Source organism: Paenibacillus ihumii (assembly GCF_001403875.1).
Taxonomy (GTDB): Bacteria; Bacillota; Bacilli; order Paenibacillales; family Paenibacillaceae; genus Fontibacillus; species Fontibacillus ihumii.
In genome coordinates, this window is record NZ_LN884299.1 from 1,559,480 (window position 1) to 1,674,822 (window position 115,343).

Annotated in this window: 107 protein-coding genes, 1 pseudogene and 1 riboswitch (2 of these 109 running past the window's edge); of the genes and pseudogenes, 99 read left to right on the plus strand and 9 right to left on the minus strand. The window is 52.6% G+C overall.

What is annotated here, in order from left to right:
• From BN2762_RS14445 to BN2762_RS14495, 11 genes are all read left to right on the plus strand, one after another.
• A protein-coding gene (locus tag BN2762_RS14445) for a sugar phosphate isomerase/epimerase family protein (RefSeq protein WP_055107641.1) crosses the window boundary here: on the plus strand, positions 1–80 show its end. Its footprint begins 889 nt before the window's first position; 80 of the gene's 969 nt are visible here — the last part of the coding sequence; its start codon lies beyond the left edge, outside the window; the stop codon is at positions 78–80.
• A 254-nt stretch (positions 81–334) separates the two neighbouring features.
• On the plus strand, positions 335–652 hold the full coding sequence (locus BN2762_RS14450) for a winged helix-turn-helix transcriptional regulator (protein WP_055107642.1): 318 nt from the start codon (positions 335–337) through the stop codon (positions 650–652).
• A 57-nt stretch (positions 653–709) separates the two neighbouring features.
• The gene (locus tag BN2762_RS14455) at positions 710–1,282 is read left to right on the plus strand and encodes an FAD-dependent oxidoreductase (protein WP_055107643.1); all 573 of its coding nucleotides are present in this window, start codon (positions 710–712) and stop codon (positions 1,280–1,282) included.
• Between the two features lie 299 nt (positions 1,283–1,581).
• Complete coding sequence (locus tag BN2762_RS14460; RefSeq protein WP_055107644.1) at positions 1,582–2,295, plus strand: hypothetical protein; 714 nt, start codon at positions 1,582–1,584, stop codon at positions 2,293–2,295.
• 229 nt (positions 2,296–2,524) lie between these two features.
• Positions 2,525–4,954 carry a nitrite reductase large subunit NirB gene (gene nirB / locus BN2762_RS14465; protein ID WP_055107645.1) on the plus strand — a complete coding sequence of 810 codons (2,430 nt, stop codon included), beginning with the start codon at positions 2,525–2,527 and terminating at the stop codon, positions 4,952–4,954.
• Positions 4,955–4,978: 24 nt separating this feature from the next.
• Positions 4,979–5,302 carry a nitrite reductase small subunit NirD gene (gene nirD, locus BN2762_RS14470; protein WP_187386529.1) on the plus strand — a complete coding sequence of 108 codons (324 nt, stop codon included), beginning with the start codon at positions 4,979–4,981 and terminating at the stop codon, positions 5,300–5,302.
• A 68-nt stretch (positions 5,303–5,370) separates the two neighbouring features.
• Entirely contained in the window at positions 5,371–6,165 is a 795-nt protein-coding gene (locus BN2762_RS14475) for a formate/nitrite transporter family protein (protein WP_055107646.1), read from the plus strand.
• A 210-nt stretch (positions 6,166–6,375) separates the two neighbouring features.
• Positions 6,376–7,743 (plus strand): ABC transporter substrate-binding protein, encoded by a 1,368-nt coding sequence (locus BN2762_RS14480; RefSeq protein ID WP_187386530.1) that lies wholly within the window; start codon positions 6,376–6,378, stop codon positions 7,741–7,743.
• 99 nt (positions 7,744–7,842) lie between these two features.
• Positions 7,843–8,727, plus strand: a complete 885-nt coding sequence (locus BN2762_RS14485; RefSeq protein WP_055107647.1) for a carbohydrate ABC transporter permease — start codon at positions 7,843–7,845, stop codon at positions 8,725–8,727.
• Positions 8,727–9,557, plus strand: a complete 831-nt coding sequence (locus tag BN2762_RS14490) for a carbohydrate ABC transporter permease (protein WP_055107648.1) — start codon at positions 8,727–8,729, stop codon at positions 9,555–9,557. Before BN2762_RS14485 ends, BN2762_RS14490 begins: the two co-directional genes overlap by 1 nt.
• A gap of 41 nt (positions 9,558–9,598) precedes the next feature.
• Positions 9,599–11,245, plus strand: a complete 1,647-nt coding sequence (locus BN2762_RS14495) for a response regulator (RefSeq protein WP_055107649.1) — start codon at positions 9,599–9,601, stop codon at positions 11,243–11,245.
• A gap of 81 nt (positions 11,246–11,326) precedes the next feature.
• On the opposite strand, the gene BN2762_RS14500 is transcribed toward BN2762_RS14495, so the two are convergent.
• Entirely contained in the window at positions 11,327–12,043 is a 717-nt protein-coding gene (locus BN2762_RS14500; RefSeq protein ID WP_055107650.1) for a Crp/Fnr family transcriptional regulator, read from the minus strand.
• 416 nt (positions 12,044–12,459) lie between these two features.
• On the opposite strand from BN2762_RS14500, the gene adhE reads away from it, so the two are divergent.
• The 11 genes from adhE (at position 12,460) to metG (ending at position 29,355) form a co-directional block, all read left to right on the plus strand.
• A complete protein-coding gene (gene adhE / locus BN2762_RS14505; RefSeq protein ID WP_055107651.1) occupies positions 12,460–15,075 on the plus strand; it encodes a bifunctional acetaldehyde-CoA/alcohol dehydrogenase in 2,616 nt (871 codons plus the stop codon).
• A 285-nt stretch (positions 15,076–15,360) separates the two neighbouring features.
• Entirely contained in the window at positions 15,361–17,622 is a 2,262-nt protein-coding gene (pflB, locus tag BN2762_RS14510) for a formate C-acetyltransferase (protein ID WP_055107652.1), read from the plus strand.
• A 55-nt stretch (positions 17,623–17,677) separates the two neighbouring features.
• On the plus strand, positions 17,678–18,430 hold the full coding sequence (gene pflA, locus BN2762_RS14515; RefSeq protein WP_055107653.1) for a pyruvate formate-lyase-activating protein: 753 nt from the start codon (positions 17,678–17,680) through the stop codon (positions 18,428–18,430).
• 275 nt (positions 18,431–18,705) lie between these two features.
• Entirely contained in the window at positions 18,706–20,082 is a 1,377-nt protein-coding gene (locus BN2762_RS14520) for an extracellular solute-binding protein (RefSeq protein WP_055107654.1), read from the plus strand.
• Positions 20,083–20,109: 27 nt separating this feature from the next.
• Positions 20,110–21,921, plus strand: coding sequence for a cache domain-containing sensor histidine kinase (locus BN2762_RS14525; RefSeq protein ID WP_055107655.1), 1,812 nt, complete (start codon positions 20,110–20,112; stop codon positions 21,919–21,921).
• Between the two features lie 33 nt (positions 21,922–21,954).
• Positions 21,955–23,583: a beta-N-acetylhexosaminidase gene (gene nagZ, locus BN2762_RS14530; RefSeq protein WP_407668408.1), complete on the plus strand. Its 1,629-nt coding sequence runs from the start codon at positions 21,955–21,957 to the stop codon at positions 23,581–23,583.
• A gap of 192 nt (positions 23,584–23,775) precedes the next feature.
• Entirely contained in the window at positions 23,776–26,025 is a 2,250-nt protein-coding gene (locus BN2762_RS14535) for a copper amine oxidase N-terminal domain-containing protein (RefSeq protein WP_055107657.1), read from the plus strand.
• Between the two features lie 171 nt (positions 26,026–26,196).
• Entirely contained in the window at positions 26,197–26,652 is a 456-nt protein-coding gene (locus BN2762_RS14540) for a Fur family transcriptional regulator (protein WP_055107658.1), read from the plus strand.
• Positions 26,653–26,654: 2 nt separating this feature from the next.
• Positions 26,655–26,927 carry a membrane protein insertion efficiency factor YidD gene (gene yidD, locus BN2762_RS14545; protein ID WP_055107659.1) on the plus strand — a complete coding sequence of 91 codons (273 nt, stop codon included), beginning with the start codon at positions 26,655–26,657 and terminating at the stop codon, positions 26,925–26,927.
• Between the two features lie 118 nt (positions 26,928–27,045).
• Positions 27,046–27,243 (plus strand): hypothetical protein, encoded by a 198-nt coding sequence (locus BN2762_RS14550; protein WP_055107660.1) that lies wholly within the window; start codon positions 27,046–27,048, stop codon positions 27,241–27,243.
• Between the two features lie 138 nt (positions 27,244–27,381).
• Complete coding sequence (metG, locus tag BN2762_RS14555; protein ID WP_055107661.1) at positions 27,382–29,355, plus strand: methionine--tRNA ligase; 1,974 nt, start codon at positions 27,382–27,384, stop codon at positions 29,353–29,355.
• Positions 29,356–29,436: 81 nt separating this feature from the next.
• Here the strand turns inward: metG and BN2762_RS26535 are convergent, their stop codons facing one another.
• Positions 29,437–39,288 carry an immunoglobulin-like domain-containing protein gene (locus BN2762_RS26535; protein WP_055107662.1) on the minus strand — a complete coding sequence of 3,284 codons (9,852 nt, stop codon included), beginning with the start codon at positions 39,286–39,288 and terminating at the stop codon, positions 29,437–29,439.
• A 536-nt stretch (positions 39,289–39,824) separates the two neighbouring features.
• Here BN2762_RS26535 and BN2762_RS14565 point away from each other — a divergent pair.
• The 7 genes from BN2762_RS14565 to BN2762_RS14595 all read left to right on the plus strand — a co-directional run bounded on the left by BN2762_RS14565 (position 39,825) and on the right by BN2762_RS14595 (position 46,648).
• A complete protein-coding gene (locus BN2762_RS14565) occupies positions 39,825–40,859 on the plus strand; it encodes a metal ABC transporter solute-binding protein, Zn/Mn family (protein WP_055107663.1) in 1,035 nt (344 codons plus the stop codon).
• Positions 40,860–40,890: 31 nt separating this feature from the next.
• Positions 40,891–41,652, plus strand: coding sequence for a metal ABC transporter ATP-binding protein (locus BN2762_RS14570; protein ID WP_055107664.1), 762 nt, complete (start codon positions 40,891–40,893; stop codon positions 41,650–41,652).
• Positions 41,653–41,714: 62 nt separating this feature from the next.
• Positions 41,715–42,509 (plus strand): metal ABC transporter permease, encoded by a 795-nt coding sequence (locus tag BN2762_RS14575; RefSeq protein WP_055107665.1) that lies wholly within the window; start codon positions 41,715–41,717, stop codon positions 42,507–42,509.
• A 44-nt stretch (positions 42,510–42,553) separates the two neighbouring features.
• Positions 42,554–43,267 carry a cytochrome c biogenesis CcdA family protein gene (locus BN2762_RS14580; RefSeq protein WP_055107666.1) on the plus strand — a complete coding sequence of 238 codons (714 nt, stop codon included), beginning with the start codon at positions 42,554–42,556 and terminating at the stop codon, positions 43,265–43,267.
• Between the two features lie 107 nt (positions 43,268–43,374).
• Entirely contained in the window at positions 43,375–43,800 is a 426-nt protein-coding gene (gene mntR, locus BN2762_RS14585; protein WP_055107667.1) for a transcriptional regulator MntR, read from the plus strand.
• A gap of 167 nt (positions 43,801–43,967) precedes the next feature.
• The gene (locus tag BN2762_RS14590; RefSeq protein ID WP_055107668.1) at positions 43,968–45,611 is read left to right on the plus strand and encodes a family 10 glycosylhydrolase; all 1,644 of its coding nucleotides are present in this window, start codon (positions 43,968–43,970) and stop codon (positions 45,609–45,611) included.
• A 71-nt stretch (positions 45,612–45,682) separates the two neighbouring features.
• Positions 45,683–46,648 carry a patatin-like phospholipase family protein gene (locus BN2762_RS14595; protein WP_055107669.1) on the plus strand — a complete coding sequence of 322 codons (966 nt, stop codon included), beginning with the start codon at positions 45,683–45,685 and terminating at the stop codon, positions 46,646–46,648.
• 2 nt (positions 46,649–46,650) lie between these two features.
• Here the strand turns inward: BN2762_RS14595 and BN2762_RS14600 are convergent, their stop codons facing one another.
• Positions 46,651–46,974 (minus strand): hypothetical protein, encoded by a 324-nt coding sequence (locus tag BN2762_RS14600; RefSeq protein ID WP_055107670.1) that lies wholly within the window; start codon positions 46,972–46,974, stop codon positions 46,651–46,653.
• 6 nt (positions 46,975–46,980) lie between these two features.
• Positions 46,981–47,976 (minus strand): DUF1385 domain-containing protein, encoded by a 996-nt coding sequence (locus tag BN2762_RS14605; protein ID WP_055107671.1) that lies wholly within the window; start codon positions 47,974–47,976, stop codon positions 46,981–46,983.
• A 196-nt stretch (positions 47,977–48,172) separates the two neighbouring features.
• Between BN2762_RS14605 and BN2762_RS14610 the strand changes: the two genes are divergently transcribed.
• From BN2762_RS14610 to BN2762_RS14770, 33 genes are all read left to right on the plus strand, one after another.
• Positions 48,173–48,640 carry a YqhR family membrane protein gene (locus BN2762_RS14610; protein ID WP_230202520.1) on the plus strand — a complete coding sequence of 156 codons (468 nt, stop codon included), beginning with the start codon at positions 48,173–48,175 and terminating at the stop codon, positions 48,638–48,640.
• Positions 48,641–48,719: 79 nt separating this feature from the next.
• Positions 48,720–49,163 (plus strand): type II 3-dehydroquinate dehydratase, encoded by a 444-nt coding sequence (aroQ, locus tag BN2762_RS14615; RefSeq protein ID WP_055110066.1) that lies wholly within the window; start codon positions 48,720–48,722, stop codon positions 49,161–49,163.
• A 12-nt stretch (positions 49,164–49,175) separates the two neighbouring features.
• Positions 49,176–50,252, plus strand: a complete 1,077-nt coding sequence (locus BN2762_RS14620) for a M24 family metallopeptidase (protein ID WP_055107673.1) — start codon at positions 49,176–49,178, stop codon at positions 50,250–50,252.
• Positions 50,253–50,333: 81 nt separating this feature from the next.
• Positions 50,334–50,891 (plus strand): elongation factor P, encoded by a 558-nt coding sequence (gene efp, locus BN2762_RS14625; RefSeq protein ID WP_055107674.1) that lies wholly within the window; start codon positions 50,334–50,336, stop codon positions 50,889–50,891.
• A gap of 277 nt (positions 50,892–51,168) precedes the next feature.
• On the plus strand, positions 51,169–52,422 hold the full coding sequence (locus BN2762_RS14630; RefSeq protein ID WP_055107675.1) for an aspartate kinase: 1,254 nt from the start codon (positions 51,169–51,171) through the stop codon (positions 52,420–52,422).
• Between the two features lie 190 nt (positions 52,423–52,612).
• Positions 52,613–55,033: a glycogen/starch/alpha-glucan phosphorylase gene (locus tag BN2762_RS14635; RefSeq protein WP_055107676.1), complete on the plus strand. Its 2,421-nt coding sequence runs from the start codon at positions 52,613–52,615 to the stop codon at positions 55,031–55,033.
• A 133-nt stretch (positions 55,034–55,166) separates the two neighbouring features.
• The gene (locus BN2762_RS14640; protein ID WP_055107677.1) at positions 55,167–55,433 is read left to right on the plus strand and encodes a YqhV family protein; all 267 of its coding nucleotides are present in this window, start codon (positions 55,167–55,169) and stop codon (positions 55,431–55,433) included.
• Positions 55,434–55,543: 110 nt separating this feature from the next.
• The gene (gene spoIIIAA / locus BN2762_RS14645) at positions 55,544–56,557 is read left to right on the plus strand and encodes a stage III sporulation protein AA (RefSeq protein ID WP_055107678.1); all 1,014 of its coding nucleotides are present in this window, start codon (positions 55,544–55,546) and stop codon (positions 56,555–56,557) included.
• On the plus strand, positions 56,550–57,068 hold the full coding sequence (spoIIIAB, locus tag BN2762_RS14650; RefSeq protein WP_055107679.1) for a stage III sporulation protein SpoIIIAB: 519 nt from the start codon (positions 56,550–56,552) through the stop codon (positions 57,066–57,068). Before spoIIIAA ends, spoIIIAB begins: the two co-directional genes overlap by 8 nt.
• A 64-nt stretch (positions 57,069–57,132) precedes the next feature.
• Positions 57,133–57,336: a stage III sporulation protein AC gene (gene spoIIIAC, locus BN2762_RS14655; protein ID WP_055107680.1), complete on the plus strand. Its 204-nt coding sequence runs from the start codon at positions 57,133–57,135 to the stop codon at positions 57,334–57,336.
• A gap of 11 nt (positions 57,337–57,347) precedes the next feature.
• Complete coding sequence (gene spoIIIAD / locus BN2762_RS14660; RefSeq protein ID WP_055107681.1) at positions 57,348–57,737, plus strand: stage III sporulation protein AD; 390 nt, start codon at positions 57,348–57,350, stop codon at positions 57,735–57,737.
• A gap of 17 nt (positions 57,738–57,754) precedes the next feature.
• Positions 57,755–58,954 (plus strand): stage III sporulation protein AE, encoded by a 1,200-nt coding sequence (spoIIIAE, locus tag BN2762_RS14665; protein ID WP_055107682.1) that lies wholly within the window; start codon positions 57,755–57,757, stop codon positions 58,952–58,954.
• 24 nt (positions 58,955–58,978) lie between these two features.
• Positions 58,979–59,782, plus strand: coding sequence for a stage III sporulation protein AF (gene spoIIIAF / locus BN2762_RS14670; RefSeq protein WP_055107683.1), 804 nt, complete (start codon positions 58,979–58,981; stop codon positions 59,780–59,782).
• Between the two features lie 15 nt (positions 59,783–59,797).
• Positions 59,798–60,442 (plus strand): stage III sporulation protein AG, encoded by a 645-nt coding sequence (gene spoIIIAG, locus BN2762_RS14675; RefSeq protein ID WP_187386531.1) that lies wholly within the window; start codon positions 59,798–59,800, stop codon positions 60,440–60,442.
• Between the two features lie 54 nt (positions 60,443–60,496).
• The gene (locus BN2762_RS14680; protein ID WP_055107684.1) at positions 60,497–61,333 is read left to right on the plus strand and encodes a SpoIIIAH-like family protein; all 837 of its coding nucleotides are present in this window, start codon (positions 60,497–60,499) and stop codon (positions 61,331–61,333) included.
• A gap of 168 nt (positions 61,334–61,501) precedes the next feature.
• On the plus strand, positions 61,502–61,999 hold the full coding sequence (accB, locus tag BN2762_RS14685; protein WP_055107685.1) for an acetyl-CoA carboxylase biotin carboxyl carrier protein: 498 nt from the start codon (positions 61,502–61,504) through the stop codon (positions 61,997–61,999).
• 62 nt (positions 62,000–62,061) lie between these two features.
• Positions 62,062–63,405, plus strand: a complete 1,344-nt coding sequence (gene accC / locus BN2762_RS14690) for an acetyl-CoA carboxylase biotin carboxylase subunit (protein WP_055107686.1) — start codon at positions 62,062–62,064, stop codon at positions 63,403–63,405.
• 113 nt (positions 63,406–63,518) lie between these two features.
• Positions 63,519–63,926 carry an Asp23/Gls24 family envelope stress response protein gene (locus BN2762_RS14695; protein ID WP_055107687.1) on the plus strand — a complete coding sequence of 136 codons (408 nt, stop codon included), beginning with the start codon at positions 63,519–63,521 and terminating at the stop codon, positions 63,924–63,926.
• A 65-nt stretch (positions 63,927–63,991) separates the two neighbouring features.
• On the plus strand, positions 63,992–64,531 hold the full coding sequence (gene amaP / locus BN2762_RS14700) for an alkaline shock response membrane anchor protein AmaP (RefSeq protein WP_055107688.1): 540 nt from the start codon (positions 63,992–63,994) through the stop codon (positions 64,529–64,531).
• Positions 64,532–64,545: 14 nt separating this feature from the next.
• Complete coding sequence (locus tag BN2762_RS14705) at positions 64,546–64,779, plus strand: DUF2273 domain-containing protein (protein WP_055107689.1); 234 nt, start codon at positions 64,546–64,548, stop codon at positions 64,777–64,779.
• A 249-nt stretch (positions 64,780–65,028) separates the two neighbouring features.
• Positions 65,029–65,478, plus strand: coding sequence for a transcription antitermination factor NusB (nusB, locus tag BN2762_RS14710; RefSeq protein ID WP_055107690.1), 450 nt, complete (start codon positions 65,029–65,031; stop codon positions 65,476–65,478).
• A 41-nt stretch (positions 65,479–65,519) separates the two neighbouring features.
• Positions 65,520–66,377, plus strand: a complete 858-nt coding sequence (gene folD, locus BN2762_RS14715; RefSeq protein ID WP_055107691.1) for a bifunctional methylenetetrahydrofolate dehydrogenase/methenyltetrahydrofolate cyclohydrolase FolD — start codon at positions 65,520–65,522, stop codon at positions 66,375–66,377.
• A 30-nt stretch (positions 66,378–66,407) separates the two neighbouring features.
• Complete coding sequence (gene xseA, locus BN2762_RS14720) at positions 66,408–67,529, plus strand: exodeoxyribonuclease VII large subunit (protein WP_148499942.1); 1,122 nt, start codon at positions 66,408–66,410, stop codon at positions 67,527–67,529.
• Entirely contained in the window at positions 67,519–67,803 is a 285-nt protein-coding gene (xseB, locus tag BN2762_RS14725; RefSeq protein WP_055107693.1) for an exodeoxyribonuclease VII small subunit, read from the plus strand. The genes xseA and xseB overlap by 11 nt, the downstream gene beginning before the upstream one ends.
• Before the next feature lie 46 nt (positions 67,804–67,849).
• Positions 67,850–68,704 carry a polyprenyl synthetase family protein gene (locus tag BN2762_RS14730; RefSeq protein WP_055110072.1) on the plus strand — a complete coding sequence of 285 codons (855 nt, stop codon included), beginning with the start codon at positions 67,850–67,852 and terminating at the stop codon, positions 68,702–68,704.
• Between the two features lie 112 nt (positions 68,705–68,816).
• Complete coding sequence (gene dxs, locus BN2762_RS14735; protein WP_055107694.1) at positions 68,817–70,724, plus strand: 1-deoxy-D-xylulose-5-phosphate synthase; 1,908 nt, start codon at positions 68,817–68,819, stop codon at positions 70,722–70,724.
• A gap of 22 nt (positions 70,725–70,746) precedes the next feature.
• On the plus strand, positions 70,747–71,607 hold the full coding sequence (locus tag BN2762_RS14740; protein ID WP_055107695.1) for a TlyA family RNA methyltransferase: 861 nt from the start codon (positions 70,747–70,749) through the stop codon (positions 71,605–71,607).
• 283 nt (positions 71,608–71,890) lie between these two features.
• Positions 71,891–72,397, plus strand: coding sequence for a hypothetical protein (locus BN2762_RS14745; protein ID WP_055107696.1), 507 nt, complete (start codon positions 71,891–71,893; stop codon positions 72,395–72,397).
• The gene (gene ahrC / locus BN2762_RS14750; RefSeq protein WP_055110073.1) at positions 72,394–72,843 is read left to right on the plus strand and encodes a transcriptional regulator AhrC/ArgR; all 450 of its coding nucleotides are present in this window, start codon (positions 72,394–72,396) and stop codon (positions 72,841–72,843) included. Before BN2762_RS14745 ends, ahrC begins: the two co-directional genes overlap by 4 nt.
• Before the next feature lie 59 nt (positions 72,844–72,902).
• Complete coding sequence (gene recN / locus BN2762_RS14755; RefSeq protein ID WP_055107697.1) at positions 72,903–74,627, plus strand: DNA repair protein RecN; 1,725 nt, start codon at positions 72,903–72,905, stop codon at positions 74,625–74,627.
• Between the two features lie 114 nt (positions 74,628–74,741).
• Positions 74,742–76,067 (plus strand): SpoIVB peptidase, encoded by a 1,326-nt coding sequence (spoIVB, locus tag BN2762_RS14760; RefSeq protein WP_055107698.1) that lies wholly within the window; start codon positions 74,742–74,744, stop codon positions 76,065–76,067.
• Positions 76,068–76,536: 469 nt separating this feature from the next.
• Positions 76,537–77,343 carry a sporulation transcription factor Spo0A gene (gene spo0A, locus BN2762_RS14765; protein WP_055107699.1) on the plus strand — a complete coding sequence of 269 codons (807 nt, stop codon included), beginning with the start codon at positions 76,537–76,539 and terminating at the stop codon, positions 77,341–77,343.
• A gap of 539 nt (positions 77,344–77,882) precedes the next feature.
• Positions 77,883–78,092: a hypothetical protein gene (locus BN2762_RS14770; RefSeq protein WP_055107700.1), complete on the plus strand. Its 210-nt coding sequence runs from the start codon at positions 77,883–77,885 to the stop codon at positions 78,090–78,092.
• Between the two features lie 104 nt (positions 78,093–78,196).
• On the opposite strand, the gene BN2762_RS14775 is transcribed toward BN2762_RS14770, so the two are convergent.
• Entirely contained in the window at positions 78,197–78,481 is a 285-nt protein-coding gene (locus tag BN2762_RS14775) for a DUF2627 domain-containing protein (RefSeq protein ID WP_055110075.1), read from the minus strand.
• A gap of 192 nt (positions 78,482–78,673) precedes the next feature.
• Between BN2762_RS14775 and lpdA the strand changes: the two genes are divergently transcribed.
• From lpdA to lipB, 5 genes and pseudogenes are all read left to right on the plus strand, one after another.
• Positions 78,674–80,095, plus strand: coding sequence for a dihydrolipoyl dehydrogenase (gene lpdA, locus BN2762_RS14780; RefSeq protein WP_055107701.1), 1,422 nt, complete (start codon positions 78,674–78,676; stop codon positions 80,093–80,095).
• A gap of 172 nt (positions 80,096–80,267) precedes the next feature.
• Positions 80,268–81,293 carry a thiamine pyrophosphate-dependent dehydrogenase E1 component subunit alpha gene (locus BN2762_RS14785; RefSeq protein WP_055107702.1) on the plus strand — a complete coding sequence of 342 codons (1,026 nt, stop codon included), beginning with the start codon at positions 80,268–80,270 and terminating at the stop codon, positions 81,291–81,293.
• 2 nt (positions 81,294–81,295) lie between these two features.
• Positions 81,296–82,282 (plus strand): alpha-ketoacid dehydrogenase subunit beta, encoded by a 987-nt coding sequence (locus tag BN2762_RS14790; protein ID WP_055107703.1) that lies wholly within the window; start codon positions 81,296–81,298, stop codon positions 82,280–82,282.
• 17 nt (positions 82,283–82,299) lie between these two features.
• Positions 82,300–83,681, plus strand: a pseudogene (locus BN2762_RS14795) (dihydrolipoamide acetyltransferase family protein).
• Between the two features lie 35 nt (positions 83,682–83,716).
• Positions 83,717–84,418, plus strand: coding sequence for a lipoyl(octanoyl) transferase LipB (gene lipB / locus BN2762_RS14800; RefSeq protein ID WP_083484943.1), 702 nt, complete (start codon positions 83,717–83,719; stop codon positions 84,416–84,418).
• A gap of 2 nt (positions 84,419–84,420) precedes the next feature.
• Here the strand turns inward: lipB and prli42 are convergent, their stop codons facing one another.
• Entirely contained in the window at positions 84,421–84,522 is a 102-nt protein-coding gene (gene prli42 / locus BN2762_RS26540) for a stressosome-associated protein Prli42 (RefSeq protein WP_083484945.1), read from the minus strand.
• A 78-nt stretch (positions 84,523–84,600) separates the two neighbouring features.
• Between prli42 and BN2762_RS14805 the strand changes: the two genes are divergently transcribed.
• Positions 84,601–85,728, plus strand: coding sequence for a M20/M25/M40 family metallo-hydrolase (locus tag BN2762_RS14805; RefSeq protein WP_055107705.1), 1,128 nt, complete (start codon positions 84,601–84,603; stop codon positions 85,726–85,728).
• A gap of 80 nt (positions 85,729–85,808) precedes the next feature.
• Here the strand turns inward: BN2762_RS14805 and BN2762_RS26545 are convergent, their stop codons facing one another.
• Together BN2762_RS26545 and BN2762_RS26190 are read right to left on the minus strand one after the other, a co-directional pair.
• Complete coding sequence (locus BN2762_RS26545; protein WP_055107706.1) at positions 85,809–86,819, minus strand: tetratricopeptide repeat protein; 1,011 nt, start codon at positions 86,817–86,819, stop codon at positions 85,809–85,811.
• Positions 86,816–86,977 (minus strand): Z-ring formation inhibitor MciZ, encoded by a 162-nt coding sequence (locus tag BN2762_RS26190; protein WP_074048636.1) that lies wholly within the window; start codon positions 86,975–86,977, stop codon positions 86,816–86,818. Before BN2762_RS26190 ends, BN2762_RS26545 begins: the two co-directional genes overlap by 4 nt.
• Positions 86,978–87,067: 90 nt before the next feature.
• Here BN2762_RS26190 and BN2762_RS14815 point away from each other — a divergent pair, with 90 nt between their 5' ends.
• The 16 genes from BN2762_RS14815 to BN2762_RS14890 all read left to right on the plus strand — a co-directional run bounded on the left by BN2762_RS14815 (position 87,068) and on the right by BN2762_RS14890 (position 101,424).
• Positions 87,068–87,637 carry an NUDIX domain-containing protein gene (locus BN2762_RS14815; RefSeq protein WP_055107707.1) on the plus strand — a complete coding sequence of 190 codons (570 nt, stop codon included), beginning with the start codon at positions 87,068–87,070 and terminating at the stop codon, positions 87,635–87,637.
• A 2-nt stretch (positions 87,638–87,639) separates the two neighbouring features.
• Entirely contained in the window at positions 87,640–88,992 is a 1,353-nt protein-coding gene (locus BN2762_RS14820; protein WP_230202521.1) for an endonuclease Q family protein, read from the plus strand.
• A gap of 92 nt (positions 88,993–89,084) precedes the next feature.
• Complete coding sequence (spoIIM, locus tag BN2762_RS14825) at positions 89,085–89,705, plus strand: stage II sporulation protein M (protein WP_055110080.1); 621 nt, start codon at positions 89,085–89,087, stop codon at positions 89,703–89,705.
• A gap of 944 nt (positions 89,706–90,649) precedes the next feature.
• Positions 90,650–91,126, plus strand: coding sequence for a ferric iron uptake transcriptional regulator (gene fur / locus BN2762_RS14830; protein WP_055107708.1), 477 nt, complete (start codon positions 90,650–90,652; stop codon positions 91,124–91,126).
• Between the two features lie 181 nt (positions 91,127–91,307).
• A complete protein-coding gene (locus tag BN2762_RS14835) occupies positions 91,308–91,544 on the plus strand; it encodes a DUF4227 family protein (protein WP_055107709.1) in 237 nt (78 codons plus the stop codon).
• 22 nt (positions 91,545–91,566) lie between these two features.
• A complete protein-coding gene (locus BN2762_RS14840; protein ID WP_055107710.1) occupies positions 91,567–92,466 on the plus strand; it encodes a site-specific tyrosine recombinase in 900 nt (299 codons plus the stop codon).
• Between the two features lie 72 nt (positions 92,467–92,538).
• Positions 92,539–93,366, plus strand: coding sequence for a purine-nucleoside phosphorylase (locus BN2762_RS14845; RefSeq protein ID WP_055107711.1), 828 nt, complete (start codon positions 92,539–92,541; stop codon positions 93,364–93,366).
• Between the two features lie 173 nt (positions 93,367–93,539).
• Positions 93,540–94,727 carry a D-alanyl-D-alanine carboxypeptidase family protein gene (locus tag BN2762_RS14850; protein WP_055107712.1) on the plus strand — a complete coding sequence of 396 codons (1,188 nt, stop codon included), beginning with the start codon at positions 93,540–93,542 and terminating at the stop codon, positions 94,725–94,727.
• 89 nt (positions 94,728–94,816) lie between these two features.
• Positions 94,817–95,170 (plus strand): anti-sigma F factor antagonist, encoded by a 354-nt coding sequence (gene spoIIAA, locus BN2762_RS14855; protein ID WP_055107713.1) that lies wholly within the window; start codon positions 94,817–94,819, stop codon positions 95,168–95,170.
• Entirely contained in the window at positions 95,167–95,619 is a 453-nt protein-coding gene (gene spoIIAB / locus BN2762_RS14860) for an anti-sigma F factor (protein ID WP_055107714.1), read from the plus strand. The genes spoIIAA and spoIIAB overlap by 4 nt, the downstream gene beginning before the upstream one ends.
• Before the next feature lie 11 nt (positions 95,620–95,630).
• The gene (gene sigF, locus BN2762_RS14865; RefSeq protein ID WP_055107715.1) at positions 95,631–96,386 is read left to right on the plus strand and encodes an RNA polymerase sporulation sigma factor SigF; all 756 of its coding nucleotides are present in this window, start codon (positions 95,631–95,633) and stop codon (positions 96,384–96,386) included.
• Positions 96,387–96,603: 217 nt separating this feature from the next.
• The gene (locus BN2762_RS14870) at positions 96,604–97,245 is read left to right on the plus strand and encodes a stage V sporulation protein AA (protein WP_055107716.1); all 642 of its coding nucleotides are present in this window, start codon (positions 96,604–96,606) and stop codon (positions 97,243–97,245) included.
• The gene (locus tag BN2762_RS14875) at positions 97,242–97,667 is read left to right on the plus strand and encodes a stage V sporulation protein AB (protein WP_055107717.1); all 426 of its coding nucleotides are present in this window, start codon (positions 97,242–97,244) and stop codon (positions 97,665–97,667) included. The genes BN2762_RS14870 and BN2762_RS14875 overlap by 4 nt, the downstream gene beginning before the upstream one ends.
• A gap of 44 nt (positions 97,668–97,711) precedes the next feature.
• Positions 97,712–99,364, plus strand: coding sequence for a spore germination protein (locus tag BN2762_RS14880; protein ID WP_055107718.1), 1,653 nt, complete (start codon positions 97,712–97,714; stop codon positions 99,362–99,364).
• A 109-nt stretch (positions 99,365–99,473) separates the two neighbouring features.
• A complete protein-coding gene (gene lysA, locus BN2762_RS14885; RefSeq protein ID WP_055107719.1) occupies positions 99,474–100,805 on the plus strand; it encodes a diaminopimelate decarboxylase in 1,332 nt (443 codons plus the stop codon).
• A 181-nt stretch (positions 100,806–100,986) separates the two neighbouring features.
• Positions 100,987–101,424 (plus strand): peptidylprolyl isomerase, encoded by a 438-nt coding sequence (locus BN2762_RS14890; protein ID WP_055107720.1) that lies wholly within the window; start codon positions 100,987–100,989, stop codon positions 101,422–101,424.
• 445 nt (positions 101,425–101,869) lie between these two features.
• On the opposite strand, the gene tlp is transcribed toward BN2762_RS14890, so the two are convergent.
• Positions 101,870–102,094 (minus strand): small acid-soluble spore protein Tlp, encoded by a 225-nt coding sequence (gene tlp, locus BN2762_RS14895; protein WP_055107721.1) that lies wholly within the window; start codon positions 102,092–102,094, stop codon positions 101,870–101,872.
• Between the two features lie 433 nt (positions 102,095–102,527).
• On the opposite strand from tlp, the gene BN2762_RS14900 reads away from it, so the two are divergent.
• The 15 genes from BN2762_RS14900 to resB form a co-directional block, all read left to right on the plus strand.
• Positions 102,528–102,809, plus strand: coding sequence for a hypothetical protein (locus BN2762_RS14900; RefSeq protein ID WP_055107722.1), 282 nt, complete (start codon positions 102,528–102,530; stop codon positions 102,807–102,809).
• A 133-nt stretch (positions 102,810–102,942) separates the two neighbouring features.
• Positions 102,943–103,117, plus strand: a riboswitch (FMN riboswitch).
• 306 nt (positions 103,118–103,423) lie between these two features.
• Positions 103,424–104,536 carry a bifunctional diaminohydroxyphosphoribosylaminopyrimidine deaminase/5-amino-6-(5-phosphoribosylamino)uracil reductase RibD gene (gene ribD / locus BN2762_RS14905; RefSeq protein ID WP_055110082.1) on the plus strand — a complete coding sequence of 371 codons (1,113 nt, stop codon included), beginning with the start codon at positions 103,424–103,426 and terminating at the stop codon, positions 104,534–104,536.
• 33 nt (positions 104,537–104,569) lie between these two features.
• The gene (locus BN2762_RS14910) at positions 104,570–105,250 is read left to right on the plus strand and encodes a riboflavin synthase (RefSeq protein WP_055107723.1); all 681 of its coding nucleotides are present in this window, start codon (positions 104,570–104,572) and stop codon (positions 105,248–105,250) included.
• Positions 105,251–105,300: 50 nt separating this feature from the next.
• Positions 105,301–106,539, plus strand: a complete 1,239-nt coding sequence (locus BN2762_RS14915) for a bifunctional 3,4-dihydroxy-2-butanone-4-phosphate synthase/GTP cyclohydrolase II (RefSeq protein WP_055107724.1) — start codon at positions 105,301–105,303, stop codon at positions 106,537–106,539.
• Between the two features lie 71 nt (positions 106,540–106,610).
• Positions 106,611–107,078 (plus strand): 6,7-dimethyl-8-ribityllumazine synthase, encoded by a 468-nt coding sequence (ribH, locus tag BN2762_RS14920; RefSeq protein WP_055107725.1) that lies wholly within the window; start codon positions 106,611–106,613, stop codon positions 107,076–107,078.
• Positions 107,079–107,183: 105 nt separating this feature from the next.
• Positions 107,184–107,981, plus strand: coding sequence for a segregation and condensation protein A (locus BN2762_RS14925; RefSeq protein WP_055107726.1), 798 nt, complete (start codon positions 107,184–107,186; stop codon positions 107,979–107,981).
• The gene (scpB, locus tag BN2762_RS14930; RefSeq protein ID WP_055107727.1) at positions 107,950–108,555 is read left to right on the plus strand and encodes an SMC-Scp complex subunit ScpB; all 606 of its coding nucleotides are present in this window, start codon (positions 107,950–107,952) and stop codon (positions 108,553–108,555) included. Before BN2762_RS14925 ends, scpB begins: the two co-directional genes overlap by 32 nt.
• Before the next feature lie 82 nt (positions 108,556–108,637).
• Positions 108,638–109,351 (plus strand): DUF2953 domain-containing protein, encoded by a 714-nt coding sequence (locus BN2762_RS14935; protein WP_055107728.1) that lies wholly within the window; start codon positions 108,638–108,640, stop codon positions 109,349–109,351.
• Positions 109,352–109,463: 112 nt separating this feature from the next.
• Positions 109,464–109,931: a GerW family sporulation protein gene (ytfJ, locus tag BN2762_RS14940; RefSeq protein ID WP_055107729.1), complete on the plus strand. Its 468-nt coding sequence runs from the start codon at positions 109,464–109,466 to the stop codon at positions 109,929–109,931.
• 147 nt (positions 109,932–110,078) lie between these two features.
• Complete coding sequence (locus tag BN2762_RS14945; protein ID WP_055107730.1) at positions 110,079–111,242, plus strand: D-alanyl-D-alanine carboxypeptidase family protein; 1,164 nt, start codon at positions 110,079–110,081, stop codon at positions 111,240–111,242.
• A 31-nt stretch (positions 111,243–111,273) separates the two neighbouring features.
• On the plus strand, positions 111,274–111,903 hold the full coding sequence (locus BN2762_RS14950; RefSeq protein WP_055107731.1) for a nucleoside recognition domain-containing protein: 630 nt from the start codon (positions 111,274–111,276) through the stop codon (positions 111,901–111,903).
• Between the two features lie 6 nt (positions 111,904–111,909).
• Positions 111,910–112,443 carry a spore maturation protein gene (locus tag BN2762_RS14955; protein WP_055107732.1) on the plus strand — a complete coding sequence of 178 codons (534 nt, stop codon included), beginning with the start codon at positions 111,910–111,912 and terminating at the stop codon, positions 112,441–112,443.
• Positions 112,444–112,564: 121 nt separating this feature from the next.
• Positions 112,565–113,308 carry a pseudouridine synthase gene (locus BN2762_RS14960; RefSeq protein ID WP_055107733.1) on the plus strand — a complete coding sequence of 248 codons (744 nt, stop codon included), beginning with the start codon at positions 112,565–112,567 and terminating at the stop codon, positions 113,306–113,308.
• Between the two features lie 121 nt (positions 113,309–113,429).
• On the plus strand, positions 113,430–113,960 hold the full coding sequence (locus BN2762_RS14965; RefSeq protein WP_055107734.1) for a redoxin domain-containing protein: 531 nt from the start codon (positions 113,430–113,432) through the stop codon (positions 113,958–113,960).
• A gap of 16 nt (positions 113,961–113,976) precedes the next feature.
• On the plus strand, positions 113,977–115,343 hold the 5' portion of the coding sequence (gene resB / locus BN2762_RS14970) for a cytochrome c biogenesis protein ResB (RefSeq protein ID WP_055107735.1). 310 nt of this gene lie beyond the right edge of the window; only the first 1,367 of its 1,677 coding nucleotides appear in the window; the start codon lies at positions 113,977–113,979; its stop codon lies off the right edge, out of view.

Consider the following 115,343-nt stretch of genomic DNA (forward strand, 5'->3'; position numbering starts at 1 on the left):
AGGAGGGCTTCACCAAGGCGGTACGCAATTTGCAGGGAATCATTATCGAGGATTCTGCCGCCGATATGTGGTGGGTATAATTGGTTTGCGAAGCAGTATAATAGAAATAGCGGCTACCGCCTCGGTAGCCGTTTTTTGTTAGAGGGCAGGGAAGACGGATCGAAGCCCGGCCGGATTGGAACTTAAAGCGGATTCACTCTCGGCTTCTTTTGGAGTATAATCGAATATTATCCCAGTGTTCACTGCAGATAAAATATGTTAAGGTGGAATATATACTAACTAAACGTAAGTTTTTGGGCTTTATAAGTCCACTCGGGTAGAGAGGTGAAGTGCAATGGAAGATGCTTATACTACGCTATGCCCCCGGTTTGAGTCGGCTTTCTCGATCCTGGGCAAGCGCTGGAACGGATTGATCATCCGTTCGTTGATGAGCGGACCGAAACGGTTCAAGGATATTTCAAATTTGATTCCGTCGATGAGTGATAAAATGCTGTCCGAACGCATGAAGGATCTGGAGAATGAAGGGATCCTCGTACGGCATGTATATCCGGAGACGCCGGTGAGAATAGAGTACGAGCTGACGGAAAAAGGACTCGCATTAGAACCGGTCATGAGCGAGGTTCAATGCTGGGCCGAGAAATGGATCGACTAGACTCGTGCCGTTATCTGTGACGGATCGGCACGAATAATAAAGAAAGTGGGTGTACTTGTGGCTGAGGTCATTGTGATCGGAGCAGGGCCAGCGGGAGCCAGCGCAGCCTTGTTCCTGGCAAAGGCAGGGAAGGAGACCCTTGTTCTTGACAGCAATACAAGCATGACGAAACGGGCATGGATCGAGAATCATTACGGAGCCAAAGGCATATCCGGCCCGGAGCTTCTGCAAATTGGACGTGAACAGGCAGAGAAGTTCGGGGCCAAATTCATCGAAGAGAAGGTAACGGCCATTGACACCAATGGAGGTTCGAAGGTGACCGTCAAGACGGAGTCCGGCCGCAGCTTTGAAGCATCTCATATTATCCTGGCTACAGGCGTGCTGACGGATTTGGCCAGTTCTATCGGGCTGGAGCTGAAGGACGGCACGGAGCCGCGGATCAAGACGGTGATCCAAACGGACGGCGCCGGCAGAACGAGCAAGCCGCGGATCTGGGCAGCCGGAACGGCTGCCGGAGTAAGCGTTCACACTATTATTACCGCCGGCGATGGAGCTAAGGTAGCCATAGAATTAATCAGCGAGCTGAATGGCGAACGCTATGTGGATCATGATATATTAAAAAATGAATAACGAAGTTATATGCTATTGTCTATAATACGGGCTGCCCTGGTGAGGGGGCCTTTTTTTCGTTAGGGGAATAATACTCTCCATTCCTTTATCCATTTTTTCATAGAAATGATCTATTTCATGTGACTGCAATCACAAAAGGCCGAGGGCAGCGTCGGTACGATGTTGGTATATCGGTTGTATGCTCTATTATATGTGCGAAGATGCCGCTTGCTCCCATTTAATGTTTGAGAACTGCAAACGAGTCCGGTATGCTAGAAAGAGAAACCTCGATTTGGCATTTACGGAAAGCAGGTGCAGTCATGAACTACAAATCCGGTTTGATTCCAATAATGATCGCAATCACCGCTCTGCTTGGCACCGCCTGTGCAGCACAGCCTGCGGAAGAGCCGCCGGTTCAGGTGGAACAGGAGCAGCAAGAACAGGATGACCTTACTTTAAAAATCGACGGCAGCACGTTAATTCCCGATGTAACGAGCAGCCTTCATTTCGACTATATGGAAGGAATTACGGTCCGGCAGGCATTGGAGAGCAGCCAGCCGATCCGGCTCACGAACGAAGGCAAGGGGATATTGTCCGTGGGAGACGTTGCGCTCGACTCCACTTTGGAGTGGGGCGTCAAGCTGAACAAGGAGGATTTAAAGCCTGAGAAATGGAATACGAAGCTGAAGAAAGGCGACGTAATCCTCGTCTATGTCAAGACGGTGGACAGCGAAGGGGATCTTGCGGAACAGGGAGCGCTTATTTTAACCGTGAATAACGGTCTTATGGGCGGAGAGCGGTTATATTTCGTAAAGCGTTATGAAGATAATATTACGGTAAGGGATCTGCTGAGAATGAGCGGCATCGTCAAGCTCAATGTGAACAACAAGCAGATCATTGCCGTGAACGGGCATCAACCGGGCATGCATGAGAAATGGATATTGAAGGTGAATCACAAGGTGCTTATGGAGAACGGATTGGAAATGCGCCTGAGGCCGCATGACAACGTACAGCTGGAGCTTATTCGAATGTGATCCGATTTCTGCATTCCCCCATTTCGCGAAGGCACAGCTAAAATTACAGCAGGGTGATCTTCGCGAAATGCTTTTTACAAGCGGGAAGGCAAAAAAAATGTGACAAAACTTGTGATATTATTCACATTTAATGTGAATTAAATCACAATAAGATTAAAATTTTAATTATATAATTACAGCATGAAGTGAAAAAATGAACGCTCAAGTTAAGAAGGAGGCATTCCTTGATATGAATAATCATAAACCGAAGCTGGTCGTCATTGGAAACGGGATGGCGGGGATCAGCACAGTGGAACAAATTCTCAAGCTGACGACGCAATTTGAAATTACGGTATTCGGCAGCGAGCCGCATCCGAATTACAACCGGATCATGCTCTCCTACGTTCTGGAAGGAAGCAAGACGATCGATGATATCGTGCTTAATGATTGGCAATGGTATGCCGATCACGGTATCACGCTGCATACGGGAACCAAAGTCGTTGAAATCAACGAATTAAGCAAGGAAGTGGTCACGGAGCAGGGGATTCGGGTGCCTTATGATAAGGTCATCATCGCTACAGGATCCAATTCGTTCATCCTCCCCATTCCAGGCAGCGACAAGCAGGGCGTTATCGGCTTCCGGGACATTGCGGACTGCAACGAGATGCTGGAGGCCGCGAAGAAATATAAGAAGGCGGCTGTCATCGGCGGGGGGCTGCTGGGACTGGAGGCTGCCAAAGGGCTTGTGCAGTTGGGCATGGACGTTACCGTCGTCCATTTGATGGAGGATCTGATGGAGCGGCAGCTCGACCATCAGGCCGCGCTTATGCTGCGGGCAGAGCTGGAGCGCCAGGGCATCAAGTTCAAAATGCAGGCGCAAACCGTAGAACTGCTTGGCGATGAGCGGGTGAGCGGCCTCCGCTTCGCCGACGATACCGTGCTGGAAGCGCAGTTTGTCGTTATGGCCGTGGGCATCAAGCCGAACGTCGAGGTGGCCCGCAACAGCGGCATTGCAGTGAATCGCGGCATTATCGTCAACGACTACATGCAGACTTCGATGAAGGATGTATATTCGGTGGGCGAATGCAATGAGCACCGGGGCGTATGCTACGGTCTTGTGGCTCCGCTCTTCGAGCAAGGGATGGTTCTTGCCAAGCATATTTGCGGGGTGGAGACGGCTCCGTATGAGGGCTCCATCGTATCGACCAAATTGAAGATATCAGGCGTGGACGTATTCTCGACCGGGGAATTCATCGACGGTCCCGAGCATACGGTCATCGCCAGCAAGGATGATTGGAAACGGACGTACAAGAAGATTCTGCTGAAAGATGGCGTCATGGTCGGTGCTGTACTTTATGGGGATATTAGCGATTCGGCGGAGCTGCAAAAGCTGATCAAGCAAAAAGCGGCCATGACTGACGAACTGTACAATACGCTGATGGGCTCGGGCTGCTGCGGCGGCGGAGCGAAGAAGCAGACCTCGGTCGAGACGATGGCCGACGACGAGATCGTATGCGGCTGCAATGGGGTAACGAAAGGCAATATCATCGATGCGGTTACGAGCCAGGGCTTGACGACCGTTGACGAGATCAAGGCCTGCACCGGGGCGACCCGTTCATGCGGAGGCTGCAAGCCGGTCGTTGAGCAAATTCTGCAATATGTGCTGGGAGACGGGTTCACAACCGCAGCTAAGCAAGGCATTTGCGGCTGTACGACGCTGGGGCGCGACGAGATTGTCGCCGAGATCAAAGCCAAAGGGCTGCAGACGACCAAAGAGGTCATGCATGTTCTCGGCTGGAGTCAGCCGGAAGGCTGCTCGAAATGCCGTCCTGCACTCAATTACTACCTTGGCATGATCTATCCGGATACCCATGAGGACGAGAAGGAATCACGCTTCGTGAATGAACGGATGAATGCCAACATCCAGAAGGACGGGACCTATACGGTCGTGCCGCGGATGTACGGAGGTGTGACGACGCCGGAGGATTTGAAGAAGATCGCCGATGTCTCGCTGAAATATGATGTTAAAGTGGTCAAAGTGACTGGAGGCCAGCGTCTGGATTTGATCGGCGTGAAGAAGGAAGACCTGCCGAAGGTGTGGGAGGAGCTTGGCATGCCGTCGGGCTATGCTTACGCGAAATCGCTCCGCACAGTGAAGACATGCGTAGGCTCGCAGTTCTGCCGCTTCGGCACCCAGGATTCGATGGGCATGGGAGCGCTGCTGGAACGCAAGTTCGAGCGGATCGACTATCCGGCGAAATTTAAAATGGCTGTCAACGGCTGCCCGCGCAACTGTGCGGAGGCCTGTACCAAGGATATCGGCATCGTCGGCAACGACGGAGGCTGGGAAATCTTTATTGGCGGCAACGGGGGCATCAAAGCGCGCTTGGCGGATTCGCTCTGCAAGGTTAAGACCGATGAAGAGCTGATTGAGGTATGCGGCGCGGTGATCCAATACTACCGGGAGACGGGCAATTATTTGGAGAGAACCTCGGAATGGGTGGAGAGAATGGGGCTTCCGCAAATCAAGGCCGCGGTCGTCGACGATCTGGATCATCGCCGGGCGCTGGTAGAGCGTGTTGAATTTGCCTTGAAGCAGGCGGAGGAGCCGTGGAGCAAAATGCTGAACGACCACGACAGCCGCAGCAAAATGTTTCATAGCGTGGAAATGAAGGGCTAAATGAACCGAAAGGAGAGTATGGATATGGGAACACAGCAGGTGACTATGCATTATGTAGGCACGCTGGAGCTGTTTTTGAAGCAAATCGGGCGGGTTGTGGAATTAAACGGTGAGGAGGTCGCCGTGTTCCGCGACTCCGGCGACCGGCTGTACGCGGTGGAGAACAGAAATCCTCACCCGAAGGGCGGACCGCTTGCCGAGGGCATCGTGTCCGGCCATTATTTATACGACCCGCTGTATGACTGGAAGATCGACCTGACTACGGGGCTGGTGCAGGCCCCGGATACCGGGCAGGTAAAGGTGTATCCGGTGAAGGTGGAGGACGGCAGCGTCTGGATCGGCGCATAGATCCTCCGCTGCATCTAAAGAGAAAATAACTGTAAAGAAAGATGGGAGCAAAGGGGAGGAATCTGTTTATGTATACGCAAAATCTAGAGGCGATCATTGAAGCGGCAGTCAAGAAAAGAGACGCGATGCGGGAGAGCCTGCCGCGGTACATCGTATCCGCACTGCTCGCCGGCGCTTATGTGGGACTCGGGATCATTCTCATATTTAGCCTGGGGGCACCGCTGGCCAAAGCGGAATCCCCCATTCAATCGCTCGTCATGGGCGCATCCTTCGGAATTGCGCTCACCCTGGTCGTATTTGCTGGCTCCGAGCTGTTTACAGGCAACAATATGTTCTTCACCGTCAGCACGCTGGCCAAGCGGACGACGCCGGGCGATGCGCTGAAGAACTGGATGATCGTGTTCCTCGGCAACCTCGCGGGGGCAGTAGCGTTAAGCCTGCTCATTGTCGGCTCCGGCTTGTTCAAGGCAGCAGGCCCGGAGCATCTGATCTTTGCCGCATCCGCCAAGAAGATGGCGGCACCGGTGTCCGAGCTGTTTTTTCGCGGCATATTGTGCAATTGGCTCGTTTGTCTGGCGCTATGGATGGCGAACCGGGCCAAGGACGACATCTCCAAGCTGGTGCTGATCTGGTGGTGCCTCTTTGCCTTCATTGCCAGCGGCTATGAGCATAGCGTCGCGAATATGACCCTGCTCAGCCTCTCCGTCCTGCTGCCGAACCATCCGGAAACTATTACGCTCGCCGGATGGCTGCACAACATGATTCCTGTAACGTTAGGGAATATGGTGGGCGGCATCGTATTCGTAGGCATGGCTTATTGGTTCATCTCCCCTGTGCGCAGCAAAAGCGGCCTATCGAAATGATGCAGCTGCTCAATCTTTAAGGCGCCTTTCCAGCCGATCGCGGCCGGAAGGCGTTTTTTTTCGTCTGGGTCAACCGTAGGATGCTCTGTTGCTGAAGTCCATAGAAATGTCTCCTCTAATAGTGGATTTGTCATCCTTACAGGCCGGAAGGCTTATTTTATAATGAGGATGCAAACGAAAAACCACTTATTTTTTTAGGGAGGTCAAACAGTGAGAAAAAGTCTGATCATGATGCTGAGTCTTATTTTCGTAGCAAGCGCTTTGCTGGCAGGCTGTGGAAAAGGCGACAACTCACCCGGAACGAGCAACACGGGCTCGAGTGGCGGGAACACGTCGCAAGGCACTAAAGTAGAGCCGTTTGAGCTGAAAATGCGCCACATCGAAATCGGGGAGCCGAACAAAAATCGCTTGGCTCGCTTGGAGGCCGTGAAGAAGAAGATTGAAGAGCAGGTTCCTGGTTTGACGATCAAGCTGGACGGTGTAGACAGCGAGGTTAACCGGAAAGACAAGCTCAGAAGTGAAATGGCCGCAGGAAATCCTCCTGATATTTTCGATGCCTTCGGCAGCCCGGATATCGGCGTTTACGCCAAAGAAGGCTTAGTACTCGACATCGGTCCGATTCTGGATGAATTGAATTTGAGAGAGCGGTTCATCAACCTTGATCCTTGGACGTATGATGGAAAGATCTACGGCCTGCCAAAGGGCGGTTCGATCGAAGGATATTTCTATAACAAAGAATACTTTGCTGCCAAAGGGCTGGAAATTCCAAAATCTCTGGCTGAATTGGAAGCGATTGCCGAGAAGGTAAAGGCTGACGGTAAAGTTCCATTTGCCATAGGCTCCAAGGATGCATGGGTACCACTCATGACTACGAATAACCTCTGGGCGTACTATGCGGGACCAGATTTCACGGCCGGATTCAAGACCGGGGAATCGAAATGGAATGATCCGAAAATGGTCGAGGCAGTTAGCAAGCACCAAGAGTGGGTGAAGAAGGGCTACTTCAAGAAGGGCGAGCTTGGCATCGATTACAACAGCCAGCGCAACCAGCTGCTGACGGATGAAGCTGTCATGATGTATGACGGTTCATGGGCATCCTCCGTGTTCAACGATGCAGTGGGCGCAGACGGCAAGAGCAAGTTCGGATTCTTCGTAATGCCTCCGCTGAATGAAGGAGACGGCCTGAGCTCGATGGTTGACTCGAACAATGGTTATGCATTCTCCGCGAAGGTAGCGGATGATCCGCAGAAACTGGAAGCGGTTAAAACGTTCATTAAGACGTTCTTCAGCGATGAAATTCAATTGCAAAGCCTGAGTGAAGATGGATTGCTGCCTTCCATGATTCTGAGCGAGGAAGACCTGCAAGCCAATGCGAATAATGAGCTGATCAAAGAAATCATTCTGGGTATGAATGAATTGGAATACAAATGGCCAGCATTCGATGCGTTGGTGCAAGCTGAAGTCAATACCGAGCTTGGCAGCGGAATCCACCGCGTGATTGAAGGAGTACAAGATCCTAAAGATATGCTGGATGCATTGCAAAAAGTGCAAGATGAAGCGAATGCAGCTGGAGAATAAGAGGTAAATTGACATGTGGAGCACCCCAGGCTAATCCAGGTGGTGCTCCTTTTCACAGCATAGCCGCTTTGCAACTATGTCAAAAGCTGGAGGGTATTTATGAATAGGGCGATGAGAAATCCGCTGATGTATACGTTGTTTCTGATTCCGACCTTTATCGGTATCATTTTATTTTTCATATATCCCGTAATCAATGCCACCTTTTTTAGCTTTACGGATTGGAACGGGATTGCCAAAACGTATAACTTCACCGGGTTTGCAAATTACATGAAAGCCATGGGCCAGAAGGAGTTCTGGATTTCGGTCAGAAATAACGGCTTCTTCATTCTGTTTTCAGTGTTCATTCAAGTTCCACTGATTATCCTGTTCTCGCTCTTAATCGCGAACGTCAAAAAGCTGAAAGGACTGTACAAAACGGCTGTATTTATGCCTTCCGTCATGTCGACGGCGGTCATCGGTATTTTGTGGGGCTTCATTTACGAGCCGGATATCGGGCTGTTCAACAATGTGCTCGGCCTGTTCGGCATCGATAAGGTTTATTGGCTGTCGGATCGCAGCTGGGCGATGCTTTCTATCCTGATCACCAATGCCTGGCAGTGGACAGGATTCTATATCGTCATGGTGCTAGCCGCAATCATATCCATTCCGAAGGAGCTGGACGAGGCGGCGATGATAGACGGGGCGACCGGATTCCAGCGGGCCATGCGGATCACCATGCCGCTCATTATGCCAATTGTGTCGGTCGTCATCATGCTATCAATCGCCGGAGCCATGAAGGCGGCGGACATCATTATCGTCATGACCAAGGGCGGACCTGCCGGCTCCACCGAGGTGATGGCCACTTATATGCTGAAGCATTCCATCACCAGCTTTAAGTACGGATACGGGAACAGCATTGCGGTCTTGATCTTTATTTTCACACTTATCATTACTGCGCTTTATCAAGTCCTTGTAGTGAGAAGAACGGAAAGGATCGAATATTGATGACAAAAAAACTCAAGGGCAGCTTGGCTCATATCCTGTTGATGATTTATTTGCTGGTTATTTTATATCCGTTTTTGTTCGTGGTGTTCTCGTCGGTGAAGACCGACAACCTGGCGATTGCCCAAAATCCCTTCGGCTTTCCGAAGGAATTCCAATGGTCGAACTATGTGGAAGCGTGGGTTAATGCAAAAATCAGCACTTATTTTCTGAATAGCTTGTACATCGCCGTCCTCGCCGCGGTAGCCACGATTATCATGGCCTCCATGGCGTCCTTCGCACTGACCCGGATGCGGTTCACGAAGGTGAGTCCGCTGCTGTATCAGATTATTATTCTCGGCATTCTTATCCCGGGCAACGCCTTGCTGCTGCCGATATACAACCTGATGCGCACGACCAACCTGCTTGATACGCACTGGGCGCTGCTTATTCCTTATGCGGCGAATTCCATCCCGTTCTCGGTCGTTATATTGACCGCCTTCATGAAGTCGCTGCCGAGCGAGATCGAGGAGGCTGCCGTCGTGGACGGGCTGAGATCACCAGGGATCTTCGCCAGAGTCGTGATGCCGCTTACGGTCCCGGCGCTCGTTACCGTCTTTATCGTTAACTTCCTTGGCAACTGGAACGAATTTTTGCTTGCCAATTACTTTCTGTCCGAAGACACGCTCAAGACGCTGCCGGTGGGGATGGTAGGCTTCCGCGACGCCTTCAACATCAACTATGCGCAAATGTCGGCGGGGATCGTCTACAGCGTCGTTCCGGTCATGGTGATTTATGCGATTCTGCAGGAGAAGATCATTGAAGGTTTGACGGCCGGAGGCGTTAAAGGATAGATTAACAGTAGAACGGTAACTACGAAATGGGGTAATGCTCTGTGGATATCAAGGCGCTGCTCATCGATGACGAGCCTCTTATACTCAATCATTTGAAAAATGCGATTCCCTGGAACGAGCTGCAGATCGAGCTTGTCGGAACAGCTCGAAATGGCATAAAGGGGCTGGAGCTGGTTATGGAATTCGAGCCGGACATCATTCTGTGCGACATCCGGATGCCGCTGATGGACGGTCTGGAATTTCTCCGGGAGATTCGCAGGCTCGATTATGAGACCGAGATTATCATGCTGACCGGGTATCAGGAATTCGAATACGCCCGGCTGGCACTGAAGCACGGAGTGAAGGATTATATACTGAAGCCGATCAATTATACGGAGCTGGAAGCGGCGATCGGCAAGCTTGCGGACGAGGTGCGCTCCCGCCGATCGGAGAAGCGCTTCGCGGAACGGAAGCTGAAGAAGATGATCGGGCTGGCGCAGGAGAAAATGATGTTCGACGTGCTGATGGGATTTGCTGACGATGTTCCAAGGTATTGGGCAGCGGAGGGAGAGCCGGGCAGCGAGCTGCGCTATGCGATGTTCCTGGTCGATCTGGACGGCTACGCGCAGCGTACCGTGTCCTGGACGGAGCAGGAGCGCAAACTGTGGAACTTCGCGGTGCGCAATGTGCTGCAGGAGGCTATTCCGGACCGGGAGCCTCATGAATATGTCGTCGTCCAAATGCGGCAAGGGGAATGGTGCGTATTGCTTCAGCTTGAGCGCTCGCGCCATGCCGCCTCTTCGGAGCAGATGAATGAATGGGCCCGGGCGATTCAGCGAGCGGTCAAGGAGCATATCAAGCTGACGGTCAGCCTGGCCTGGGATCAGGGTCCGCTTGAGATTGGGGGGCTGTCCCAGACCTATATGAGGCTGCAGCGCGCATTGATGCTCCATCCCGACTATGAGAAGCTGCTGCCGAAGGATCCCCTGGCACGCGATGCTGCGGCGGTGTCCGAATGGCAGCTTGTCGAGGAGATTACCTCGGGCTTGAAAATGTATGACAAATTGAAGGTGGAGCAGGGGCTTGAGCGTCTAAGAGCCAGCCTGCCGCATATTTCAGAGCATTCGGTGCTGGGCATCGAGAAATTTCTGCAGTACAGCATCATCCACCTGCTGCGGGAAATGCGCGAGCTTGATTTTATGAACTCGCAGGAAGAGGGGAAGATGTGGCAGCATTTGCAGCACAGCCATAGCGTGAAGGATCTGCTCAATGTTATCACGGAGCTGGAGAGCCATATCAAGGAGCTGGAAATCAACAAGAAGTCCAGCGAGCTGCTGATGATCTCGGCCGGGGAATATATTCAGCGCAATTTAAGTACGGATATTGGGGTCGACGACATTGCGAATTACCTGAATATAAGCTCGAGTTATTTCAGCCACTTGTTCAAGAATCATTACGGGGAGACATTCGTTGAGCATTTGCGGAAGCAGCGCATGGAGCTTGCCAAGACCATGCTGCGCCTGACTTCCCGCAGCGTAACCGAGATCGGCGCTCTGGTCGGCTACAGCGACCGGCGTTATTTCTCCAAGGTGTTCCAGCGCTATACCGGCGTGACGCCAACCGAGTACCGGGAGCAGGAAGAACAGCCGGGGAGCGGTGATGGACCAAATCATGCGCAAGGTGCGGAAAATAGCAAACAGCAAATTTAAGCCGCGTGAGGACAGCCTTGCGCCAAACGATAAGCAACCTCCTCCCGGTCCGAGATGAGGTTGCTTCTTGTGTTTGTCTATTTAAATGCGGCATATTTCGTTAGGGCACAGCTCGCAGTGGCAAATGTCCTGCAGCATGACGAGGTCTTTAATGAGAATCATGCCATTTACGTATTCCAGCGCGTCTTTCTTGCGCAAATCGCTAAGCATCCGGTTGACGCTCTCGCGGGTCGCTCCGATCATATTGGAGAGATCCGTATGCGTGATCTTCTTGTTGATCAGGATGTTGTCTCCTTGCTTCTCGCCATAGGTATTGCTTAGGCGGATCAGCGTCGAGCAGAGCGCGCCAGGCTTGCCGTACATCATCAGGTCGCGGAATTTGGTCTGCGTCAGGCGATGATGGATGCCCATCCATTTCATGAAATCAATGGCGAAATCGCAGTGCTGGCAGATCAGGATTTCGAGGTCTTTGTGTTCAATAATGCCGACTTCACTGTCTTCGATGACTTCGGCGGTAAAGCTGTGCTTCGAGCTGAAGAAGGGATCAGCCTGACCGACCATGTCCCCGCGCCCGTACATATATAGAATAAGCTCCTTGCCTTCGTCCGTGGACTTGGTCAGCTTAATGCGCCCTCGCTTGACGAAGAACAGCTTGTCGGAGAAGTCTCCCTCCCAGAACAGATGAGTTCCTTCCGGATACGTCTTGTCTTTCATGGTCACGAGAAGACGGTTGAAGTTTTGCTCCGTAAAGCAGCTCGTATTCCCACGAGGCGGGGTTGCCGTTGCGAATTCAGTCATTTTTAAATCCCCCTCATACTCCAAATTTTTCTGAAAATTTTAGATTAATTTAAATTAATTATATACCGAACTCAAAGCTTTGGGGCGGCTTACAAGGGCTTAAAAGTGTCTAAATTCTAACATTGTGACTATTTTCACTATTATCTCGCCAAAAATTCATTGCAGAAACAGGGGGGGTATGAAATTGACCTTACTTTGAAATAATAACTGAAAAAAAACGAGAAGCATGAAAATTTTCATTTCTTTAAAGTTTGTGAAATTATTCACTATACAAATTTAAATTCATGTGTTATGATCGAGGTAACAAGAGAGAAGCAAAAGCTTCCAATGGATGAACCAGAAAGTGAAGAATATTCACATTACTTCTCTTGAGAGACTAGCCAGGTTGATCCATATGAATTAGGAGGATGAGAGAAATGGCCGTAAAGAACAATGTGACCACGAAGCAGCAGCCTACCGCAGAGGATTACATCCAATCCTTGATCGGCAAGGCCAAGAAGGCAAGCGAAGCCTTCATGGCCTTGGATCAGGAGCAAATCGACAGAATCGTTCAAGCGATGGCCCTTGCCGGTCTCGACAAGCACATGCATTTGGCGAAAATAGCCGTGGAGGAGACTGGACGCGGAGTATATGAGGATAAGATCATCAAGAACATGTTCGCGACCGAGTACATCCACAACAGCATCAAGTATGACAAGACAGTTGGCGTCATCGAGGATAATCCTTACGACAGCTTCCAGAAAATCGCCGAGCCGGTCGGCATCATCATGGGGATTACGCCTGTAACGAATCCGACCTCCACTACGATTTTCAAAGCGATGATCGCGATCAAGACCCGCAACCCGATCATCTTCGGCTTTCACCCATCCGCGCAGCGCTGCAGTGCGGAAGCGGCGAAGATTCTGCTGGAGGCTGCGGTCAGACACGGAGCGCCGGAAGACTGCATCCAGTGGATCGAGGATCCATCCATGGACCGTACGAATGCATTGATGAACCATCCTGATGTAGCCTGCATTCTGGCTACCGGCGGCTCCGCAATGGTCAAGGCGGCATACAGCTGCGGCAAGCCGGCGCTGGGCGTTGGCCCCGGCAACGTTCCTTGCTTTATCGAGAAAAGCGCCGATCTGGATCAAGCGGTCAACGACCTCATTTTGTCCAAAACATTTGATAACGGCATGATCTGTGCTTCCGAGCAAGCGGTCATCATCGAAGAACCGATCTTCGATCAGGTGAAGAAGAAAATGATTGCAAACGGCTGCTATTTCGTCAACAAAGAGGAAGCTGCCAAATTGACGGCCGGCGCAATCATTGCGGATAAATGCGCGGTGAACCCTGTGATCGTTGGCCAGCCTGCAACGAAAATCGCCGAGCTGTGCGGCATCGAGGTGCCTGCCGGAACGAAAATTCTGGTGGCTGAAATCGAGGGCGTGGGACCTAAATTCCCGCTGTCCGCCGAGAAATTGAGCCCTGTGCTTGCCTGCTACAAAGTAAAAACCGCAGAGCAGGGCATCGAGCGCGCGCTAGAAGTCGTTCAATTCGGCGGCATGGGCCACTCCTCGGTGATCCATTCGAACAATGAAGATATTATTCAACAATTCTCGGATCGTATGCCGACCTGCCGGATTCTGGTGAATCAGCCTTCTTCGCAGGGCGGAATTGGGGATATCTATAATACGAACCTGCCGTCGCTTACACTGGGCTGCGGATCCTACGGGCGCAATTCGACTTCGTCGAACGTCACTGCCGTCAATCTGATCAACGTGAAAAGGGTGAATCGTCGTACCGTGAATATGCAGTGGTTCAAAGTCCCAAGCAAAATCTACTTCGAGAAAAACTCGACGCAATATCTCGCTAAAATGCCGGATATCAACCGCGTGCTGATCGTAACTGACCCGATGATGGTTAAGCTGGGATACGTGGAAAGAGTAGAACACTATCTGCGTCAGCGTCAAACCCCGGTTGCGATCGAAGTCTTCTCGGATGTTGAGCCGGATCCATCAACAACGACGGTGGAGCGGGGAACCGAGCTGATGACGAAATTCCAGCCGGACTGCATTATCGCGCTCGGCGGCGGCTCGCCGATGGACGCTGCGAAGGGAATGTGGCTGTTCTATGAGTATCCGGATACCGATTTCCACAACCTGAAGCAAAAATTCATGGATATCCGCAAACGGATCTACAAGTATCCGCGCCTGGGTCAAAAAGCGAAATTCGTGGCGATTCCTACGACCTCGGGCACAGGCTCGGAAGTAACCTCGTTCGCAGTAATAACGGATAAAATCAACGGCAATACGAAATATCCATTGGCAGATTACGAGCTGACTCCAGACGTAGCGATCATTGACCCTGAGTTTGTATACAGCCTGCCAAAAGTGGCAGTAGCCGATACGGGCATGGACGTTCTGACGCATGCGATCGAGGCGTACGTATCGGTCATGGCGAACGACTATACGGACGGACTTGCGATCAAAGCGATTCAGCTGGTATTCCAATACCTGGAGAAGTCGGCGCTGACCGGCGACAAGCTGGCCCGGGAAAAAATGCACAACGCTTCGACGCTGGCCGGCATGGCCTTCGCCAATGCCTTCCTGGGGATCAACCACAGTCTGGCGCATAAATGGGGCGGCCAGTACCATACTGCGCATGGCCGAACCAACGCGATACTGATGCCGCATGTCATCCGCTACAATGCGAAGAAGCCTACAAAATTCGCCGCTTGGCCGAAGTATAAAAACTTTGTCGCCGACGAGCGCTATGCGGAAATCGCCCGCATTCTGGGACTGCCTGCCCGCACGACAGAAGAAGGCGTGAAGAGCCTGATCAAAGCGATTCGCGAGCTGAACAAGAAGCTCGGCATCCCTGAAAGCTTCCAGGAGCTCGGCTTCGATGCGAAGGATTTTGAAGCGCGTGTCGACTATCTGGCGGATCGTGCCTTCGAGGACCAATGTACGACGGCAAATCCGAAGCTGCCGCTCGTCAGCGAGCTTGCCGAGGTCTATCGCGACGCATTTTACGGGCGCTTCGAGGAGTAGAATCCGGTTCGTTAAATTTTTAATCATACAAATATAATGTGTTCAATAAATAGTGACAAATATCACTCGAAATGTGATATTTGTCACAATCCTTTTGTTCCGATTGGTTTATGATAACAGTATAAAGATCCCTAACAGTGATGAGTTTAGCGGATTCGAAGGATCGAGGCGAAAAGGCCTTATTCGTGTCAAAGTTGTGAAAAATATCACAAATTTTAGGGATCCAAGGATGCGGGAGGTACCACCTTCAACCCCGCATACACTATATAAATGGAGGGAATAAAGATGTCGGTGATTGAAAGAGAAGTACAAGAGGTTCAATCCGCATGGAGAGGCTTTAAAAAAGGGAAATGGATGAAGGAAGTCAATGTACGTGATTTTATCGATAACAACATTGCTCCTTATCTCGGCGACGAATCCTTCCTTGTAGGACCGACGGAGAATACTGTTGCCCTGTGGGATATCGTCTCGGATCTGTCCAGGAAAGAGCGGGAGGCCGGCGGCGTACTCGACGTGGACGTAAATACTCCATCCACTATCGTGTCCCATGCGCCAGGCTACTTGGATAAGGACAAAGAACAGATCGTCGGCGTACAGGGCAGCGAGCCTTTCCAACGGACGATCCATCCTTTCGGCGGAATCAACATGGTCATTAACTCCTGCAAGGCGTATGGCTTCGACTTGCCGGAGAGCATTGTAGATTTGTTTACAACGATTCGCAAGACACATAACCAGGGTGTTTTCGATGCATATACCTCAGAGATGAGAGCTGCCCGCAAAGCGGGAATCATTACCGGTCTTCCCGATGCATACGGACGGGGCCGGATCATCGGCGACTACCGCCGCGTAGCTCTTTACGGGGTGGACTTCCTTATCAAGCAAAAACAGAATGAATTGAAGGGCCTTGAAGTCGATGTAATCGACGAGGAGATTATCCGGCTGAGGGAGGAGCTGTCCGAGCAAATCCGGGCGCTGGGCGAATTGAAGCAGCTGGGCGAAATGCACGGCTTCGACATTTCCAGACCTGCCACAACGGCAAAGGAAGCCTTCCAATGGCTCTACTTTGCATACCTTGCAGCCGTTAAGGAGCAGGACGGCGCGGCCATGTCGCTTGGACGCGTATCCTCCTTCCTCGATGCTTACATCGAGCGCGACCTTGCCGAAGGCACAATAACGGAGGTAGAGGCCCAAGAGCTGGTTGACCATTTCGTTATGAAGCTTCGCATCGTGAAATTCCTGCGCACGCCGGAATATAACGAGCTGTTCAGTGGAGACCCTACCTGGGTAACCGAGTCTATCGGCGGCATGTCCGTACAGGGCAAAACCCGTGTGACGAAGAACAGCTTCCGCTTCCTGCACACCTTGTACAACCTGGGTCCGGCGCCAGAGCCGAACCTTACCGTACTCTGGTCCGAACAATTGCCGGAGGCGTTCAAGAAATACTGCGCTAAAGTATCCATCGAGACCAGCTCGATCCAATACGAGAATGACGATCTGATGAGGCCGATCTACGGCGATGACTACGGTATAGCCTGCTGCGTATCCGCGATGGAGATCGGCAAGCAGATGCAATTCTTCGGTGCCCGCGCTAACCTGGCCAAGGCGCTCCTGTACGCAATCAACGGCGGCAAGGACGAGAAATCCGGAGCACAGGTCGCTCCTGAATTCCCGGCCATCACGTCCGAATATCTTGACTACGATGAAGTGATGAAACGCTTCAAGCCAATGATGGAATGGCTTGCCAAGCTGTATGTGAACACGCTGAATGTTATTCACTACATGCATGATAAGTACTGCTACGAACGGATCGAAATGGCTCTGCACGACCGCGACATCCTGCGCACGATGGCATGCGGCATCGCCGGCCTGTCCGTTGCGGCCGACTCGCTCAGCGCTATCAAATATGCTAAAGTCAAGCCGATCCGCAACGAGAACGGCATTGCCGTAGACTTTGAAATCGAAGGGGACTTCCCTTGCTACGGCAACAATGACGATCGGGTGGACCAAATTGCCGTCGGGCTTGTCGAGAGCTTCATGGATATGATCCGCAAGCACAAGACGTACCGTAACGCTTTGCCGACGCAATCGGTGCTCACGATTACCTCTAATGTGGTGTACGGCAAGAAGACGGGTACGACGCCAGACGGACGCAAGGCGGGCGAGCCGTTCGCGCCGGGAGCCAACCCGATGCACGGCCGCGACAAGAAGGGAGCTCTCGCATCCCTGAGCTCTGTAGCCAAATTGCCATACGAGCACAGCCTTGACGGCATTTCCAACACCTTCTCGGTCGTGCCTAAGGCGCTGGGCAAGGAACCGGAGACCCGCAAGAGCAACCTGGTCGCTATGATGGACGGCTACTTTGGCAGCAAAGCCCACCATCTCAACGTCAACGTCTTTGACCGCGAGCAGCTGATGGATGCGATGGAGCATCCGGAGAATTATCCGCAGCTGACGATCCGCGTGTCCGGTTATGCCGTTAACTTCATCAAGCTGACGCGCGAGCAGCAGCTCGATGTCATCAACCGTACATTCCATGGATCGATGTAATATACTAGATATAAATCTGTAAGGATGCAGCCAGTTACGGAAAGGGTGACGAATCATGCTTAAAGGTCGCATACATTCATTGGAGACATTCGGAACGGTCGATGGTCCGGGCATTCGCTTCGTCCTCTTCATGCAGGGCTGCTTGCTGAAATGCCAATACTGCCACAATCCCGATACATGGAGCCTGACGGACGGGAAAGAAATGGCCCTCGAGGAGGTGCTGGCTGAAATCGAGCCGTACCTCAACTACTACCGTTCGTCGGGCGGGGGGCTGACGGTGTCCGGCGGGGAAGCTACGCTGCAGGCCCCGTTCGTGACGGAGCTGTTCCGCGAGGTGAAGAAGCGCTGGAATCTGCATACGACGCTTGATACGAACGGTTATAATGAAGGTCCCAAGATCCTTGAGCTTCTGGATGTCACCGATTTGGTCATGCTCGATTTGAAGCATATCGACAACGAGAAGCATATCAAGCTGACGGGCAAGCCCAACGAGCGCATGCTGAACATGGCGAAATGGCTGTCAGATGAAGGCCGCAGCATGTGGATCAGGTACGTGCTTGTTCCGGGGCTTACCGATGATGAACAGGATCTGCGCAAGCTGGGCCGGTTTATCGCTGGATTGAACGCAGTAGAGAAGTTCGAAATCCTTCCTTATCATCAGATGGGTATCTACAAGTGGCAGGAGCTGGGCTGGAGCTATCCATTGGAAGGCGTGCCTTCGCCTGCGGAGGCAGAGGTTCAGCGGGCATATGAGTTGATTGAAGAAGGAAGACAGCAGGCGGTAATCGGCGATATTATAATCTCATAATTACAGACTGGGCTGTCCCCAAATTAGCTGCTGCTAATAGGGGCGGCCCTTTTTTACTAATCAAGAGTCTCTTTGCTCGAAAACTCATTCTTTGATATTGCAGGCAAGATTGTGGCTGCGGCGGACTGATGTCAGAAGGTCTTCGGAAGGGGTTTTACTTATTTGCTGTATCGTTTAATCCTCCCCCTGTTCCAGAGATTTGTTCCCTTACCAAATGGAATGGAACAGTCTATAATGTAGGTAGCTTCATATAAAATAGGGGGCTTAAAAACCATATGAGAAATCGTTCCACGTTATGGCTGCTCCTGTTCTTGATGGCTGCGGTGGTGGTTGCAGGAGGCTGTACGAAGAGAGCTGACGACAACAACAGCCCGGCGGGGGAGAACGGTGCGTCCATCCATGGACAGACACAGTACAATGACGAGCCTTTTGAAGTGACGATCAGACATACACAGGTCGGAGAATCCAAGAAGTTTCGGCTGGCGATCCTTAAGGATGTTGTACAGCAGACCGAAGCGGACATTCCCGGTTTGAAAATACGGCTGGACGGCGTCGACTCCGAGGTGAACCGCAAGGAGAAGCTGCGCGGGGAGATGGCTGCCGGCAAGCCGCCGGATATCTTTGACGTGTTCGGCAGCCCGGATTCCGGAATATATGCGAGGGAAGGGCTGATGCTCGACTTGACCCCGATTTTGGACGAGCTGGGGCTTAAAGATAAAATCAGGGGCCTGGAGCCTTACACGCATGATGGTAAAATCTACGGCTTGCCGGCCGGGGCGTCGATCGAGGGATTTTTTTATAATAAAGCGTATTTCGAAGAAAAGGGGCTGCAGGTGCCGCGGACGCTTGCAGAGCTCGAAAAGCTGGCGGAATTCATTAAGGCGGACGGGCGCATCCCCTTTGCCCAGGCCTCCAAGGAGGCCTGGATACCGCTGATGACCACGAATAATTTGTGGTCTTATTTCGCCGGCCCTGAGGTGACGTACGGCTTCCGTCCCGGCCTCGCCAAATGGACCGATCCCGAAATTGTAAGGGCCTTCAAGAAGCATAAGGAATGGGTCGATAAAGGATATTACAAGTCAAGCGAGCTGGCTGCGGAATATACCGATATGAGGAATCAAATCATCAGCGGCGAAGCGATCATGATGATGGACGGCTCATGGGCGAACTCCGTCTTCAGGGATCCTGACCAGGCAGGCGGCCTGATTGGCCAAATTGGTTACTTCAACATGCCGCCGGAGGCGGAGGGTGACCCCTACATCGTCATGAATGATTTTAATAACGGATACGGCTTTTCAAGCACGATGGCTGACGATCCGCGGAAGCTGCAGGCGGTGAAGCAGTTTATTCGCCATTTTTGGACGGAAGAAATGCAGCTGCGCGGGCTGAAGGAGGACGGCGTGCTGCCCGCTCTGGTCATCGATGGCAGGCAGCTGGCGGACACGGTAGACGATCCCCTGCTGCAGGACATTTTTAAAGGCGTCGAGCAAATCGATATTTCTTATCCTGCTTATGACGCGCTCGTCCAGACGCCGGTGAATGAAGCGCTGGGGCTCGGCATTCAGCAGATGATCAGCGGAGCGGTAGAGCCGGAAGCCATGCTCGAAGCTCTGCAGAGGACACAGGAGGCAGCAAATACCGAGCTTCCATAAGGAATAATTCCCGCTAGGAGACAATCTATGAACCTGAGGATCAAAATGTTGACGGCTTTTCTTGGCCTAGTCATCGTGCCGTTATTCATTCTGGGCATTATCACCTTCTTCGTCACTTTCCAATCGATAGAGACGAAGCACAGCCAGCAGGCCGAATATTCGCTCAAGGCAATCAGCTACAGCATTATGAAAGTGTTTCAGGAGATGGACAATGTGACGGATAACGGGATTTCCAATGAAATTTTCAAAATGGCGCTCATGGCCAAGGATCCCGAATCCCAGAATCTAGTCAGCCAGATCCAATTGAACGAGAATCAGAAAAGCTTCCGCTCCCTGCTGTACAACCACCCTGCCATCGATTACGCCTTTCTGTACAGCGAGCGGGGAAACGGCGAAGCTTCGAACGTAGTGACCTTGTTCAACAAGGAAAGCTTCAAGACTCTGCCTTACGAGAAATTTAAGCTGCACCCGCTCTACGAGGAAGTGAAGGCGCTCAAGGGCCAATCCAAATGGATCGCTCCTTACGAGTATCCCGAGCTCACGGGATCTGAGAACGTATTCACGCAAATTCGGCTGATTAAAGACAAGCATACGATGAGGCCGCTCGGCGTTCTTGCGGTGCAGATCAAGAACTGGGAATTTGAGCGCATTTTCCAGAATCTGAGACTCGGCAGTGAAATGAAGGATACCCGCTTCATGCTGGTCAATGACGATGGCCTTGTATTATATGATCACCAGTATGAGTTCGATGGACAGAATATCCAGAGCCACATCAACAAGACGTTTCATCCGAATAATAGTTATCAGAGCTTCAAGGGAAAATTCAACGGCCAGGAGAGCATCATTTCCATTTACAATTTGAAGGGTTATCCGTGGAGCCTGGTGTCCATTACCTCCTGGAGCTACCTGTCGCAGGAAATTACGGTTTTTGCCAAATGGTTCATTGCCGTCCTGCTGATCTGCCTGATTACGGCGACGCTGTTCAACGTGCTGTTCATGAACCGGATTACCGGAAATATCGGCAAGATTGTCCGGTTCATGCGCAAGGTCGAGGCGGGAGATCTGCAGGCCAGAGTAGAGGAGAAAGGCGATGACGAGCTCTTCCTGCTGCAAAAGGGCTTTAACAATCAAATGAATAAAATCAACGAGCTGTTCGAGCAGGTCAAGAAGGAGCAAGAGCAGAAGGCCAATGCGGAGCTGCGGGTGCTGCAGGCGCAAATCAAGCCTCATTTTCTCTTTAACACGCTGGAATCGATCAACGTTCTGGCGATTCAGAACGAAGGACGGAAGGTAAGCGAAATGGTGCTGCGTCTTGCCAGTATTTTGCGGATCAGCATCCAGGAGAAGGAGGAGATCAAGCTCAGCCTCGAAATCGAGCATTTGTACAGTTATCTGGAGATACAGAAAATAAGGTTCGACGATTTATTCGATTACAGCATCGATATTCCAGAGGAGATGATGCCGCACCCGCTGCTCAAGCTAACGCTTCAGCCGCTCGTCGAGAACAGCATACAGCACGGCTTCGAAGGCATTGAGTATCCCGGGCATATCGCGATTTCCGGTTTCCTTGAGGAGGATCGGATGATCCTGCGCATTGAGGATAACGGCATCGGCATGACGGCGCAGCAGCTATGCTCAATTCAGTACGCAGAGCTTGATGATGTGGAGTACGATGCGCTGAAGCCTTATCCGAGTCCGGAGAGGCAGGGGCTGGGGCTGCGAAGCGTCCATGACCGGCTGCGTTTGAAATATGGCCGCAGATACGGGCTGTTCATCTGTTCGGCGCCCGGGCAGGGCACGATCATTCAATGCGTCATTCCAAGGCATGGTTTTACTTAATAGTTGAAATATATGAAAGCAGGTGGCTTAAGGTTGGAAATTTCAAAATTAACGCTAGAACAAAAAATCGGGCAGATGTTTATCTGCGGTTTTCCCGGAACCGGGGTGGACGAAGGAATTAAGTCGTTGATCGCAGAGCATCACCTGGGAGGAATTATTTATTTCCGCAGGAACATAGACACTGTGGAGCAGCTGGCCGCGCTATCTCGGGATCTGCAGAAGCTGCCCCGCAGCACACCTGATATTCCGCTGTTTATTTCCATGGACCAGGAAGGCGGCATGGTGGCGAGGCTGGATCATGAAGGCGTGAGCCGGATACAGGGCAATATGGCGCTGGGTGCAGCGAATGATCTGTCGCTGACGGAAGCGGCTGCCGAGCTGGCAGCCAAGGAGCTAACGGCCCTCGGCATCAATCTGAACTTTGCGCCATGTGTGGATGTCAATAATAATCCGGCTAATCCGGTCATCGGCGTGCGCTCCTTCGGCGAAGATTCGCTGCGGGTGGCCGAGCAAGGCGCGGCTGCGATCAGAGGGTACCAGAACCAGGGAGTCAGCGCCACGGCCAAGCACTTCCCGGGGCATGGCGATACGACCGTCGATTCGCATCGCGGCTTGGCCAGCGTTCCGCACAGCCGGGAGCGGCTGTACCGCGTCGAGCTGCCGCCGTTCCGCAAGGCGATCGAGGCTGGAGTGGACATGATTATGACGGCGCACGTCATATTCCCGGCATTCGAGCCGGAGGCGATTCCAGCAACGCTGTCACGGCGCGTGCTGACGGATCTGCTGCGTACTGAGCTTGGCTATGAAGGCGTCATTATTACCGACTGCCTGGAGATGCATGCCATATCCAGAAGCTGCGGCATCGCCGAGGGCGCTGTCCGCGCCATCGAGGCGGGTGCGGATATCGTCCTGGTCAGCCACACGCTGAAGGAGCAGGTGCAAGCCATTCAAACGGTACGGGCTGCCGTGCAGAGCGGTCGCTTGTCCGAGGAGCGGATCGATGAATCCGTAAGACGGATTCTCTCCTTGAAGCAGCGGCGCCTTGGCATGGCACAGGACTGCTCATCCGGGCAGCCGTTCAGCAATCCGCTTATGCCTATAGAGGAGAGCGAGCCGCTGCTGCGGCAGATTGCCGAGCGCAGCGTAACGCTTGTCAGCGATAAGAACGGCAACTTGCCTTTGCTTGAGAAGGAGCCTGTGCTGGTGGTTTGGCCGGAGCTGCGCGGCCGGACGGAGGTCGATGAGCCGTCCGTGCATCAGTATACGCTCGCCGATGCGCTCAAGTCTTACAGGGAGCAAGTGAAGCTGGCCGTTGTCGGCACCTCTCCCGACAGCTCCGAAATTCAGGAGGTCATCGCGGAGAGCCGGAATTTCAAGCAAATCATTGTGCTTACTTATACTGCGGAAGGAGAGATCCCTAAGGGCCAGGTTTCCTTAATTCAGGGATTGAATGAAATACATGGTTCTAGTATTATAGTAGTATCTACGCGGAATCCATATGATATCAATTCTATTCCTGAAATCGGAACCTACTTGTGCCTCTATGAGAATCGGCAGTACTCGCTTGACGCGCTAGCCAAGGTGCTTGTCGGGCAGCTTCGCCCGCAGGGCAAGCTTCCGGTAAGCCTCAATCCGCAGTTTCCGATTGGACACGGCCTGTAGTAGCCTGAGAGCGGCATGATTTTAATATGGTACTAATTACCTAACACAAACCGGTAAAAGTCCGTATTAGTTGACGGAATTTTACCGGTTTTTGCTATCCGTAATTTAGTAGAAACTTTTCATTCTTTTTCGCGTTAAATATTAAGTGTACAAATGACAGTATTATTCAATGGGAGCAGAGGGAGTCAAGCAATGAATTTGAAAAAAATGGTCCTCACCACCGTATCGATTGCTTCGTTAGTGACCATGGTTCTACCTGTTAGTGCGGCTGAGACCGTACCCGGAAGAATCCTAAGTACGGAGGACAGCGCAGCGGGACAGACCGGCTTAACCGAATTGCCGGACGCTCGGACGGACATGATCAATCAAGGAATTCAGGAGGTCGAAAGCACCGGATCGGCAAGTGAGGGCGAAGTTCCTTCGGGCGGCTCGGCAGAGGTGCCGGGCAGCAGCACAGCGGGCATTTCCCAGCACAGCGGGCTTGTGGCGACGGGGACGGATAGTGGCAGCAGCAGTGGCAATTCCAATGCGAATACCAATACTGACGCCGATACCAATACGGATGCCGATGTCAGCCAATTGGTTCTGATGATGAATAGCAATAAGATGTATCAGGACGGCACGCTCTATCTAGCATCGCACCCGATGAGTGTGAAGGACGGAGTCTCCTATATCTCCATACGGGCGATCGTGGAACGGGCGGGGTTGAAATTATCCTTCGACAATAATACCAAGGAGACGGTGATCCGGCGAGGCAGCGACGAGCTGCGCTTCAAGCTGAACAGCAAGAGCTACAAGGTAAACGGAGCTGTCAGAACCATGAAAGGTCCCTCGTATTCCTCGAGCGGGGTGTTCATGGTACCGCTGACCTCCATCACGCAGGCTTTAGGCATCCCCTACACGGTAAATCAGCAGGAGAAGAAAGTCGTTCTCAACCTGTCAACGAAGCCAGTTGCTTCTTTTACCATCAGCAATCCGGAGATTTTTGCGGGGGAGACCCTGGTGCAATATATCCCTAACGCGTATTCTCCTAAAGGACTGCCAATCGTGGAAGAGCAGTGGGAGGGGCGGGAGGAAATCTTCCAATCGCCGGGCCGGTACGTCATCAGCTATCGCGTCAAGGATTCCAGCGGCCAATGGAGCGACACGTTCTGGCTGACCGTTACGGTGAACAAGCCGCATACGCCTCCGGTCGCCGACTTTACCACGAGCAAGGATACTTATAAGATGGGCGAGCTCGTTACATACACGGATTATAGTACGGACGAGAATAATGCGATCGTATCCAGAGAGTGGCTTAACAATGAGCCGGCTTTTTTCCTGCCGGGGCCGAAGACGATCCGTTTAACCGTAAGGAATAAGTACGGATTGTCATCCACGGTGGAGAAGACGATTACGATTACGGATGAGACGCTGTATACGAGGGATGAGTTCTACAAAATTTATACTCCGGTCGGCAGCAAATATTCATTTGACGGCACCAAGATTCCGAATTGGGATAAGGTTCCTTATCAATACGATACCGAGCCCGTTACGCTGATTCGGAGCAACAGTCCGGAGACCGTCTATTCCGAGGGCATCCTCTACCGGGAATCAGCGATTGGAAGCACGCGATTCATGCTGCATCATGTAAATGCAACAAGGAAGAACGTCAAAATGTACGTCGTAGCTACGAACGGCGGAACAGAGACGGCACGCTTGACCCAAACGGGCTTGGGAATGGGCGGACCGACAAAGTATGCCACGGCCTCCGGGAAAATGTCGGTTCAACGTTATTTTGAATCCATGCAGTATGGCAGCAAATATAAGGATGTATGGCTGGCTCCCGGGCAGAGCAAGGTTATTTTCACAGAGCTGAGCTCAAGTATTATGAGGCAGGGTGATGTCGTATCTCTGTTTGCGGATTTGTACAGCGATCAAACGATTCAATATCACGTCATTATGCTTCAAACCACCAGAGACCCCATTCAAGCTCTGCAGAATTTGTCGGTGCTTCCTATGGATAACCACAACCGGGGAACCTATTATGATGCGACAAGAAACATTCATTACGGCGATCTTCTGGGTCTCAAGCCTTCCCGCCTGATGATCGGCGACAACTCGCAGGATCCTTATCTCGTCGGCACAGACGGCCCGACGGGGACGTACCAAATGAACGCGGGGAATTTCGGGGTGCTTTACCGGATCAAGCTGTACCGGGTCGCACCGCGGACGCTGATTACGTTCAACCCCCGCGGCGGACAGTACGACGGCGTGATTATGGTCAACGGCCGGGTCGTCCAGCTACCTGATACGAGCGGTTTGCGGGCTCCTCATGAGGCAGCCGTGCTGTACCGGACAGGCGATAGCGAGGAAATGGTGGAGATGCTGTTTACCGCAGCTCCGGGCAGCAGCTTGTCCGTGAACCTGCTGTTCCAGCCGTTACCGGAAATCAAGCATTAGCTATGATCTTAATAATACTTGCATGGCAGGCCGAGGGAGCAATTCACTGGCCTGCCTTTTTTTGATTTCATACAGGATGGATGGGAATGCGCTTCATTGACGCTGCCGTTTTTTTCGGGCATTATTATTAGAGACGCATGCATAACGCAAGTTCAGACGGGAGGTATGCACATGCTGTCGAGTGAGCAAATCATCGGGATCATGTCCGCCCGGGGCCTGCGGATCACGGATCAGCGAAGAACGCTGGCCAAGCTGTTCGCAGAGCGTGACGGATATTTAACGCCGAAAGACGTTTATGAATATATGGAGAAAATATACAGCGGCCTCAGCTTCGATACCGTGTACCGCAACCTCCGTGTGATGGAGGAGCTCGGGGTACTGGAGCAGGTGATGTTTGAGGATGGCTTGAAATTCCGGGCCAGCTGTAGCGAGGGGCATCATCATCATCATATGATTTGCCTGCAGTGCGAACGAACGTATCCGATCCACTTCTGCCCAATGCCGCTGACCGACGCCCCCGAGCAATTCCAGGTCGTAAAGCATAAGTTCGAAGTGTTCGGCTATTGCAAGGATTGTCGACCGGAGCTGAACGGCGGGCGCTTGCCGCAGCGCAGCGGGACGTCCTGAAGATGGGCATTGTTCGCAAAGCGGTCAAAGGACCGATAGTGTTCTACCGGAAATTTATTTCACCCTTGAAGCCGCCGACCTGCAGGTTCTATCCGACCTGCTCGGCTTATGCTCTCGAAGCGATTGAGGTGCACGGCGCGGTCAAGGGCTCCTGGCTTGCAGCCAAGCGGATTGCCCGCTGCCATCCGTTCCATCCTGGCGGGGTGGATCCTGTACCGCCGAAGAAGCCGGCTGCGCCGGAGCATGAGGGCCAGCTGGGAGACGATCCGTCATGAAGCTGGGAAGGGGAGCCGGAGAGGACCGAGGGGCCGATATTGGCTTAACAGGAGCGCTTGACAGAGGGAAGGTCTTTTTCTAAGATAGAAGATAAACACATGAGCAGCTTGATCATGCATGATATATTTCCGACGAACGGATAAGTACAAAGAGGGATTCTGTGACAGAGAGCCGGGGGAGCTGCAAACCGGTCTGAATCGGCTTTGGAAGATGGTCCGGGAGGAACTGCTTTCGAGCCTCAAGCGGCGGGGAGATCTCCTCGCGGCTGGCGGTAAGGGAGCGGCGCGGTATCCGGCGTTAACGGAGGGTCGTTAAGACCGGCTGAGCCTGCTGTCTGCGAAGACGCGGGGAATTTGGGTGGTAACGCGTGAGTAATCTCTCGCCCCATAGGGGGCGGGAGTTTTTTTGTTGCGCTGCCGCTGCTGCTGTTGAATATGAAGGAGGACGAGGAAGATGGCTGAGAAAAAAACATTCTACATTACGACGCCGATTTATTATCCGAGCGACAAACTGCATATCGGGCACGCATACACGACGGTAGCCGGAGACGCGATTGCGCGCTACAAGCGCCTGCGGGGCTATGATGTGCGCTATTTGACCGGTACAGACGAGCATGGGCAGAAGATCGAGCGCAAAGCCCAGGAGAGCGGCAAGACTCCGCAGGAATTCGTCGACGACATTGTGGTTGGCATCAAAGAATTGTGGCGAAAGCTGGATATTTCCAACGATGATTTCATTCGGACGACCGAGCCGCGCCACAAAGCGGTCGTAGAGGAAATTTTCGACCGTCTGCTGAAGAAAGGCGATATTTATAAGGGAGAGTACGAGGGCTGGTACTGTACGCCGTGCGAATCGTTCTTCACGGAGCGTCAGCTCGTGGACGGCAATTGCCCGGACTGCGGACGCCCGGTAGAGCTTGTAAAGGAAGAGAGCTATTTCTTCCGCATGAGCCACTATGCGGATCGCCTGCTGCAGTATTATGAGGAGAATCCCGACTTCATACAGCCGGAATCCCGCAAGAATGAGATGATCAACAACTTCATCAAGCCGGGGCTGGAGGATTTGGCGGTATCCCGTACGACATTCGATTGGGGGATCCGGGTCAAGGGAGATCCGAAGCATGTCATCTACGTATGGATCGACGCCTTGTCCAATTATATTACGGCGCTGGGCTATGGTACGGACAATCCGGAGCTCTATGACCGCTACTGGCCGGCAGATGTCCATCTCGTTGGGAAGGAGATCGTCCGCTTCCATACGATCTATTGGCCGATCATGCTTATGGCGCTGGATCTGCCGCTGCCGAAAAAGGTATTCGGTCACGGCTGGCTGCTGACCAAGGGCGGCAAAATGTCCAAGTCCAAAGGGAATGTCGTAGATCCGAACATGCTGATCGACCGTTATGGCCTGGATGCAACGCGCTATTACCTCCTTCGCGAGGTTCCGTTCGGCTCTGACGGCTCTTTCACGCCGGAGAGCTTCGTACAGCGCGTCAACTCTGATCTGGCCAATGATCTCGGCAACCTGTTGAATCGGACGGTAGCGATGATTGGGAAATATTTCGACGGCGAGCTGCCGGCATATCGTCCTAACGTTACGCCGTACGATGCCGAGCTGTCTGATCTGGCGCTGCAAACGATTCGCAAGGTCGAGGAAGTCATGGAGAATCTGGAGTTCTCCGTGGCCTTGTCCGCGATCAGCGCCTTCATTGGCCGGACGAATAAGTACATCGATGAGACGCAGCCATGGGTGCTTGCCAAGGACGACGCGAAACGGGAGGAGCTTGCTTCGGTCATGGTACATTTGGCGGAATCCTTGCGGATCGCTTCCATCTTGCTGCAGCCGTTCCTGACAAAGGCTCCGACGAAGATCTGGGCTCAGCTCGGCATTGAACAGGGTGAGCTGACCTCTTGGGAAAGCGCCAAATCGTTCGGCTTGATTCCGGCGGGAACGAAACTGGGCAAAGGCGAACCGATCTTCCCCCGGCTCGATGCCGAGCAGGAGATCCTGTACATCGTCGATTCGATGTCTGCAGGAGCGGAGCCTGCCGCAGAAGAGCCTGCAAAAACGCAAGAGGCTGAAGCCGTTAGACAGGAGCCGAAGCCAGAGATCGGCATCGACGAATTTGCCAAGGTGGAGCTGCGCGTGGCCGAGGTTATTGCCTGCGAGCCGGTGCCGAAGGCGGATAAGCTGCTGAAGCTGCAGCTTGATCTTGGATACGAGCAGCGCCAGGTCGTCTCCGGCATCGCGAAATTTTATAAGCCGGAGGAGCTGGTAGGCTGCAAAGTGATTTGTGTGACCAACCTGAAGCCCGTCAAGCTGCGCGGCGAGCTGTCGCAGGGCATGATCCTGGCGGCTTCCCAAGGGGATAAGCTGACGCTGGCGACCGTTCCAGAGTCGATGCCCAACGGAGCGATCGTTAAGTAAGCAGCAGCATCGAAGAAATTGAAAGGCGAGTCAGCGCCATTTATAGCGCCGACTCGCCTATTTTTATTCTTGAACTCCGTTTTATTTTAGAATTTTAGAAACTATTAGCACGCTTTCCGCTCTTGTCATCAGCTCTTTCGGGGCAAACAGGTTATTCCCGCGTCCCCGGATGAGCTCCCATGCCTGTGCGGCCTCCACAGCGTCCCGAGCCCAAGCTTGAATTCGATCGTAATCGCTAAACGAGCTTGGATTTACCACAGCTGCTTCTGCGCCGCCTGGGCCGTGCAAATACTTATACGCACGCACGATCATAACAGCCATTTCTTCCCGGGTCATGGCGTCATTCGGTGCAAACGTGCTTAAATCGCGCCCATGCACGATTCCGGCGCCGCTTGCCTTCGCGATTGCCTCGGCATACCATACATCGGGGTCCACGTCTGTAAAGGTCATGCTGCCTGGGGCGGTTAACCCCAACGCGCGTGCCAGCATCGCTGCGAACTGCGCTCGGGTAACGTTCCCTTGCGGGTCGAAACGAGCGTCGTCGACTCCTTCAATGATATGCCTCGCCGACATTTTTTTAATGGCTTTCCTCGCCCAGTGGTGCTCACCTACATCGGCAAACGTCTTGTTGTATTCCAGAACCGTATATTTCCCTAAAAGAGGAACCTTCACAGTTATGATGCCGTCCCTCAATGTTCCGCCCATGTACTTAAAGGATCCGTCTTCTGCGATATAGTAAATGCCCAGCAAATCGGGATCGGTATTCGAATCAGCTTGAAACGCAATCGTGAATGGCTCGGCAAAGGTGGTTACCGGTACGGAAGCTCCGTCTGCGCCAACGGCTTGCATGTTAAAGTCATACATATTGCTTGCCGATGTCAACAGAGCCGTACGGTTGGCGGCATAGTTGCCAACAAGCCGGGAGGCTTCATCCTTCGGAACGAGCTGCATCGAGAAATGAATCCGCGCCTCTTCGGCTTCATCTCCAGGTACAGCCGCTTGGATGCTCTTCAGAGATTCGACCGGGAACTCGATGGTCATATTCGGCCCCGCGAATCGGAGACGATTCTCCCCGAGAACTTCCGCAATATTGCCCGGAAGAATGACGATATCTTGATTCTCCGAAATACGGACCATTACCGTACCATCGACTGCGTCTTGCAAGTCGTCCGCGTCAAGCACCAGGGTCGTTGATGGAACCTCAGGCTTCGGCGGACTCTTTGGCTCCGACGGCGCAACTGGCGTACTCGATGACGGAGTCGTTGTCGCGTCGTCGCGATCCTTGTTGTAGACGATTACGGTTCTTGTCACCTCGTCAGCCGCATTGCCTGCTGCATCGCTTACATTGTAGCGGAACGTGTACGTTCCCGCTTTCGATGTATTGAGCTTTGTTTCGCCGTTCATGCTGCTGGTCACCGTGATCACGATGCGGTCCGTAATGTCGCCGTCCCGATCGTCCATCGCCGTCGCCCCCGCATCCGTATAGCTTGCGCCGACCGGCAAGCGAACAACCGGTTCGCCCAGCAAGGTAATAACTGGCTTCGTCTTATCGGCTTCGACATCTTTCGATACAATGACCGTTCTTGTTGCTTCGTCAGCCGCATTGCCCGCAGCATCGCTTACATTGTAATGGATCGTGTATACGTCCGGAATCGATGTATCGATTGCCGTTAGTCCGTATACGCTGCTAGTCACGGTGGTGACAATGCGATCCGTAATGTCGCCGTCCCGATCGTCCATCGCTGTTGCCCCCGCATCCGTATAATCAGCGCCAACGGCCAAGCGAACAACCGGTTCGCCTAACAGGGTAAGGACCGGCTTCGTCACATCGGCATCGGCGTCTTCCGAAACGATAACCGTTCTTGTCGCCTCGTCGGCCGCATTGCCTGCGGCGTCGCTCACATTGTAATGGATCGTGTATACGTCCGGAATCGATGTGTCGATTGCCGTTAGTCCGTATACGCTGCTAGTCACGGTGCTGACAATACGATCCGTAATGTCGCCGTCCCGATCGTCCAAGGCCGTCGCGCCTGCATCCGTGTAGTCTGCGCCGACAGGCAAATGGACAACCGGCTCGCCAAGCAAGGTAATGACCGGCCTCGTCATATCCGCTTCCGTCTTACTCGTTCCGGCAATGATAATAAAGCTAACGATGACTGCAGTGTTGGGACCTGTAGTCCCCGGTCCGGTCTGAATCAGAATCCTTCCGTCCTGATCCACCTTAACCTTTTCCAGCATCGCAATACTCTTTTCTTGCTTATATACATGACCGTTCAGATTTGCAAGGGGATCGCCGTCCTTGGAGACTGTAATATTGGCTTTCCGTGTGTACCCCCAAGGATCATAGAACCCGACGAAAATGTCGTAAGTTCCGGCTGGAAGCTCAAAGGCATAGTCCACCGAATCCACAGCGGAATTTTCCGCACGGCGGTGTGATAAATAAGGATCGTTCGCATTTTCCCGATAGCCCGGAACCGCAACGGAATTCATGTATCCCCAAGTCAGGCCGTCTTCATATACTTGATCGGGCACTGCCTGCAGCTCCGCCATTTTCGGATTAGACGCCTTGTCGGAGTGCAAGGCCATGAACATGGCCGAGTTGTTCGTATTGCCGCTGTCGGCAAAGTAATAGACATTGTCAGGCAGCACCTTTACTTCAAAATCAATCGTACTGCCTGCCAGAGGCGAATCTCCTCCAAGCGTCCCCTGCACGGTTGTCGCCCCCAACGTCAACCTTGCTTCATTGAGGCTGTCTTCATCCCAAACGACAGGCAAGTTCGTATAGATCTCCGAGCCGCGCTTCACATCCAATGTACTCGGCATTTGAAGGGCTTCTCCTAATCGGAACGCTTTATCGCTGGTCGTCAATACCTGCAGGGGAGCATACGACTCCAGCACGTCAAGGGTCCAGTCGCTCAGGGGCTGGCCTTCCAATTTCGTGCCGTTTGCCGTCAATTGGAGCGGAACCCATACATAGCCTGAAGTGTCCAGCGCCTTTTGAATCCAACGATCGCCCATGTAAATGAACAGGCCGTTCTCAGGATCGTAAGGAATGACAGCTGTCGGCTGTGTGCGATAAGAGGTATTCGAGCTGTCGTTCGGGAACGGATTCCCGAGTTTCGTATATTGCGTAAAGGTCATGCCTCCGTCCGCCGTATTGCCGAAGATGTGGTTGGCTCGATAAGCAATGGACGGGTTCGGATCCCAGCCGGTGGTGCCGGAAGTAATAAAATAATAATACCCGTTATACTTGAAGACCGCCGGCGCTTCCCTGCTTGCATCAGAGAAAACCCTAGCCGTGAACGTCTCATTAAGACCCTCGGTACCGTCTTTGGCAGGTGCCGTATACTCATCGTTCAATAATGAGATATACGTATATTTGTTTTCTTCACTGGAATAAATAGCATACGCCTTGCCGTCTTCATCCTTGAAAACGGTCATATCGCGCGCCATGCCCTTGTTGCTATCGTAATAGCCCTCGATGTAGTTCATCTTCTGGGCATTGACAAGCTTGAACGGGCCAAAGGGAGAATCCGAGACGGCAAAGCCCATTTGCGCGCGACTGTACCGGCTAATGCCGGTGTCCTTTGCAGGCGTATTCTGCAGTGTATCAAACTGTTCCATAATCCGCTCATCGGTCGGCCCGTCGGCGTGATACACGATCACGTACTTGTTGGTTTTGTCGTTATAGAGCATTTTCGGGCGTTCCATAATCGTGTAATAAGCGTACGTGCGGTGGAACGCAAGCCTTAAGCTTTCGTCATCATAGCTTGCAGTCACGTAGTCGAAGCTTGCATCATTATCTCTGCTATAGCCGGGATGTTGGCTTCTGTCCACATAGGCCTGCAGAAAATCACGGGCATAATCGATATCGAACTGCTTCAATGGCTCGCCCAGTTCGTTCATTCCTGCACCGGGCGTTCCCATAGCCCGGGCTTTCAGCGCCGCAAGCTGGGTTTCGCTCACTTGGACCCCTTGCCCATCGCCGGTTTTCTCCATAGGGAACACGCGGTGAGGATAGAGCGCAACGCCCATATCCACCCAATTGTATAAATCTTTCGACACGTAGGTGTGGATTCCGCCAATTGGCCGGCCGCCAAATGTCTTGTCTTCGCCGACCCACAGCCATGCGCCATCGCCATTGGCCGGATCGGCCGTATAAGACGGCTCGTTGCCGTTCCAAGCAACATGATCGACCCAAATGACCTGACCGCCATGGGCCTGAATCGGAACTGCGTTGGTGTCAAACCAGACATCGGTATTCTTGCCGGCCACACCGCCTATGGAAGTGTAGGTTACGGGTGCTACCGATTCGGCCAATTCCTCGACGGCAAGCCAGCTGATTGCTGCGTTCCGGTTCGTCTTGCCTGCGCCTGGGCCAGCCGTATACGAACCAGCATTGGTCAGGACATATCTCACGTTCGAAGCGCCTTCCGGCAGATTGATACTGTAAGTAACCTGCTTGGAGTGTCCGGCGTGATCCAAATGAAGACGGTTGACAATATGGGTGACGGTTTCACCGTTCAGCGTATACGCAATCGCAATTTTGATCGGCATTTCATTGTTCCACCACAGACGATGGTATGATGTAAAGCGGTAGCTCTTTCCGCCTTCCAGTCCATCGAGCTGATAGGACAGTGTGGACAAGGGATCGCTGCCGTCAATCATAATTCCCGTCGCATTTTTGTCCAAATCAGGCTGGGCCGACTTATGGATAATTGGTTTCTCCGCTCCGCTGCTGTTAAGCGCTATATAGCCCCAGCCGGAACCGTAGGCCTGATTGGTCGAGTCGTTCAACAATGCATTTCCCGTCAATTTCTGAACGGCATTGTAGATATATGGATTCGCAGCGCCGGCATCGATAAAGTATTTCAAATGACGCGGCACAACCTCTACATACGCGGCGAATTGCTTCTCAACGCCGTCCATATATTTGCCATAAACAGCGACTGTCTCAAAAGGCGTGTCGAAATCATTCACTGAAATCTCGTTGCTGCCGTCTATCGTCCATGCGATGATTTCATGCTCGGGACCCGCGTCCGCAAGACGAATCCGTCCCGGCAACTGGGGAATCGTATCTACATAAGTTGCGTATATGTCAGCTGTGCGAGTCGCATCCCCATTCCGCTCAAGGCCTTTTACCGCGCCCCTTAATGCCTGCAAGGCATCGTTAACCTCAGCCTGCGTCGCGTCCTCGTTCCCAAGCACGCTCGCCGCTGCGGCAAGAGCATTCCGGAAGTTGTTCCAGCTTAGATCGGTATAATTGTCGTTTTCTTTGTTCCTATGCTCGTCGTACAGCGCCTGCAGCGCGGATTTATCAACGTCTTTGACCGGCGCAATCCCCACAAAGGACAGCATCGGCGACTGGTTGCTTTGCACCGCCTTCAGCTTCAATGTCAATGAGCCGGCTTCTGCCATGGAGAAGGTGTATCCTCGTACTTCGTCAAACGAATTGTTGTCAAGCGTAATAGTGTCAACAAGCACGCTCTGATTGTCGTACTCCAGGTAAATCTCTTCGGTTCGGGAGGGGCTGGGCCACCAGCTGTAAGTACCAAGCGTTAGCGTATGCTCGCCTGCAGGCAAATTGTTGAATGCATAGGTAAGGGCCGCTCCGTTCTGATTGGCGGTATAGATCCCCGTCGTGGTTTGCTTGCTGTACGGGCCGTTTGAAATCCCTTTGTAAGATATGGACGGCGTGCCGCTAGCATTGTAACCCCCATGTCCCCAACCAATGGCAGATTCGTAAACCCGGTCCGGAGCATCGTTGAGAAGCGGATTGCCGGCCGCAGCTGCAAGCGCCTCGACAGCAGTGTATGCAGGCGAATCATATCCTAATGTATTGCCGGCCGCATGTCCGGGCGTCAAGCCATCTGCGGTGGCGTTAAGATCCACGAAATAAAGAATGTCTTCAGGTACGACTTCCACATAACAAACAGTTTCAACACTTCCGTAGGTGCCGGTTACGGTAACCGTATCATAGGCAGTATCGAAACGAACGCCGTCCAAATTCCAATTCACGGTTACGAACGATTTCGATCCGTCTTCATGCGTCGCCTCCACTTTCTCGGGGAGATTTGGCACCCCGCCGACGTAGACGGCGGCATAATGAGGCGAGCTAAGCTCCCGAATATCGCCCGTAAACAACTGGTTCTTGGCAAAGACTAGGCGCGCCGCGAGCTGTTCGGCCCCCTCTTGATCCAAGCGGTAGGAAACAGGATTATCCAGAGCTTCCTGGGCAGCGTTCCGCGCGGCCTCAAAAAGCTCCCAGTCGATATCGCGGAATTCGTCCAGCTTGTTGATGCCTTGCGCCTCTGCTGCCGCCTCTTGGAGAGCAGAGGTATCGGGAGCGCCTTTCACTTCTCCGGAAACAACCGCCACGGCGTCCACCACCAAGGTGCCGCTTAACACCTTGAGACGAACGGTATGCTCGCCATATGCGAGCCCGCGAAGCGTATAGGTTTGGTACAACTCTTTGGAAGCCGCCGTACCGGCCGAAGGCTCTACGATCTGCCCGTCCACCGTCACTTCCAGCTTCGCCGAACCGTCGTTGGGTCCCAGAATATCCAGTCCTGTGCCTACAAACGTGTATTCCAGCGCGGCATCAGAGCCTTGGCTGGTGGAAAGGGATCTTTGGTAATGGAACATGCCCTTGCCGTTGTCATGCGCCCAAGAACCGCTGTAAATCAGCTTAGGGGCGGGAACGGGGGCCAGGTCGTGCATCTCAAGATCGTCAAGCGCCTCGGCATAGTACGGCGCGTAGCCTTCCACCGTTTCAACCAGCAAATTGTCAAAACGGACATGATAGTAGCCGCTGCCAAGATCCACCCGGCCGGACAACTTGGGATTCGGATCGGTATAGGAGGCAAGCTCCACCCCGTCCAAGTAGGCTGTCACTTGATTGCCCGCAACTTGGATGGCAAGGTTATGCCATGCGTTATAAGCGGCGTCAAAACCATCGATCTTCACACCGCCGGAACCGCTCACGACATTGCCGTTCGCCACGGAACGGCCGTCAACCAGCAGCTGCCAGCCGCCGTCGAACCAAAATTTCAATACATAAGGCGTGCCGTTGATCGAATGAGAGCTGCCGCCGCCCTGATACCTGGCGCCAATCGCGGCGTAATTTGCGCCGCCTTGCGTATTGTTCGTTTCGAACGAAACGTCGACGCTAGCCTTATAGTTGGTCCATCGGTAGTCGCCGATGGCCGTAACGGGCTCGCCGTTGTTCCACGTACCGCCAAGTCCCATAAGCCCTCGGTCCAACTGCTGGCGCAGAACGTAGTTTCCGGTTTGCTCGTCCAGATACGCCTCAAACGCGCCATTGCGATCATGGGTGTAGCGGGGGATTGCGCCTTTAGCACCGCCGCGCGATTCGATATAGCTTTGATAGCCCGTAATTTGGCCGCTTGCTCCAATCACTGGAACCGTTTTGTCGGAATAGTCAAAATCGTCTGCATACAACACACGATCCTCGGTATTTTGAACCGACCCTGCCGCATCGGTGTCAAGCACCTTGCGCTCGCCCTCAACGGGGAGTGGTGTATGATATGCATCGTCCCCGTTATTTTCCAATGTCGTAACAGTCACAATGGAATATGGTTTAACGCGCACAGTGTAAACGCCGCCGCGATCGGCGGAAATCTTTCCGAGGAACTTCATATAATTGCTGTTGAAGGCTTCTCCCTCGTCAGCTGCGCGGGTTTCCCATACTTCCAAGGAAGGAGAGCCCGTGTAGCCCATATTCACCGTCTGAAGCTTGTAAACCCGCTCGTACTCGCTGTCATTCACGACTACGGTTGAAAAATCGCTTTTGTCCGGAGCCGCGAGCGTCATGTAACTCGGGGTGCCGTTGCGGCCGCTGACGGGATTCGTACCTGTCGCGCCGGTGTAGCTGGCTTGCGGAACCGCTCTCCAGATCCCCTCGTTATTGTTGTCGTTCTCCCAGCCAGCCTTCGCAAACCAGCTGAAGTGCCGCAGGACGAGAAGGCCAGCGTCATAGTGTATCCAGCCCGACCACGGGTCGCGCGCGCTGACCAATTCTTTGAAGGAATATTGTCCGCCTTCATAGAAGGAGCCGATGGCCGGCTGATAAACAAAATGCGTCCGGCGGGAATTGACAAACCCTTTGATAATGGTGTTGCCCATTTCCAGGGCGCTGCCTGTACCGCCTATGCCGGTGCCCGCCACTGCAGGATCCTTCGTGTTGTTGTTGGGGCGGAAGGACGAGTTGCTGAAGGTGGCCTGCGCCTCGCTGTTCCAAACCTCAATGTCGAATTGCTCCGCGAGCCGTTTGAAATTGCCCGCACTGTCGTCATCGGTGTTGTAATGGTAGGCGGCGACCGCCACCGCGTCCCGCAGGGAAGCGTCGCTCACCATGCTGCCGCCGAAGGAGCCGATCCCGACTTCATCGGAAATAACAACCTCGATGCGGTGATAAAGCGCTTTCTCTCCCTCGTTCGCAAAGCCTTCATTATCCGTTCTGACCCGCTGGGCATATTGTTTCGTCCACGTCAAATCCGGGGCGTGCTCGTTAATATGGGGATTGACGTAATCGACCATATAGCCGTACTCGCGATAAGCGGCCAGAATGGTGTTTTTATACCAAGTGTAAATTTTATCGTTGCTGTCCGCCCAGGCGGGAGCGCTCCAGCGCAGAATGCTCACTTTGAGATCCGGGTTGACCGCCTTAGCGTCGGCGGCAAGCTGGAACCCGGGATGCCGGGCAACGTTGGCCTTTTCATCGGCCGTACGCATTGTGGCCGGATCTGGGCCGGTGGAGTTGTTGCGGTCGTTGCCCATTTCGATTTTCACATGCGTCATGATAGGATTTTCTCCGCCGAACAGAATCTGGAGCAATTCTGCGTAAGCCTCGGGATGCTCGGCCTTATAATCCATCAGCAGCGCACTGGTGCTGTTGGCGCTCAGTACGCCAAAACCCTTGAACGTGAGGCCGTTGACATTGCCGGCTTTGATATCGTTGCCGTCCAGCAGGACCTTGACCGCGGAGGCGGCTTCTTGCCGGGCGTCCTCGATCAATCCTTTGATCCCGCCCTGGGCAACGGCGAACCAGCTCAGGATCGGCTTTTCGCCGGACACGTAAGCGTAGGTCAACGTCATGGGAACGCTGGTGTCAATATCTGCGGGAATGGTAAATTCGCTCGAAATGAACCGGGTCGCATTGGTATTGAACTGGTCAAGATGGATGGTCTCGGTACCGCCGTTAATATCCCGATACTCAATGCTGGGTCTTATGACGCGGGAGCGGCTGCCGTACCAATCGTGAAAGCCGCTGCTGAGCGTATAGGTTCCGGCTTCAAGGGCTTTGAGCTGGTAAATGATATGATCGTTGGCAGCACGCAGTCCGACAACCCATTTTGAGGGATCCGCAGCGGGGTCCGTATGTCCTCCGTCTTTGGAGTTTTTCACCTTGTGTGTAGAATCGTTGAACCCCCAGTCGTTAGTTCCGCCGACATACTTCTGATCCGGCGTTTGGTTAAGCAAATGTTCGCCGGTCAGCTCTTTGACCGCTTCATACAGCGGCGAGGCAGTCGGGCCGTTGCCAACGGAATCGCCGCCCCGGCCGCTATCCACAAAATAAACCAAGGGATGGCTAGAGGGCGGAATAACTTCCACATTAGCCATGACCGTTCTGCCTTCCGCCGTACCGGTAATGGTCACCGTATCATAAGGCACGGCAAAGGTATCCTCGCCGATATGCCAGGTGACAGGCGAGATCTGGCCATTCATTTCCATGCTGTCAGGCAAAGTAGTTTCTGCGGTTGTCTTGGCCCCCATGTAGGCGGCCGCGTGAACGGTATATACGCTATCAGCGGATATGACGGAAAGACCGAATGGGGGAAACAAACCAAACAACAGCATCGCGGTCATAGCAATGGAGCATATCCTATTTCTGACGGTACGTTTTCTGCTCATTCATATATCCTCCTTTGGATAAACTTTCAGCCGAAAATAGTAGCGAGGCACTGTGATGAAACCGCTATCAAAAATCCTTGTCATGAAGGCTGGATTCAATCTTCCAGGCGGATCGCCCCGTATCATTTGTCATTTTTCCTCGGATGCACGCCTCCTCTCATCGCTGGATAACAAGCCCTATTGAAAGCGCATTCTTAAACTCATTAGCTGTTATACCATACACGTTAGTAGGGGAACATGCACTTTTCAATGCACATCCTGCAAGTTTGTTATGCATCGTGGGCAAAGCAGGCTCCCTGCAAAGTAAATAACGAAAATTTCATATAAGAACATGTAATTTTATTAGCTCCATATACGGGTCTTTGAACGTTACGCTGTTACGCCATGACTCCGTTTATTTTGCCAAGCATGCGCCAACACTAGAATGTGACTATACGTAAAAGTCAGATTTAGGAGGTTGACAACCGGTTTTGGTTGACCCTATAATCCTACTAGTAATAATTACGATTAAGCTCGGACTAGGAAGGAAGATCATAATGGCGTCATACGTGAAGATTCATCAAGGCTGGAAGAGTGTCGTACTGCTGCTGGCTGCATTGCTTATGCTGTCAGGCTGCGGAAGCGGCAATGACGGGAATAAAGTCGTGGAGGGGAAGGTCAATGTAGTAACGAGCTTCTATCCTCTTTATGAATTTGCGAAGGAAATAGGCGGGGAGCAGGCGCATGTGATGAATTTGCTGCCTGCAGGCGTAGAACCGCATGATTGGACGCCGCGCAGCCAGGAAATTCTGAATGCCTCCAAAGCTCAGCTGTTCCTGTACAACGGAGCAGGCCTGGAAGGCTGGATGGACAGCTTTCTTAAAGGCCTGGGCAGCGATTCCCAGGTCAAGACCGTGGAAGTAAGCCAGGGGATTCCCCTCATTACTAGCGAGGAGGAAGACGGGCATGACCATGGAGCGAACAGCGGCGATCATCTAGAGGAAGGGCATGAGCAGGCAGAAGATGAGCACGGCCAGGAGGATGGCCATGACCACGGTCATGACCATGGCCACATCGACCCGCATACATGGGTAAGTCCGAAATCAGCGCTGATTATGGCTGAGAATATCAAAAACAGCTATGTCGAGGTCGACCCAGCCCATCGTGAAGATTACGAAGCCCGCTACGAGCAATTGAAGGCCCGCTTGCAGAAGCTCGATGCCAAGTTTACGGAGGAGCTCTCCAAGACAAGCCGGAAGGATATCGTCGTCTCCCACCAATCGTTCGGCTATTTGTGCCGGGATTACGGGCTGACCCAGCATTCGATTATGGGCCTGACTCCAGAGGCGGAGCCGAAAGCCCAGGATTTGATTCGTTTGTCCAAGCTGGTCAAGGAGAATGGCATTCAGTATATCTTTTTCGAGGAGCTTGTATCCGATAAGCTGGTAAACACGCTGGCCTCCGAGGCAGGCGTGAAGACGCTGGTGCTTAACCCGGTGGAGGGGCTGACGAAGCAGCAGGAGCAGGCGGGGGAGAACTATTTTACATTGATGGAGAAAAATTTGCAAAATCTTGTTCTCGCTTTACAATAAGGGGAGACAATCCAGCGGAAGGACGGTCAAGATGAAACCGGACAATTTAACAGCATCAGCACGGGCCTGCCATGATAGCATCATCGAGCTTGTCGACGTATCCTTCGCATATAAGGACAAGGAGATCATCTCGAATTTCAGCTTTAAGGTGAAGGAGCGCGACTTCGTCGGCGTCATTGGCTCTAACGGAGCAGGAAAGACGACCCTGCTGCGGATGATGGTCGGGCTGCTGTCGCCTACCGGAGGGGAAATTCGGCTGTTTGGCCAGCCCATCCGGCGCTTTCGCGATTGGGACAGAATCGGCTATGTGCCTCAGAAGAACTCATTTAATCCGTTATTCCCGGCAACTGTAAGGGAAGTCGTCATGTCGGGGCTGTATAACAACAAGAAGCTGTTTCGCCGCATCGGCAAGGCGGAGCAGGCGAAATGCGACGATGCGCTTGAGGTTATGCGCATAGGGGATATCGCGGGCAAGCGGATCGGGGAGCTGTCAGGCGGACAGCAGCAGCGCGTTTTTTTGGCAAGGGCCTTGATCAATAAGCCGGATTTGCTCATTCTGGACGAGCCTACGGTCGGAATTGATGCACAGACGCAAGAGGATTTTTTTGAACTGATTTTTCATATGCATGCGCATCATCAAATGACATTTCTAATGGTATCTCACGATGTGGAAATGATTGAGGATAATTTGGGCGATGAGCCGCTGGACCGCTGCGGAGCGATCAAGTTCTATGTGAAGCATTCCCATGATCAGGATTGTTCGATCTCCGATCTTCAACATTCAATCAACTAGAGGATGTATTTTATGCTTACGAGGTAAGTTTTGCGGAGCAAAACTTTGAGGAGATGTGAATCTTGGAAATATTAACGGCAGAATTTTTTCAGAATGCGCTGATAGGTGGGCTGCTCATCGGCATTACGGCTCCCCTGATCGGTATTTTTTTAGTGCTGCGCCGCCTGTCGATGATCGGGGACACGCTGGCCCACGTAACCATCGCGGGGGTGGCTCTGGGTTTTCTTATTGATGCCAACCCGATCTGGGTGGGACTGGCCTTCGCAGTTCTGGCCTCCTTTGCCATTGAGAAGCTGCGCAAAGCCTACAAAGCTTACGCGGAGCTGTCCATAGCCATCATTATGTCTGGAGGCGTGGCGCTAGCCTCTCTGTTCTTTACGCTCGGGATAGGGTACAATACGGATGTATTGTTCGGCAGCATTTATACTTTGAGCAGGGAAGATTTGTATACTGTCGGTATCGTCACGCTCGTCGTGATTACCGTCGTGTCCATCTTCTTCAAGGAGTTCTTCCTTCTGACGTTCGAGGAGGATGCCGCTGCGGTCAGCGGGCTGCCCGTCAAACTGTTCAACCTGCTGATTACCGTGCTCACGGCGCTCGTGATCAGCACAGCTATCAAAATCGTCGGCGCCCTGCTCGTCTCTGCGCTGATTACGATTCCTGCGGCCTGCAGTCTGCTGATCGCGCGAAGCTTCAAGTCTTCGGTCATTTTCTCCGTAATCATTGCGGAAATCGCCGTCGTGATCGGGCTGATCATGGCCGGTATATGGAATCTGGCACCGGGCGCAACGATCGTGCTGCTGCTCATCGCCATGCTCATTATCACGCTTGTGGGCAAGAAGGGGTTGCGCGTTTAGGCAGGACAATACATTCAATCTCATCATAAAGATCGGAGGCTCTAATGGCTGATATTAATGTATTGGTAGCATTCGGGGCTGGCGTTGCCTCCTTCATCTCGCCCTGCTGTTTGCCGCTCTATCCGTCTTATTTGTCTTACATAACGGGCATGTCGGTACAGACGCTGAAGACAGAGCAGAACAAGCGGGAAGTTCGAATGAAGACGATGACGCATACGCTTGCGTTTATCCTGGGATTCTCCGTCGTATTCTATACGCTTGGCTTCGGCGCGGGTCTCTTTGGTGAGTTTTTCGTTAGCAACCGGGATTTGATTCGACAGATTTCTGCTATTCTAATTATACTTATGGGCTTGTTTTTGCTAGGAATTTTTCAGCCGCAGTTTCTGCTCAAGGAGCGGAAACTGGATATTAAAATGAAGAAAACCGGGTATGTGGCCTCCTTTATATTCGGCATCGGCTTTTCCGCCGGATGGTCTCCTTGTGTCGGACCGATTCTGGCTGCGATTATTTCACTGGCGGTGAGCGAGCCGGGAACCTGGATGAGCCTGATCACGGCGTACACCCTTGGCTTTGCCCTTCCTTTTTTCGTTTTGGCCTTTTTCATCGGCAGCACCAAATGGATTACTCGTTATTCCGCAGCGATCATGAAAATCGGCGGGGCGCTGATGCTGCTGATGGGGGTGCTGCTGTTCACGAATCAGATGGCCAAAATTACAATTTGGCTGCAGCAAATTACGCCAGAATGGCTTAAATTCTAAATTCCGGCACACTTGCCAACGGACAAGCAGAACATGTATCATTGATGATAGTAGCAATTGTTGCGTGGATGGTAGTCTGCGCCAACTGAGGAAAAGAGGTTCGTAAGATGCCAACACCTAGTATGGAGGATTATTTGGAGCGCATTTACAAGCTGATTGACGAGAAGGGGTATGCGCGCGTTTCCGATATTGCCGAAGGATTGGAAGTTCATCCTTCTTCCGTCACCAAGATGATCCAGAAGCTGGATAAGGACGAATACGTCATCTATGAGAAATACCGGGGCCTGGTGCTTACGAGCAAAGGCAAGAAGATCGGAAAGCGTCTCGTTGACCGGCATCATCTGCTGGAGGAATTTCTGGAAATGATCGGCGTGGATGAAGAGAACATTTATAAGGACGTGGAGGGAATCGAGCATCATTTGAGCTGGGATTCGATTACCCGAATCGCCGCTTTAGTAGATTACTTCAAACGCGACGAATCCAGAATTCAAGATCTTCGGGATGTCGAGAAGGAGCTCATGAACGAATCCTAGCGAAAGCATCTGTCTTATGCGGACAGATGCTTTTTCTCTGCCGCCGCCTGGGAAGAAAGAGCCAATTTTTGTTGGAATAGCGCAACTCTCGGGGATATGAAGACGTTAGAGATAGAAGGAGACGCAATATGGTCCGCAACAATGAATTCATAATTTGGAGGTAACTGATGAAATTTCGCACTTGGTTTGTTCCTTTTCTGCTGCTGCTCATATGGCCCCTGTTCGGCCAGGCAAATGCGGCTGCAGCGCGCCCGATTGAAATTATTCTGGATGGAAGGCTTCTGACGAGCGAGGCCCCTCCGTACATCAAGCCGAAGAACAATGTCACGATGGTGCCGCTCCGGGTGATCAGCGAAGGCTTGGGAGCTCAGGTCGACTGGCTTCCCGTCACGAAGTCCGTAACGATCGACAAAGACGGGAATACGATTGTACTGCGCAAAGGAAGCCCGACAGCCCAGGTGAACGGTACGGCGGTAAGCCTGGACGTATCGGTAGAGATCAGCTCGGGACGGACGATGGTGCCGCTTCGTTTCGTCGGCGAGCAGCTGGGGCTGCAGGTTGATTGGAATTCGGCGTCCCGGACGATAACATTGACCTCGCAGAGTACGAGCACACCGCCGGCAGAGAAGCCAGCACCTATAACTCCTCCGGTTGAACAGCCTGCGCCACCACCGGCAACTCAGCCACCTGGAGGCGGCGGAGGGGCGACGGAGCTGCGGGGAGTATGGATTTCGACGGTCATTAATCTCGACTGGCCGACCAAAGTCTCCTACGGAAATGAAGAGCAGCAGAAGCAGGAATACATCAAGCTGCTGGACGAGATGCAGGATATGGGCCTGAATGCGGTTTTTGTTCAGGTTAGGCCAACAGCAGATGCGATCTATCCTTCCAAGCTCGTGCCGTGGTCTGTCTATCTGACGGGAACCGCAGGCCAGGATCCAGGGTATGATCCGCTTGCTTTCCTGATCGAGGAAACGCATCGCCGGGGCATGGAGTTCCATGCCTGGTTCAATCCTTTCCGGGCAAGCATGAATGCCGACACGAGCAAGCTCCCGAGCAATCATGTCGTTCATCAGCATCCGGACTGGATCGTGAAATTTGCCGACAAGCTCTACATTAATCCCGGCATCCCGGAGGCGCGGCAGCATATCATTGACGCCATCATGGAGGTTGTCACAGGCTATGATATCGATGGCGTGCATTTGGACGACTATTTCTACCCGTCGGGAGAGACGGCCAAGAGCAAGTTCAATGACGATGCCGCGATGAAGCGTTATAATGAGAAGCAGCTTAGCAAAGGGGATTGGCGCAGAGACAACATCAACCAATTCGTCCGCGACCTAGGCCGCAGCGTTCATGAGGCCAAACCCGACGTCTCGTACGGAATCAGCCCGTTCGGTGTGTGGCGCAACAAGGCTTCGGATATTACCGGCTCGGACACGAAGGCCGGAATGACCGCATATGACAGCACTTATGCGGATGTCAGAGCCTGGATACGCAACGAATGGATCGATTATGTCACGCCGCAATTGTATTGGAGCCTGACGCGCCCCGAGGTACGCTATGATATTCTCGTAGACTGGTGGGCTCAGGAAGTCAGGGGAACGGATGTTAAGCTGTATATCGGACATTCTCCTTACAAGATCGGAACGACGGAGATCGGCTGGCAATCCGCAGACGAAATCATCCGTCAGTTGGAATACAACGAAAGAGTACCTGAAGTGAAGGGCAGCATCTTTTTTAGCGCCAAGGATTTAAAGAAGAATCCGCTAGGACTTATTTCATTATTAAAATCATATTTCGGCTCCTAGGATGACATAGGAACAGCCCCCTTGACATACATAAGCAGTAGACTTGTGTATGGAATGGGGGCTGTTGTTATATGTTGATAAATGGCGTATTCGAGGGCGGGGGCGTTAAAGGGATATCCTTGGCGGGGGCGGTCAGGGCGGCAGAGCGGCATGGGGCGAAGTTTCACCGGGTAGCCGGAACGTCATCGGGCTCCATCGTTGCAGCTCTGATCGCGGCCGGCTATTCCGCTGAAGAGATGAAGGAGATTATCATGGGAACCTCGTTCATAGAGTTCCTGAAACGAGCTCCAATCTTTAACGTACGGATCATCGGTCCGGCGCTCAGGGTGCTGCTTAAGAAGGGGCTGTATTCGGGGGAAGCTCTGGAGGACTGGATCAGGCAGTTGATGGTCGACAAGGGCATCCGAACCTTCGGTGATTTGCCGAAAGGCAAGCTGACGATCATTGCCTCCGACATTACGAGCGGACGAATATTGATTCTTCCTGATGATCTTCAGAAGCTGGGCATCTCCCCCCAAAAGTTTGAAGTCGCCCGGGCGGTGCGGATGAGCTGCAGCATCCCTTATTTCTTTGACCCCGTGCTGCTGAGGCTGCCTCCTCAGCTGTCGATGGGCAAGCCGTTTGCAGACCAGTTTCTGCATATCGTCGACGGCGGGCTGCTCAGCAATTTCCCATTATGGCTGTTCGATGAGGACAGCTGCAAGCCCCGGGGGGAGATGATTCCCACGGTCGGCTTCCAAATGGTCGGAAAGAATTCGAACCAGCCTCATCTGATCACGGGGCCGTTCACGATGCTTCAGGCGCTGGTGGAGACGATGCTCTCGGCGCATGATGAGAGGTATATCGAGCAATCGAACCGCTACCGGACGATTAAAATACCGACGCTTGGCATCGGTACGACCCAGTTCGATATCAGCAAAGAAGAAAGCCTGCTGCTTTATGAATCCGGGCTTCAATCGGGCACTCACTTCTTCAGTGACTGGAATACCCAATATTACGAAGAACAGTTCATAAAGTATCAGCAGGCTAATAAATAAAATCAATGGTACCTTGGTACGTCATCCTCATTCTTTCCTTTATTTCCTTCGATGACCTGGAACGGGTAATGCTTGCGTTTATGTCCTGAGGACTGCCGCTGCTCGGTAGCCAGTTTGGCCATCGTCCGGGCAGAAGGCTTTACCTTAGGGTGCCTTGCCCTGTATTTGCGCGGCGGGAATTTATAGAGCCAGAACACGATTCCCACCAGGACGGCAGGGATGAGCAAGCTGCTCCAATCCATGAGCCCTCTTCCAAATATCGCATTAATCACTCCAAATGCAGCAAGTCCTATCATACTCCAAAATAGGATGGCCTGCTTCTTCATCGCTTATCATCCTTTCACGGGATCAAAGGCCGTATTTGGGGCAGGCTGTGAAATGACACCCTCCCGTTCATATTGTTCGTCGAGCTCTCGCATCCGGTTGAAGGAAGCGATCGATACCTCTACCTGATCGTCCTTCGGCTCCTTCGTGGTTAGCAGCTGGAGCCAGAGCCCCGGATAACCGAGGAAGCGAAGCACGGGAATGTCGCGGACCGCATTGGTCAAGCGCAGAAGCTCAAAGGAGACCCCGATCACCAGCGGCAGCAGCAGCAGCCGGAGGTACATGCGCTCCCAGACGTTGTCCCAATGGAACAGGGAATAAATGATTACGCCGACGATGACGGTTAGGATAATGAAGCTGCTGCCGCAGCGGTAGTGAAGCCGGCTGTATTTCTGCACGTTCTCGACCGTCAGCTCTTCACCGTTCTCATAGGCTGTAATTACTTTATGCTCCGCACCGTGATATTGGAACAGTCTCTTGATCACCGGAGTTTGCGAGATAGCCCATAAATAGACCAGCAGCAGGACGATTTTGATCACGCCTTCCACCAGCGTATGCAGTACCCGGTTGTTGAATGCGTTCTGGAATAAATACTGCTCCACGATGGCCGGAACCAAGGTGAATACGACTTTGCCGAACAGGAAGGACAGAACGCCGGCGATCGCAACGCCTACAATCATCGTCAGGGAAAAACCGGATGATTCCTTCTCCTTCTGCTTGGCGCGTTCCTCCGGCTCCGTCTCGTCATCGGCCAAGGCCTCTGCAGAGTAGTTCAGGTGCTTTGAGCCTTTGGCACTGGAGTCGATAATGCTGACAATACCGCGAATCAGCGGGACTTTGCGCAGCTTCTTAACCCATGACTTGTCCTGTTTGGGAACCTCCAGAAAAGTAATTTCCCCATTTTTGCGGCGGACCGCGGTGACATTAACATGCTTGCCGCCAAACATGACACCTTCTATTACGGCTTGGCCGCCATAAATATTCGGTTTGGATTGCGTAGGCAAAAATTTCACCTTCCCTAATTAATCTCGGTATCGCATAGAATAATAATTCCATTGTAGCGAATCTGGGGATCAAATTCTAGTTTGTTTAGTCTTTTTCGAACCTGCGCATACTATAAGGACGAATGGAAGCCATGGATGGGACAGGAAAGGAAGGGATGCGCCAGTGTCTAAGCGAAGGCGGCAAAGGGATGATGGATTGAAAAGAACGAATGTGTGGACCTTCAGTCTGCAGCTCGGTTTTTTTGCCGGGCTGATCTGGGGCGGAATTAAAGCGTTGATGTATTACTTCAGATTATCGGTCATCTTGCCGGGATATTTGGCGGAGCCCTTTTTCAAGACGCCGTTTCTCAAAACGCAGGCCGGATATTATGTCGGGTGGCTGTTCTTCATCTTGTTCTCGATCATCGCCGCACTGCTGTATACTCTGCTCTTTCGCCGCTTGAAGGGACCGTATCCGGGGATCATATACGGCATCGTATGGTGGGCCGTTATCTTTATGGTGCTGGGGCCGATGCTGGGCATGACAGCAAAGCTTTCCTCGCTGCCGGCGGATACGGTAATCAGCGAATTTTGCCTTTATTTATTATGGGGGCTGTTCATCGGATATACAGCTGCCATGGAATATACGGACGAGCGGCACAGAGAACCGCAAAAAGCGCTGTAATAAGCATAAAAGGCTTCTCATTTGCCTCGCACCTATGTTAAAATTACTTTTGGTAATTTTGCAGGAAGGGTGTGGAATGATGTACCGTATCCTGGTATTGAACGGACCGAATTTAAATATGCTGGGGATTCGCGAACCTGGCGTATATGGTTCCGCTGGGCTTCGCGAGATAGAAGACAGCTTGCGTAAGCAGGGCGAGCAGCGGGGTCTGGTTCTTGAGTTCTATCAATCCAACCATGAGGGATATCTGATCGATAAGATACATGCAGCGCTGGGCAGCTTCGATGGGATTATCATCAATCCGGGTGCGCTGACGCATTACAGTTATGCGCTGCGCGATGCATTTGCCGCAGTGAGCCTTCCTTTTGTGGAAGTGCATATGTCGAACATCCATGCCCGAGAGACCTTCCGCCATACATCCGTTACCGCCGCTTTGGCGGTCGGCCAAATCGCCGGCTTCGGCGCATACAGCTATGAGCTGGGCTTAATGGCGCTGGTACGGCATCTGGAAAGTCGAAAATAAGGAGAGCATATAATGGCGAATTCAAGAGTAAGCCGCCTTCGGGAAGCCATGAGAGAGAAGCGCCTGGAAGCGGTATGGATTACCGGGAACGTCAATCGTCAGTATTTGACGGGATTTACCGGGACGTCCGGCTACGTGTTAGTTACGATGGACAAGTCATATCTGTTAACGGATTTTCGCTACATGACCCAGGCTGCCGATCAAGCGGCAGGCTTCGAGATCGTCGAGCACGGCCCGTCCGTCGCGAGCACGCTTACAGAGCTGCTATCCAGCCAGAAGATCAGCGAGCTTGGATTCGAAGAGGACAAAGTGGTCTTCTCCACCTTCCGGGCTTACGAGGAGGATCTGGATCCCGTTAAGCTGATTCCTACGGCTGGCCTGGTTGAAGGCCTGCGCTTATTCAAGGATGATCATGAGCTTAAGCTCATGAAGCAGGCTGCGGAGCTGGCCGACCAGACATTTATGCATATGCTTAAGGTGCTGCGGCCGGGCGTAGCGGAACGGGACATGGCCCTGGAGATCGAGGTCTTTATGCGGAAGCGCGGGGCGACCTCAAGCAGCTTCGATACGATTGTGGCCTCGGGCGAGCGTTCGGCCCTGCCGCACGGAGTTGCCAGTGATCGCGTGCTGGGCAGCGGCGAATTTGTCAAAATGGATTTCGGCGCGCTGCTGAACGGGTACTGCTCGGACATTACGCGAACTGTGGTGCTCGGCAAGCCAGCTCCTAAGCATCGCGAGATTTATGACATCGTGCTTGAGGCTCAGCTTCATACCCTTCAGCATCTTCGCCCAGGCATGACGGGCCACGAAGCGGATGCTCTTGCCCGCGACATCATCGCCCGTTACGGTTATGGCGAGCAGTTCGGCCACAGCACGGGGCACGGGCTGGGCATGGAGGTGCACGAGTCTCCCCGTCTATCTAAGCTTAGCGACGATGTTCTGCAGCCGGGAATGGTCGTTACAGTCGAACCGGGAATCTACATACCGGGCTTTGGCGGCGTGCGGATTGAGGATGATGTCGTCATTACGGAGGACGGCTGCCGCAGGCTGACGGAATCGAGCAAGGAGTTCACTGTCATTGATTTTTAATGTATGGCTTTAAAATGGGGTAATTTTAGATTATCATACAGTAGTTGTGCAACTCATTTGATCCTATAGGAGGTTCTATTTGTGATTTCAGTCAACGATTTTAAAACAGGCCTGACCATCGAATTCGAAGGCGACATCTATACGGTGCTGGAGTTCCAGCACGTAAAGCCGGGGAAAGGGGCTGCGTTCGTCCGCTCTAAATTGAAAAATCTCCGTAACGGGAATACGGTCGAGAAGACGTTCCGCGCCGGCGAGACCGTGAGCAGAGCGATGATCGAGAACCGCGACGTCCAATATTTGTACGCTAGTGGACAAGATCATACATTCATGGATAACGAGACGTATGACCAATTTACGTTGTCCGCTGACCAATTGGAATGGGAACTGAACTTCCTGAAGGAGAATATGAACGTGAAAATCGTCAGCTACCAAGGCGAAATTCTCGGGATCAATTTGCCGAACAGCGTGGAACTGCGCGTAGTGGAATCCGAGCCGGGCATTAAAGGCAATACCGCTACCGGCGCTACGAAGAACGCCAAGCTGGAGACGGGCCTTAACGTACAGGTTCCATTGTTCATTAATCAGGATGATGTTCTTCTGATTGATACTCGTGAAGGCAAGTATATTTCCCGGGCTTAAAATTCACGATACACATTCATGCCTTGCAGAAGGCAGCCTCATCCTCCACTCTTTTTCGAGTGGGGGAATTTTTTTGGATGGATCCGGGTCTTAAAATATGATGAAAACTTCAATGATTGTATTGAAAAGCAATGGATTATTACCGCTCTTTCGTATTATACTGGTTTAAAGCGTTACTGCTAGCATTTCCAGTGATAGCGATTCTATTAGAACTCATCGTGTATCATAGCCGTACTGTGCTTGGATAGGAGATAGTCTATTTTTGGGAGGGTCTGATTTGGCTTTATTTGTTATGAAGTTCGGTGGAAGTTCCGTGGGCGACACGGAACGGATGCAGCGCGTAGCCCGGCGCATCGTCGAGAAGCAGGATGAGGGGCATCAGGTTGTTGCTGTGGTGTCTGCCATGGGGGATACGACGGATGATTTGATTGATCAGGCGAAGCTTCTGAGCAAGGAGCCGCCTTTACGTGAAATGGATATGCTGATGACGACGGGAGAGCAGATTTCGATTTCGCTTCTGTCCATCGCGATTCATGCGGAAGGCCGCAAGGCGGTATCATTTACCGGCTGGCAGGCTGGCTTCCGTACCGATAAAGAGCATTCCAGAGCTCGCATTACCGATATTCAGCCGCAGCGGGTGCAGGCGGCGCTGGACGAAGGCAATATCGTTATCGTTGCCGGATTCCAGGGGATGAGCGAGGACGGAGAGATCACGACGTTCGGACGCGGCGGCTCGGATACGACGGCAGTTGCTCTAGCCGCGGCCATTTCTGCCGATTACTGTGAAATCTACACAGATGTAGACGGTATTTATTCTACGGATCCGCGGATCGTGAAGAATGCCCGCAAGCTGCAGGAAATTTCTTATGATGAAATGCTGGAGCTTGCTAATCTGGGCGCTGCTGTGCTTCATCCGCGCGCAGTGGAATACGCGAAGCATAATCAAGTCCGTCTCGTCGTTCGTTCAAGCTTTAATCATAATGAGGGTACGGTTGTTAAGGAGGAAGCGAAAATGGAGCAGGGTGTAGTAGTCAGCGGTATTGCTTACGATAAAAATGTAGCGAGAATCAGCATTTTGGGCGTATCCCATGTGCCGGGGGTATTGGCCCAGGTATTCGGTTCCCTTGCAGATGCGAAAATCGATGTAGATATTATTGTTCAGAGCGGTGTGCAGGACGGCAAGGCGGATTTCTCCTTCACCGTGGCCCTCACGGACCGGGAGAAGGCGCTGCAGGTCATTAACGGAATTCGCGGCAGCCTGCCGTTTGATGAGGTCACTTCGGAGGATGGCCTGGTTAAAGTATCGATCGTCGGTGCAGGCATGGTCAGCCATCCTGGCGTGGCTGCGAAAATGTTCGATGTGATTTCCAAAGAGGGCGTCAACATCAAGATGGTAAGCACCTCGGAGATCAAAGTATCCTGCGTAATCGAAGGAACGAAGCTTAATGATGTGGTCAAAGCGCTGCATACCGCTTATGGCCTGGATACCGAGAGCCAGGTGTTTGTCGGCGGACCACAGGAGCGCCGCTAATCAAGCTTTAGCCACAACTATATCAGGAAAGCCGTTTCGCTGCAGACCATGTGGCGGAACGGCTTTTTGTCTGTCTGCGGAAAGATCAAAGTTTAATTCATATTTTTGTTATTTTATCGTTCCCTGGCGTTTAAACATAAGGTGTAGGTATAGTGTCTGCCGGATGAAACCGCCGAGGGAGGATTATAACGTGTTCGATAACAAGGAATGCTTCAAGGAAACATTCAAGAAGGAGCTGGTCCGCCAGCTGGGGAAGCCTGTCTCCGAGGCTACGGATGCGGATGTATACCGGATTCTCGGCATGCTGATCCGGGAAAGGATAGGGGAGGATTGGGCGCATACGAATCAGAAGCTGAAAGACGTCAAAGCAAGGCAGGTGTATTACTTCTCCATGGAGTTTCTGATCGGGCGGCAGCTCGGGAATAATCTGCTCAATCTCGGTGTGCTGGAGCTCGTTCGGGACGGTCTCAGGGAGCTTGGCTTCGATCTGGATGCGGCGGAGGAGGAGGAAAGCGATCCGGGACTCGGCAACGGAGGACTCGGAAGGCTTGCCGCCTGCTTCCTGGATTCTCTGGCAGCGCAGCAGCTGCCCGGTCACGGCTGCGGCATCCGCTACCGTTACGGCTTGTTCGAGCAGAAAATCGTTGACGGGCACCAGGTCGAGCTTCCCGATTACTGGCTGCAGCGGGGCAATGTATGGGAGGTCTGCCGCGAGGATAAGAAGGTGGAGGTTCGCTTCGGCGGTGAAGTGCAGATGTCGGAGCATGAAGGCCGGCTTCATTTCGAATTAACGGGGTATGAAAGCGTTCTGGCGATCCCCTATGACATCCCGGTGATCGGCAGCGGCTCCAGCCACGTCAATACGCTGCGGCTGTGGAGCGCCCGCCCGGCTAAGGGGCATATCAAGCCGAACAGCGGAAGCTATTATAACTATTTGAATTATTACCGGTCGGTAGAGTCCGTTTCCGAATTTCTGTACCCTGATGATTCCGAGCTCGAAGGCAAGCTGCTTCGCCTGAAGCAGCAGTATTTCTTATGCTCGGCTGGCCTGCAGAGCATATTGCGCACCTTCGATAAGCTGGAGCTCCCGATCGAGCGCCTGCCGGACAAAGCGGCGGTCCATATCAACGATACGCATCCTACGCTAGTCATTCCGGAGCTGATGCGTATTCTGCTGGACGAGAGAGGCTGCGCCTGGGAGCAGGCATGGCATATTACGAGACGCGCCGTCTCGTATACGAATCATACCACGCTGAGCGAAGCCCTGGAGAAGTGGCCAGCCGCCATGGTCAAGCAGCTTCTGCCCCGCATCTATTTGATCATTGAGGAGCTGAACAAGCGCTTTTGCGCGGAGCTCCTGGAACATTATCCGGGAGATGAGCAGCGGATTTCGCAGCTGGCGATTATCTATGGCGATCAAATCCGGATGGCTAACCTGGCTATCGTCGGCAGCCACAGCGTCAACGGCGTCGCCGCCCTTCATACCGAGATACTGAAGAAGCGCGAAATGAAGCCGTTTTATGAGCTGTACCCGGAAAAGTTCAACAACAAGACCAACGGCATTTCGCACCGGCGATGGCTGATGCACGCGAATCCGGAATTGGCGAGGCTTATCACCGAGGTGATCGGCTCCCGCTGGATGACGCAGCCGCGAGAGATGGTCAGCCTCATCAAATATGCTGAGGACCGGGGCTTCCTGGAGAAGCTCCGCGAGGTCAAGCGCGGCAACAAGCTGCGCCTGGCCAAGTACGTCAGGGACAAATTACACATCAGCATCGATCCGGATTCGATTTTTGACGTCCAGGCCAAGAGGCTCCATGCTTATAAACGGCAGCTGCTGAATGTGCTGCATATGATGCATTTATACAATCAGCTGAAGGATAATCCTTCGGCCGATATTACGCCGCGAACCTTTCTGTTCAGCGCCAAGGCCGCCCCGGGATATTATCTGGCCAAGAATATCATTAAATTGATCAATACAGTGGCCGATACGGTGAATCGGGACCGGACGGTCCGCGATAAAATGAAGGTCGTCTTCCTCGAGAACTATTCCGTCTCCCTGGCTGAGAAGCTGATTCCCGCTGCCGATGTCAGCGAGCAAATATCGACGGCTGGGAAGGAGGCCTCGGGAACCGGGAACATGAAGTTCATGATGAACGGAGCGCTAACGGTCGGTACTCTAGACGGAGCTAACGTGGAGATGCATGAAATGCTGGGCGATGACAATATGTTTCTGTTCGGCTTGCGTGCCCAGCAGGTTATGGAATACAACCAGAGCGGCGAATACTCGCCTTGGCATATTTATGACGTAGACTCGCGGGTGAAGGAGGTCATGGATCAATTGATCCATCCGGGACGCTTCTGCTCGGAAGGCCAGGATTTTGAATCAATTTACCAGTCGGTGCTGCATCATCAAGACGAGTTTTTTGTGCTCAAGGATTTTGCCAGTTACGTGGAGGCTCACTTGCGGATCGATCTGGCTTACCGCAGCAGTTACGATTGGCTTAAGAAATCCGCGCTGAATATTGCCCATTCGGGCAAGTTCTCGAGCGATCATACCATTAAGCAATACGCCTCGGAGATTTGGCATATTGAGCCGCTGGGAATATGAGAGAAGAGAATAGTCTGCCTACCGAGGGCCGCCGAAATTTTTGGCGGCCTTCTTTCTATTTTTTGCAAATAAAAAGAGATGAAGGGGCATAAGGTAAGAGAGACATGGACAAGAAGGGGGTTGTTATCCGGCTATGCTCGACAAATTCGTGGCCAGCATGGCAACGATACGAATTATTTCCGGCTCGATCGAAATTATAGCTGCCTTGATTATGCTTAAGCTCGGGCGCGTTGACAAAGCGCTGGCAGTGAATTCTATGCTAGCGTTCGTAGGCCCTGCGGTACTCCTCACAACAACGGCGATCGGGCTCGCCGGGATGGCGGATAAGCTATCCATGAGCAAATTGATCTGGATCGGCTGCGGCGTTGCGTGTCTCTTAATCGGTATTTTGAAGAAATGATAGATTACCCGTCATAAAGACAAAGTACAGGCATACAAATGAGATATAACACAAGCTAAGCCATGCAGTTATGCATCTGCTGCAAGCAAAGAGGTTTGGGGGTACAAACGATGAGCAACCCTAGCTGGTTAACTGTATTTCCCGACAATATCCGTTCCTTGCTGCTAAAGCTGCCTCCTGCACTATTCTCCCGGCTGGAAGAAATCCGCATTCGCGAGGGACGCCCCTTGGAGGTGAATGCCTCTGGCCGCCATTATTACCTTACCCCAGAGGGCGGACTGACGAACGACCCGGGGGGAGCCTATAAGCCAGGCAAGCAGGAGGGCAACCGGCTCCTGGATTTAATAACGAATCATTCGCTGTACACGATGGAGGAAGAGCTGCGCAAAGGCTTCATCACGATCGCCGGAGGTCACAGAATTGGACTAGCCGGCAGAACCGTGCTGAGCGGAGGGAGGGTAGAGCATCTTCGGGACATTAGCGGCTTCAACGTACGGATTGCGAGAGAGGTGCTTGGCATCAGTGATCGAATCCTGCCTCATCTTCTTGATTTCAAGCATAGGACCGTCCTACATACGCTAATATTGTCACCGCCGCAGCAGGGAAAGACAACCTTGATCCGCGATCTGGCCAGGGCGATCAGCAGCGGGGCCTGGGGCCATCCGGAGGCCAGGTGGCCAGGCCTTAAAGTCGGCATCATCGATGAGCGTTCGGAAATTGCCGGAAGCAAGCGGGGAGTCCCGAGCTTCGACGTTGGGCCCAGAACCGATGTGATGGACGGCTGTCCCAAGGCGGAAGGGATCATGATGATGCTGCGCTCGATGTCACCGGATGTGATCATTGTGGATGAAATCGGCCGTCCTGAGGATGCGGACGCTCTAGCGGAAGCCCTGCATGCAGGGGTGAAGGTGATTGCCACTGCGCATGGTTCGGATGTGAGCGAGCTGTCTTACCGGCCGGCGCTCTCCAGGCTGGCTGACCCTCCGTTCTTTGAAATGCACGCGGTGCTTGCCCGCAGCGAGAGCGGAATAGCCTTTCGCCTGTGGGACGGCAAGCGAAGGGGGATAGACCATTCGGGGCTCGGCTCGGAGCTCGGCGCGAAGGGCAGGGAGCGATATGGTTAAGCTGCTTGGCGCTGTTTTGGTGCTCCTAGCGGCAACGCTGGCCGGATTTATGAAGGCCGGACAATATGCCAGCCGCCCCCATCAAATCCGGCGGCTCATCCTGGCGCTGAAGCGGCTGGAGACGGAGATTGCTTACGGATTCACGCCGCTGCCCGAAGCTCTGCAGCGCATCGCGCTTCAGAGCAGTGAGCCGATCAAAGGGCTGTTCGAGGAAGCCGCCAGAGGGATGATTTCGCCGGCCAACTGGACGGCACAGCAAAGCCTGCACCATGCGGTTCAGGCAGGATGGAAGCAAACAGCCATGAAGGCTGCGGAGAAGGAAGTCCTGCTTCAGCTCGCCTTCACGTTAGGGACAAGCGACCGGACGAATCAACTTGGCCATATCGCTACAGCCGTCCGTCAATTGGAGAGTGAGGAGCTGGCCGCGCGCGAGGAACAGGCCCGTTATGAGAAAATGTCCAGAAGCTTGGGAGTACTGGGCGGGGCGTTTATCGTTATTTTACTCTATTAACCGCGGGCTACCTTCTCATCACCGATGATTGTCACTGCAAAAATGATCGTGAGGTGCCAAATCAATGAACTTAGAAGTGAACGCCATATTTCAAATTGCAGGCATTGGCATCATTATCGCCATGATCCACACCGTGCTGAAGCAAATGGGCAAAGAGGACATGGCGCACTGGGTGACCGTGATCGGGTTCGTCGTCGTGCTGTTTATGGTTATCCGATTACTGGACAATCTCTTTCAGGAAATCAAATCGATCTTTTTATTCCAGTAGGTGATTCGGCAGTGGAAATGATCCAGATCGTAGGCTTGGGATTGATCGCCACCATACTCATCCTCACCATCAAGGAACAGAAGCCGATGTTCGCGTTTCTGATCGCGGTTGCCACCGGTATCATGATCTTTATGTATTTGGCAGGTAAAATCGGCGGAATCATCGAGGTGCTGGAGCAGTTGGCTGAATCCTCCGGTGTGCAAATGATCTACCTCAAAACGATCCTGAAAATCATCGGGATTGCCTACATTGCCGAATTCGGTGCCCAAATCGTCAGAGACGCCGGCCAGGAGAGCATTGCCTCCAAAATTGAGCTGGCCGGAAAAATACTCATTATGGTTCTGGCCATTCCCATCATCAGCATCATCATTGAGACCGTAATGAAAATGCTGCCTGCTTAACGAAACGGAGACAAACGATGAATAAGACGATAAATGATTGGCGTCAGCGGTCCATGCTCATGCTTATCCTGGGCTTCCTTCTTATGATGTGGCCTCTGCCGGCTGCTGCTGCGGAGCCTGGAGATGGCTGGATGAAGAAGCAGGCGGAGGAGCTTCCGACGGATCAGGTGGAGACCTACTGGCAGCAGCTGATGAAGGAATACGGCGGTTTTTTTCCCGATCAGGAGATGCCATCCTTCATGGATATGCTGCTGCAGGATGGGAACGGGGACTCCTTCAGCGTCAAGGCAGGGTTGACGGGACTGCTGAAATATATGTGGCACGAGGTGCTGTACAACGGACATATTCTGACGACGATCGTTCTCCTCTCCGTGTTCAGCTCGATTCTGGAAACATTCCAATCTGCTTTTGAACGCAAGCAGGTCAGCAAGGTGGCCTATGCGATTTGTTATATGGTCATTCTTATATTGGCGATCAACAGCTTCCATGTCGCGATTACCTACGCTACGGACGCGATTCGGGGCATGATCGATTTCATGATGGCGATGGTGCCGCTCTTGTTCACGCTGCTTGCTTCGTTGGGGAATATGGTGACTGTGTCCGTTACGCATCCGCTCGTGGTGTTCATGGTGCATACCGTGGGAACGGTCGTGCATACGATCGTATTTCCTCTGCTGTTCTTCTCGGCCGTTCTGCATATCGTCAGCTCGCTGTCCGAGAAGTACAAGCTGACCCAGCTTGCCAATCTGCTGCGCACGATCAGTATGACGCTGCTCGGCGTGATGCTGACCGTCTTCCTTGGCGTCATCTCTGTAAAAGGGATTACCGGCTCGGTGGCGGACGGCGTTACGCTGCGGACGGCCAAGTATCTGACCGGGAATTTCGTTCCAGTCGTTGGCAAAGTATTTGCCGATGCTACAGACACCGTTATTTCGGCTTCGCTGCTCGTCAAAAATTCGATCGGGGTCGTCGGAGTGATTATTCTGCTGTTCCTGTGCGCTTTTCCCGCCATTAAAATACTGACGCTCGCACTGATTTACAATTTGAGCGCAGCGGTCATGCAGCCGCTTGGAGAGACACCGATCGTGACCTGCCTGGAGACGATCGGAAAGAGCATGATATATGTATTCGCTGCCTTAGCAGCAGTCGGATTGATGTTCTTTCTTGCCATCACGATTACGTTAACTGCGGGGAATGTAACGGTGATGATGAGATAGAGAAAAAGTGGTGGTGATTCCTGGATGACCTGGCTGGCGGAATGGCTGAAGGAGATCATTTTTGTTGTGCTTCTGGCGGCCTTCATCGATCTGCTGCTTCCTAATCGTTCGATGGAGAGATACGTGAAGCTGGTGATCAGCCTGCTGATTTTGCTTACGCTGATCGCGCCGGTCATGCGCCTGTTTGCTCCGGATGCCGAGCGGCAGCTGGAAATGGCTTTTATGGATAGCGCAGATTCTGCCGGACAGCAATCGGCGGGTACCGATACCGAGGAAATATTGCGGCAAGGGGAGCAAATGAGGATGAAGAGAGAGCAGGAGGCCATTCAATGGGCCAGCGAGGAAGCGGCCAAGCGGATGAAGGATCAAATCGAGCGGGCAACCGGTCAGCCCGTAGACCGCGTGGTGGTTCGCGTGGATGCGGCAGAGGATGATGCAGAGCCCTCGATTTCATCCATAGATGTGTACATGAGTCCAAAGGAGCGGGAGCAGGAGCTGTCCCGCAAGGACGATCAGAAGGAGGCGAGCCCTGGTACATCCTCACGAATCGCAATCGCGCCCGTGGAGCCCGTCTCTATCGAGGTGAACCCTCAGGAGCGGGAGGCTGTGGGAGCAGAAGATACCGCCATCGCGGCCGCAAGCGGGGAGTCCTCCGGCAGGGAGGGGGGGACGGCAGGGGGGATTATAGGCCTGGCTCCGGAAAGCGATTCTGGCTATGGGCATGAAGGCGCAAACCCTCTAAGCCGCCAAATTGCTGATATTCTGTCGCGCGGCTGGGGAATTCCGGCTGAGGTCGTCCATGTTGTCCTGCAAGAGGATGCGAAGTAGCAAGGGGGGATGTTGATGCTGAAATGGTGGAAGAAGCTGGAGTCTATTATCGGGCGGAGCCTGGAGGGCAAGAAGAAGCTGAACGCGTACCGGCTGCTGATTATTCTCGGGTTAATCGGTGTCGCGATCATGCTGTTCAACTCCTTCGCCAACGTGAAGCAAATTGACTCCGGCGGCGCGGGGAGAGAGCCCCCTTCGGGGCAGGAGCTGCTGACATCGGCTTTGCCCGATCAGGCAGCGGGCGAAGGCAGCTTTGATGCGATTGAGGTGTCGCTGGAGAACAAGACGAAGGAGATTCTAGAGAAAATCGTCGGCGTCGGCGCAGTAGACGTCCTAGTGACGGTCGATTCGACGGAAGAGCTCGTCATCGGCCGCAATACGAAGGATACGCAGCAGTTGACCGAGGAGAATGACAAGGACGGGGGTAAGCGCCATATTACGCAGTATACGCGGGATGGGCAAATCGTTACCAATGAAGAAGACGGCAGCGAAAAGCCGATCATTACTAAAAAAATCAAACCGAAGGTCCGCGGGGTTCTAATCGTGGCCAGGGGGGCTGAGAACAAGACGGTCAAAAGCCTGATCGTCGATGCGGTGGAAAAGGGGCTAAATGTTCCGGCTTACCGGATCTCCGTTGTTCCGAGGAAGCAATCGCAATAAAGCGTTGCCACTTTATTGAAAAATACCAAAACTATGATTCTAGGAGGAAAAACAATGAAATCGAAAAGACAGACAATTTGGCTCGTCTCGATGCTTAGTTTGATGGTTATTCTCTCGGCTTATTACTTGTTTACAGAGGATTCCGGAGCGAACAAGCCGAAGACTGCCGAAGGAAAGAAGGTAACGATGATGGAGCAGGCTGCGGGCGGGGAAGCCGTCGTTGAAGGCAGCGCCTTGTCTGATGATGACATTATTCTCTCTGAGGTTGCAGCTGAAGGTGAAGGCTCCGGGGAAATGCAGGATGGCGAAGAGCAGGCTGTCCAGAATGAGAAGGAGACGGATGTCTCCGGCGGTCAGGCGGCACAGACCGAGGGGTCGGCCGATAGCGGGCAGCGAAGCGAGCAAAAGGGCGAGAAGGGCGAGCAAAGAAACGAGCAGAAGAGCGAACAGAAGAGCGAGCAGCCAAAGGCAGAGGACAAAGCTTCGCAGGGCGTTACCGATGAAGACGTGCTGAAGAAGCTGGAGTCCGAGGGCGCCTTGACGAGAGATACCCTGACGGCCTATCAGATGGACCGCGCCGAGCAGAATATCAAGAAGACGGAGCAGCTGCTGCAGACGATGAACGACGAAAAGAAATCGCTGGATGAAGCTGCGATGGCTCAGCAGCAGTTGAGCGCGCTGGAAGAGAAGGAAGCTAAGATCACCGACATTGAGGAGCGTCTTCAGCAGCAGTATGCCAATGCCGTAGTGGCTGAGGACAACGACAGCTACCGCGTTGTGGTGATCAGCGACAAGCTTCAGGTCAAGGAGGCCGTAAGCATCGTCGATATGGTGATCAAGGAGCTGGGCGTATCCCAGGACAAGGTCACTGTCCAGTATGTATCGCAATGAAATCGGAACCTTGATGTTGCATTAAATTCGTTCATTTTCCAGTTGAAGCCGATAGAGTCCAAGGGAATCTTGGACTCTTTCCATTTTGATTGATTGTGATATAATACATAAAGTTATGATGCGAAAAGGCCCGAGCTTTGCGAAAAAGCTGAAGGAGTGAAGAAAACCATGTTCAAATTGAATGAAATCAAAGAGCTGATCGAGCTGGTGGATAAAACCTCGGTTCATGAGCTTGAAATCGAAAACGAAGGTACGAGACTGTGTATCCGCAAGCCAGGAAAAAGCGAGCTTGTGCACGTTCAACCAACGGTATTGGCCAGCGCTCCCCAGGCTGCAGCGCCGCTTCAAGCGCCGCCGGCTATGGTGGATAACACCACGGCCCAGACTGCCGGACAAAGCGCGGAAGGCCCCGCTGCCGATGCTAATCTACATAAGATAGTGTCTCCGATGGTTGGAACATTCTACAGAGCTTCTTCCCCGGATGCCAACCCTTATGTCAATATAGGGGACAAGGTAGGCGAGAAGACGACCGTCTGCATTATTGAAGCGATGAAGCTGATGAACGAGCTGGAGGCGGAAGTCAAGGGCGAGATCGTGGATATTCTCGTAGAGAACGGGCAGCTCGTGGAATACGGACAGCCTCTCTTTTTGGTGAAGCCGGAATAAGCTACGGTTGAAAAAGGCCTTGTCAAGGTCTTATCTAGCTTTCCAAGGAGGATGGGAAATCAGTGAAATTTCAAAAAATATTGATTGCGAACCGCGGGGAAATTGCCGTGCGGATTATCCGCGCTTGCCGGGAGCTTGGCATTTCGACCGTGGCCGTATATTCCGAGGCGGACAAGGACTCCCTGCATGTACGTCTTGCGGATGAAGCTTATTGCATTGGACCGACCTTGTCCAAAGACAGCTACTTGAATTTTACGAACCTGATGAGTATTGCAACGCTGACGGAATGCGATGCGATTCACCCGGGCTACGGCTTCCTGGCCGAGAATGCCGACTTCGCGGAAATCTGCGATTCGTGCAACATTACCTTTATCGGCCCTTCCCCGGAAGCGATCACGAAAATGGGCGACAAATCCGTGGCGAAGCAAACGATGAAGAACGCCAATGTTCCCGTGATTCCAGGCTCTGACGGCCTGGTTGAGGATTTGGATGAAGCGGTTATGGTCGCGCGCGATATCGGTTACCCAGTCATTATCAAGGCAACGGCTGGCGGCGGCGGGAAGGGAATCCGGCTGGCCGAGGACGAAGCCTCGCTGATTCAGCAGATTACGATGGCGCAGCAGGAGGCTCAGAAGGCTTTTGGCAACGCCGGCGTATATTTGGAGAAATATTTGACGGGCATGAAGCACGTTGAAATTCAGATCATTGCCGACAAGCATGGCAATGCTGTTCACTTAGGGGAACGCGACTGCTCCGTGCAGCGCAGACGCCAGAAACTCGTGGAAGAGGCCCCGTGCCCGGTGCTGAGTCCCGAGAAACGCCAGGAAATGGGCGAAGCAGCCGTCCGGGCTGCGCTCGCTGTAAATTATTCCGGGGCGGGTACGCTGGAATTTCTGCTCGGCCCGGACGGCCAGTTCTATTTCATGGAGATGAATACGCGCATTCAGGTAGAGCATCCCGTGACTGAAATGATCACCGGAGTCGACCTGATTCAGGAAATGATCTCGGTCGCGGAAGGCAATCCGCTATCCTTCAAGCAGGAGGATATCGTCCTGTCGGGCTGGTCGATCGAGTGCCGGATCAATGCGGAGGATCCTTCCCGCAATTTCATGCCGTCCCCGGGCAAAATCGGCTTCTATCTTGCGCCGGGCGGTCCTGGAGTTCGCGTGGACAGCGGAGCCTATCCGGGATATACGATTTCCCCGCATTATGATTCCATGATCGCCAAGCTGATCGTCTGGGCGCCGACCCGCGATGAGGCCATAGCCAAAATGAAGCGGGCGCTTGCTGAATTCGCGATTGAAGGTATCCATACGACCATTCCGTTCCATCAAAAATTGCTGGATCATCCGGTATTTATCCGGGGCGATTTCGACATTAAATTTTTGGAAGAAAATGAGATTTAGATTTCGCTGACAGTTTGTCATAATGATCTTGAAATGATATAGTATTTATAATAAGTGGCCAGCCTCTTTGTCTTGAGGTTTTGTCAAACTTATTGAGAGGTGGATGATGAGTAATGAGTACATTGCCTACGGAATTTGAACGTACGGATATCGGAGAAATTCAAATCGCACCCGAGGTTATCGAAGTGATCGCCGGACTGGCTACGGTTGAAGTCAAAGGCGTTGCCGGCATGAGCGGCGGATTCGCGGGCGGCATTGTCGAACTGCTGGGCAGAAAGAATCTGTCCAAGGGCGTGAAGGTTGAAGTCGGACAGCGCGAGGCGGCTGTTGATGTATCCGTTATCGTGGAATACGGCAATCGCTTGCCGGAGGTGGCAACGGAGATTCAACGCAACGTCAAGCGTTCGATCGAAACGATGACCGGACTGACCGTGGTGGAGGTTAACGTACATATTCACGACGTCATTTTCAAGGCGGCCGAGAGAAGTGAAGAGACGGAACTGAGCCACAGGGTGAAATAATGATCTAGCTAAGAACCCCCGACGATCACCGTCAGGGGTTTACTATAATTTAAGGAGGCCCATCCGTGCCCAAAATTTTGGACAGACTTCTGCTGTTTATTTACAGCGTAAGTATCGGAATAATATCAGTGATTGCCATCCTCCTGGTAACGAAGGTCGTGCCTGTCGAACTGAAGGAATACGACGAGAGATCGTGGATCATCGCTGCCGTCAGCGCTGCGGTCATTCTGTTTCTGCTTAGCATCCGCTTCTTCTACATCTCGATCAAGCGTGATCGCAGTTCGCTCCCTTCCATCGATCAGCGGACGGAATATGGAGATATTCAGATTTCTGTCGAGACGATTGAGAATTTATCCTACAAAGCAGCGTCCCGGGTTCGCGGCATTCGCGACGTGAAGACGCGCATCCGCATTACGGATTCAGGTCTGGAAATTATGGTCCGCGCTTTGGTGGACGGTGAGACTTCCATTCCGGAGCTCACGGAGGAAGTACAGAAGCAGGTGCACGATCATGTGGAGGAAATTACGGGCATCCCTGTATCCTACGTGTCGGTGTATATAGCTAACCTTGTACAATCTCCTGTCATCAAAAGCCGGGTTGAATAGGGGTGAAGATCCCGATGAATTGGAAGCAATTATGGGAGGATTACAAGGGACGCTTGCTGGGAACTGCAGCCGCGCTATTTCTAATTCCCATTTATCTGTTTTTCGGATTTTGGAACATGTTATTTTGTGCGCTACTCCTGTTTGTCGGGTATACGCTCGGCAAATATAAGGATCTCGATCAGGGCCCGCTCATTCCATGGAGAGAGCTGCTGGACTGGTTGAATGCGCGCTGGCGCCCTTTTAAATGATTCCTGTGATATGCTGTCCTCCGGAAAAAAGAGCTGTGTTTTATCTTGCCCATTTTTGTGGAGAGAGCATGTCACGGGTTTTTTTTGTTTGAAATAGCGCGTTAAACGCATTTTAAAGATATGCGTAATTCAGCCGATACGCATTAGTATGGCCTCGAATTGCTGAGGGTGTAATAGAATCCCGGCATTTTGGTTCATCATGAGTAGTAGGAAGCAAATGTTGTTCTATGGAGTTTAAGGAGGAAGCACATGAAACGGAGACTAGCACGGGAAATTGCGATACAAAGCTTGTACCAGATGGAGATGAACGAGGTCGGTGCGGAAGAGGCTGTATCGATGCTCATTGCGGAGGCGGCCGGCGAGAATGAGAGCGAGGTCGAATTATCCGACGTCGAACGCACGAAGACCTTCGTGCTGGAGCTCGTAAACGGTACATGGGAGCATAAGACGGCCATCGACGAAATGCTGGCCGATTATTTGAAGAACTGGCAGGTTAGCCGCTTGTCCAAGGTGGACAGGCAGGTGCTGAGATTGGCGGTGTACGAAATGGTGTTCCGCGATGACGTGCCTGGCAAGGTTGCCGTGAACGAAGCGATTGAGCTGGCCAAGCATTTCGGCGTAGAGGAGTCCGGCAAATTCGTCAACGGCGTGCTTGGCAAAATGATTCATGACCTGGAGAAATTAAAGAACCATAATTAATATTTAACAAAACTTAATTTATACGATAAGGGGAGAAGTCTATGACAGCACCGGTTATTAATGGAAAGCAGGTTTCCGAGGAGATCAGAGGAAACATCCGCAAGGAGGTCGAGAGCCTGGCGGGCAAGGGATTTCAGCCAGGGCTGGCCGTCGTTCTCGTCGGCGAGGATCCGGCATCACAGGTTTATGTTCGTAATAAGGAGAAGGCATGCCATGATCTCGGCTTCTATTCGGAGGTTCACCGCCTGCCGGCTTCGACAACACAGGGGGAGCTGCTCGGGCTCGTCGACAAGCTGAACAGGCAGAGCAATATTCACGGCATTCTCGTCCAGCTTCCGCTGCCGGGCCATATCGAGGAGAAGGCGGTCATCGACGCGATTGCCGTGGAGAAGGACGTCGACGGCTTCCACCCGGTGAATGTCGGCAATCTGGTTATCGGCGACGACAGCCTGCTTCCCTGTACGCCTGCCGGCGTCATTGAGCTGATCAAGCGTACCGGCCTCGAAATGTCCGGGAAGCATGCTGTCGTCATCGGGCGAAGCAATATCGTTGGCAAGCCGGTATCCTTGCTGCTGCAGCGGGAGAATGCTACAGTGACGATGTGCCATTCGCGCACGGCGAACATGAAGGAGTTGACGAAACAAGCCGATATTCTCGTCGTAGCGATCGGCCGGGCTAATTTTGTGGATGCTACCTATGTGAAGCCCGGCGCCGTCGTGATTGACGTGGGAATGAACCGTCTGGATAACGGCAAATTGGCGGGCGACGTAGATTTCGAAAGCGTGAAGGAAGTGTCCGGACCGATTACGCCTGTACCGGGCGGCGTCGGCCCGATGACCATTACGATGCTGATGCAAAATACGCTGATTGCAGCCAAACGGCTACAAGGCCTTGCCTAAGCCGCAATGATAAAGGGGGGGATGGGCCCCATGGAGCAAAAGATTTATACGATTAAGGAATTGAATCGTTATATCCGGATGAAGATGGAGTCGGATACGCTGCTCTCGGAGGTATGGATTCGCGGAGAAATCTCCAACTTTACGCATCACTCCAGCGGACATATGTATTTTACGCTCAAGGACAAGGACAGCCGGATCAAGAGCATCATGTTCGCCTCGCATAACCAGCGGCTGCCCTTTATTCCCCGGGAGGGAACACGCGTTATTGCGCGGGGCAATGTGTCGGTCTACGAGCGGGACGGGCAGTATCAGTTCTATGCGACGCAGATGCAGCCTGACGGCATTGGCAGCCTGTATCTGGCCTTCGAGCAGCTGAAGCAGAAGCTGGAGGCCGAAGGCTTGTTCGCGCCGCAGCGGAAGCGACCGCTGCCTGCGTTTCCGCGCGTGATCGGCGTCATCACGTCCCCGACCGGCGCGGCCGTCCGGGACATTCTGACGACGCTGGAGCGGCGCTATCCGCAGGCGAGGGTCGTCCTGCACCCTGTGCTCGTACAGGGCAAGGGGGCGGCGCCGTCCATCGTCCAGGCGATCCGGACGATGAACGCGCTCGGCGAGGCCGACGTGCTCATCGTCGGCCGGGGCGGCGGCTCGCTCGAGGAGCTGTGGGCGTTCAATGAAGAGGCGGTCGCGCGAAGCATTTACGAATCGGCTATCCCCGTCATCTCGGCCGTAGGCCATGAGACGGACTTTACCATCGCCGATTTCGTCGCCGACCTGCGCGCCGCCACGCCCACCGCCGCCGCCGAGCTGAGGCTGCATCAGCGCCTGCTGCGCTACCATCCGCAGGATACGCTGGCGCTGACGAAGCGGCGTCACGAGGATGCAGGGCGGCTGCTTCGTGCGGCGATGAACGGCATTTTGAAGGAGAAGAGCCAGACGCTGTCCTATGGCATCAGGCAGCTGGATGCGCTCAGTCCGCTGAAGGTTATGGCGAGAGGCTATAGTCTTGTATACGACGAGAAAGGGCGGCGTTTGGTGAAGTCGCTGAATGATGTAGAGCCTGGAGACCTGGTTAGAGTCAAGCTTACCGACGGCGAGCTGGACTGCCAGGTATGGGGCATGAGGGGAGCAGGTGAGGATCATGGAGACTGAGAAGCAGAATCTGAATGAACTGAATGAGCTCGAGTACAGCTTCGAGGAAGCGATGAACGAGCTGGAGGATATCGTGTCCCAGCTGGAGCATGGCGATGTGCCGCTTGAGAAGGCGATCGACTTATTTCAGAAGGGCATGCAATTATCGCAATTATGCGGCAGCAAATTATCTCAGGTCGAACGAAAAATTGAAATGATCATGGAAGCCGACGGACAAATCGTGAAGAAGCCCTTCGATCCACTGATCGAAGAGAGCGGTGATTCTGTTGGGTAAGCAGGAGCAGGACATCCATTCATATATCGAGGAAATATCGGGCCTGATGGCATCACAATTGCAGCAGGCCGTTCCTGCGGACTGGAATGTGCCGGACAATCTGAAGGAAGCGATGAGCTATTCCCTAATGGCGGGCGGCAAGCGTCTTCGCCCGCTGCTAGTCATCGCTGCGGCGGAGGCGCTCCAGGGCAGCCGCGAGGCGGCGCTGCCCGTCGCCTGCGCCGTAGAGATGGTACATACGTACTCCCTGATCCACGACGATCTTCCGGCGATGGATGATGACGATTATCGCCGCGGCAAGCCGACGAATCACAAGGTGTTCGGTGAAGCTATGGCGATTCTGGCGGGCGACGCCCTGCTTACCCACGCCTTCTACAGCGTCGTTCAGGCAAGTCAAAAACACGGCGTTCCTGCCGAAGCCGCTCTGGCCATCGTAGAGGATTTGTCGCGCTATGCGGGCCCTGCCGGCATGGTTGGCGGGCAGGTGGCCGACATGGAGGGCGAGCAGGGGATGACCGATCTCGGTCAGCTTCGCTATATCCATGAGCATAAGACCGGTGATCTGATCGTCTTCTGCCTGAAGGCCGGAGGACGCATCGCCGCAGCTTCCACGGAGCAGTTACAGGCTTTGGAAACCTTTGGCCGAGCGATCGGGCTCGCTTTTCAAATCCAGGACGATATTCTTGATCTAGTCGGAGACGAGAGCAAGCTGGGCAAGAAAACGCAGAGCGATGTCAAGCAGCAGAAGGTCACTTATCCATACTTCGTCGGACTGGAGGCGTCGCGGGCCGAGGTGGACCGCCTGACCAGACAAGCAAGGGAAGCGATTTCAGGCGGGGCTATCCCCCGTCCGGAGCGCCTGATAGAGATAGCCGATTATTTAATGCACCGGGATCGCTAGGTCCTTGGAGCAGGGAATTCCGGATAACTTCGACAAAAGTTATTCATATGTTATAATTGTGTCATTATATTAGCAACATGAGAAATCCAATGAAGGAAGCGGGGAATTCGCTTTGCTGCTCTCTCAAATTCATGAGCCCAACGATCTGAAGCAATTTTCAATCGAACAATTGGCGCCGCTAGCTGCCGAGATTCGCCAGTTTCTAATTGAGAAGCTGTCTGTGACGGGAGGACATCTTGCGTCCAATTTGGGTGTGGTGGAGCTGACGATCGCGCTGCATTATTGCTATGACAGTCCAAGGGACAAATTCATATTCGACGTAGGCCATCAGGCTTATGTTCACAAAATCCTGACGGGACGTATGGACCGGTTCGATACGCTGCGCAAGCATAAAGGCTTGTGCGGGTTCGTCAAGCGCTGCGAAAGCGAGCATGACGTATGGGAAGCAGGCCACAGCAGCACCTCCCTCTCGGCGGCCATGGGCATGGCGCTGGCTCGGGACTTGAAGGGGGAGGACAACAAGGTGGTCGCCATTATCGGCGACGGCGCCCTGACGGGCGGCATGGCCTTTGAGGCGCTGAACCATATCGGCCACGAGCAGAAGGACCTGATGGTTATCCTCAATGACAATGAAATGTCGATTGCGCCTAACGTCGGAGCCCTGCATAATTATTTGACGAAGATCAGATCAGATAAAAATTACCTGCGCGCTAAAGACGAGGTAGAACAGCTGCTTAAGAAAATTCCGGCTATCGGCGGCAAGCTGGCCAAAACGGCCGAGCGGCTGAAGGATAGCCTGAAATATATGATGGTATCCGGCGTTCTTTTCGAAGAGCTCGGCTTCACGTATCTTGGACCAGTGGACGGACATGACCTCGCAGGTTTAATTGAGGCGTTCACCCAGGCCAATAATGTGAGCGGGCCGGTGCTGGTGCATGTGCTGACGACCAAAGGGAAGGGCTATACACCTGCCGAAGAGGATTCGCACAAGTGGCATGGAATTACGCCTTATAAGATCGAATCCGGTCAGGTGCTCAAAGCGGTTGGCAATCCGATGTATACGGAGGTTTTCGGCAAGACGCTGATCGAGCTGGCCGAGAAGGATGAGCGGATCGTCGCGGTTACGCCGGCAATGCCGGGCGGCTCGGGGCTGGTGAAGTTCGCCGAACGCTTCCCGGACCGGATGATCGATGTCGGCATCGCCGAGCAGCATGCGGCCACGATGTGCGCGGCGCTGGCGATGGAAGGAATGAAGCCGGTGTTCGCGGTGTATTCTACATTCATGCAGCGGGCATACGACCAGATTGTCCATGATATTTGCCGCCATAACGCGAACGTCATGTTCGCCATCGACCGGGCCGGCTTTGTCGGCGCGGATGGCGAGACGCATCAGGGGGTGTATGACATCGCCTTCATGCGCCATATTCCGAACATCGTGCTGATGATGCCGAAGGATGAGAATGAGCTGCGCCATATGATGAAGACGGCGCTTGATTATAATGATGGACCGATCGGTTACCGTTATCCGAGGGTTAATGTTCCGGGAGTCCAACTGGATGAGGAGCTTAAGCCTATACCGATTGGCAGCTGGGAGAAGCTGCGTGAAGGGGATCAAGTGGCGGTCATCGCCATCGGGCCGATGGTGCAGGTTGCGGAAGAAGCCGCTGAGACGCTTAAACGGGAGGGCGTTAACGTCGGTGTAGTAAACGCGCGATTCCTGAAGCCGCTGGATCACAGCATGCTGCTTCAGCTGGCGAAGGCCGGAACAAAGCTGATCGTGCTTGAGGAAGCTTGTCAGGCGGGCAGCCTGGGAAGCGCGGTGCTGGAATTTTACGCCGAGCAGGGAATCTCCGGCGTTGACGTGTCCCTCATGGGCATTCCGGACCGATTTATCGAGCATGGCAGCATCAAGGAGCAGCTGCAGGAGGTTGGATTGACCGCAGAGGCCGTCGTACAGCAAATCCAACAGTACCGGGCGGAGCATCAGTTCAGCTACGGCAAGAAAGTCAAACCATCTTAAGAGACAGGGTCAGGAGAATGTTATGTCTGTGTCCAAAGAACGCATCGATGTCTTGTTGGTCGAGCAAGGATATTTCGACAGCAGGGAAAAAGCCAAAACCGCAATTATGGCGGGTCTCGTATTCGGAAATCAGGAACGGATCGAGAAGGCAGGCACTAAAATACCTCGCGATACGAAGCTGACGGTTAAGGGTGCGATTCATCCGTATGTCAGCCGCGGCGGGTTGAAGCTGGAAAAAGCCTTGAAGCAGTTCGATATCGACATGAAGGACAGAGTGATGCTCGATATCGGATCGTCTACTGGCGGATTTACGGATTGCGCCCTTCAGCATGGCGCCAGCTACGTGTATGCGATCGATGTCGGCTATAACCAGCTGGATTGGTCGCTGCGCAGCGACGAACGCGTCAATGTCAAGGAGCGGACCAACTTCAGATATATGACGCCGGAAGATCTGGACGGCCCCGCCCCCAACTTCGCGAGCATTGACGTATCGTTCATATCCCTGCGGATTATCCTCCCGCCGCTTGTCGCGCTGCTCAACAAGCCTGCGGATATCGTTGCATTGATCAAGCCTCAGTTCGAAGCCGGGCGCGAGAAGGTCGGAAAGTCCGGGGTCGTTCGCGATGCCAAGGTACACCAGGAGGTGCTGGAGACCGTTCTCGGCTTTGCAGCAGAGCTGGGGTATGCTTTGCAGGGGCTAACATTCTCACCGATTACGGGCGGGGAAGGGAATATAGAATTTCTGGCGCATTTCAGGCTGCTCCCCCCGGAAGCCAAGGAACAGCTTGCCGAGACGGAGGCCTTGCAGCATATCCGCGAGAGCTCGCAGCGTGTCGTTCAGGAAGCGAAAGATACGTTTACGACGAAAAGCCCATCCTATTGATGGGCTTTTTTGGGCTGCTGGAAGAGAAAGTGAAAGTGAATCGGTTAACCGCTGGAACTTATTTAAAGGGTGTGGATGCATATCCTGATAAATGAAGTTTTGTTCCTATAAATACATGGACATACTTTTTTCATATGCATTTATACATTAAAATGTTGCATATAGAACGGATGTTCGCTTATAATGGGTGCATACGAATAAATATGTAGCCTTGTTTAACAATATCCATCTGAAAACAGGATGTTAATCCATCGCGTCGAATTAATCAACTGAGGTGATTTCGATGAGCGAATATACCGATCGTTTTCTGATGGTAATTATTGCGGGCATTGCAGCATTGCTGCTGTATCGCGGGTTCAGAATCTGGCTCCGCAAGCCTTTTACGCTCGGATCAGGCGTCGGATTTGAGTTCAATGAGAACATCCAAGAGCATCCGGCCATTGATTTACTGGAGTCGGAAGGCTTTGAAGTCGTCAGCGACAAGCTGAAGGTTCCGCTCGCATTCAGGGTGGATGCACAGGTGCTGCATAGCCGGTTATATATCGATTATGTCGTAAAGAAGCATGGTGAGTATTATCTGGTAAGAAAGACGAGAGAGCGTCAGCCGATCGAGTGGACAGGCGCTGGTCTGCGCAGGGACATTCTTCCTTACCTGCTTCTTTATCCTGACTGTGCAGGGGTGCTCTATATTGATACTGAGCTCGGGCAAATCAAGGAAATCACCTTAAGCACGGATTTGGATGATGCCGAGGAGGCATCGCATATTACGGATATATGGAGGACAAGATGAAGGGTCAACGGCATATTAAGATCAGGGAGATTATTACCGGTCATGAAATCGAAACGCAGGACGAGCTGGTGGAAGCATTGCGGGAAGCCGGGTTTCAGGTGACTCAGGCCACCGTATCCCGGGATATTAAGGAACTGATGCTGATCAAGGTCCCCACGGATGATGGCAAGTATAAATATTCGATGCCAACAGCACAGCGCTACAATCCGGTGCAGAAGCTGCAGCGGGCGCTCGTGGACAGCTTCGTGCATATAGACCATACCGGTAATCTCGTCGTAATGAAGTGCTTGCCGGGAACGGCCAATTCAGTGGCGGTTCTGCTTGATAATATGGAATGGCCTGATTTGCTGGGAACGATCTGCGGCGACGATACCATTCTGTTGATATGCCGCAATGAAGATTACAGCCGCTTTGTTATAAATCAAATTATGACTTTCATTTCATAGGGGCTTGAGCTGCAGCTTGCTGCTGCACTTTTGATCATAGGCGAAGGGAGTGCCTTTTCTTGCTGGTTCATTTATCCATACGGAATCTAGCCGTAGTCGAGGCGGTTGACGTCACGTTTGATCGTGGCTTTCATGTTCTGACCGGTGAGACCGGAGCAGGTAAATCGATTATTATTGATGCGCTTGGACTCATATCCGGAGGCAGGGGCTCGGCGGATCTGATCCGCTATGGCTGCGACAAGGCAGAGATGGAGGCCGCTTTCGAGCTCAAGGAGCACCACCCTGTATGGGGAACGTTAACCAAGCTGGGCATAAGCGCCGATCCCGGTGAAGCGCTCATTATCCGGCGCGAAATTAGCGCTCAGGGCAAGAGCTCAGCCCGGATTAACGGGCAATTGGTCAACTTGTCTATGCTTCGCGAGGTGGGCGAGAGCCTGATCAATCTTCACGGTCAGCATGAGCATCAGACGCTGCTGCATCCGGAGCGGCATTTAAAGCTGCTGGATGCCTTTGGATCTGAGGATATCGATGCCGCGAAGACAAGGTATCAGGCGGCTTACTCGGCTTTTCAGCAGGTCGATAAAGAGTGGAGAGAGCTGCAGAGCACAAGCCAGCAGGCATTGCAAATGCTTGATTTGTACCGTTTCCAGCTGGAGGAGATCGCGGCAGCCGCCCTTAAGCCTGGAGAGGATGAATGGCTTGCGGAGGAAAAGGTAAAGCTATCCCATAGTGAGAAAATGATGGACTCCGTGTCCGGGGCTTACGAGTTGCTATATGGTCCGCAGGGATTGGAAGCGATAGCGAAGGCGGTGTCCCGTCTAGAGGATGTTGCGGATTATGACCAGAAGGGAATTACACCATTGCTGGAGCAGCTGCAGTCGGCCTATTACCTGCTAGAGGACGCTTCCTTCGCTCTGCGGGACTATCGTGACAGAATTGAGTTCAACCCCGAGCGCCTGGAGGAGGTTGAGGAGCGTCTGGATCTGATCTCCACGCTGCGTCGCAAATACGGGGATGACGTTAAAGGAATCCTTCAATATTATGAACAAATTTCCCGCGATACGGAAATGCTGGAGAATAAGGACGAGAGGCTGGAGAAGCTGTCTGCGGAGCGGGAGCAGCTGCTCGAGGCAGCTCTTAGAGAGGCTGCTGTGCTTAGCAATGTCCGGCAGCAGAAGGCGGATCAGCTGGCGCAGCTAATCGAGGGCGAGCTTCAGGATTTGCAGATGGGCCGAACCTCGATCGAGGTTAAGCTGGACCGGACATGGGATCCCGGCGGAGTCGAGTGGGAGGGCAGACGGGTAAGGCTTGGCAAACACGGCATGGATCAAGCCGAATTCCTAATTTCTCCGAATCCTGGCGAACCGCTGCGTTCTTTGAGTAAAATTGCCTCCGGGGGGGAATTGTCGCGGATTATGCTCGCTTTGAAGAGCATTTTTGCCCGTCATGACGAGGTTCCTGTCTTGATCTTCGATGAGGTGGATACCGGCGTTAGCGGCAGAGCAGCTCAATCGATCGCTGAGAAGCTGTATCGGCTGTCGAGCACTTGCCAGGTATTCTCGATTACTCATTTGCCTCAGGTTGCCTGCATGGCGGATCAACAATACCTTATCGAGAAGATTGTAGCCGACGGGCGGACAATGACGAGAGTCGAGCATTTGGGGGAGAACGGCCGGATCAACGAGCTTGCCCGCATGCTCGGTGGCGTGGAGATTACCGATCGCACGCGCCACCATGCCCAGGAAATGCTTAAGCTGGCTGAGGCCCAGAAGGGTGCGAATTAACGGCCGGAACAATGATTGACAGTAATAAAAGACCACACCCGGGGTATCTTATAGGTACGCAATTGGCGACCACCTTTTCGTCAAGCGAAAGAAGCTAAGGGAGCGTGACAGCCATTGAACCCGAACCTCAGGAGTAGATTTCTCGGTCTTTTACTTGCCTTCTTCTTTTGTTTTCTTGGCACGTCAGCCGTTGAAGGTCATTCGCCGATGCTGCCGGATGAACTGCGTATGTTCCAAGGCCAAGGGACACAGCTCGATTTGGCCATACCCGTACAGGCAGAGGTTAGCGTTGACCGGCCGGATGTCGTTATGTTGAACGATCAGCCTAACCCCTCCATGAAGGTATCCCTCGGCTCTCCGCTGAAGCTATCCTCGCTTAGCAGCGGTGAAGCCAAGCTCCGCATGAAGCTATTTGGACAAATTCCTCTTAAGACAGTGAAAGTAAATGTAATTCCGGACTTAAAGGTCATACCCGGAGGACAAACGATCGGCGTTAAAGTGAAATCCGACGGTATTCTTGTTGTGGGCCACCATCTTGTGAATACGGACAAGGCCAAAATTTCTCCTGGCGAAGCTGCAGGCATTCAGCCGGGGGATTTGATAACTCATCTGAACGGCTCGCGTCTTAAAGACGTCCATGAGGTCGCTGCCCTTGTAGAACAGGCCGGAAAGAAAAATCAACCCCTAAAGGTGGTTTACAAGCGGAATAATCGGGAATCCACGACATCATTAACACCTGCCTTTGACAAGCAGGATAAGGCCTGGCGGCTTGGTCTCTACATTCGCGATTCGGCGGCTGGAGTGGGAACATTAACCTTTTATGCTCCGAAGGAAGGCGTATATGGCGCTCTAGGGCATGTGATTACCGACATGAATACGCAAACGCCAATCGTTGTAGGAAGCGGCCAAATTTTGCAGTCCAGCGTAACATCCATTTCCAAGAGCGAGAGTGGAGAACCCGGGGAGAAAAGAGCTCATTTTGTGAAAGAAGGCAAAACGCTTGGCACCATTGAGCGCAATACTCATTTCGGGATCTTCGGCAAGATGTCCGAGAACCCGGATCACAGCGTCTACAAGACCCCAATTCCCGTCGCTTTTTCTGAAGAGGTTAAGGAAGGACCGGCGGAAATTTTAACGGTCGTCGAAGGCCAGCAGGTGGAGCGTTTTAAAGTGGAGATAGCGCATGTATCCAAGCAGAGTACCCCACAGACTAAAGGATTGGTGATTCGCATTACGGATCCTAGGCTGGTGGAAAAGACCGGAGGAATTGTACAGGGGATGAGCGGCAGCCCCATCATTCAAAACGGCAAATTGATCGGTGCAGTGACTCATGTGTTTGTTAATGATCCACGGTCAGGGTATGGGTGCTTTATCGAATGGATGCTGCAGGATGCAGGCATTTTGAAAGGCAGCACGGCAACCAATCTTAAGGCGAGTTAGGCCTTAAGATTGGTTTTTTTTCGTCGAAGGGGCTCCCTCATCGAAAAAGACAAGTTATATGAAAATTTTTAATATTAATGTATAGTTAACTTATAAGTCTAAAGGGGGTGGATTTCAGGTTTTGGGGTAGTTTTCGGAGAACTATGCTCGCTAAAATGATGTAAATATATATTGTTTTTTCCCTAAGCCTTGCTTCATTGCGGCCTGTGGCTGTATGATTGTAGAAGCAAAAGGCTGTTGGCTTCAGCAGAGCTCGGTTTGCAAGGCGATCAAATCCGACATTTCCGGTGTAAATACTTGTCGAATTGAAGCGAATCAGATCACTATTTGTAAGTAACAATTAATTATATATCAAATTATTAAAAAAATAAATAAAAATAATTTTCGACAGAAGGAATTTACTTTTGAATGTCGAATCCTTATTTCTGGAAGGATTAAGGAAACTCATAACACAAGGAGGAAGTCGTCGGTGCAAAAAATTGAAGTGTTGTTGGCGGATGACAATCGGGAATTCACGAATTTGCTTGCAGAGTACATTACTGAGCAGGATGACATGGTTGTATCAGGTATTGCTTACAATGGCGAGGAAGTTTTGGAGATGATTGAGCATGCTTCTAAGGTTCCGGACGTTCTGATCCTGGATATCATCATGCCGCATTTGGATGGATTGGGCGTACTGGAACGTTTACGCGATATAAATGTATCGCCGCAGCCAAAGATCATTATGCTGACTGCTTTCGGACAAGAAAATATTACGCAGCGTGCGGTTCAGTTGGGAGCATCGTATTATATCCTGAAGCCGTTCGATATGGAAGTGCTAGCCAATCGAATTCGGCAGCTGGTTGGAGTTCAAACCTTATCCTCAAGCAGTTCGCCATCTTCATCCTTTGCGAAATCCAATGTAGTACCGCTTGGCAAGGGGAAGAACCTGGACGCAAATATTACTTCCATTATTCACGAAATCGGTGTTCCTGCTCATATTAAGGGATATCAGTACTTGCGTGAAGCGATCACCATGGTATACAACAATATTGAAATTTTAGGAGCGATCACCAAGACGCTGTATCCAGCGATTGCAGAGAAGTTCAAGACGACTCCGTCACGCGTCGAGCGGGCAATCCGCCATGCCATTGAAGTTGCTTGGACGCGCGGCAATATCGACAGCATTAGCCATTTGTTCGGCTATACGATCAACATCAGCAAATCCAAGCCAACCAACAGTGAATTCATCGCCATGGTGGCCGACAAGCTGCGTATTGAACATAAGGTAAGCTGAAAGCATAACGATTCGTGGAAAAATGACGACGACTGAACGATCCCGGTATTTTATCGGACATTGCTCGGAGGCTCCGATAAACGATTGGGACCTTGATAAAGGCATTATTTAAGCATAAATATGCGCATTTTTCCTAGTGCCCATCTTCTTGGCTTTGGCCGAGAGGGTGGGCATTATATATATTAGCTTAGATTTGGTCCGGTATAATTTATTGAACAGTCCTCCAACCCAAAAAACTCCAGATACACAAGGTACCTGGAGAAGAGAAGTAAAAAAGGTTATGAAGAACATTGTCTTCACTCTAATTGTAGGGTTTGAATGTTTCTACAGCAAGAGGGAGTTGTTGGGAAATTTGTAATGGTCTATTCATTTAGTTAAGAGACCATTTTGATTTTGATGAAACATCTATTATTTCCCTCATCGGGGCCGTATAAATGGCCATTCAAGGGTTTGCAGTCAGGAGGTTTATGTTACAATAATTTGGAGGGACTGTCTGAAGCGGCCAGGTTGTAACCACAAGCAATAGAAGGAGCAGGGACATGAATAAAGCATCGCTTAATGAGGCGAAATTCGAGACATTGCTGAACGATCCTTCCTTAAAGGAGCAGCACAGAGAACTGATAGCCGAGCTGTTGTCCACGGCCAGGCAATTGTCGGCCGAGAATACAAGATTGCGCCGGACGCTGCTGAAGAAATCTTCAGGCGGGCAAAGAATGTCCAGCAAGCTGAAGGATGCCTTATACGAATAGCCTAACACACAATAAACCCTCTTGAGCGGCGACTAAGCCGGAACAAGAGGGTTTGCTCGTACGGGTCAACGGTTATATTATCTGTGTATCCAGAAATATAATTGTTATGAAGGGTTCTCGGTCTTCTTCTTGAACCGTGGCCCCAGGTAGTTGCGCTTGTGGTCGCGGAAATAGATCCAGCCCCCTAAAAAGCCGATCCCGGCTAGGAACAAAACAACCCCCAGCCCGAAATCGAGCCAGTCAAAGTGTACATGGGTCAGCGAGTCGTCGCCGTGTCTGGACATATATAGGAATAAGGCGTCCTTCATTTTCAGGAAGCCGATCATGGCGGCAATACCGGGAATAACGAGAATGATGATGGCGATAAACCGGGATATCATTAATTTCATGATTTGAAGTATTCCTTTCATAGCAAATGTGATGTTTTTCGTGATAAGGCTGCTTTGGCTGTTTATGTTTATCATACCTTCTTCTTGAACGGCTGTCTATTTCGTTCTTGATTTGTAATGTGGTAAAAACGAGGTACAATAAGAAACGAGAAGTAGGAGTGGACATTTATTTGGGATAGGTGGAGATCGAAAATGACGATTACATGTGATGTAGCGGTACTGGGCGGGGGAACCGGGGGGTATGTAGCTGCGATTCGCGCGGCTCAGCTCGGCAAGCAAGTGATTATCATCGAGCAGGACAAGCTGGGGGGAACATGCCTTCACCGGGGCTGTATTCCGAGCAAGGCGCTGCTGCGAAGTGCGGAGCTGTACTCTCAGATGAAGGACAGCGCAAGCTACGGCATTGAGACAAAAGGATTATCCCTTGTGTTTCCGAAGGTACAGGAAAGAAAACAGGGCATCGTGGATCAGCTCCATCAGGGAGTTCAATATTTGATGCGTAAACATAAAATCGAGGTTATTTATGGAAAAGGGCGGGTGATCGGCCCGTCGATCTTCTCTCCGAAGAGCGGCGCGGTCGCTGTTGAGCTGCATGACGGGGAAATGGAAACGATCGTGCCTGGTCATCTGATCATTGCGACTGGATCGCGTCCTCGCGTCCTTCCGGGGCTTGAACCCGATGGCAGGCACGTGCTGAGCAGCGATGAAGCGCTGCTGCTTGAGGAGCTGCCGGCTTCCATGCTCATTGTTGGCGGCGGGGTAATCGGCGTGGAATGGGCTTCCCTGCTCCATGACTTCGGAGTCAAGGTAACGGTCATCGAGGCCGCCTCGCAGCTTCTGCCTAACGAGGATGAAGAGGTGGGGCGGGAACTGCAGAAACAGCTGCAGCGCCGAGGTATCGAAATACTGACGGGATATCAGGTGCAGGCGGACACCGCCGAGAAGGACGATGCCGGCATTGCCATCACTGCTATTCAGGCCGGCAATGCGGTCCGGCTGCAGGCGGACAAGCTGCTCGTATCGATCGGCCGGCAGGCGAATGTGGAGAATATTGGCCTTGAGAATACGGATATTGCCTTGCATCAAGGCTTCATCCGTGTAAACGATTCGATGCAGACGACCGAGCCGCATATTTATGCGATCGGCGATTGTATCGGCGGATTGCAGCTGGCCCATGCAGCAAGCCACGAAGGGCTGGTAGCCGTGCACCATCTGGCCGGGGAGCCGACCCATGGCTATAATGTCCGTCATGTGCCCCGCTGCGTGTATAGCCGTCCTGAGGTGGCTTCCGTCGGCCTGACCGAGAAGGAAGCGAGGGAACAGGGCATGGAGGTCAAGATCGGCAAAGTTCCGTTCTCGGCCATCGGCAAGGCGCTTGTTCATGGGGACAAGGACGGATTCGTGAAAATCATCGCCGACCGTCATAGCGACGACATCGTAGGGGTCCATATGATCGGCACCCATGTTACGGAGCTGGTCAATCAGGCCGCGCTTGCACAGGTGCTGGATGCGACGCCTTGGGAGATCGGGCAGGCCGTTTTTGCCCATCCATCACTGGCCGAAATCTTGGGAGAGGCCTCGCTGGCCGTGGACGGCAAAGCGATTGGTATCTAAAGTTGGCTTGAATTTAGTCACATAATCATCATAATCGCTGCAAAGAACATTTTCTTTTTGCGGGGAAAGGGATTATAATAAGGTTAACCCAAGTCTTAGTACCAGGTTTTAAGATAAGAGCAAACATGTAGGACGAACGACTTTAGGGTTCTAATCGAAGGAGGTAACTCCCATGAACGCAAAAATATCAATGAAAACCCAGCCTAAGCATGAGCAGCTCGGATTGACGGATGCTGAAGTAGTGGACATGTACAAATATATGCTGCTCGCGCGCAAGTTCGACGAGCGGAATTTACTGCTGCAGCGGGCGGGCAAAATCAATTTCCACGTCTCCGGCATCGGGCAGGAGACCGCGCAGGTGGCGGCGGCATTTGCCTTGAATCGGGAGCAGGACTATTTCCTGCCGTATTATCGCGATTACGGCTTTGTCCTGTCCGTAGGCATGACGCTGGAGGAATTGATGCTGTCCGCATTTGCCAAGGCAGGAGACCCGAACAGCGGAGGCCGGCAGATGCCGGGCCATTTCGGCTGCAAGAGACTCCGGATCGTTACCGGCTCCAGTCCGGTGACGACTCAGGTGCCGCATGCCGTTGGTATCGCGCTGGCCGCAAAGATGCAGAAGAAGGATTTCGTGTCCTTCGTCACCTTTGGAGAGGGCTCCAGCAATCAGGGGGATTTCCACGAAGGGCTGAACTTTGCCGGTGTTCAAAAGCTGCCGGTTATTTTCATGTGCGAGAACAACCAATATGCGATTTCCGTTCCGGTGAAAAAGCAGCTCGGCGGCAAAGTTAGCGACCGGGCGCTTGGTTACGGCTTCCCGGGCATTCGCGTCGACGGCAATGATGCCCTTGAGGTCTACCGCGTCGTGAAGGAAGCGCGCGAGCGGGCGATTCGCGGCGAAGGGCCGACCCTGATAGAAGCGATGATGTACCGCCTGTCTCCGCATTCCACCTCGGATAACGACCTTGTATACCGTACGAAGGAAGAGGTCGAGGAGAATTGGAAGAAGGACGGAATACCGAAGATGAAGAGCTATCTTATCGAGACAGGGCTTTGGACGGAAGAGCAGGATGAGGCCCTCTTGAAGGACATTCAGTCGCAGTTGAAGGCAGCGATCGAACGGGCGGAGAACGCGCCGTTTCCTAAGCCGGAGGATACGCTGCTGCATGTGTACGCGGATAGCGAAGGGGAGGAATAATCATGCCGGTGATGGAATATATCGACGCTATTCGTCTTGCGATGAAGGAAGAAATGGAGCTTGACGACAATGTTTTTGTGCTAGGGGAAGACGTTGGCGTAAAAGGTGGAGTATTTACGACGACCAAAGGGCTTCAGGAGCAATTCGGCGAACTGCGCGTTCTGGATACGCCCCTGTCCGAGTCTGCGATAGCCGGGGTGGCCATCGGTGCCGCCATGTACGGCATGAAGCCGATCGCTGAAATGCAATACTCCGATTTCATGCTGCCAGCAACGAATCAAATCATTAGCGAAGCGGCCAAAATCCGCTACCGCTCCAACAACGACTGGAATTGCCCGGTTGTCATCCGCGCGCCGATCGGCGGCGGGATCTTCGGGGGCCTGTACCATTCACAGTGCACAGAATCGATCTTCTTTGGAACGCCGGGGCTTAAAATTGTAGCGCCATATTCGGCATACGATGCAAAGGGGCTGCTTAAAGCCGCAGTTCGCGATCCGGATCCCGTATTGTTCTTTGAGAATAAGAAATGCTACAAGCTGATCAAGGAGGATGTGCCTGAGGATGACTATATCGTTCCGCTCGGCAAGGCGAACGTGCTTCGCGATGGCACGGATATTACCGTGATCGGATACAGCTTGCCGCTTCATTTCACAATGCAGGCTGCGGCGGAGCTCGAGGCGGAGCAAGGCATCAGCGCCCATGTTTTGGATTTGCGGACGCTGCAGCCGCTGGATCGCGAGGCGATTATCGAGGCGGCACGCAAGACCGGAAAAGTACTCATCGTGCATGAAGACAATAAAACCGGCGGAGTCGGCGCGGAGGTATCAGCCATCATCGCGGAGGAATGCCTGTTCGAGCTGGATGCGCCGATCGCGCGGCTCTGCGGACCGGACGTTCCGGCCATGCCGATCAGCCCGCCGATGGAGAAGTTCTTTATGCTCAGTAAAGATAAGGTCAAGGAAGCGATGCTTCAATTGGCTCTGTATTAATGGGAGTGAGGGACGATATGTCATTAAATAGAACATTGCAGGATGTCGTAATGCCACAGCTAGCGGAGTCGCTTGTATCGGCGACGATCGGCAAGTGGCTGAAGAAGCCGGGAGATCCCGTCGAGCAGTACGAACCTATATGCGAGGTCATCACCGATAAGGTGAATGCCGAGATTCCGTCTACGCTGGACGGAGTTATGGGCGAGCTGCTGGCGGAGGAAGGACAGGAAATCGAAGTCGGAGCCGTCATTTGCCGAATCGAAACGGCCGGAGCCATTGAGGGCGGAGCCGCTGCGAGCGGCACTTCAGCCGCCGCTTCTGCAGGCCAGACGGCCGCCGCCGCCGGCGCCGCCAGCGACAGCGGAGCCGCTACTCCCCTGCCGTTCAGACGCTGGCACAGCAGCATGGATTGGATCTGCGGGCGATTTCCGGCAGCGGCTTAGGCGGCCGGATTACGCGCAAGGACGTGCTGAATTACCTGGAGAACAACAAGGGAGCAGCGAATCCCGCGGCACAGAATAGCCTCCAGGAAGCAGCGCCTGCCCAGCGCCTGCCTTCCCAGGCGGTGCAAGCGAGCCCCTCAGCGGCAGCCGTTACGCCAGCCGAGATTAGCAGTGCAGCATCAGTGCCGGTTCGCAACTCTGGCCTGCATTTGTCGGAAACCCCCAAGATTCCGACCATCGAAGTCGAGGGCGGCGACCGCTCGGAATATTTCATTGACGTGACGCCGATCCGGAATACGATTGCTACGCGCATGCGGCAGAGCGTATCGGAAATTCCTCACGGCTGGATGATGATCGAGGTCGACGTAACCAACCTGGTACAGCTTCGCAATAAGCTCAAAGACGAATTCAGACAAAGAGAAGGCGTTAACCTGACTTATCTCGCCTTTTTGCTAAAGGCGGTGGTCGGGGCGATCAAGGATTATCCGATCATGAACTCGGTCTGGGCGGTTGATAAAATTATCGTCAAGCGCGATATCAACATTTCGCTGGCCGTCGGTACAGAGGATTCCGTGATGACTCCGGTCATCAAGAAGGCGGATCAGAAGAATATTGCCGGACTCGCCAGAGAGATTGAGGATTTGGCGACAAAGGTCAGAGCCGGCAAGCTCAAGCTGGATGACATGCAGGGCGGAACGTTTACCGTTAATAATACGGGATCCTTTGGCTCTATCCTGACCCAGCCGATCATCAATTACCCGCAAGCGGCAATTCTTACGTTCGAATCGATCGTGAAGAAGCCCGTAGTGATTAATGATATGATTGCCGTGCGCTCCATGGCGAATTTGTGTCTGTCGCTGGATCATCGTATACTGGACGGAGTGATTTGCGGCCGATTCATGCAGCGCGTCAAGGACAATATGGAGAGCTATTCTCTCGACACGCAGGTGTACTAAATTATACAGCAAGTCTTCATGAACCGAGAAAGGCGATGAACCGTATGACGAAATCCTTGGAAGTCAGATATTTCCCGATGATGGAATACGGAGAGGCCTGGAATAGGCAAAAAGAGATCGTGAAGGCTATCGACGAAGGACAGCAGCAGGGACACCTGCTGCTTCTTCAGCATCCGCCAACGTATACGATCGGCTCTTCGCGCCATCCGGAGCATCTGCTGCTCAGTTCCGAGCAGCTGAAGGAACGTGGAATTTCCCTGTTTGAAATCGATCGGGGGGGAGATATTACATACCATGGGCCGGGTCAGCTTGTCGGCTACCCGCTGCTTTGGCTTGATGCCGATCAGGGCATTGATCTGCATGGATATCTGAGGGATATCGAGCAGGTCATCATGAACTATTTGGCGGGCTACGGCATTTCGGGCTCGCGAAAGGCAGGCTATACCGGGGTATGGGTAGGGGATGTCAAAATTGCCGCCATCGGCGTGAAATTCAACAAATGCCGCCGGAGAAAAGGATTCATTACCAGCCACGGTTTTGCCTTCAACATTAAATCCGGGATTCAGGAGGACGGATTCCGCGGAATCATTCCCTGCGGTATTCAGGAATACGGCGTGACAGCTCTAGAAGATATAACCGGCCTGTCCTTCTCGGTGGAACAGGTGGCCCGTGAAATACTGCCGTATTTCAATGAAGTGTTTCAAATTACCGAGCTGACGGAGCACTGGGAGTCATAAGCTTAGCGGAACAGCAGCGGCTCGAGCAGCGCCAGCAGTGTGGAACCGATCATGGCGAATAACATAAGGTATACGACGACTTTGAACCATTTTTTTTGCATCATAGATATAAAAGCTCCTTTTACATGTACTTAATCTATATGCATTAATATTAGCGCAAAAGAGAAAGCGAGGAAAGTCCAGTGGTCAACAAGGACAGAATCATCGCACAATTTATTGAATTAGTGCAAATCGACAGCGAGACGAAGGATGAACGGAGCATTGCGGATTTCCTGATAAAGAGATTCACTGAACTTGGACTGCAGGTCGTGGAGGATGATTCCCGGAAGAAGACCGGGCATGGAGCAGGCAATATTATCGCAACATTGCCGGCAAGACCGGGCACCCACGCACAGCCGTTCCTGTTTACATGCCATATGGATACGGTGGCACCAGGCAAGGGAATCAAGCCGGTCATCGGAGAGGATGGCTGGATCCGCAGCGATGGAACCACGATTCTTGGCGCGGATGACAAGGCAGGTCTGGCGGCTCTCCTTGAGACGATTCAAGTGCTGAAGGAACAGCAGCTGCCGCATGGGCAGGTTCAGTTTGTCATTACCGCCGGGGAGGAGTCGGGACTGCTGGGGGCAAGAGCGCTGGATCGCAGTCTTCTGGATGCGAGCTTTGGCTTCGCGATCGATTCGAATGGGGAAGTAGGCTCGATCTGCGTTGGTGCGCCGACGCAAGCGCGTATCGAGATCGAAATCTTTGGCAAATCCGCGCATGCCGGCGTTAATCCGGAGGACGGGATCAGTGCGATCCAAGTGGCAGGCAAGGCGATAGCCCGGATGAGGCTGGGGCGCATTGACAAAGAGACGACAGCCAACATTGGCAAGTTCGAGGGCGGCGGTCCGACGAATGTCGTCACCGATTACGCGAGGCTGTATGCTGAAGCACGCAGCCTGTCGCAGGAGAAGGTGGATAAGCAGCTGGCGCTGATGAAGGAGGCGGTCGATTCCGCCTGCAGCGAATTCGGGGCAAGAGGAGAGTTTAGAAGCGATATCGTCTACCCTGGTTTCCATCTGGGAGAACAGGATGCTGTCGTGCAGCTCGCCAAGCGGGCGGCAGGCAGGCTGGGGCTTTCTGGCAGAACCTTCACCTCCGGAGGAGGCAGCGATGCCAACATTATGAATGGATACGGAGTGCCTACGGTCAACCTTGCGGTAGGATATGAGGGGATTCATACGACCGAGGAGCGTATCAAAAGCGAGGATATTGTGAAAATAGCCGAGTATGCGCTGGAAATTGTAGCGCAAACCGTGAATGAATAAGCAAAGAAGCGGCAGCGAGTGCGTGGTCGAGGTGTCCTGATAACTGATCGAGGTTGTCTATGGACACCTTTTTTTGGCAATTAACTCATTCGCTTCGTTCCACGGATTCCCAGATTTCTCTGTTGTGCAGGGCCCCATGCGGTATGCCAATTTGACCGCTCTAGAATGTGCAGGGACTGTTGAATCGTATCCAGGTACTTATTGATTTTGCGCTGCTCCTCGTCAGCGGGATGATACAGCTCCATTCGTCTGAACAAGTTGTCCATCGTCTCGTGCAGGCAGCAGGAAGCCGCGCCGAAGCGCGCTCGGGCCATCTCAGGTGCCCGCCGGATCAGCGCATCAAAGATGCGTCTCGCCTCCATGTAGCGGCCTTCATCGTGGAGCAATTCGGCCGAAATGAAGGCAGCCTGGAGGTGCAGGTGCTGCGAGCCGAGAGAGAGGGGGTCAGGCAGGAGAGACAACAACTGCTGAGCTTCATCGGTCCAGCCTTCCTGATACAGAGCATCAACAAGAAGACATTGCAGATCAGTGTCAGAGGCAGCGAGCTTCAAGGCGAGGCCGGGATGGCCCAGCTTTCCGGCCAGGCGGATGAGTTCAGCTAGGCGGTACAGGGGAATTTGGTCCCGATCCTCCTCGATTCCATTCTGGCTCAGGAGCTGACAGAGATCGGACAGCTGGCCCATTTGACCGCGATAGTCAACATCCTCTGAAGCTTGTCCATTTCTTGGAGCCTGCTTGTCCAGGCAATCCTTGATGAAGGAGGAGGCTTGCTCCGCATCGCCCGACCGGATCAGGATTTCGGCGTAGATCAGCTGCATTTGCTCATCCAGCAGCAGTTCCTTCGAGAAAAAGGCATAAGCGCTGGAGTAAGCCCCGAGCTGGTGCAGCACGCGAATGAGCAGCTTACCGCCGCCAGACAGCATTTCCTCTTCAATTTGGTTGCGCAGCGCAGAAGCGATTTCGTCATCGCTGATTTTATTAGTTCTCCTCAGGCTTAATCCCAGCTGCAATAGCTGCTTCACAGCCTGGGCTTCTGTTACCGGGGCGTGCTTGTGCACTCTAGGCGATTCGCACAGCTCATTCTTATTCACGGCCGATCCCCCCTCGCATGGCCGGGGTTTCGAGATGCGATAAAATCCTTGACCTTGCTGGCCGGGCCGGATTGCTTCTGCCATTGGTTAAGCAAAATGCGGATTTGCCAGGCTTTCCCCTGGGCGCGAAGAGAATTGTCTGAGAAGTAGCTCTTCATCAGCGGTGCCCTCCTTGTTCGGGTTTGGTATAATAACACCATATGTTCAATATGGACAAGTTATGATAGTGATCATTAGGGAGGATATCCATGACATCATCAAATGATAAATTGAAAGAAACTACTGTATCTACGGAGCATATTTTTACGGGAAAAGTGATCTCTCTGCAGGTGGATACCGTGCACCTTCCTGACGGCTCGGAGGGCAAGCGCGAAATCGTCAAGCACCCAGGCGCCGTGGCGGTTCTTGCCGTCCACAATGGGCGGCTGCTGCTCGTCGATCAGTATCGCCAAGCGCTGGGCCGCTGCGAGCTGGAGATCCCCGCCGGCAAGCTGGAGCAGGGCGAGGATCCGCTGGAGGCGGCAAGACGGGAGCTCGAAGAGGAGACGGGATACCGCTGCAGCAAGCTGTCCCTGCTGCATTCGTTCTATACGTCGCCTGGCTTTGCCGATGAGATCATTCATCTCTATTTGGCGGAGGACTTAACGCCGGGTGAGCCTTCGCCGGATGAGGATGAATTCCTGGAGATCATTGAGGCAAGCTTTGAGGAGGCGCAGCAATACATGGCAGAGGGCCGAATTTCGGATGCGAAGACGATTTTGGCCGTTTATATCTGGCAGCAGAGGCTGGCCAGGGCAGCCGCCAGCCAGGAGGTATAAGGATGGCTGACAGCGAAGCACGGCTGAATTCACGTACGGATATGGATCCCGCCCGTAAGCGGACTGTTGAAGCAGCCGCAATCGACAAGGACGCAGTCAGGGGTAACCGTGCAAATGCAAATGCAGACACAGACGCCAGTATAAACAAGGGTTCGAACGGTTCATTGAATACGTATTACGCCGATCTTCATGTCCATATCGGGCGGACAAACGCCGGGGAGCCGGTTAAGATCAGCGGCAGCCGAAATTTGACTTTCGGCAATATTGCAAAGGAAGCGGAGGAACGCAAAGGCATTTCTCTCATCGGGATTATCGACTGCCATTCCCCCGGCGTGCAGCGGGATATCGATGATTACTTGCGGTCCGGAGATATGAAGGAGCTGCAGGATGGCGGAATTGCTTACGGTGGCACGACGATCCTGCTCGGTTGTGAGCTTGAAATCCGCGAGCCGGGGATGGGTCCGGCTCATTTGCTCGTTTTTTATCCCGGGCTGGAGGAGATGAAATCCTTCACCCAATGGCTGGACAGGCATATGAAGAACGTGCATTTGAGCTCGCAGCGCATTTGCGTCCCGGCCCGCGAGCTGCAGCAGGAGGTATACAGCCGGGGCGGCATGGTCATTCCGGCGCATATTTTCACTCCTCATCGCAGCATCTATGGCAGCTGTGCGCCGCGAATGGAGCAGGTGCTCAATCCTGAGCTGATTAGCGCGGTTGAACTGGGACTGAGCGCGGACAGCGAGATGGCGGGGTTGATCAGCGAGCTGGACCCTTACACGATTCTGACCAATTCGGATGCCCATTCTTTGGGGAAAATCGGCAGGGAATACAATGAGCTGTGGATTGCGAAGCCGAGTTACCGGGAATTTGAGAAGGCGCTGGGCCAGTCGGATGGCAGAAGGGTTGCGGCGAATTACGGGCTGAATCCGCGGCTAGGCAAGTATCATCGGACTTTCTGCGGCGGGTGCAATTATATTATCGATGAGGCGAGCGCAGCAGTAGAATGCTGCCCGTATTGCGGCTCAACGAAGCTTGTTCGCGGCGTTCAGGATCGAATCCGCTCGATTGCGGACCGGACTAAGCCGGCTGTTCCTGCGCACCGGCCGCCGTATCATTATCAGGTTCCGCTAGAATTTATCCCTGGGCTAGGCCCGGCTAAATTCGAAGCTCTGCTGCGGACGTTTGGCACGGAAATGAACATTTTGCACCGGGTTTCCGAGCAGGAGCTGGCCGGGATTGTCGGTGCTGAATTAGCGGAACGCATAGGCGCGGCCCGCGCTGGGCGCCTGGCCTTAAGCTCGGGCGGCGGCGGTACGTACGGCAAGGTCGATACATCGAAAGGATTTGACCAATAGGGCATATGGAAGCAGGCTTGTTCATATTTTTACTTTAAGGGATGACTGCCCGAGGTAAACAATGTGAACCTGGAAAGGAGTATGCCTGCATGATTCGGCCTTTTCGATATGCGCTTAAGGATCAGACCCCTGTATATGTGTTTGTATCGGTGCTTTTTCTGATGGGGGTCGTATTCGGCGCTCTGATGGTTAATGCCCTTACGTTCGAGCAGCAGGAGGATTTGTCCCGTTACCTGGGCAATTTCTTCATATCCGTCAACGAGGGAGGAGCCGATTTTCATCCGGTGGCATTCTGGGATGTTGCCATTCTCCATTTGAAATGGCTTGGTTTGATCTGGCTACTGGGCCTGTCCGTAATCGGCCTTCCCGGCATTCTTATTCTGGATTTCCTGAAAGGGGTGCTGATCGGGTTTACTGTCGGCTGCCTCGTAGGCCAGTTTACTTGGAAAGGGCTGCTGTTCGCCCTTGTATCCGTAGCCCCGCACAATCTGCTTGTAATTCCCGTGATCCTGATCGGGAGTGTGGCTGCCATTGGCTTTTCGCTAAATATTATCCGCAGCCGAGTGCTCATGAGCCGCAGCGGAAGCGCGGCCAAGCCCTTCATCACTTATACGGGGCTGACCCTGGCTCTGGGCGCGGTTATGATCGCCGCCTCCTCGTTCGAAACGTGGGTAACCCCGGTTATGATGGGATGGGTTACTCCTATAATGTAGTAGAGAGCCTTGTACTATTGGTTTTATGACTGTTTAAAGAACGATAAAATCACGAAAAAATCACATTTACTGCGTTTCTTCTGGAGTCAAGGATGCGCCCAAAGTGAATTTTCACTTTGGGCGGCATCTTTTTTTAATTTTTTGTTATATGTATGTATATCTTAAGCGCAGTCTTTGCGCCATCGTGACTAACATGCGCCATCATAGTCGGCAAAACGGCCTCTGCTTCGGTTAGCGTATCCTACATGAGTATGTTTTAAAATATGATGGGGTTCTTTGAGCAGGGGATGATGCGGAATTCTGAGAAGTTAGAATATTAATCCAGTTCATTTTTAAAAATTTGCATAGTATGGAGTATCTTCTTCGAAGGGAGGAGTTCTTATGAAAAGACATCATCATAAGGTAAAAGTTATTGTCCTCAAACCTGGACAAAAAGTCATTGTAAAGTGTAAAAAGCATAAAAAGCATAAAAAGCATAACAAGTGTTGGGCATGAGGCTAAGAGAAAGATCTTAATGTTTTGAGAGTATTCAAAATAGCGGCAAACTAAGATGCTGAATAGCCTTAGTTTGCCGCTATCTTTATTTATCGTGTCCGTTAGTTGAAAGGTTTATAGATTTTTTTAATATACGCCCATTTTCAACCAAGACACATAAGCGAATCCCATTCGCAAAAAAGTGTAGTCTTTATCTATAATGAGTAGGGTCACAAAGCTATACCGAGGAAAATTCAAATTTACATCTGTATCCACTAAAAAAATGGACAAAAAAAAGCTGCGTGAAATTGTATGGAAAAATGCATATGACGGGATGGGTGGCCCCAATGCTTGAATCGAGCCTGGAACTCTAGTAAAATGTTTGACTTTGTTGATTGACTCCCCCTATAATGAAAGAAGCGATTGTAGATATTAGATCAATGAGCGGCGATTCCTGGGGGAGGGAGAACATGGAAGCAAAGATCGATAAAATCAAGCAGCAGTTACAATCCCAGGGTTATAAATTGACCCCCCAACGGGAAGCTACGGTACGGATACTGCTCGAGAACGAAGACGATCATCTTAGTGCAGAAGATGTTTTCATGCTCGTCAAAGATATAGCTCCTGAAATCGGTCTGGCGACCGTGTACCGTACTTTGGAGTTGCTAAGCGAACTGCATGTCGTGGAGAAAATCAACTTTGGCGACGGCGTGGCCCGTTACGATTTGAGAACCGACACGAGTAAACATCATCACCATCACCTTATTTGCGTACAATGCGGTGCCATGGACGAAATCCGCGAGGATTGGCTAGGGCCACTGGAAGAACGGCTGGAGAAGGAATTTAACTTCACTGTGCTCGATCATCGACTGGATTTCCACGGGATTTGTTATCGGTGCAAAGACAAGAACGACAACAATCCAGAATCCGGCAATAAGAAATCTTAAGTCCGCATCTAAAGCTCCGCATGGCCTCCGCGCTGTGAGGGGCTTTTTTAAGATCATAGGGCTTATAAGAATCATGGCTACATAATCCCCTCATCTCCTCAATATACTAAGGATAAGGCGCCTGTCCATTTTGATTAGATTGGAAGGTACGCGAGTTCGGGTAAAGAAAGAGGGAGGGCTTATGATCATCTCTATTCGAAAATGGCTGCGCAGCGTGAAGTTCATCCTGCTGTTCATCGCCCTGGCTTATTTGCTGTACAAGGTGATGAGCGCGTTTGGCGGCTATTTGATTCCGGCGGATAAATACCGCATACCGAATGGCTCTGCCGTAAAGGCGTTTAAGACGGGGCCCGGGAACGGCCATGGTTTTGAGTATATGGCAGAGCGATTGAAGCTGTTCTATTGGTACGGAGAATAAACTAGGAAATGGGGTTGCGAATTTGGAGCAGTACATAGCCCCATTTATGGGTTATTTGGCTGATCACAAAAGATTAAGCACGGCTACGACGGAGTGCTATAAGCGCGACATCGAGCAGTTCGTCGACTATTTGCGTGAGCGTGGGGTGGCGGAGCCTGGGCAGCTGACCCGGGCAGGGGTGAAGCTGTATTTCGCCATGCTCGGCAATGCAGGCAAAGCCCCGGCAACCATCGCCAGATCTGCGGTGTCGCTGCGGGCCTTTTTTCAATATTTGCAGCAGAAGCGGCTCTTGGATCAGGATCCGGGGAGCTGGATTGAATCGCCAAGAATCGACAAATCACCGCCGCAAACCTTGACTGTGGCCGAGGTGGATCTGCTTCTGGACATGCCTGATTTGTCGCAAGCCTCCGGGCTGCGCGACAAGGCGATGCTGGAGCTGCTCTATGCTACAGGCATTCGCGTGTCCGAGCTTATTGCGCTGAACGTTCAGGACGTGGATACGTCCATGAAATTCGTGCGGTGCTCGGGCGGGAAGGAGCGGATCATTCCCATGGGAACCGTGACGGCGGAATGGCTGGAGCGTTACATGGCGGAGAGCCGTCCGGTACTGCTGGGTGTGTCCGGGGGCGAGGCGCTGTTCCCCAATGCAAGGGGCGACAGGCTAACGCGGCAGGGCTTCTGGAAGATCATCAAGAAGTACGGCAGGGAGGCCGGAATCGCAACGGATATTACGCCGCATACGCTCAGGCATTCCTTCGCTGTGCATTTGCTTGAAGGCGGAGCAGACGTAAAGTCAGTGCAGGAAATGCTCGGCCATGCCGATATGGTCACCGTACAAAAGTACTTAAGCCATCGCAAGCCCAATTTGAAATCCGTTTATGACGCATTTCATCCCCGGGGGAGCAGGCAGGCGTCCAAGTAAATGGGGAGGGTTAAGCCTTACCCGCCTTGCCTGATTGAAGCAAGATTATCGATGTAAAGGAGATCATACACAATGACAACGACTTTAACGCAAGGCATGATTCAGGAAGCAGCGGGCTATATCCGCTCGAAATCCGATGTACAGCCGAAGATCGGCTTAATCCTCGGTTCAGGTCTTGGCGTGCTTGCTGATCAAATTGAAGGGGCCGTCAGCATAGCCTACCAGGATATCCCTTATTTTCCCCAGTCTACGGTAGAGGGGCATGCCGGCGAGCTGCTGATCGGCACTCTGCAGGGAACTCCCGTCATTCTCATGAAAGGGCGCTTTCATATGTATGAAGGCTACGGTCCGGAGCTGACGGCTTTTCCGGTGCGCGTCATGAAGGCGCTTGGCGTAGCGAAGCTGCTCGTTACAAATGCGGCAGGGGGCATCAACACCTCGTACAAGCCCGGGGATTTGATGCTAATCTCGGATCATATCAATATGACGGGCAGAAATCCGCTTACAGGGCCGAATGATCCTGAGCTCGGCGCCCGCTTCCCGGACATGTCGGAGGCGTACAGCCGCCGGCTGCGCGAGATTGCCAAGCAGGTCGCTGGCGATAAGGAGATTCCGCTGCAGGAGGGCGTTTACGTCGGCTTGCTGGGGCCTTCCTACGAAACCCCCGCAGAGATCCGTATGTTCCGCACCCTGGGCGCGGACGCCGTAGGCATGTCCACGGTCTCGGAGGTTATTGTAGCTAGACATGCAGGCCTGGAGGTGCTGGGCATATCCTGCATCAGCAACATGGCTGCCGGCATTCTCGATCAGCCGCTCTCGCATGAGGAAGTCATCGAAACGACGGATCGGGTTCGCGAGAAGTTCCTGAACCTCGTACTTGGAATTATCCCTAAGCTGTAAAAAATATATTGCTATTACTCTATTTCACGTATAAGCAGGGCTCCCAGACGATCAAGCTTGATCGCCGGGCGTCCTGTTTTTTTGATTCCACAGGAATATCCTGGCTTTTTTTCGCCGATACTAGGTTAGCAGAATCCAATATTTAGTAAAATTTGTTGAAGGGGGACTATTCCTTGAGCAAGCGGTTGTTAATATGGAGTATTTCGCTGCTGCTAACCTTCTCTGCCTGGCCGGCGGCAATGTCTGCCGCTCCAGACGGAACACATGAGGAAGGGGATGCTCTGCTAGCGCAAAATGCCAACTCCGCCATTCTGATGGATGCGGACACGGGAACGATCATTTACGAGAAGAAAAGCCATGAGAAGCTGCCACCCGCCAGTATTACAAAAATTATGACGATGCTGCTGACGATGGAGGCGATCGAAAAAGGCACCTTGAAGCTGACGGACAAAGTAACGACAAGCGAGCACGCGGCGTCGATGGGCGGTTCGCAAATTTTCCTGGAGCCAGGCGAGCAAATGACCGTGGACGAGCTGCTTAAAGGCATCGCCATGGCGTCAGGGAACGATGCTTCCGTGGCCATCGCCGAGAAGATCGCCGGATCGGAGAAGGCCTTCGTCCGGCTCATGAATGAGCGGGCCGCGGAGCTTGGAATGAAGGATACGCATTTTAAGAACTGCAATGGCTTGCCGGTTGAGGGCCACTACAGCTCAGCCTACGATATCGCCATTATGAGCCGTGAGCTGCTGAAATATCCAGAGGTTACAAAATACACGGGGGCCTATCAGGATTACTTGCGGCAGAATACGCAAAAGCCGTTCTGGCTCGTTAACACGAATAAGCTTGTCAGATTTTATAGCGGGGCGGACGGCCTGAAGACCGGGTATACGTCGGAGGCCAAATTCTGTCTGGCGGCTACAGCGCAAAGAGACGGGCTTCGGTTAATCGCCGTTGTGCTGGGCGAACCGAACACAAAGACTCGCAACAGCGAGGTATCCGCGATGTTCGATTATGGCTTCTCCCAGTATGCCCTGCTGCCGATTTACAAGGCGGGCGAAGTCATCGGGAAGGTGAAAATTCAGAAGGGACAGTCTTCGATGCTAGAGCTGGCTGCTGCCCGCCAACTGAACGTGCTGGTCAACAAGGGAGCGGCACCGGGCAGCATTACTCACAAGCTGGAGGTGCCGGACAAGCTGGTTGCTCCGATCAAGAAAGGGCAGAATATCGGGAAGCTGATCGTTTATCAGGAGGATAAGCTCATTACCGAGTTCCAGCTGAAATCACCGGTCGATATCGATAAAGCCGGCTGGTGGACGATGTTCAAACGAGCGGCCTCGCATCTCTTTTTTGTAGATTCATAGGGGTTTTCTTCTAGTTTTGTCAGGGGGAAGGAATTCCCTTCCGGGTTATCGAATTGTTGTCTTCATGTCAGGGAGGAGAGTGAACAGACGTGAATTTACATGTGGAAATGGTAAGACACCGCGAGACGCTGATCGTGCGTTTGCACGGAGAGCTGGACCACCATACGGCAGATGATGTCCGTATGCGAATGGATGAGGAGCTTGCGCGGGGGGACTGCCGTCATCTTGTGCTCAGCCTGGAGTCGCTGGAATTTATGGACAGCTCCGGCCTGGGCGTCATTTTGGGCAGATACAAGCTGATCAAGCATAAAGGCGGCAAAATGGTGCTATGCGGCATGAACCGTTCGGTTTACCGGCTGTTCGAAATGTCGGGACTGTTCAAAATCATGAGCATTTACGAGAATGAGAGCGCTGCGCTCTCTGAATTGGAGGTTGCATTATGAACCAGGCCGCAAGCAATTTCATGACGCTGCAATTTGCTGCAAGATCGGAGAATGAATCGTTTGCCCGGGTAACGGTGGCGGCATTCGTCTCGCAGCTTGACCCTACCATGGATGAAATCACGGATCTCAAGACCGTGGTGTCCGAGGCGGTTACGAACTGCATCATTCACGGCTATGATAACGATCCCGAGGGAATTGTTACGATCTCGGCTCAGATTGAGGGAGACACCGTTACGATAGTTATCGAGGACAAGGGCCGGGGAATCGAGGATCTAGAGCTTGCCAAGCAGCCCCTCTACACGTCCAAGCCGGAATTGGAGCGTTCGGGCATGGGCTTTACGATCATGGAGAATTTCATGGACGAGTTCGACGTGACGAGCGAGATGGGCGGCGGCACATCCATTCGGATGAAGAAGAGGATTGTATCCAAGAAAGCTTTATATAATTAGGGGTTGGATCTATGGATGCTGATGTGAAGCAAACCTCAAGAGAGTTTTTGGACGATGCCGAAGTGAAGCGGTTGATCGCTCTGAGCCAGTCCGGGGACCATGGTGCCCGAGACCGGCTTGTGAACTGCAATATTCGCCTCGTCTGGTCGGTTGTGCAGCGGTTTATGAATCGGGGCTATGAGCCCGAGGATCTGTTTCAAATCGGCTGTATCGGCCTGCTGAAGTCAGTGGATAAATTCGATCTCAGCTATGATGTCAAATTTTCCACCTATGCCGTACCGATGATTATCGGGGAAATCCAGCGGTTTCTCCGTGATGACGGGACGCTCAAGGTCAGCCGATCGCTGAAGGAGATGGCGAACAAGGTCCGCAAGAAGAAGGATGAACTATCCAAGGTGCTGAATCGTCTGCCAACGGTCAAGGAGGTGGCTGATGAGCTCGGCCTGACGCCGGAGGATGTCGTATTTGCGCAAGAGGCGAATAAACCGCCGACCTCGATCCATGAGACGGTGTTTGAGAATGATGGTGATCCTATCACCCTGATGGATCAGATCGCCGATGAGTCCCAGGAGCGCTGGTTCGACAAGCTGGCGCTTCATGAGGCGATACATGGCCTTTCCGACCGGGAGCGGCTGATCGTGTACCTGCGTTATTACCGCGATCAGACCCAGTCTGAGGTGGCGACCCGGCTTGGTATTTCCCAGGTTCAGGTGTCGAGGCTGGAGAAAAAAATACTGCAGAACATCCGCGATCAAATCGCTCAGTGAAGTGGGCGGTTGGCGAGAAAGGCTGCATGCAAGCGGCTTCCGGTTATATCCGGGAGCCGTTTTGCTTTTTTGGGGACAGCCGAAGGCCAGGCCATTGCTTGCTGCATTTGGCGCATATTCAAGGAGACCGAGGCCGGCCGAGGAATCTTGATTAGCGAGTAAAGCTGCTGTCCCCTTGGCATACTATGGACAATTCGTCCTGGAAAGAGGTGTTAGGATGAAACAGGGCTCCGCTATAATCTATTTGCAGCTTCGCAAGCATGTCAGGCTGCCGCTTGGCCAGGCTATACGGCTTGGCGACGTGGCTCGCGTACTTGCGGATTCCAGCCTGGAGCCTAGGCTTCTGGATATGATTCTGAAGCAGCCGCGGGAGCGGGACGGGAATCTCGTGCTGATCGACATGCTGCATATTATTGAGCATATCCAGGAGAGCATCCCGGATATTCAGGTGGAGTATGTCGGCGAGCCCCAGGTGCTGGTGGAGATGGTCGGCAAGGAGAAAAGGCCGCTCCTGCTCCTGTTTATCCTCGTTTGGCTGCTGCTGTTCTTTGGCTCGGCTCTGACGATCATGAATTTCCATGCCGACGTGAGCATGCAGGCGGTGCAGGTGCGGATCGTCGAGATGATTACGGGGGAGCGCGACGAGCATCCCTACTTGTTCCAAGGGGCTTATTCCGTTGGAATCGGCTTCGGAATGGTGCTGTTCTTTAATCATCTGTTCAAGAAGAAATGGAATGAAGAGCCTACTCCGCTTGAGGTGGAGATGCATCTCTACCAGGAAAACCTCGATCAATTCGTCATTGCCGAGGAATACAAGAAAATGCATCAAGCGGCGGGACGGGAGGCGAACAAGCCTTGATTTCACCTTGGTCAGCGGCGGTGTTCATTTTCCTGGGCCTGGCCGGCGGCATTGCCGTGGGGGGAGGAATCATTGCCCTCTTCATCGTGCTTGACGTCATTCCCAGGCTGGCTCAGGTAACCAGTTCCTATGACAAGGTGCATTGGTACGAGGGCGCGATGGTCAGCGGAGCGCTCGTCGGGACATTGGCCGATTTCTATCAATGGCATATGCACGGCCCTTGGCTGATCAGCGGCTTTGTCGGCTTGCTGAGCGGCGTGTTCATCGGCATGCTTGCCGCGGCTTTAACCGAGGTGCTGAATGTTCTGCCGATTCTCGCCAAGAGACTGCGCATGCAGCATTATTTGCTGGGGTTGCTACTGGCTATGGTTTTTGGAAAGGTAGCCGGATCTTTGTTTGAGTTTTTTGTGTATTCGCCTTAGCTCGAAGGAGCTTGAGGCCAGCTCAGGGCAGGGAGGTATAGTATATGACGGACCGGGAGCATCGCGAATATCCGCAGGAGAAGCCGGATTTCATTCCTTACCCGGAAGAGAATTCCGCCGAGGAGTCGGACGGTATGCTGCAAGATCCGGACAAAGAGGATAAAGAGCTGCGGAAGATGAAGGTGGAGAACGAGCGTTCCGACACGATTGAGGAGTCGGTCGTCTATTGGCAGAAGAGCGGCAGGATCAGCGAGAATCTGGATACGACGAAGAAGACGCTTGAGGAGGTCGTGGGACTCGGAAAGAGCTTTGACGTTGACTTTCGGGAAATGACCTTCGGAGAGACGCGAACAGGTCTGTTCTACATCAGCGGCTTTGCGAAGGAAGAGGTTTTGCAGGAGATTCTGAAGCGGCTGACGTATCTGTCACCCGATAATTTGTCCTCCGGGGCGCTGCATGCTTTTTTCGACCTCTACATTCCGCATTTTCAAGTTAAAAAAATCGATAAACTAAGCAATGTCATCACGATGGTGTTAAGCGGAATGAGCGCCTTATTCATTGAGGGCGAGCACGAGGCCCTGGTGATGGATACCCGCTCCTATCCGGTACGGAGCCCTGAGGAGCCGTCGCTGGAGCGCGTCGTTCGTGGAGCGAGAGACGGCTTTACGGAAACCTTGCTCTCGAACGTCACCCTTGTGCGCCGGCGGCTTCGCGATCCAGGCTTAGTCCTCGAAATGCATAAGGTAGGACGCCGAACGCAGACCGATGTTTGTATTGCTTATATAGATGACATCGTGGACAAGACCCAGGTCGAATCCGTGCGTGACAAGATTACATCGATTAATATTGATGGCATCCCTCTCGCGGACAAGCAGCTGGAGGAAGCTATCGTGCGCAAGGGCTGGAATCCGTACCCGCTGGTCCGGTATTCGGAGCGGCCGGATGTTGTAGCCTCGCATATTCTAGAGGGGCGGGTCGCTCTGTTTAGCGATACGTCGCCCAGTGTGATTATTTTTCCAACGACCTTCTTCGATTTGTGTCAGCATGCGGAGGAGAACAGGCAGACGGCGTTTATGGGCTCCTATTTGCGCTGGGTGCGGTTTGCCGGCATCTTCGCTTCATTGTTCCTGCTCCCGTTATGGCTGCTGCTGGTTATACATCCCGAACTTAAGCCGGCATCCCTGGCATTCATCGGTCCGCAGACCCAGGCTAAAATTCCGCTGATCGCTCAGTTCCTGCTGATCGAATTTGGGGTCGATCTGCTGCGAATGGCCGCTGTACATACGCCAACGCCGCTCGCCTCGGCCATGGGCCTGATCGCTGCGATATTGATCGGGGACATTGCTGTTAAGACGGGGCTGTTCGTCAATGAAGTGGTGTTGTATATGGCTGTCGCGGCGATTGGGATGTTTGCCACGCCAAGCTATGAGCTTGGGCTCGCCAATCGGGTGATCCGGCTGGGGCTGATCGTCGCTGTTGCAGTCTTTGGCGGGCCGGGACTGGTTGTCGGCATTACGGCTTTCATCATATGGCTGACGCTTCGGCGCTCCTATAATTCCTCGTATCTATGGCCATTTATTCCGTTTAATGCAAAGGCAATGGCGGCTATTTTGTTCCGTTTGCCGGTCATGACCTCTAAGCAAAGGCCGTCCTTCAACAAGGCGAGGGATCGAACCCGGATGCCGCGGCAGGAGTAGGGAAAAAGGTTGTCCGTCGAAAAATACAAATGATCGTCGTAAAAATCCATTTTTCAGTTCACCTAATGTTTGCTATACTGGTGTAAAAATTGAAAGTGGAGAGTGCTAAATGTATTTACACGGTACTAGTAAAATTAATGCCAAAGGGCATCTCGAAATCGGCGGCTGTGATACGGTCGATTTGAAGCAGCAGTATGGTACACCGCTCTACATCGTTGATGAAGCACTTGTCCGGCAAAGATGCCGCGAATATATGGATGCATTCCAGCAATCGGGCCTGCCGTTCCAGGTAGCCTATGCGAGCAAGGCTTTTTGCGTGATGGCGATGTGCAGAGTCGTGGAGGAAGAGGGGCTGTCGCTGGACGTCGTCTCGGAAGGGGAGCTGTACACGGCGTTGCAGGCAGGCTTCCCCGTGGAGCGGATTCACTTCCACGGCAACAATAAGACGCCGGAGGAGCTGGAAATGGCCATTTCTGCGGGCATTGGCTGCTTCGTCGTCGACAATTTCACGGAGCTGCATATGCTGCAGGCGATCGCGGCGGACAAGGGGGTCGCGGTGAACGTTCTGCTGCGGGTCACTCCGGGCGTGGAGGCTCATACGCATGAATTTATTTCGACGGGACAGACCGATTCGAAATTCGGCTTCGATATCGGAAACGGCTCGGCCAAGGAGGCCGTTGAGCTTGCTTCCGGCAGCTTGAATCTTCGCTTACTCGGCGTGCATTCGCATATCGGCTCGCAGATTTTTGAGGTGGAGGGCTTTGAGCTGGCTGTTGAGCGCGTGGCTCAATTCGCTGCAGACGTTAAAGCGAAGCTTGGGGTAGTGTTCAAGGTGATCAATCTGGGCGGAGGCTTCGGCATTCGTTATACTGAGGAGGATCACCCGCTGCAGGTGTCCGAGTATGTCAAAGCGATCACGGATGCAGTGAAGAAACATTTCGCCGAGGTCTATGCGCAGCTGCCCGAAATTTGGGTAGAGCCGGGCCGGAGCATCATCGGCGATGCGGGTACGACGCTATATACGGTCGGTTCCGCCAAGGATATTCCCGGCGTGCGCAAATACGTTGCCGTCGACGGCGGAATGACCGACAATCCGCGCCCGGCATTGTACGATTCCAAATACGAGGCCATGCTGGCGAACCGGGGCAACGACGCAAATGAAGAGACGGTATCGATTGCCGGCAAATGCTGCGAGAGCGGGGATATGCTCATTTGGGATCTGGAGCTGCCTAAGGCAAATCCGGGAGATCTCCTCGCAGTAGCCTGCACGGGAGCGTATAATTACGCTATGGCCAGCAATTATAACCGGATTCGCCGTCCGGCGGTCGTCTTCGTTAAGGACGGCGCCAGCGACGTTGTCGTCAAGCGCGAGAAGCTGGAGGACATCATTTCCTGCGATGTTATTCCCGAGCGGATTTCGAAGCAGCCGTCGTACAAATAAGCCGAGATCAGGGCTAAATAGGTCCCAGACGATGGAGCAGCCATCATCATTCATCGGGCGCTCAGCAAAATAATAAATCCGCTGCCGAAAAAGGTGGCGGATTTTTTTGCTCATCGCCCGATTTCATAGTAAACTGTAAGAGGTTTGTCTTACCTGAGAATAAAGAAGGAAGTGATCCGATATGAAGAAAGGCAAGATCGTACTGGAAAAAGGCGGAGAGGTAGAAATTCAATTTTTACCGGAAGAGGCTCCGGGCACTGTAGCAAACTTCGAGAAGCTGGCCAACTCTGGCTTCTATAACGGACTGACGTTCCACCGCGTCATCCCGGGCTTCGTTGCCCAAGGCGGATGCCCGGTTGGAAACGGCACAGGCGGCCCTGGCTACACGATCAAATGCGAGACGTCGACGAATACGACGAAGCACGAGCGCGGGGTGCTGTCTATGGCGCATGCGGGCAAGGATACAGGCGGCAGCCAGTTCTTTATCGTCTATGAGCCGCAGCCGCATTTGAACGGAGTACACACGGTGTTCGGCAAGGTAACGTCCGGCATGGAGCTTGTGGACGAAATCCGTCCTGGCGACAAAATGAAGGAAGTTACGGTCTGGGACGAAGCTTAATTTTATGTGAAGCTTGGATGAAGCGGCATCGATCGAGAGATCGGTGTCGTTTTTTTTGTTGTAGGGCATTTAGCGATATCACCTGGAAAGACTGTTCAAGAGCAGGTTGCAAGGCAATCCCCTGGGTCTATGGATGGGAGCAGGGCGGGGGAGAGCAGGGACGATGTGTGAAATGCTATAGGATATGAGTAAAGCATCTGAGAGGTATACCTCTGAGAGGTCTAGGTTGAAACGAAGTTATGGGTAGACGAGAAAGTATAGGCAGATACATCGCGCGAAGCCCCCGGCGTACGGTGGCCGGCGTTACATGACGAAAGGATGTGGGAGGATAAGGGGAAATGATAGATGGTCGGAAGCAACCCTATGGCGGCAATGACCAATAAAAAGAGAGAACTAAAGATCAAGGATCCTTGTTCTCTCGTGGTAACCGGGTGCCTGACAGGTCTTACTCTTGAGCGTCGGCCGCTTCGTCCTTAACCTCTTCACGCATGCCTTGGATACTATCCAGACGGCGTTCATTTTTGGCCTCGATCTGGTCTTTCTCTTCGCCGCTGATTTCGTCGGCATGCTCGCTTAAATAATCCTGTCCTTCACGGAAATTCTCGATGGTATCCTGAATGGCATCCTGCAATTTTTCTACGTTATCGGAACGATCGTCCGGCTTGGCCACTACTAATTACCTCCTTGTAAGCATGTTGGTTGTAATTTTCCCCCTGATTTATGCTTTTATGCAAAATAGGCCTGCCTACGATTTATTTCTCTTCAAACACTCCTGCACGAAATAGTACTGTTACGATATCGTAAAAATCCTGGCTCCGTCCATGGGCGGTATTTAATACAGGCTTGCCGCACATGCCGGAGGATCGTATTAAATGAATCCATTTTAATGTTGCATATCCCCATATCATAGACGTAGTAGGGCTCGATACCTCTTGAAAACAATGGCTTGAAATTACTGGCTGCAGGAGATATTCTTTTCATCAAACAGCCTATTAAGGCAGAGCATTGATTCAGGAACTTGTGTCTGGCTTGCTGCGGTTTATTTAGCGAAAATTCGCTTAAGAATAAAAAAGGCAATTTAGACAAAAGGGGGTTAACGTAAGATGTACAACTGTATACTTTGCGGCAGCGTCTATTTGCGGAAGGCGGATGCGGATAAATGCGCCGGCAAAGCCGTTGAGGCACCGCTTATTGAAGTGGGCAAACAACTGATCGACTATTCTTATGATCGGGAAACGATTATCCGATGTTTCAGCATCAAGAAGATCGGGCATGATTTGTCGTATTTATTTGAGTGGCTGGAGCCGGATGACCGGGAATGGAAATACGTTTTCACCGTTCATAGCAATAAGAGTTTGAAGGAGCATTTTTCCGGGCAATTATAGATACAATTAAAAATAGCGGAGGTAAACGCAAGGTGATCATGTTTGATCATGCCTTGCTTTTTAATTTTTTTGGTGGTAACATTTTAACGAGGTCATTAGTGATTCATGACTGAGGACAACTAAATATACTGAACGTTAACTTCGGGGCAGGGTGAAATTCCCTACCGACGGTGATGACTGCTTCAGGCCGAATTATCTGGGCTGAAGCGAGTACAAGTCCGTGACCCGCGTGCGCCACAAATGAAGCATGCGGCTGAGCCGGTGAGATTCCGGGACCGACAGTATAGTCTGGATGGGAGAAGGAGACGCAGGATATATGACGTGACAGCTACGAGTATATCTAATAAATCAGAGCATATCTTTCAAGTTCTATTTTTCACACAGTGGATTCCCGGGAATCCGTTGTGAGAACGAGGGGCTTGAATAGCTGGCTGAGAGATGGCGGTTTAGGGCGCATTTTGGTGCATCGTGCCCCTATGTTCCGTTCTATTTTCTCATATCCGGCTTTGTGCTTTCATTTCGCGTATAATAACTCTCATTGCCCCATCGGACTCCGATGGGGCTTTATTGGTTTTCTGCCTGCCCGCCTGAAGCCGGTGGAGGTGAAGCATGCTTTGGAAATTATGAATGACGAGTACTATATGAGACTGGCGCTGGACATGGCCAGCCGCTCTCAGGGACAAACCGGCATTAACCCGGTCGTCGGAGCCGTTGTCGTGAAGGACGGCGCGGTTATTGGGCTTGGCAGCCATTTGAAGCGCGGCACTCCGCATGCGGAGGTCCATGCGCTCAACATGGCCGGGGAGGCGGCCAGAGGAAGTACGGTATATGTCACGCTCGAGCCGTGCAGCCACTATGGAGCCACGCCCCCGTGCAGCGAAGGGCTGATCCGGGCCGGGGTGAGCCGCGTGGTCGTTGCCTGCGAAGATCCGAATCCGCAGGTGGCGGGTAGAGGCATTGAGATGCTGCGGCGGAGCGGGATCGAGGTAGAGGTCGGCGTGCTGCGGGATGAAGCCGTACAATTGAATCGCAGGTTCATCAAATTTATTATGACGGGAATACCTTACGTCACGATCAAAACCGCCAGCACGCTGGACGGCAAAATTGCCTCAAGAACCGGGGACAGCAAGTGGATATCCAACGCCGAGTCTCGCGAGCGCGTACACACGATGCGCCACCGCCACGATGGAATTATGGTCGGTGTAGAGACGGTGATAGCCGATGATCCTTCATTAACGACAAGGTTGACGGTACCTGGCATTTCACCTGTAAGGATCGTTGTGGACTCGACGCTCCGTATCCCTGATGAAGCCAAGATACTTAGCGATAGTGCCGCGCAGACTATTGTGCTGACTACCGGACAGTCGCCCGAAGAGAGACGGGCATCGCTGACAGAGCGGGGAATCCAAATCATCGTCTGCGGCGATGGGCCACCGGTGGATCTTCCTCTCGGCTTGCAGAGGCTGGGTGAGCTGGGCATATCCTCGCTGCTCGTTGAAGGCGGCGGGCGTCTTAACGGATCGCTGCTGCATCGCAGGCTGGTTGATGAGGTCGTCTTGTTCCTGGCGCCTAAATTGATCGGCGGCCTGAATGCACCGGGAAGCTTCGTGTTCGATGGCTTTGAGCTTATGAAGGATGCGGTCGTTCTAGAAGGTCTGTCCGTAGAGCAAATCGGCGATAATATTTGTATTTCGGGTTATCCCGTCTATGAACACGCAGCGAAATAATCGCAGGATTCGGCGTGGAAAGGAGGAGGCTGCATGTTTACCGGATTAGTGGAAGAGGTTGGCGCGATCAAGTCGGTCCAGAGCAAGGGCGAGGCGATGGTCATTAGCATAACCGCAAGCACCGTAACGCAAGGGATGAAGCTTGGGGATAGCGTGGCTGTGAACGGAGTCTGCCTGACGGCTACACAGTTTGACCGTTCGTCCTTTACGGTTGACGTGATGCCGCAAACGTATCGCCATACGAACCTGAGCCAGCTTAGATCGGGCAGCAGGGTCAATCTTGAAAGGGCCATGGCGGCGAACGGACGCTTCGGCGGGCATATTGTTCAAGGGCATGTGGATGGAGTAGGAACGATCACGGGAATCAAGCAGGATCAGAATGCGGTTGTGTTCGAAATAACTCCCATGCAGAAATCCCTGTTCAAATATATTATTCCCAAAGGTTCCATTACTGTTGACGGGATAAGCCTGACGGTAGTCCGCGCGGACGGGCAGCGCTTTAGCGTATCGATCATTCCTCATACGCTGGCGGAAACCGTTCTGGCCTATAAGCGCCAGGGCGATACAGTCAATCTGGAATGCGATATTCTGGGAAAATATGTGGAGCACTTGCTTGCCTACGGCAAGGGAAAGCCCAAGGAGGAGCATTCCGGGGATGAAGGCTTGTCCTCCGGCATCGATATGCCGTTCCTGATGAAGAATGGATTCGTTTAAGTCTTTTGATTGGATGTTAGAATAGAACAGCTAGGGAGGGAAATACAGCCATGAGTGATATTCAATTGGATCGGGTGGAAGAAGCGATATATGAGCTTATGCGAGGCAAAGTCATTATTGTGGTCGATGATGAGGATCGCGAGAATGAAGGGGATTTTGTGGCGCTTGCCGAGAAGGCCACCCCGGAAGTGATCAACTTTATGATTACGGAAGGGCGCGGGCTTGTCTGCATGCCGATAACGGCTGAACGTGCGGAAGAGCTAGATTTAAAGCCAATGGTCGCTCAGAACACGGATTTTCATGGTACGGCCTTTACCGTATCGATCGATCATATCGACACGACGACTGGAATCTCGGCTTATGAACGCTCGCTTACGGTGAAGGCGATCATGGATCCGGACGCGAAGCCTTCCGACTTCCGCAGACCGGGGCATATGTTCCCGCTGATCGCGAAGAAAGGCGGTGTGCTGCGGCGGGCAGGGCATACGGAGGCTGCGGTTGACCTGGCGCGGATGTGTGGTTCATACCCGGCCGGGGTCATCTGCGAGGTTATCAAGGAAGACGGAACGATGGCGCGCCTGCCGGATCTCGTGCAAATCGCCAAGCAGTTTGATTTGAAGCTCATCAGTGTTAAGGATTTGATCCATTACCGCAATGAGAAGGAGAAGCTGGTTACCCGCGAGGTTGAGGTGCGCATGCCGACGGATTACGGCGAGTTCCGCGCGATCGCCTATTCGAACGACGTGGATTCCAAGGAGCATGTTGCCCTTGTCAAAGGGCAAATCAAAAGTGAGGAGCCAGTCCTTGTCCGGGTGCACTCCGAATGCCTGACTGGGGACGTATTTCATTCCCACCGCTGCGATTGCGGTCCGCAATTTGAGGCAGCGCTAAGGCAAATTGAAGAGGAAGGGAATGGCGTCCTGCTCTATATGCGCCAGGAAGGCCGGGGCATCGGGCTGATTAATAAGCTGAAGGCCTATAAGCTGCAGGAGCAGGGGCTTGATACGGTAGATGCCAACCTGAAGCTGGGCTTCCCGGCCGACCTGCGGGATTATGGCATCGGCGCGCAAATTCTGAAGGATCTCGGCATCCGCCAAATCCGGCTCCTTACCAATAATCCGCGCAAAATTACCGGACTTGAGGGCTACGGCCTTGAGGTCGTCGAGCGCGTCCCGATCCAGATGAAGGAAAATGAGGACAACAGCAATTATTTGCATACAAAGCAGAAGAAGCTGGGGCATTTGCTGAATTTTGATGAGATCGAGCAGAACGAAACAACACAAGGCTAACAATTACTGAAGAAATGAACAACTTTTAATAAACGCGAAAAATACTATAACTTTATTGGAGGAATCATGTGATGGCACAAGTATTTGAAGGGCATCTCGTCTCGGAAGGATTGAAATACGGAATCGTCGTTGGCCGCTTCAACGAATTTATAACAAGCAAGCTGCTTGGCGGCGCGCTTGACGCCTTGAAGCGCCATGGCGTTAAGGATGAGGAAGTCAGCGTGGCCTGGGTTCCCGGGGCCTTCGAAATTCCGTTCGCCGCGCAAAAAATGGCCGAAAGCGGCAAATATGACGCGGTCATAACACTGGGCACAGTGATTCGGGGATCGACTTCCCACTACGACTACGTGTGCAACGAAGTGGCTAAAGGGGTAGCAGCGATCGGCCTGAAAACGGGCGTTCCGACCATTTTTGGCGTCGTGACGACGGAAAATATCGAGCAGGCGATCGAGCGTGCGGGCACCAAGGCAGGGAATAAAGGCTGGGATGCGGCCATGGCTGCGATCGAAATGGCGAACTTGACGAATTTGCTAAAATAGTGCTTATTTAATGTAGTACCCTTATTTAGGGTACTGCATTTTTTATTTCAATCGCGTTCAGAAGCTGAGCCTTTTGAACTGCCTCTGACGGGTGGAGGATGTCCATTGACGACTGTAACCTATAAGCTGGATACCTTCGAGGGTCCGCTGGATCTGCTGCTGCATCTCATCGATAAGGCAGAGGTCGATATATACCAAATTTCCGTGAGTGAAATCACCGATCAATATCTTGAATATTTGGATAACATGCAGGAGCTGGAACTGGAAATTACGAGCGAGTTCCTGGTCATGGCGGCAACGCTGCTATCGATCAAGAGCAAGCAGCTGCTTCCTAAGCCGCCGGTAATCGAATTCGATGACGAATATGATTACTTGATGGAGGATGAGGAGGATCCGCGGGACGAGCTCATCCGCAAGCTGATCGAGTACCGCAAGTACAAGGGAATTGCCGAGCATTTGCACGAGCGGGAATGGGAGCGCAGCCTCATTTTTACGAAGGAGGCCGAGGATTTGACTCCCTTCATGCCGGAAGTGCTGGAGAATCCGGTTAAAGGGCTGCACGCCGCCGACCTGATCGCTACGTTCCAGAAGGCGCTGCGCCGTGCGGTGAAACGCAGCTCGGTCGCCCGGATCCACCGGGATGAAATATCGGTCAAGGACCGGATTCGCGATGTCGTAGCGGCGCTGGAGCGTACGGGCAAAGGCGGAAGGCTTCTGTTTTCCAAGCTGCTGCATCCGGAAATGTACCGTCACGAGATCGTCGTAACCTTCCTGGCAATTCTGGAGCTGATGAAAATGAAGCAAATCGTATGCTATCAAAACAAACTGTTTGATGACATTGTGATGGAGTGGAGAGGGGAAGTAAAGGCAGATGAATTATCGGGACTTGAAATCGATTATTGAAGGATTGCTGTTCCTGGCCGGAGAGGAGGGTCTCAGCGTAAAGCAGATTGCCGAAGTCACCGAGCAGCGCCAGGACATCATAACCGATGCTCTATTGGATATGAAGTCATCCTTTGAGCGGGAGGGCCGGGGGCTGCAGATTGTTCAGCTGGCGGGGAATTACCAGCTTGCTACGTTGCCGGAGCATGCCCCCTTCTTCGAAAGGCTGGCCTATTCGCCAACCCGCTCGTCCTTGTCCCAGGCGGCATTGGAGACTTTGTCCATTATCGCGTACCGGCAGCCGATCACCCGTATCGAGGTGGAAGAGATCCGCGGCGTCAAATCGGAGCGGGCGATTCATACGTTGGTGAACAAGGATCTGATCCAAGAGGTCGGACGGGCCGAAGCGATCGGCAGGCCGATCCTCTATGGCACGACGGCTGCCTTTTTAGATTATTTCGGCCTGGGCAGCCTGGAGGACTTGCCGGATCTTGCCGAGTTTGAAAGCACCGAACAGCTCGAGGAAGAGACGCAGCTCTTGTTCCAGAAGCTGGAGGAGCAGCAGCTTACCTTTGACGATGTGAATGAGGAGTAACCTCGGCTGAAGCGAATGATTTCCTTTTTACGGAGCCATACTATTTCAAGATTGTCATTTGAATGGTATGGAGGGCTTTCCTGTGTGGATATGGCTCGGAGTCATCCTGATCCTGTTGCTCGTATGTATTGCTGTAGTCCTCATCTTGTTATCTCCAATCAAGTTTCACTTGGCTGCTCGCAAGTTGAATCATAACGAAACCGTTAAGCTTGAGATTGTAACGCTCTATGGATTGATTCGGCTCCGCTACATGATTCCGTACATCATTTTCAAAAATTTGAAGGACGGATTCAGAGTAGAACAGCAGCATGTGAACAACCTCGCGCAGGATCAAGCGGACAACAGCGAGAAGGATATCAATAAAGACAAGCTTCGCCACTGGGCAGATCAGTTCTATGACTTGCTCGGGGCAACAAGAGGACTTAAGAAATGGATGGCGAGCACGCTTAAGCATATTTCTTTTCACAAGCTGGATTGGTCAACGAATGTCGGTTTGCAGGATGCCGCCCATACCGCGACTTTGACGGGAGCCTTATGGGGTCTGAAAACAACGCTAATAGGCTGGTTATCCTGCTACATTCGCTTAAGGCAAAGACCGAGGCTATTCGTTGTGCCTGTCTTTGACAAGCCGCCGCAATTTGTTACCGAAATCGAAATGAGCGGTGAAATTCGCTTGGCACGGGCGCTTTATGCCGGATTCGTACTTATTGCCCGCGTATTAAAGGTACAAGGCGGATTCAAAAAGTGGCTCAGCATCGCTCTCAAGGGACGTAAAAAAGGGAGTTCGTGGTCGTAAGGGACTGCGGGCTCTTTTTTGTTCTGATCCCGCGCATATTAAGAACCCCCGCTGCGCAAACTGTAGGAGTGAAGGTAGTTCTTATTATTTAGCTTGAAGAGGAGGAGTTATCATGTCAGATCATCCGATCCAAGGATTAATGCAGACGGCTATGGAAAACATCAAGGATATGGTTGATGTGAATACGATCGTCGGCGAGCCCGTGGAAACTCCGGACGGGAGCGTCATCCTGCCCATCAGCCGCGTAGGCTTCGGATTTGCCGCGGGAGGAAGCGATTATAATGTCGATGAGACCGGCGGTGCTTCATCTGAGTCGGATAAAAATCGCCCATTCGGCGGCGGCAGCGGCGGGGGCGTGTCGATTAATCCGATCGCTTTTCTCGTCGTCGGCCAGCAGGGCGTGCATATCGTTCCGTTGGACAATCAGACTCATCTGTTCGAGAAAATGATCGATACCGTACCTTATGTAATGGATAAAATTCAATCCATGCTCCCAAACAATGGTTCGGGAACGGCTCAGTCAGCTTCAATTCAAGGCATTCCTTTAGCGAATCAGAACAATGGGAATACGTACAGCTAAATAAGGCTCTAAGGCAAAATAAGTTGACCGATCCTTTCCGCTGAATTCGGGAGGGGTCTTTTTTTGCCGGGAACGATGGACATACTCTCCTCGTTTTCCGCATATAGTGTACAAGTATTAGCGCTACTATACCGGAGGAGTCGCATAATGACAATACGCATGATAATTCGCATCAGTATGGCAGCCATGCTGGCTGTATCATTATTGATTCCAGCTAATGCCGAAGCTGTGGTGGATAAAGCTCCCCGCCCGCCGGGAACGCATGCGCAGGCAGCTTCCCTGATCGACGTCAAATCGGGGCGCATATTGTACAGCCACCGCGGGGATGAGGAAATGCCAGTGGCCAGCTTGACCAAAATCATGACGGCGATCATTGCCATTGAGTACGGCAAACTGGATGACAAGGTGACTGTCTCCAAAAATGCTTACCGCAAAGAGGGTTCCTCTATTTACTTGGAGCTTGGAGAGGAAATGACTCTGGAGAATATGCTGTACGGTCTGATGCTGCGCTCGGGAAACGATGCAGCAACAGCCATTGCCGAGCATGTCGGCGGGTCGGAGGAAGGCTTCGTGCATCTGATGAATGAAAAGGTAAGGATGCTGGGGCTGAAGCATACCCAGTTTCAGAATCCGCACGGGCTGGACGCGAAGGGACATTACTCCTCGGCCAACGATATGGCGGTAATTACCGCCTACAGCCTGCAAAATCCGGTGTTCAAGGAAATCGTCAAGACCCGAAGCAAAAAAGCCCCTAACCCGAATAATCCGTGGGATTATAAATGGGATAATAAGAATAAAATGCTTCGATTCTATGAGGGAGCGGATGGTGTAAAAACGGGCTATACCAAAACAGCCCGCCGCTGTCTGGTCAGCTCGGCAAGCCGGGCGGGACAGCAGCTGGCCGTCGTTACGCTCAACGATGGAGACGACTGGAATGATCACCAGAAGCTGCTCGATTACGGATTTGCCAATTACCCGCTGAAGGGGATCATCGAAGCGGGGCAGCCCGTTCAGGATGGACTGGTCACGGGCTCGGGCTTCAGCTATGCCCTGGCCAGCGGCGAGTTGGAACGCGTCGAACGTAAGCTCTTCCTCAAACGGGCCAGAGCCAACGATTTCGGGTATCGGGGGCAAATCAGAATCTCGCTCGACGGCCATGAAATCGGGCAGGTTCCCGTCTATGAGCAGGGCAGCTTCATCCCTTCGCCGAAGCCGGCGAGGGGAGCGATCAAATCGAGGGCCGCATTGGCCAGCGGCAGCTGGGGAGATACATTTGCTGCAGTCATTAAATCGCTGCTGCTCTTAAAGTAGCATATTACCCTGTAGGAGAGGGGATAAGAGGATGGTCAACAAAATTTGGTTAGGACTCATCGTCATCGGGTTTGCTTTTGCGGCGATTAAAGGGGATATCAACCTCGTTACCCAGGCAGCGTTCGAGGGTGCGGCCACAGGAGTAACCGTCTGCTTCGGCCTTATCAGCGTACTTGTATTCTGGATGGGAATGATGCGCATGGCCGAGGATGCCGGGCTCGTCAAAGCGATATCCAAGCTGCTCGGGCCGGTCGTTACATATTTGTTTCCTGACGTGCCGAAGAATCATCCGGCGATGGGGTATATCCTCTCGAATATGAGCGCTAATCTGCTTGGGCTGGGCAATGCGGCAACTCCGATGGGCATCAAAGCGATGCAGGAGCTGCAGGAGCTCAATCCGGACAAGGAGAACGCCTCGGCCGCCATGTGCACCCTGCTCGCGTTGAATACGGCTAGCATTACCTTGATTCCCACGACACTGATTGCAATTCGGCTCAATTTCGGCTCCGCCAATGCCGCGGAAATCGTCGGTTCGACCCTGCTGGCTACAGCTATAGCGACTACAGCGGCGATTGCTGCCGATCGGTGGTACCGTAACCGCACCTTCCGCCGGACTCCGAATCCGCCTGCTTCTGCTTCCGCAATACCATTGAAGAGGTGATCGCCCTTGTTGGACTGGATCAATATTATATCGGCTTGGGCAGTGCCTGTCATGATTGCATTCATACCTGTATATGCTTTTATGAAAAAGGTTCCGGTATACGAATCGTTTGTGGACGGAGCGAAGGACGGCTTCTCTACGGCGATTGGCATCATACCGCATTTAGTCGGCATGATGGTGGCGATCAGCGTCTTTCGCGCTTCGGGCGCGCTGGAGTTCTTCGTCGGCTGGATGGGACCGCTGCTGGAGAAGCTCCACGTGCCGGCCGAGATCCTGCCCCTCGGAATTCTTCGGCCCCTAACGGGGACAGGCTCCCTTGCCTTTACCACGGACCTGATCAAGACGTACGGACCGGATTCGATGATTGGGCGGATCGCGTCCACGGTACAGGGCAGCACGGACACCACCCTGTACGTGCTGACGGTTTATTTCGGTGCCGTCGGCATCCGCAATGGGCGCTATGCCTTGAAGGTAGGACTCTTCTCGGATGTCGTGGGGTTTGTGGCCGCGATAGTGGTCTGCTTGCTGATCTTCGGTTGACTCAAAGCTGTCCCGGCTGTTGGATAACAGCCCGGACGGCTTTTTATTGTTGCCGGATGCCCTGTCCTATTGTGATTTTTCTTTCATATGGGTATCATGTTTATGAGGTGACTATAGGATAATGGAAAGATTACAGAAAATATTGGCCGCTGCCGGCGTGGCATCGCGCCGTAAATGCGAGGAATTGATCGTGAGCGGACAGGTGCAGGTCAACGGGGAAACCGTGACTGCGCTCGGAACAAAAGCCGACCCGGCAGTCGACGTCATTACCGTAAACGGAAAAACGATCGGGACGGAGAAGAAGGTTTACATTATGTTCAATAAGCCGAAAGGTGTGATCACGAGCGCTTCCGATCCGCAGGGAAGAAAAATCGTCACCGACTATTTGAAAGGCATTTCCGAGCGGCTCTATCCGGTAGGCCGCCTGGATTACGATACCGAGGGACTGCTGCTGCTGACCAATGACGGCGATTTTGCCCATTTGCTGACGCATCCGAAGCATCATGTTCCGAAGACCTACCTGGCTACCGTCAAGGGGGTTCCGCATGGTACAGAGCTGGACAAGCTGAAGGAAGGCATCATGCTGGAGGATGGGATGACGGCGCCGGCCGAGGTCGAATATTACGACGTGGATCCGGGCGGCAAGCAATCGGTCATCAGCATCACGATTCACGAAGGCCGCAACCGCCAGGTAAGGCGCATGTTTGAAGCGATTCATCATCCGGTTGTGAAGCTGAAGAGAATTTCGTTCGGCGACCTGTACCTCGACAATTTGAAGAGAGGCTTGTTCCGCCATTTGACCAAGGAAGAGGTCGAAGGCCTGTTCAAGCAAGCCCGCAATGCAGGCAAGCCGCGAAAAAGATAGAAGGTCACATAAAGTTCAAATTTACCCTGGCTGACTCTATGACACTTTTCGTTATAATGTTCATAGGATATTCACTTTTTGTCCATACAGTATGTGATTTGTCATAGAAGGAGTGCTGATAATGGGTAGGGCAAGACGTCCGGTACAAATTATCATATTGACGCTCATTGTGATTTTGGGCGGATATGCGATTGGCACAGCAGTATTTGGAGGCGAGAAGGGCAGGCCCCAAGCTGGCGATAACCCTCCTGCCTTCAATTTGCGCGGTTTGGACGGCCAGGTACATAATCTGGAGAAATACCAGGGCAAGGCGTTGGTCATTAATTTCTGGGCGACCTGGTGTACCTACTGTGTGAGCGAAATGCCGGCCTTGCAGACGCAATGGGAGAAGTGGCAGGATAAGGACGTCGTCATTCTGGGGATCAACACCGGCGAGGATGATTTGACCGTGACCAACTTCGTGAAGCAGACCGGCGTCGATTTCCCGATATTGTTCGATAAGAACAAAGAAATCGTCGCCAAATACGGAGTTGTGCCAATGCCGACTACTTTCTTTGTGAATAAGCGGGGCAAAATTACCTCCATCCATCAGGGCGAGCTGGATTTGAAGACGCTTAACCAACAAATTGACTCGTTGGTTAATTCCCGATGAACAGGAGGACTAGACTTTGATTACGAATACGAAATGCGAATGCGGGCACCAGAATCCTGTAGGAACGGTGCTCTGCGAGGCTTGCGGCAAGCCGCAGCACGAAGAGCCGGGAGGCAATTCCAGCGAATTGCTGGAGATGCGCTATGACGGGGTAGCGCGGCGATCACAGCGCGCCAACCCTAATTTCATTGATAAAATATGGAATTTCTTCTCCTCCGTCAAGGTAGCGGTGTATTTGATCAGTATTACATTGGTCGGAGCCATGCTCGGGACGGTGTTCACCCAGGAGACGATGTTCATAAATATCGATCCTTCCGTCTATTACAAGCAGAAGTATGGAACCATCGGCGAAATTTACTACTTACTCGGATTATCCGACACGTACAATTCCTGGTGGTTCATTCTGCTGCTTGTCATGATCGGTGCATCGCTCGTCATCTGCAGCCTCGACAGGGTGCTACCGCTATACCGGGCGTTGTCCAAACAGAAAATACGCAAGCATATGCAGTTCTTGACCCGGCAAAGAGTCGTATATCAGGGACCGATCTCCGGGCACGGAGAGGAATGGGTGCAGCAAGCTATCGCTCCACTGAAGAAGAAGGGCTACCGCGTTCACACCGACGGAGCGGCTCTGCTCGCAGAGAAGCAGCGTTTCAGCCGCTGGGGACCGTACGTGATCCATATCGGCCTGATCGTCTTTCTGCTTGCCGTGCTGTTCCGGGGCCTGCCCGGCCTTCATATGGATGAGCACTACTGGTTCACCGAAGGGGAGATTACACCGATTCCTGACACAAATTACTATTTGAAAAATGAGAAATTCACCGTGGAATACTACACGGAGGACGAAATGTCCGAGGAATTCAGGCAGAGAGGGAAAGCCGTTCCCAAGCTGTTTGAAACGAAAGCGGTACTCTATAAATGCGTTGACAACTGCAATAATCCGCTGGAGGAACCGGAGCTTGTGGAGGTCGACCGGCATAATATCCGCGTCAATGATCCCTTAAACTACAAAGGCTTCCAGGCTTACCAGTTCGATTTTGAGGAAACCGCAGAAATTCGCTCCGTATCGCCGACGCTTGTGGATCAGGAGACAGGCGAGCATTACGGCAAATTCACGCTCAGAATGAACGATCCCGAGACGGAGTATGACGTAGGACCTTATCATTTGAAGCTGAAGGACAAATACCTGGACTTCGATTTGGATGAGAACAAGAAACCGATTACGAAGTCCGGCGAGCCGAACGCGCCCGCCTTCTTGTTCACGATAACCGGACCGGGCTTGCCTGAGGACGGGGGGCAATTTATTTATTTTCCGTACCTGGAGCAGCAGAAGTTCTTCGGCCAAGACAAGCTGAATGAAGCGCTTGGGGGCGTCAACAACAA

Coding starts and splice junctions, on each gene's coding strand:
- lpdA (WP_055107701.1), top strand. CDS start 78,674: ATGACGATTACATGTGATGTAGCGGTACTGGGCGGGGGAACCGGGGGG.
- BN2762_RS14770 (WP_055107700.1), top strand. CDS start 77,883: ATGAATAAAGCATCGCTTAATGAGGCGAAATTCGAGACATTGCTGAAC.
- BN2762_RS14570 (WP_055107664.1), top strand. CDS start 40,891: ATGAAACCGGACAATTTAACAGCATCAGCACGGGCCTGCCATGATAGC.
- pflA (WP_055107653.1), top strand. CDS start 17,678: ATGCTTAAAGGTCGCATACATTCATTGGAGACATTCGGAACGGTCGAT.
- BN2762_RS26535 (WP_055107662.1), bottom strand. CDS start 39,288: ATGAGCAGAAAACGTACCGTCAGAAATAGGATATGCTCCATTGCTATG.
- BN2762_RS14945 (WP_055107730.1), top strand. CDS start 110,079: ATGACAATACGCATGATAATTCGCATCAGTATGGCAGCCATGCTGGCT.
- BN2762_RS14960 (WP_055107733.1), top strand. CDS start 112,565: ATGGAAAGATTACAGAAAATATTGGCCGCTGCCGGCGTGGCATCGCGC.
- BN2762_RS14965 (WP_055107734.1), top strand. CDS start 113,430: ATGGGTAGGGCAAGACGTCCGGTACAAATTATCATATTGACGCTCATT.
- nirB (WP_055107645.1), top strand. CDS start 2,525: ATGAATAATCATAAACCGAAGCTGGTCGTCATTGGAAACGGGATGGCG.
- ytfJ (WP_055107729.1), top strand. CDS start 109,464: ATGTCAGATCATCCGATCCAAGGATTAATGCAGACGGCTATGGAAAAC.
- nirD (WP_187386529.1), top strand. CDS start 4,979: ATGGGAACACAGCAGGTGACTATGCATTATGTAGGCACGCTGGAGCTG.
- spoIIAB (WP_055107714.1), top strand. CDS start 95,167: ATGAACCAGGCCGCAAGCAATTTCATGACGCTGCAATTTGCTGCAAGA.
- BN2762_RS14460 (WP_055107644.1), top strand. CDS start 1,582: ATGAACTACAAATCCGGTTTGATTCCAATAATGATCGCAATCACCGCT.
- BN2762_RS14565 (WP_055107663.1), top strand. CDS start 39,825: ATGGCGTCATACGTGAAGATTCATCAAGGCTGGAAGAGTGTCGTACTG.
- spoIIIAB (WP_055107679.1), top strand. CDS start 56,550: ATGGTTAAGCTGCTTGGCGCTGTTTTGGTGCTCCTAGCGGCAACGCTG.
- BN2762_RS14845 (WP_055107711.1), top strand. CDS start 92,539: ATGACAACGACTTTAACGCAAGGCATGATTCAGGAAGCAGCGGGCTAT.
- BN2762_RS14525 (WP_055107655.1), top strand. CDS start 20,110: ATGAACCTGAGGATCAAAATGTTGACGGCTTTTCTTGGCCTAGTCATC.
- folD (WP_055107691.1), top strand. CDS start 65,520: ATGACAGCACCGGTTATTAATGGAAAGCAGGTTTCCGAGGAGATCAGA.
- BN2762_RS14915 (WP_055107724.1), top strand. CDS start 105,301: ATGAGTGATATTCAATTGGATCGGGTGGAAGAAGCGATATATGAGCTT.
- BN2762_RS14835 (WP_055107709.1), top strand. CDS start 91,308: ATGATCATCTCTATTCGAAAATGGCTGCGCAGCGTGAAGTTCATCCTG.
- BN2762_RS14900 (WP_055107722.1), top strand. CDS start 102,528: ATGTACAACTGTATACTTTGCGGCAGCGTCTATTTGCGGAAGGCGGAT.
- prli42 (WP_083484945.1), bottom strand. CDS start 84,522: ATGATGCAAAAAAAATGGTTCAAAGTCGTCGTATACCTTATGTTATTC.
- metG (WP_055107661.1), top strand. CDS start 27,382: ATGGCTGAGAAAAAAACATTCTACATTACGACGCCGATTTATTATCCG.
- pflB (WP_055107652.1), top strand. CDS start 15,361: ATGTCGGTGATTGAAAGAGAAGTACAAGAGGTTCAATCCGCATGGAGA.
- BN2762_RS14775 (WP_055110075.1), bottom strand. CDS start 78,481: ATGAAATTAATGATATCCCGGTTTATCGCCATCATCATTCTCGTTATT.
- BN2762_RS14705 (WP_055107689.1), top strand. CDS start 64,546: ATGAATTGGAAGCAATTATGGGAGGATTACAAGGGACGCTTGCTGGGA.
- spoIIIAA (WP_055107678.1), top strand. CDS start 55,544: ATGAGCAACCCTAGCTGGTTAACTGTATTTCCCGACAATATCCGTTCC.
- spoIIIAC (WP_055107680.1), top strand. CDS start 57,133: ATGAACTTAGAAGTGAACGCCATATTTCAAATTGCAGGCATTGGCATC.
- scpB (WP_055107727.1), top strand. CDS start 107,950: ATGAATTATCGGGACTTGAAATCGATTATTGAAGGATTGCTGTTCCTG.
- BN2762_RS14745 (WP_055107696.1), top strand. CDS start 71,891: ATGAGCGAATATACCGATCGTTTTCTGATGGTAATTATTGCGGGCATT.
- fur (WP_055107708.1), top strand. CDS start 90,650: ATGGAAGCAAAGATCGATAAAATCAAGCAGCAGTTACAATCCCAGGGT.
- BN2762_RS26190 (WP_074048636.1), bottom strand. CDS start 86,977: ATGAAGAGCTACTTCTCAGACAATTCTCTTCGCGCCCAGGGGAAAGCC.
- BN2762_RS14880 (WP_055107718.1), top strand. CDS start 97,712: ATGACGGACCGGGAGCATCGCGAATATCCGCAGGAGAAGCCGGATTTC.
- BN2762_RS14475 (WP_055107646.1), top strand. CDS start 5,371: ATGTATACGCAAAATCTAGAGGCGATCATTGAAGCGGCAGTCAAGAAA.
- BN2762_RS14550 (WP_055107660.1), top strand. CDS start 27,046: ATGATATATTTCCGACGAACGGATAAGTACAAAGAGGGATTCTGTGAC.
- BN2762_RS14540 (WP_055107658.1), top strand. CDS start 26,197: ATGCTGTCGAGTGAGCAAATCATCGGGATCATGTCCGCCCGGGGCCTG.
- BN2762_RS14790 (WP_055107703.1), top strand. CDS start 81,296: ATGCCGGTGATGGAATATATCGACGCTATTCGTCTTGCGATGAAGGAA.
- BN2762_RS14730 (WP_055110072.1), top strand. CDS start 67,850: ATGGCATCACAATTGCAGCAGGCCGTTCCTGCGGACTGGAATGTGCCG.
- xseB (WP_055107693.1), top strand. CDS start 67,519: ATGGAGACTGAGAAGCAGAATCTGAATGAACTGAATGAGCTCGAGTAC.
- BN2762_RS14500 (WP_055107650.1), bottom strand. CDS start 12,043: ATGACTGAATTCGCAACGGCAACCCCGCCTCGTGGGAATACGAGCTGC.
- BN2762_RS14695 (WP_055107687.1), top strand. CDS start 63,519: ATGAGTACATTGCCTACGGAATTTGAACGTACGGATATCGGAGAAATT.
- spoIIIAE (WP_055107682.1), top strand. CDS start 57,755: ATGAATAAGACGATAAATGATTGGCGTCAGCGGTCCATGCTCATGCTT.
- xseA (WP_148499942.1), top strand. CDS start 66,408: ATGGAGCAAAAGATTTATACGATTAAGGAATTGAATCGTTATATCCGG.
- BN2762_RS14870 (WP_055107716.1), top strand. CDS start 96,604: ATGAAACAGGGCTCCGCTATAATCTATTTGCAGCTTCGCAAGCATGTC.
- BN2762_RS14815 (WP_055107707.1), top strand. CDS start 87,068: ATGACATCATCAAATGATAAATTGAAAGAAACTACTGTATCTACGGAG.
- BN2762_RS14640 (WP_055107677.1), top strand. CDS start 55,167: ATGCTCGACAAATTCGTGGCCAGCATGGCAACGATACGAATTATTTCC.
- BN2762_RS14910 (WP_055107723.1), top strand. CDS start 104,570: ATGTTTACCGGATTAGTGGAAGAGGTTGGCGCGATCAAGTCGGTCCAG.
- spoIIIAF (WP_055107683.1), top strand. CDS start 58,979: ATGACCTGGCTGGCGGAATGGCTGAAGGAGATCATTTTTGTTGTGCTT.
- mntR (WP_055107667.1), top strand. CDS start 43,375: ATGCCAACACCTAGTATGGAGGATTATTTGGAGCGCATTTACAAGCTG.
- BN2762_RS14785 (WP_055107702.1), top strand. CDS start 80,268: ATGAACGCAAAAATATCAATGAAAACCCAGCCTAAGCATGAGCAGCTC.
- ahrC (WP_055110073.1), top strand. CDS start 72,394: ATGAAGGGTCAACGGCATATTAAGATCAGGGAGATTATTACCGGTCAT.
- spoIIIAG (WP_187386531.1), top strand. CDS start 59,798: ATGCTGAAATGGTGGAAGAAGCTGGAGTCTATTATCGGGCGGAGCCTG.
- lysA (WP_055107719.1), top strand. CDS start 99,474: ATGTATTTACACGGTACTAGTAAAATTAATGCCAAAGGGCATCTCGAA.
- aroQ (WP_055110066.1), top strand. CDS start 48,720: ATGTACCGTATCCTGGTATTGAACGGACCGAATTTAAATATGCTGGGG.
- nusB (WP_055107690.1), top strand. CDS start 65,029: ATGAAACGGAGACTAGCACGGGAAATTGCGATACAAAGCTTGTACCAG.
- accB (WP_055107685.1), top strand. CDS start 61,502: ATGTTCAAATTGAATGAAATCAAAGAGCTGATCGAGCTGGTGGATAAA.
- BN2762_RS14520 (WP_055107654.1), top strand. CDS start 18,706: ATGAGAAATCGTTCCACGTTATGGCTGCTCCTGTTCTTGATGGCTGCG.
- BN2762_RS14485 (WP_055107647.1), top strand. CDS start 7,843: ATGAATAGGGCGATGAGAAATCCGCTGATGTATACGTTGTTTCTGATT.
- BN2762_RS14950 (WP_055107731.1), top strand. CDS start 111,274: ATGGTCAACAAAATTTGGTTAGGACTCATCGTCATCGGGTTTGCTTTT.
- BN2762_RS14535 (WP_055107657.1), top strand. CDS start 23,776: ATGAATTTGAAAAAAATGGTCCTCACCACCGTATCGATTGCTTCGTTA.
- adhE (WP_055107651.1), top strand. CDS start 12,460: ATGGCCGTAAAGAACAATGTGACCACGAAGCAGCAGCCTACCGCAGAG.
- sigF (WP_055107715.1), top strand. CDS start 95,631: ATGGATGCTGATGTGAAGCAAACCTCAAGAGAGTTTTTGGACGATGCC.
- BN2762_RS14590 (WP_055107668.1), top strand. CDS start 43,968: ATGAAATTTCGCACTTGGTTTGTTCCTTTTCTGCTGCTGCTCATATGG.
- BN2762_RS14890 (WP_055107720.1), top strand. CDS start 100,987: ATGAAGAAAGGCAAGATCGTACTGGAAAAAGGCGGAGAGGTAGAAATT.
- lipB (WP_083484943.1), top strand. CDS start 83,717: ATGAACCGTATGACGAAATCCTTGGAAGTCAGATATTTCCCGATGATG.
- BN2762_RS14450 (WP_055107642.1), top strand. CDS start 335: ATGGAAGATGCTTATACTACGCTATGCCCCCGGTTTGAGTCGGCTTTC.
- BN2762_RS14580 (WP_055107666.1), top strand. CDS start 42,554: ATGGCTGATATTAATGTATTGGTAGCATTCGGGGCTGGCGTTGCCTCC.
- BN2762_RS14680 (WP_055107684.1), top strand. CDS start 60,497: ATGAAATCGAAAAGACAGACAATTTGGCTCGTCTCGATGCTTAGTTTG.
- yidD (WP_055107659.1), top strand. CDS start 26,655: ATGGGCATTGTTCGCAAAGCGGTCAAAGGACCGATAGTGTTCTACCGG.
- BN2762_RS14600 (WP_055107670.1), bottom strand. CDS start 46,974: ATGAAGAAGCAGGCCATCCTATTTTGGAGTATGATAGGACTTGCTGCA.
- BN2762_RS14620 (WP_055107673.1), top strand. CDS start 49,176: ATGGCGAATTCAAGAGTAAGCCGCCTTCGGGAAGCCATGAGAGAGAAG.
- BN2762_RS14740 (WP_055107695.1), top strand. CDS start 70,747: ATGTCTGTGTCCAAAGAACGCATCGATGTCTTGTTGGTCGAGCAAGGA.
- BN2762_RS14820 (WP_230202521.1), top strand. CDS start 87,640: ATGGCTGACAGCGAAGCACGGCTGAATTCACGTACGGATATGGATCCC.
- BN2762_RS14490 (WP_055107648.1), top strand. CDS start 8,727: ATGACAAAAAAACTCAAGGGCAGCTTGGCTCATATCCTGTTGATGATT.
- BN2762_RS14595 (WP_055107669.1), top strand. CDS start 45,683: ATGTTGATAAATGGCGTATTCGAGGGCGGGGGCGTTAAAGGGATATCC.
- ribH (WP_055107725.1), top strand. CDS start 106,611: ATGGCACAAGTATTTGAAGGGCATCTCGTCTCGGAAGGATTGAAATAC.